We start from the raw sequence: 115,343 nt of genomic DNA, 5'->3' as shown, positions 1-115,343 counted from the left end.
TGGTGAATGATACTAGCAGTCAAATTCTGCAAAGAGTGCGATCGCTGGTTCCCCAAGCCTTTACGACGGTGATTAATGGGCGATCGCTTATCCAAGCTGGAGCCTTCCGCAGCCAACACGAGGCGAATCGGTTATTACAACAATTGCGCCAACGGGGTGTTACTGCGACTATCGAACCGTTTAATTAACACGGATCGCCGGAATTCCCCACCGTCTTTTACTGTGGGGATGGATAGGTGATCACACGGGAGTTTGGTGGATCCGTCTCTTTAGGGTGGAGGTGCGCCCAACTAATTCAATGGTTCCCACCTCAAGAAGTAGGCGGGGGCTATTGAAAATTTCACTTTTCACTGGTGGCAATATTCTTTAACGGCGGAATCAACTGTAGGGATAAACCCTCGCGGGCGATTAAACTATTAGGAAAGGCATCAGCCACGTTTTCACCTATTTGATCCATGAAATCATCGTTGTGTAGTGGGTCATGGTGAAAAATCACCAATTTTTGAACTCCCGCAGCCTGAGCGACCTTCACCGCTTCCTGCCAGGTAGAATGTCCCCAACCTACCTTACTAGACTTAGGCGAGTAATACTCCTCATCGGTATAGGTGGCATCATAAATCAGTACATTAGCATTGCGGGCTAACTTGAGTACATTTTCATCAAGACGATCTGGAAAATGCTCGGTATCGGTGACATAGGCGGTGGTGTAGCCTTTCCAACTGACGCGATATCCCACGGCTTCCCCCGGATGATTGAGTAAAGCCGTTTCAATGACTAGATCATCTTCGAGGTAAATTGACTCGCCTATAGTGAGATCAATAAAGTTAAGTTTAGCTCCCATTACCTGTAAAGGAACTGGGAAGTTAGGGTGAAGCATCTGGTCGTTGAGGCGCTGCTCAATTGTGGAACCATTAGGTGCGATCGCTCCATAAATGTTAAACGTATTGATGGGAACAAAGGCCGGAGCAAAAAAGGGGAAGCCTTGGATATGGTCCCAGTGAGAATGGGTAAAGAACATATGAGCGGTTACTGGCATTTCTGCTAATAATGCTTGTCCCAGGACCCGTAAGCCTGTCCCACCGTCAAAAATCAATCGTTGCGACCCCACCCGCATCTCAACACAGGGGGTGTTCCCACCATATCGAACTGTTGTCGTTCCCGGACAGGAAATACTTCCTCGAACGCCCCAAAAGTGAACCGTAAATTGGTGTTTTGTGCTGGACATGGGTTTTTTTGGAAGATTCAGCTAGGCGGTTTATGGCTTCTTTTGACTCAGCCTTGGTTGTGTAATCCGATTTTTGTGGCTAAGTTATCAAACCAAGCCAAGTACGCCAGGTCAGGAATTGCTAATGGTTTCCCACCCAACTGCCATCATCTTAGCAAAATTTGTAGCACCTTTTGCGATAGTTGCTCAGATTCCCCATAGTGCGATCGCCCCATATACCCAAAACCAGTTAAAATTCAACCTTGAGGTGATCCACAATTAACTGTGCATCAAAAGTGTAGAAGGTAATTTTAGATATATTCTCCGCCGTTACGGTTAATTCGGCGTTCGGTAATACAGACCCAATCGAATCACTAGCTTTATTAACCTTCATCTCATCTGTGGCCAGTAATTGGCCATTTTCATCAAAGGCTGACATCACCGTATGTCGAGAACTTGTCACCCTAGCCCAAACTTGGCGCACCGCGTGGGAAAATGTCACTTCTAGTGCGCCGCCCTTGGGTGCGCCCATGAGAACTGTTACCCCAGGTTCAATGCCAAATCGCGGATTAGAGGGTTGAAGGGCGATCGCATTATGAAATTTAATACCCCAATGCTGGAATTGCTCCTCTACTTTCTCAAATCCCTGTAATTTTTCCAACGCTAACCGAATGCGAGTCGAGGGCGACAACTGTGGCAATTTTTCATAGTCAGCAGACCCGGAAGATTTAGCCCTGTCCCTAGAACCCGGTGAGTCTGTACCCACGGGATGAACTACCAGTTCCGATGTTTTTTCTTTTCGCTTGCTAGAGTCTAATTTTCCGATGTGATTCTGCATTCGAGTCACTTCCTGAACCACCATTGGGCTAAAATCCTCTACCATAGAAATGCTCATAACTAAATTCCTCGACAGCATTGAAATTGAGGGTTTTGTTACTGCTATAGCCGACAACCGGGGACTGTTCTATCTGTCTTGGTTAGATGCTAAATAAATACCCTTAGCCATGGTTTCAGGAACGACAAGCCCCAATCAGGAGATTTTGGAAAAAACATCATGGCACCTGGCCCATTGATCACCCGGTCACTGGACAGTTAAAAACAGTACACTGAGGGCTAATAGCCGTGAGGGGTATTACCCCTCACTGAATTATAGCAGTCAAAAGTCACTCTGGGATGAGGTAAAGTGCCAATTTACCCATTATCGCGATTTAATCCACTGTTATATAACCGCAATTTTCAGCAACCGGAATAGTCAAATCAAGGCAATTTAATTAGCGCTATATATTCGCAAAAAACCACAAGCAAAGGAGTTTTAAAAATGTTTTATCCCATTGGATTTACGCCAGATTCGATAGTTACTTCTCTAGGTAGAATGGTGTATTATACGGCTACCACAAGCCCATGGATAGGCTCGGAAGAAAAGGAATCCGAAAAAAAGCCGTCTTTATTGTTTTTGCATGGTTTTGGGGGCGGTTCTTCTGCTTATGAATGGTCTAAAGTCTATCCAGCCTTTGCAGCCGATTATAAAATTATTGCGCCAGATCTGATAGGTTGGGGACGTTCGGAACACCCGGCGCGTGATTATACCCCAGAGGATTATATAACTACGATCGCCGAATTCATAGAAGCCACCTGCGAGGAACCGATTATGGCGATCGCCTCCTCAGTAACCGCCGCCCTAACCGTGCGAGTAGCGATCGAAAAACCGGAATTATTCAAAGGGCTAATTCTCACAACCCCCTCCGGCTTATCGGACTTTGGGCAAAATTATATTAACAGTTTATTTGCTCAAATTGTCAAAACCCCAATTTTAGACCAAATTCTGTACGCCACCGCCGTAGCCAACCCCATCGGAATTCGCAGTTTTTTAGAGCAGCGTCAATTTGCGCGTCCATCTCGAATTTATAACGAAATCGTCGAAGCCTATCTCGAATCCGCCCTAGAGCCTAACGCAGAATATGCAGCCTTATCATTTGTGCGAGGGGATTTATGCTTTGATTTATCGTTATATATACCCCAATTAACCACTCCCACCGCCATGATTTGGGGTGAAAAAAGCCAATTTACCAGTCCAGAGATGGGAGAAAGATTAGCCAATCTGAATCCCGTGGCCGTGCGAATTTTCCAAAAACTCGAGGACGTAGGACTAACGCCGCAGTTAGAATTACCCGGCGTAACCATTGGCGTAATTAGGAGTTTGCTCAAAGCCCTAGAAGTCGCATAAGCTGAAAAATTAGGTAACAGTTGCCAGAACTTGCTATGTCCAATTCCGACTACATCAACAATTTAAAGTGGCAGCCAGAAGCCACAGCCAAACTCAAGAATATTCCCTACTTCGTCCGAGGTCAAGCCAGACAGAGGATTGAGCAACTAGCCAGGGAAGCCGACCAGGAAGAGGTTACAGTCGAATTGGTAGAACAAGCACGCCTTGAGTTTGGTCAGTAGTAAAACTGCTGGTAGTATTTGCTCAAAATGACCCCTAAGCCTTTAAACTAGGGGTTGGCTTTTGATTGTTTTTTGAGGTTTATTGGTCCAAAAGTGAGAAAAATCATTATTGCCGGAAACTGGAAAATGTATAAAACCCAAGCAGAAGCCCAGGAGTTTCTGAAAGGGTTTGTGATGGAATTGGAGGACACCCCAGAAGATCGGGAAGTGGTTTTGTGTGTCCCCTTCACTGATTTAGGTGTGATGTCCAAAAGTTTGCATGGTTCACGGGTACGCCTAGGGGCGCAAAATGTTCACTGGGAAGATTCCGGGGCTTATACTGGGGAAATCTCACCCCCGATGCTAGTGGAAATTGGTGTGCGGTTTGTGGTCATAGGTCACAGTGAACGTCGCCAATATTTTGGCGAAACCAACGAAACAGTTAACCTGCGCCTGAAAGCGGCTCAAAACCACGGTCTAACTCCGATTTTGTGCGTGGGAGAAACTAAGGAACAGCGGGATGCGGGAGAGACGGAATCTCATATTTTTTCCCAATTAGAACAGGGTCTGGTAGATGTAGATCAGAATAACCTGGTAATCGCATACGAACCGATTTGGGCGATTGGAACCGGGGACACCTGCGAATCTGAGGAGGCTAATCGGGTAATTGGTCTCATCCGTAGCAAATTGAGTAATCCTAACGTGACGATTCAATATGGCGGTTCTGTGAAGCCGGATAATATTGATGAAATTATGGCACAGTCGGAAATTGACGGTGCTTTGGTCGGGGGGGCTAGTTTGCAGCCGGATAGTTTTAGCCGCATTGTCAATTATCGTTGATAGGTTGGCGATGATTAAACCAATCACGATTCGGGGTCATTCCTTTGATTGGGGAAGCCGTACTTATTTGATGGGGATTTTGAATGTAACGCCGGATAGCTTTAGTGATGGCGGGGCGTTCGATTCCCTAGATGCTGCCCTGGTCCGGGCGGGTGATATGGTTCGGGCGGGGGCGGATATTATTGATGTGGGAGGGGTGTCTACCCGTCCTGGGGCTGAGGTGGTGTCTCTGGAAACGGAACTTGAACGGGTGCTTCCAGTGGTGGCGGGTTTGCGACAACTGGGGGATATGGTGATATCTGTGGATACGACCCGGGCGGCGGTTGCTGAGGCAGCAGTGGGCTGTGGGGCAGATATTATTAATGATATCTCTGGGGGGATATATGACCCGGATATGCTATCAGTGGTGGCTGATTTGGGGGTTCCAGTGGTGTTAATGCACCTACGGGGTACTCCCCAAACTATGCAAACTTTGACGGATTATGGGGATTTGATGGGGGAAATTAAAGGGTTTTTGGCGGAACGTCTGGCCGCGGGAATGGCGGCGGGAATTCCAGCAGAGTACATGATTGTTGACCCTGGGATTGGTTTTGCCAAAACATTAGAGCAAAATTTGCAGATTCTGCGAGAATTGCCCCTATTGAAGGATCTCGATTGTCCGCTATTGGTGGGACCCTCCCGTAAGAGTTTTATTGGTAAGATTCTTGACAAGCCTCATCCTCAAGGGCGTGTCTGGGGGACGGCGGCGGCTTGTGTGGCTGCGATCGCTAATTATGCTGATCTTCTCAGAATACATGATGTGCCACAACTGGTAGATGTGGCGCGGGTGGCAGATGCGATTTATCGTCGAGCCTAAAGTGGGAAGGTGCGATCGCGCCATTTGATGGTTTCGGGTTTCCTGGGCGCGCCCCGTACTCGATGACCGAGGCAAACTTATCGAATTTTACGATCATGACCAGTGTGGCATCAATTTGGCAGTCTATTACTTTGCGGAATCTGAGGCTCTACCAGTGGCGGGGAGGAAGTCTACTCTATCGCATTAGTGGGAGTTTGCGATCGTGGCGACAGGGAAGCTGGTTGATGGAATGGGGGGAATTAATTGGAGCCCTGTTGGTGGCTACGGTGTTTGGGTTAGCGCCTTTTGTCAATACGGCTTTGATTGGAGTTTTGCTGATCGCCTGTGGTGGCTTTTGGGTTCTGCTGACCCTTAGTGATGAACCCTCACAAGTGGCATTTACCCCTATTCACCTGTTGGTATTGTTGTATTGGGGAATTGCCACGATCGCTACATCCCTATCTCCCGTCAAACAGGCCGCATTCACTGGTTGGGTGCGCTTGACTCTTTACTTAGTCCTATTTTTCCTGATGGCGCGGGTTTTCCGATCGCCTCGTTTGCGATCGCTTTTTATCGGCTTCTATCTGCATATTACCCTGATTGTCGGGGTTTATGGGATGCGGCAGTGGTTTTTTGGTACTAAGGCTTTAGCTACTTGGGTGGACCCTACATCAGCCCAAGCTAATATCACCAGAATTTACAGTTACTTGGGTAATCCTAATTTACTCGCTGGCTATCTCATCCCAGCCGTGGGATTGAGTCTCGGGGCGATTTTGGTTTGGCGCGGCGTGATGCCGAAATTGTTGGCAATTACTATGGCTGTAGTCAATTCTGTGTGTTTGGTCTTAACCTTTAGCCGTGGGGGATGGCTGGGGTTTGTGGCGTTATTGTTTACTTTTGCCGTTTTGCTGCTGTACTGGATTAGCCAATATTTCCCACCTTTTTGGCAAAAATGGGCTGTTCCTATTGGTGTCGGTGGCTTGGCCGCGTTGCTGGTGTTAACCATAGTCATTGTGCCACCAGTGCGCGATCGCGTCGCCACTATCTTTGCGGGACGTGGTGATAGTAGTAATAATTTCCGCATTAATGTTTGGGCGGCGGTCATAGAGATGATCCGCGATCGCCCTGTATTGGGAATTGGACCTGGTAATAATGCTTTTAATCAGGTTTATCCGTTATATATGCGCCCCCGATACTCCGCTTTGAGTGCCTATTCTGTCATCTTAGAGGTTATCGTAGAAACTGGGTTTGTAGGGTTAACCGCCTTCTTGTGGTTGCTGACGGTGACTTTTAACCAAGGATGGCTACAACTTAAAAGGCTACGAGAGTGGGAAGATCCTAATGGTTTCTGGTTAATAGCTGCGATCGCCACTTTAGCCGGAATGTTAGCCCATGGTCTGTTTGATACAGTGTTGTATCGTCCCCAAGTTAATACTCTCTGGTGGTTAATGGTGGCACTGATTGCTAGTTACTATTTACCTAATAGCCAGGGTATTAATTCAGATAGCAGCAGCAACTGATGATTTAGCCGGCGCTGGTGGGGGTTGACTTATATTCAGCCATTGGCGATAGTTTTGTGAATGGGTAATACCCTGAGACAGGGCTACCCATTCATCTTCTGTCAGTGATGTTTCAAGGCGATCGGTCAATTCCAACCAAGCCCAGAGTACACAGTTATCTAAATCAGAAAACGATTTTTGATGCAGGTAATATCTACCCTGACGGCAAAGTTCAATCCGATATTCCTGAAAAACTCGATAAATTCTCAGTTGGTATTCCCACAAATGGAATGTTTCCATCAGTTCTAACATCGGTTAGTGATCCTGATACATTTACGCGACATTTATCCGGCTATTGCCGGACAATGCGACGATAGCACTATTACCCGTTAAGGTAACAGAGGCGGTATCCCGCAAAGCTTTTAGAAAGATTCCCAAAGCACCGTTCCAGTCCCTGGGTAGAGTGAACCCGCACTCAGGACATCGGAACACTTTTGAGCCACCTAGCTGGGAATGCACATGACCACAGTGAGTACAGGTTTTGCTGGTGTATTCTTCCGTCACATCTACAACTGTGGTTCCAGTTATTTCCCCTTGATGTCTCAGGGTTAGTTTGAATCGATAATGCGCCCATGTCAGCATGGTGCGGGCAGTCTTGGATTTGATTAGACGCTTCACCTTGGCAACCATGTTGGAAGTCTCGAAGGTCGGCAGAAAAATTATACTGTAGTTATGAGTCAAGTAGTGAGCAATTTGTTTGTGGGCTTCATCAACTAGATTGCGGATTTTGGTTCTCATTCGTTGAGCCGCTTGCCTCATCCGTCGCCTTCTTGAACGACAGGGTTCCTTGGCGATTCGGCTCATCAAATCATCCAAATGTTGACATAGCCTAGTAATGCGTCCTATATCCCCGGAGCCAAATTCCAGAAACCGAGAGCCATCAAACCCAGTTATGAAAGTTCGCACACCCGGGTCTAATGCAATCACGCCAGTAGCGTCAGTTGGGGTAACGGCAACTGGTTCAGGGAAAATCGCCAACCATCGACCTTTGGTAAACACCAACTGAGTCCCTTGCCCGCAAGTTTTAGGGATGGGTTCGGAAACCATGAAAGTTAATCCTTTCGTTAGTCTTGGATACCAACTCCCTGAAGAGAAATTAGTATTATTGAACTTAATCCCTTGAGAACTATCCCGACAGCTCCTAAACCTTGCGCCAGGACTGGCGGTCAAAGCCTGATAGGCATCAAAGATGGCATTTTGCCGAATGTGGCAGGGTGTTTCTTTGACCCATTCGGGTAAGTCACTCTGCATCACTTCGTTGCGTAATTTCAGTTTGCTTAGTCGTTTACCACTCCTAGATAATGCAATTGCTTGGTTGTAGCAATACCGACAAGCAGCCAGCCATTTACGCCAGACTTGATTTAGCTCCGGGCTGGGGTAAATCCGGATCTTCTTTGACCTGAGTTTGGTATTTACTCCGTCCGTATAATCGGGAACTGAAGCAGTGGAGGATGGCGAGGATGTCCTCAACCATTTCTGGTTCTGGACTGAGACTTGTCTCGTTGAGAACCATGAGTGAGCACCTGTTTTGCTCACAGAGCCATCGAAACAAGTCAAATCCAAACCTTGCCAGTCGGTCTTTATGGGCAACGACAACCATGCGGACATCTCCTGACAAGACTTGTCCCAGTAAGGCCAGCATTTTCTTTCCCTTTCCCTTGAAGTTGAGCCCGCCTCCGATTTCTGAGACGACTTCTGCTTCGGGGTAGAGGTTGGACAGTGCGGCCACCTGTCGGTTGAGGTCGGACTGCTGGGCGCGGCTACTAACTCTGGCATAGATAACGACTTTGCGTTTGTCACTGCCTGATTTGGCAGTATATCACTTAACGTTGTATCGTCGTTGCCCAGCGGGAGTTCTGATGGTCTCGATTGAGCCATTGTCGTCCCATCTGCGGAGTGTTCTTTCATGGACTCCAAGGATTTTGGCCGCTTCCTTGGGTTTGACATATCTGGCAATAGGTTTATCCTCAACCCTTCTCGCTTATTATACCGTATTGCCCTAAAATATTAACCTAATTTGTGATTAAATCATGCTCTCGACTGCCTCTAGTTATTGTTCCTCACGTAAAACTCCTGGGAGGGTTGGAAGCTCCGTGATTTATCACGGAGAGGAAAACCGACTCAAGTGGCTTTAGCCGCCAGCACCCCCTTGCGGGGTGGAGGGGTATGGTTGCCCCTCCATGGAGCTATGGTTGGCTCCGACTCCCTTGCGGGGTAATGTTTGCGCTTGCGCTAACGCGCACGCTGCGCGAACGCCAATGTTCAGAGTCGGTACTATCCAAATCGCACGTCCTTAACCCCTTAGAGATGTTTAACGATTCGGTTCTAGGGCCTGGAACTAGCACGCATTCCAGGGTAGGAACTTTAACTCTTGCTCTGAACGGAGCCAGTTAAGGCTATAGCTGGTCAGCTACCTGAAAGGGGGGCACGAAGCCCCCGTGCTTCAGCCGGGGGTGCTGACAGTGACACTTCTTTAGCTGGACTCTGATCTAATTCTAGCAATTTATAAAATAATTGTTACGCCTCAACCAGCCTCAATCCGCCTCCAATCAACCAATATAGGAATTTATCAACACCCGAAACCTCAGACAGGAAAACCACTAACACCCCCAGACCAGTCGTGATTACCGAAATTACCCACAATTAAATCGGTTAGCCCGTGAAAGATATAATTAAGCAAAATACAAAACCACTCAATCCCTCTAGGGGAATTGAGATTTAATTGGGATTCTCCAGAACTATGCTAGATGCCACCATTATCATTTTATTTATCATAGCAGGAGCCGGAACCGGCTTTTACGGGATAGAACTGCTTCCCAGCAGTGTCCTAGAACAGGTAACTAATATTGAGGGATTACGGTCTGTCACCGCCGCTTTTACTGGCCTAATTGGTATGGTAATCGGTTTAGTCGTACAAACCACTTATCACCGGGTCGAGGAACAAATCCGCCAAATGCCTCTTGAGGTATTACTCACCCGTTCTATTGGTATGGTAATCGGTTTACTGATTGCTAACCTCATGCTCGCTCCCCTCTTTTTGTTACCCATTCCTAAAGAGGTTGGCTTTATCAAACCCCTGGGGGCTGTGTTATGTAGTGTTCTATTTGGCTACACTGGGGTTAACCTGGCTGATACCCATGGACGGGCTTTTCTACAGCTAATCAACCCCAATAGTTTGGAAACTACACTACTGGCTGAGGGAACTCTCAAATCTGCTCATACCAAAGTTCTCGATACCAGTTGCATCATTGATGGTCGCATTGAACCTCTACTAGAAACTGGATTTCTGGAAGGTAAAATTCTCGTGCCTCAGTTTATTCTGCAAGAGTTGCAATTGGTAGCTGATGCTGCTAATGATCAAAAACGGGCGCGGGGACGACGGGGACTTGATATCCTTAACCGTATCCGGGAAGAATACCCAGAACGAATTCAAATTCACTCGGCGGACTATGAGGATATTGCCACTGTAGACGCGAAATTAGTGCGGTTTGCTCAAGAAATTAATGGGTTTCTGCTGACTAATGATTACAATTTGTCTAAAGTGGCAACCGTCCAACAGGTTCCAGTGCTGAATATTAATGATCTCACCCAGGCGGTGCGTCCGTCCTATTTACCTGGGGATATTCTGGAATTGAAAATCCGCAAGGAGGGTAAAGAACCTTCCCAAGGAATTGGGTATCTTGAGGATGGCACGATGGTTGTGGTAGAATCGGGTAGCGAATACCTCGGCGACCAACTGCGGGTAGTTGTCACCAGTTCTCTGCAAACTTCCGCCGGCCGCATGATTTTCGCCCGTCCAGAACATTCTGTGATGGCTTAGTCTAACAGTAGGGTACTAAGACTTAGTACCCTATCTGTCAAATAACCCGATAATTTTTAAGCTCAGGCACTGGTTTTATAATTAAAGGCATTAGCTCTAATTTGCTCAATACCTGATTCTGTATTCAGACTATCTCCTGAGTTTTGGGAGTTATCTAATTTTAAATCTAATTTTAAAATAGCTTCCCCTAATGCTTTGGCTAATAAAGGGGGAACGGCATTGCCAATTTGTCGCCACTGTTGGGTAACGGTTCCGTAAAAGATGAAATTGGGGGGGAAAGACTGAATGGCTGCGGCTTCCCTGGGGGTCAGATAACGGTTTTCTGTGGGGTGATAGTAAGTGGTGCGACTGGTGTTGATGGTGGGAGAATAACTATCTCGCGCTAGGCGTTTAAGTTTGGTTTCCCTAAATCGGGATTCTCGCAGCTTTTCCCAATCTATATCATACCATAATTCGGGGGGCAAATAAGCCTGTTGGTCTGGTTGATAACGAACGCCTTTACCTTCGGGAATATGCTGGATTCTTTGACGTTCTAAATGATTGGGAATTTGGGCGGTGCTGAGGTCGTGGTTGTAAGTTTTTCCCTGGTATTCTAACCAATTTTCCCAAGCAAATCCTACGGTTTTAGCAGCAGGAAGAAAGTCTAAATCCGGTTCATTATCTTGAAATTGTGGGGATGGATATAAATTGGGTACGCCGAAACGATTACCTAAAAAAATGGTGCGCCTGCGTTTTTCGGGGACTCCGTAATGATGAGCAGATAGGACCCGGACATCAACAGTATATCCGATATTCTGTAGACAAGTTAAAATTGATGTGAGGGTGTTTTCGTTTTTTCGGGATAATAAACCCGTGACGTTTTCAATGATGATATAGTCGGGTTGAAGTTGTTCAACAAACCGTAGAAATTCTAAAAATAAAAAATTGCGTTTATCCAGATTATTGTTAGTCCCAATGGTGGAAAAACCTTGACAGGGGGGACCTCCACAAATTAAGTTAATATGGCGATCGCCAATTAATTCCCTAATTTGCTCGGTAGAAATCTCCCGCAGGTCGCCACAAATTGTTTCCGCTTGAGGGTGATTATGTTGAAAGGTTTGGATCGCAGATTTATCGAAATCGACACCTAACAAACATTCAAAACCTGCCATTTCCAAGCCACAGGACATCCCTCCGGCTCCGGAAAATAGGTCGATAAAGGTTTTAGTGGTTGAGGTGGTCATGGGTCTTAGCGAGGTGTTTGGTCAACATGGGTGTTAGATGATTATACCATCAGTGGGGAGAAATGTTTATAACCAATTACCGACTAAAATATAGGGACTCCAATAAAATGGATGGCGGAAAAAGGAATTATTTAAGAGTTTTAATTGTGCTTCCCTGAGTGCTTCGGACTTGTTTAATTGCTTTTGGTTTAACAATCTGTAGAATTGACTCATTAACTCACTGCTGGCTTGGTCATTCACTGACCAGAGAGTGCCAACTGTACTACGCGCTCCGGCTTTAACTGCCATTCCGGCTAGTCCTAAAGTGGCACGATTATCACCAGAGGCGGTTTGACAGGCGCTGAGAATTAGTAATTCTATGGGAGTACGACCTGTGAGGGTTTTTTCAGTCAATAAACTATCCAATTCCAGGATATTAATACGACTATCCCAAGCCAAAATAAATGTCTCATCTAGCTGAGAACTAAATTGACCGTGGGTAGCAAAGTGAACGATGGGGTAGTTAGTGAATTCTAGTTTTTGGCGGATTAATTGATTGGTGAAATCTTGATTAAGTAGGACTGTGCTGGCTGTTTCTGATTGAATAGTGGCGATTTCTTCAGCTACATAATTCAGGGGACTAAATCCATCTCTTTCTTCGGTTAATCCCCCGGCTAGAACTTTTAAATCTAGCTGTTTGATGGATTTATCGGATAGTAATTTTAATCCGGGAGTAATGGCAATACTATAGGTCTCTATGAGATATTTTTCGCCATCATAAAGGGTCGCCATGGGGATATTACGGAAGGAACCATCAGGGACAAAAACAAGGGTTTTAATTTGTTCGGGATTAATTTGCTCAGTGAGGGGTCTAATTACCCAATTATAGAGTTTTTGTCCTGGTTCATAAAAATCGCGGCGGCTGCGAATAACTAATGCTTTAGAGAGTTGTTTAATGGTGGTTTCTACTTCGGTTTTGCTGACATTAATTTGATGATGAACTAGGGGTTGATTGGGTTTACTGACAATCACATGAAGATTATCTTTTAAGATGATGGGATAGATAACGGCGGCGCTGGGGTCTATTTCATCTATTTTTCTAGTGACAATATCTACACAATCAGCTTGAAAAAAGTTATCTAATTCGGCAACTTTTAAAGACTCGATTACATTAATAGCTTGGGATAAGTTATTCTGACTGATAGAATTACCCGGCGGTGTGGTTTCTAATAGTAAGGATACTAATTCTCGATATACGGGTTCAATACTATTTTGAAAAGAAAACTGAAACTCTCGACCGACGGATGCGATATCTTGACTTAGGGAGCCAATGAGGTTGACGGCTTCCAAGTAGGAATATATGGCTTTTTCTGGTTTTCCTTGTGCCTGTTGAATGCGACCTAATTGCCATAACCATAAGTAGGAAATATCTGGGGCTTTAATTTGTTGACTCAAGATTAAGGCATTTTGGGTGATATTTTGGGCAATTTGCCATTGTTGGGTTTGTTCATAAACACTGGCTATATAACCTAACCCAAAGGCTTGTGCGCGTTGGTCTCCTAGGTCGATCGCCTCTTGAGTGGCTTGGGTATACAGTTCCAGAATATCCTGCCAAGATGATTGGGGATTTTGTGCTTGTTGAAAGGCAGACCAATGCTTTCCTAGGTTCAGACGATAATAGATAGTTGTCTGGTTTGATGGTAACTGATTTAGGTGAGATTTGGTGCTGGGTAATAGTTGACTAAAGGCTTCCCAGTCTTGGATTTCAGCGAATAAACTTAATTGCGCGAGTTCTATGGCTGCTTGTTGTTGAGGAGAAGGATATCTATTTAGGGCTTGTTGATAATAGTCTAAGGCTGTGGTATAATTTTTACGGTTTTTGGCGACATTTCCTAAGCCAGTTAGGGCGGTAATTTGTTCGGATTTTAGGTCTAAGTTGGTGGCTATAGTTAAACCCTCTTGTAGGATGGATTTGGCTTCGTTAAAACGGCTGAGGGTACTAAGTAAATTGCCGAGTCGAATGAGGACGATCGCTTTTTCGGGGGAGGTTTCTTGCTGCTGGAGATTGTTGTTAATATCGGCTAACAGTAAAGAAGCGCGGCGATATAATCCCAGTTTCTGTAGGGCTGTGGCTTGATTAATTCTGGCTTTAAACACTCCCATTTCCTGCCGATCGCGATGATATAACTCTTCGGCGGTTTCCCAAGCACTCAAGGCAGCTTCTGGGTTTCCTGTAGCCAGATATAATTGACCTTGGGTATTCATGGCTTGGGCAAAAACAGATAAGCCAGAGGGTCCAGCATTCTCTAATAACGCGATACTGCGCGCGATCGCTTCGGTGGCTAGTTGCCATTTTCCCAGGTGTTGATAAGCCAGAGATAGGTTACTAAGAACCCGCGCTTGGGCTATGAAATATCCTTCGTTTCCGTAGGTTTGCGCGACGGACTCCCAAATAGCGATCGCCTCCTGAAAATCCCCCTGTCGATAGCGATCGCGTCCCCGTTGTTCCTCCTGTAACCCCTGGGAGGCTTGGCTAATTATGGGAGTCTGTTTAGTGGGTACAATTTCGGTTAAACCCGGTTTCCAGATCGTATCTGCTAACAGCAGGCTAATCAATAAACCCAATAAAATCAGCAGGGTAAAAGTCAAACGCCTAGGATATTTCATAGAATTGGCACAACACAATTAGGGAATTATAGTAGGACGACATTGAGGGTTCAGCCAGGGAATAGAAGGCGAGGAAGAGTGAGGACGACGCGCAATTAAACTAACTCGACCATCAGAATGCACCACTAACCCTTGAGCCTCAACTAAGCTAGAATTGTCTACTGAGGGAAAATCTTGGTAAATTGTAGCACTACTTTGTAGATTTGGTGATTCTAAAGTTATATTACCCAAATCTTCTAGGGGAGTTTCTCCGGTGTGTATGGTGGTGGGGTTGGGTGGTAAACCACCGCGTCCGGTGACAATTAATTGATTATTATCCGACCCCGGTAAACAACTAAGAGTGACTAACCGAGACGCATCAATGGGTCCGGTGGGTAGTTCAAACAGTCCTTGACTGGGGTCAGCGTCGGGATTATTAATTGTCACTACCCCATCAACCCCAAAGGCGGAACTAACGGTAATATCACTCAAGGGAGTTAATTCGGGGCGAAACTCAATGCCAAAAATCCCCCTAGCTGTGATGGTAATATTACCCCCAGTTCCGAAAAAAGCATTGGCGGTTATATCGCTATTTTCCAGGGGGATAGCAAACAGATACTTGGTGATTATATCGATGTTTCCGCCATCACCTTGACCGCTATTTATACCTGCGGTGGCTGATATGCTACTTTGGCGGCGCAGGGTGATGGTATCGGCGATCGCCAAACTGATATTACCCCCATTATTAGATGCGGTTTCCGTGGTAATAGTCGCGCCATTGTCTAGTCGCAAATTCGGCGCGCTGAGGTGAATATTTCCCCCTTCTCCTTCACTGCGACTTTCCGCAAATAAGCCGCTACGGAAAAAGCCATCCGGTGAAGTTCCGGTAAATTCTACCCCTTGGGAAGCGATAATATTCAGGCTTCCTCCTAACCCTTGATTTTGACTAGATGCCGAAATGCGAGCGCCGTCTAAAATTTGTAATTGTCCAGTTCTTACTTGGATATTTCCGGCGGGTGCGCTTCCTTGACCAAACCGGTCTGGGGTTCCCGTAGAAGTAAATAAGCCGCTGGGATTTTCCCTAGTGGGGGAAGTTCCGACTAACTGGATAGACTCAGCCAAAACGTCAATATTTCCGCCTAGTCCGTCACCGAGAGTAGTGGCAACTATTTGAGCGCCATTATTAACTTGTAGTTGTCGGGTTTGAATACCAATATCCCCCGCTTGACCGCTACCTTGTGTAGCACTGAAAATAGTCGCCCCATCACCGGAAATAGTTAATTGATTAGTATTGATAGTGATATCACCAGCTTGACCTGTAGAATCCAGTTCAGAACTACTTAATAAACCTGTACTAATTTGGTCGCGGTTAAACATTCCTTGAATCAGAATGCGATCGCTTGCGTTAATGATAATATCCCCAACATTAGCTAAAGAACCCTGATCTGATGTAGCGATAATAGCAGCACCATCACGAATTTCTAGGGTTTCTGTTTCGATAATTATGCTACCACCTTTCCCCATAGTTTCCGGAGCAACTTGGCTGAGAATGCTACTGCGTGAACCCTGCTCAGAAACTCCCTCTAGGGTGATTTGGTTAGCCCTAATTATGGCATTTCCTAATGGTTGCTGCGGGATAATACTTGAGCTAAAAGTGGAAATTAGCGCCCCATTATTAATAGTTAACTCTCCCGTATTAACTAGGAGATTACCCGCCCGACCGCCGCCACTATTTTCCGTTTGTAAAGCCGTGATATCCCCGGTTAAATGGATGTTTTCAGCCGCGTTAACTGTCAGGTTGCCACTATCTCCCTCTCCCAGACTATTGGTAGCTATAACAGAGTTATTAAGTCTTAACTGTCTGACTTGAACATTAAGAGACCCTCCCTCACTGAAACCCCTAGTTTCAGTCCCCACTAAGGCTAAATTATTCATTTCCAGGGTATCAGCAGCGATCGCCAAATTTCCCCCAGGTCCAAAGCCCTCCGTTTCCGCCGCCACCTGAGTCAAAATCGGCGCAGTATCTGGGGGACTATCTGCCTCTGGGAATAAACCATCACGAATCCTAATATTTTGCCCTTGTAGGCGGATATCCGCGCCACTGACCCGACTTGATGTAATAGTTTGGATTTCCGAACCATTTTCGATAGTTAAAAGTCGCGTCGCGTGAATATTAATTTCCCCTCCCCCTTGGGTAGCATCAGGTCCAGGCGTAATAAATACCCCCGAATTGTCGATCGCTATGTCATTTCCCCGCAGTTGAATACTGCCACCCCCAGAAGGTCCGCTGGCATCAATTATCGACCCTTGAACTTCGATATTACCCAACCTTTGATCTGGTAAATATCGTAACTGAAACCCTCCCCTATCCGGCATTAAACCCACCAGCCCCCCACCAGCAATGCTACCCACTTCTATGCGTCCGTCCGGCGCAACTAAACCCCCCTCCTGTAGGCTAACATTTCCCCCTACTAAAGCGAGGGTATTACCAGGCGGAATTTCTGGCGGCGGACCCGGCAATATAGACCCCATCACCACAATAGAACCTGGATTATTGCCAAACTGAAGTCCGAGGGGAACATTTACTATTAATAATGGAGTTTGGGGACTGCTGGCGCTAAATTCTTCACCCCCTTGGAAAAACAGGCTATCTGCAGTAGTCGCCATAAAAGCGCCGCCAATGTTTAAGCTGGCATTAGGACCAAATACAATGCCATTGGGGTTGAGTATAAATAGGTTAAAATTCGGGGCAATTCCCCCCGCCTCAATTAATCCGTTAATCGCTGATATAGACGAACCTGTTACCCGACCAATCACATTTTGAATAGTGGGGTTATCGTTAAAAAAAATAGCTGCCCCCAGTTCCGGGACCGAAAATTCCCGGAAGCTATGAAACAGATTTTGACCTGATGTAGTTCCCCCGGTAATGCCATATACATCAGGACTGAGGGGAGTAACCACCGTATTATGAGGGGTGAGAGTCCTATCAGGTTGAATCGGCTGACCAGAGACCGGAACAGCAGAGACTAAGGCTATGGAGACTATCCCTAATCCAGTCATGATAGTTGTAGATTTGGGCATTGTATTCGGTTGGGTTGGCATCAGCATCATATAGCAATCATCAAAGTTTTGTAAAGATTGGATAAAGACAGGCACTGATTCTTTAAAAATCTGGTAAATATTTAAAGATTTGACACATTATTAACCCCTAGGTGATTTTTTCCGGTTAATATCAGGTTATAATCAAAAAAACCAGGGTGATAAATGTTAGTTATATGGCAGATCAGGACATTGACAATCACTGATACTGCATCGACAATCAATTTAGTTATACAAGTTAAAACCATGTTCTCCCAACCTGTCACTATGCTTACCAAAAATATACCATTACATATTTTAGGTGCGGCTTCCACCCTGTTGTTGACTGCTCCGGCACAAGCTGCCACCTTTAATTTTTTCCACGACTATGGAACCCCTCAAAAAATTTCCGATGCTTTTGTTAGCGCTGGTAATATCTGGTCATCAATCCTTTTAGATGATGTCGAGATTAATATCTTTGTCAACTATGAGCAATTTCATAGTCATACCCTTTTAGGAGGGGCGCGCCCGGAAATGGTCGAGGTTAGCTATAACCAATATATCCACGGGATGTTTCGGGATATTTCCTCTGTAGATGACTTACAGGCTTTCAAACATTTACAGTTTGACCCTGATGATAGCGGTGTCGCAAATATTATAAATCAATTGGGGTTAGCGAGTCTATCTGAACTTACTCTGGATCAGGTATTGACTATGGATCGGGGGGCGATCGCGTTTAGTACCGAAACTTTCGGGATGTTAAGACCATCGGCTAATGGAAGCGAAACCGTCCTAGATAATAATGGGGACGTTAATAACCGGATTATCTGGTTGACTCGTGCCAATGCTAAGGCCCTAGGACTGATGGCGGGTCACGATGAAGACTTGGCGATCGATGCTGAAATCGGTATTAACAGTAATGCACTCAATAACTCGGCTTTCTGGGATTTTTCACGGGTTTATGACTACAATGCCACCATTAACCCAAACAAAATCGACTTTTTGTCGGTAGCCCTCCATGAAATCGGACATTCCCTCGGCTTTATTAGTGGTATTGATACGGCGGATATCCTCTATATGCAGGCGGAAAACGGTGAGAGAGGCATCATTGCAGAAAATGAACTTACATACGTTAGCCCTATGGATCTATTCCGCAACTCTGAAGCCAGTCGCGATGGGGGAGTGTTTGATTGGACTAGCGGCACAGGTAGATATTTTTCTTTGGATGGAGGAGTTACTAACTTAGCTAATTTTGCGGGTGGTATCACCGCCAATGGAGACGGTTATCAGGCCAGCCACTGGCAAAAACAAGATCAACCCCTAGGCATCATGACCCCCACCCTAGATAAAGGTCAAGCTATTAGTATTACCGCCCTTGATCGCCAATTAATGGATATATTGGGTTGGGATGTGAATATCACTAATTTGGATACCATATTTGGCAATCAAAACCAGACTCAACAAGCTAGAGGGGGTGCAGATGCTTTAATGCGTTTACCTTCTCAGGCCAACCGAAATGCGGCTAATAACCGCTTCCGCTGGTGGATGAATTTCAATGGAGAAGGTGATTTAACTGCCAATAACCATCAGGGGGACCAGGTGAGTGTACCGGAACCTAATAGCGCGATCGGCTTCTTAGTTTTTGGGATCTTGGGTTTTGGTCTTTTCCGCAAGCGTCATTCTTAAATTTTGGTTAAGTTCATGATTTATACAGGGTCCTATTTAACAGGTCTTCCATGGCTGTTACGGGCAAGGGTTTGGAAAACAAATATCCTTGTCCGTATTCGCAATTGAGGTTTTTTAAAGTCTGGACATTACCTTCTGTTTCTATACCTTCCGCGACAATATCCATGTTTAAGTTATGCCCTAACATAATAATAGTTTTGACAATCTCTGTATTTTGCTGGCTGTCATCCATCCGACGCACAAAGGATTGATCAACTTTGAGAGTATCTATGGGAAAGCGATGCAAATAACTTAGGGATGAATAACCTGTGCCGAAATCATCCATACTCAGTTTAATACCTAGGGCTTTTAATCTTTCTAAGAGTGCGATCGCCTCATCGACATCATCCATAATTGCACTCTCGGTAATTTCTAATTTAATACAACTGCGGTCAACCCCAGTCTGAGTCAAAATCTGATCGACACATTCAATTAAGTTAACTTGGGAAAATTGACGGGTTGACAGATTTATGCTTAACATAAAAGGGGGATTTTGGCAATATTTTTGATGCCAGATTGCCAACTGACGACAGCCTTCTAATAAAATCCACTCCCCCAAGGGAATAATTAAACCACTCTCTTCAGAAACTGGGATAAATTCCCCAGGAGACACAAACCCCCGCTGGGGAGATATCCAACGCACTAAGGCTTCAAAACCAGCGATCTGATTAGTTTTTAAATTGATAATCGGCTGATAATACAGTTGAAATTCTTGATTTTTAATGGCTTCTCTCAGGTCGGCTTCTAGTTGCAACTGCTGCAAAGCCTGAGATTTCATGGTGGAGATATACACCTGATAACGACTGTTTCCCAAAGCCTTGGCGCGATACATGGCTGTGTGGGCATCTCTCAATAAATCATGGGCAACTAAATCTTGATTTTGGTTACTATATGCAATGCCAATACTGATGGTGGTATATACCTGTTGACCGTTGAGAGAAAAGGGCGCGGTGAGGGCTTTTTGCAGTTGATTTGCCATGGCGATCGCTTGGTCAATATTCTGGATATTCGGCATCATTACCGCAAATTCATCCCCGCCAACTCGCGCCAAAATCACCTGAGAAGGTAAACACTTTTTGAGGCGTTTAGTAGTAGAAATTAGCAGTTGATCACCGATAGCATGACCAAAACCTTCATTGATGAGACGAAAGCGGTCTAAATCTAAAAACAACAGGGCAATTTGGGTATATTTAGACTGATTACTAAGGCGCTGAATTTTTTGATTAAGTAGGGTGCGAGTTGGTAAATCGGTAAGAATATCATAGGATAACCCATAAAGAACCTGATAAGCTAAGACAATTGCACCAGTAAATAATAAGCCTAAAGCTGGGGGAATTAGGGGAATCCATCCCTTTTCACCAAATACTATAAAACAGATAGTCCAGAGGGCGATCGTGCTGATACTAATTAGTAATCCCAACGATAGGGGGCGATGAAATTTAACTACGAAAATTCCCCCCAAAAATGACCAAAGCCACAACCATAAAACCTCCCCCCACATTGGCCAGAACCAAAATAAAGATTCTCCTTCTAAAATCACTTTAAGAATTTGGCTAATCATGTAACCATGAATCATTACTCCTGGCATTAAATGATTAGTAGTTTTACCCGCACTAAAAGGGGTGGGATGTAGGTCTCTTAAACTGGCGGCTGTTGTCCCCATTAAGACGATTTTATCTCTGACCAAATTCGGATCTATTTGTCCTTCTAGCAGTTCCGTCATCGTGATAGATTTAGCTATTTCTTTGGTGTGATAATCCATCAATATTTGTCTACCACTAACTTCCGATGCAGGTAGTTGATAGCCACCAGAATTAGATCTGATAGCCGGAAAAATAGTTTCGTCTATTTGCAGTAAGCCGGGTTGTGCATCAAGGATAATTGGGCGATTTTTGAGAGATGCTAAGTATTTTTGGCTAACTTTTACGCCAAAAGAATAAAGTTCTTGATCATCATATCGAACATACATTAAGTTACGGCGGATCGTATTATCTAAATCGGTAACTAAATCGTTAAAACCTACTTGATTAATTGATATAGAAGGCGGTGGCTCAACTCTTCCAATTTGTTTAATCGCAATAATATTATCTGCTTGGAATTGTTCAACAATTTGTAAATTTCCAGGGGGTTGCGGAACATCTCTATAAATATCAAAACCAATGACTCTGGGTTGGTATTCTTGGAGTTTGGCTAAGGCTTGGGCTAAAATTTCATCGGAAAACGGCCATTTTTGGTTGGCTTGAATATCTGCTTCTGTAATCTCTATAATTAATAGGCGAGGGTCAGGAATATTATCACTATTTAAGCGCATCATTCTATCAAAGGATTCTAATTCTAGGGGTTGTAAGATTCCCAAAGACCTAATCCCCGATATTAACCCTGTGGTTAATAAACTGGCTAAGAGAATAGTAATTAGCTGTTTTAGTGATGGCAAATGCGCCCTTATTGATTGTCTATAATATTTTATTTTTTTTAATGGGCGACGAATAACCCTATATATTTGATGATTTAAGTGATGAAAATAATTTGAAATCATGATGACAGAATTTTATTTATACTTCAAATAGTTGATAGTCCAGACGCATTAGTTAGAAGATATGTAACTGACCATGGTTGAATATCAGTAATTTGACTGATGGCTGTCTGTTAATGACCTTGCTATAATCATAATGTTAGGAATCAGGGAATAATCGGGATATAACTATGAAACTTAAACTTTTTGCGGGTCCGATAGGGGTTATCCTCGGTACGGTGTCTCTGTTAACAGTTTCTATGACACCACCTTTAATAGAATCTGTGCTAGGTAATGATGATCAGCCCCCAGGTCGCTTGGTGGGAGGAGGGACTAGGAGTAGCAACCCTAATTGTAGATTTGATCGAACTCCCTTGATGGCGATCGCCCCCTCTCGATCGATAGGGTTAACAGCTCAAGCCTCTCCTAGGTTATATTTTTACTTACCTGCTATGGAAACTGTCCAAACGGCAGAGTTTGTGCTGATTGATAACACCAATGACACAGTGATTTATGAAGAGACCCTGAAAATCGGAGGTAAAGCTGGAATTATGGGTGTGACTATACCATCACACAGCACTCAAAACATTAAAACCAACAATAATTACAAGTGGTACTTTTCGATCGTTTGTAATCCTGATGACCGTTCGGAGGATATCATAGTCGAAGGTGGCATCCGGTGGGCAGAAATAGACCCAGCATTGGCTAGTCAAATTAACCAAACCAGTCCACTGGAGAAGGTGGATCTATATTTGAAGGCTGGGCTGTGGTTTGATGCTATGTCAACTTTGGCTGAGTTGCGGTCTCATGGTAATCCTGATCCGGCAGTCTCAGAGGCTTGGAGTAAACTATTGGAATCGGCGGATCTGGGCGTTTTGGTTCAAGAACCTGTCATTACCGAATAATTTACTCCATATTTTCAGCAGCGATCGCTATTGACTCGGACTCTGATTCTGACGCTGGCGGAATATCTCATAAAGTGCCATACCAGTGGCTACTGAGACATTCAGACTAGGGATTGTTCCTTGTAGGGGAATAGAAAGCAGTACATCGCAGTTTTCGGCGATCGCATGACTCAATCCTTCCCCTTCACTACCAACCACCAGAACGATCGCCTCCGGTTAAATTGGCATTATACAGGGGTTGAAATTCCCCGGCTACTGTCCCATAAATCCAAAATCCGGCTGATTTGAGTTCAGTTAGACTACGGTTAAGATTGATCACCCGCGCTACCGGGAAAGTCTCTAAGGCTCCGGCCGCTACTTTCATGACTGTAGCATTAATACCAACAGCCCGCCGCTGGGGTAGAATCAAGCCTTGGGCTCCGATCGCTTCAGCGGTGCGAACGATCGCGCCTAAGTTGTGGGGGTCAGTGATACCATCAACGGCCACTAGGACAGGCTGGCTATTGGCAGATTTAGCCTGGGTGATTAGGGTGGTTAAATCCCAATATTTATACGGTGTAACCTGTGCGACAATTCCCTGATGGTTAGCGCCTCTGGTAATTTGGTCTAGGCGCTGATAGCTGGCTCCGTCTACAATAGCACCTTTGGCTTTCGCCTCTTGTAATAGAGGTTGAAACCGGGTATCCGATCGCAATTGGGAAATTACCCAAACTCGGTTAAGCGATCGGCCGTTTTCTAAGGCTGCTAAGACTGTGTGGCGGCCATAAATTAGATCTTCCTCTGGCGGTTCTGTCTCTGCTGAAGCCACAGGGCGATCGCGACGACGGGGATGGATAGCTGGTTTATCTTCCCGAGGAGAATGCGGTGGCTTAGAAGAAGGCTTAACCTTTCCTCGGTTCGGGCCAGATTTGCGATGGGGAGATGAAGGAGGTCTCATTAAAAAACCCTCGAAGATTAGGCAATTTTTAATCAACAAATAGTAGGACCGACAGAGAAACCCCCTATCGGTCTACTGGAAATAGGCAGACTCCTAGCAGTCACTCAACTTTTTTTGACCGCCGCCACAGCATCCTCAACGGTTTGCTGTAGAGATAGAAACTTTTCTAAACGAACCAGTTTCACGGTTTGGGTGACGCGAGGATTAGAAACAATTTGTAAAGTTCCTCCGTTAGTCTGAGCCTTCTTGACGAGTTGTACCAAAGCGCCCAAACCGGAACTGTCTACGAAGTCTATCTGGGAAAGATCCAACACAATGTGTTTTGGTCCATTATCGATACACTTGGACATAATTTTCCGAAACGTACCTTCTGAGAAGGCATCGAGTAATCCGGTCAGACGAAATATTTGATAGTTATCTTTAACGTCGCGAGTCCCTCTGAGGCTAACGGTCAGGTGTAGTTGCTCAGGAATAGCCCCCTCCTAACTGGATAGCACATATACTGCCTTATTAGTATATTCCATTTTTGCCATAATTGTCTATGGTATCTGATTCGGTTGGATCAAATTTGAGATTAGCAAGAGACAGGGGGACGAGCGATCGGCTTGTCCCCCAATAACCTGGCTAGGTAATTACTTGCCTTTTTCCATTTCCTTAACGAACTGCTCAAACAGATAATCAGCGTCGTGGGGACCGGGACTGGCTTCTGGGTGATACTGCACTGAAAATAGCGGTAGGGTTTTGTGCTTGAGACCAGCAACAGTGCGATCGTTCAGGTTCAGATGGGTTATTTCTACATCCTCCGCTAGGCTATCAGGATCGAGAGCAAAGCCGTGATTTTGGCTGGTAATTTCCACCTGACGCTTTTCTAAACCAGCAGGTTGGTTTAATCCCCGATGTCCGAATTTTAGCTTAAAGGTTTTCGCGCCCAGGGATAAACCGAGGATTTGATGTCCCATACAGATCCCAAATACTGGTTTGTTACTTTTCAGTAACTCCTGGGTTGTGGAAATACCCTCGGAAACGGCGGCGGGGTCTCCTGGACCGTTAGAGAGGAAAATGCCATCGGGATTATATTTGAGGATCTCGGCGGCGGGAGTGCTGGCGGGAACTACGATCACCCGACAACCATAACTGGCTAGGCGACGTAGAATATTACGCTTTACTCCAAAGTCAATGGCAACTACTGTATAACGGGGTGGGGGTGTTGGGCTGTCTTTTGATTCCAAGCTGGGGCTAAATTCCCAAACTGTATCGGTGGACTCAGACCACTCGTAGCTCTCTGGTGTAGTTACTTCTTTAACTAGGTTCAACCCATCCATATTGGGAGCCTGTTGGACTAAGGATAATAATTCTGCGGGGTCGAGAATTTCGGTGGATATGCCACCATTCATGGCCCCGACAGTTCGCAGTTGGCGGGTTAAGGCACGGGTATCTATGCCATAAATGCCGGGAATATTATGTTCTTTGAGATAGTCCGGTAAGGATTGGGTAGAACGCCAGTTACTGGGACGGGTGCAAATATTACGGGCGATCGCGCCTCGGACTTGGGGTCTTTGGGATTCTTCGTCTTCTGGGTTAACTCCTGTGTTCCCTAATTCAGGATAGGTAAAGGTGACAATCTGACCACAATAACTGGGATCAGTCAAAACTTCCTGATAACCTGTCATTCCGGTGTTAAACACCACTTCACCTAAAACTGTACCTGGAGCGCCAAAGGACCAACCTCGATAGCTGGTGCCGTCAATCAGAACCAGTAAAGCTGGTTTAGCAGAGATAAGGGACATAAAAGCCAATTTGCATCTAAACTTAATACCTCCCTATTCTGCCAGATATCTGACAAACCGCTGATCGTTGAGTTTTGATTGCATGACAATTCAGCGGTGGAGGGCTATCAATTAACTGGTTTCCCAAAGATGCGGGTGGCGTTGAGAATGGCTAATAATGCTACTCCTACATCGGCGAATACTGCTGACCAGATGCTGGCTAGTCCGAAAATTCCTAAGATGATAAAAAAGCCTTTAATTCCCATGGCTAAACCGATGTTTTGCCAGACAATGCGGCGGGTTTTTCGTCCGATGGCGATCGCACGACTGACATAAGAGGGAGAATCGGTCATAATTACTACATCGGCAGTTTCAATGGCTGCGTCTGAACCCATACCTCCCATGGCTATACCTACGTCAGCCCTAGCAATGGCTGGCGCATCATTGATTCCATCTCCGACAAAGGCAACTTTACGATGATCTGGACTTAGTAGTTTTTCCAGTTGCTTGACTTTATCTTCGGGCATTAATTCGGCATAATATTCATCAATATTTAAGGTTTTGGCTAGGCGATCGGCTACGGTTTGATTATCTCCGGTTAGCATGACTATTTTCTGCACTCCTTGTTTTTTGAGGGCTTCAATAGCAGCGACAGAATCGGGTCGAACTTTATCGGAAATTAGGATATATCCGGCATAGCGATAGTCTACGGCTAGATGAATTACTGTGCCGCCTACATCACAGAGAGGATGGTCGATTTTTTCTAAGTGTAACAGGCGATCGCCTCCCGCAATTACTGTCCGATTTTGCAGTTTGCCTTTCACTCCACAGCCGGGGATTTCTTGATAATCTTCGATTAAGGTTTCGGTAGGTAAATCTCCATAGTATTCACGAATTGCTTGGGCGAGAGGATGGTTAGATAGGGATTCTATTTTGGCGGCAATCTCGATTAATTCTGCTTCGGTAAAGTGATGATGAGGGACGATTTTTGTCACCTCAAATACGCCAGCGGTCAGGGTTCCTGTTTTGTCAAATATCACGGTTTTAACGGCAGCTAAATCGTCTAAAAATGTCGATCCTTTCACTAAGATTCCCTGCTGGGCTGCTCCTCCGACTCCCCCAAAGTAGCCTAGAGGAATGCTAATTACTAAACCGCAGGGACAGGAAATTACTAAGAGAATTAATGCCCGCGAAAACCATTCTTGAAAACTGCCTAAATTGACGAGGGGAGGAATTAAGGCGATCGCTATGGCTAAACTTACCACAATTGGGGTATAATAACGGGCGAAGGTGGTGATAAATTTTTCGGTTTTGGCTTTCCGACTTTGGGCGCTTTCTACTAATTCTAAAATTTTGCTAATCGAAGATTCGTTAAATGGTTTGGTTACTTTAATGGTTAGTAGTCCGGTTTGATTGATGGTTCCCGCTAGGACTATTTCTCCGGGTTTAACGGCACGAGGTAAGGATTCTCCGGTGAGGGGTGAAGTGTCAATTTGGGAGGTTCCAGATATTATTTCTCCGTCTAAAGGGATTTTTTCTCCGGCTTTGACGACAATACTACTGCCGACATTTACTAACTGCGGAGACATGGTTTTTATTTCGCCATTTATTAGCAGGTTTGCAGTGTCTGGACGTACTGCTAATAATGATTTAATTGAACGCCGAGAACGCTGCACAGAAAACTCTTGGAAACCTTCCCCAATTCGATAAAATAGCATGACAGCCACGGCTTCGGGAACTTCATTAATAGCAATGGCGCACAGGGTGGCTAAACTCATTAAAAAGGTTTCATCAAATATCTGACCTCGCCAGATATTCTTTCCGGCGCTGACTAAGATTTCCCAGCCTGTGAGTAAATATAGAGGAATTAATACTACATATTCCCCCCAACCCCAAACCGCGAGTTTAAGCCAATTGTTGAAGATTAAGGCTAGGATATAAATGGCGGTGATTATTGCCAGGGGTATCACTTCGGAGACCAGATTATCAGAATGGCGATCGTCTCCATTGCATGAACAGCAGGAACTCTGTTGATTATCAGTCATTGTGTTTCAGCTAAATCTTTCCATCATATCATTTTGGCGGCTGATTTTTAAGAGTTCATCTTAAATCATTATTAACATTATACAACCAATCAAACCTGATGCCAAACTATTACTATACATTAAGAAAAATTTAATTTTAGACCAGGCTAATCAAAACAAGGCTAGGATGAAAGTAATTGTAGCATCATGGCCAGCGGGAGTTACTGTCAATGGTTTATTGGTTGATAAAATCTGAGGAAAAAACTTATAGTATTGACCAAATGCAGTCGGATACAACTTGTATTTGGGATGGTGTTCGTAACTACATGGCTAGGAATTTCTTGCGGAAAATGCAAGTTAATGATTTGTGTTTTTTTTATCATTCTAATACCAAAATTCCGGGGATTGTCGGCTTGGTGCGAGTCATTGAATCTGATATAGTTGATCCTACTCAATTTGATGAAAATAGCCCCTATTATGACCCGAAAGCTACGGCTAACCATCCTCGTTGGTATACGGTCAGAGTAGAGTTTATTGAGAAATTTCCCCAGATGATTTCTCTTGGCGACCTCAAACAGCAATTTGATCCTGATGACTTGTTACTGGTGCGGCGGGGTAATCGTTTGTCTGTGATGCCAATTCGAGCGGATATTGGCGATCGCATTCTGCAATGGAAAATTAGCCTATCTGTATCTTAGCTGGGATATAATTAAGTTGTTTATTTTAGGTAGGATTAACCCATGACCGTCAACACACCCCCCTTATGGCTGCAATCAGAAACATCTAATATTGTAGCTGAAATTGCTCTGAGAATTCGTCAGTCACTCCAGCTTGACGAGATTTTAAATACAGCAGTTGAAGAAGTGCGATCGCTGTTAGAAACTGACCGGGTAGTTATTTACAAGTTTTTGCCAGACTGGAGTGGGGAAGTTGTGGTAGAATCTGTGTCGGAGGATTGGCGACCTATTATTCATCAAATTATCCATGATACCTGCTTTAAAAATGGTTGGGATAAACCCTATCGTCAAGGTCATGTGAGTGCCATTGAAGATATCGAAAATTGCACAATTCACCCCTGCTATGTTGAGTTATTGCAAAGTTTACAGGTGCGGGCTAATTTTGTAGTTCCCATTCTCCAAAAACCTAGAATGGTAGGAGAGGATGAGAATTTATGGGGGTTATTAATTGCCCATCATTGTCGCAGTCCGAGAAAGTGGCAGACCACAGAAGTAGATATTCTTACGGAACTTTGTACTCAATTAGCTATTGCTATTAAACAAGCAGAAATGCACCATAAATTACAGGAAGAACTAACTCAACGTCAGCGTACTCAAGCTGAGTTAATTCGCGCCAATGATAAAATTCAGCGTCTTAATCAACGCTTAAAACAAGAAAACTCTCGGTTAAATGCTGAACTAGATATTACTCGCCAACTTCAGGAAATTATCCTACCTACTCCCGCAGAAATTCAGGCGATTACTCAGTTAGATATTGCTACATATATGAAGCCAGCCGCTGAGGTGGGTGGTGATTATTATGATATTCTACAACATCAAGGTAGGGTGAAAATTGGCATCGGAGATGTGACCGGACATGGGTTAGAAAGTGGTATTTTAATGATGATGGTGCAGACGGCTGTTCGGACTCTTTTAAACCATGATGAAACGGATATAGTCAAGTTTTTGAGAACTATAAATAGCACGATTTATGACAATGTGGATCGGATGAATTGTGATAAAAATTTGACTCTCATTCTGTTGGATTATTGTCAGGGATTATTAGAAATTAGTGGCCAGCATGAACAGGTGATTTTACTGCGATCAGGTGATGATCCTCAAGTGGAAGTTATCGATACGATTGATTTAGGATTTCCTGTGGGTTTAGAACCAGATATTAGTCAATTTATCCGTAAAATTACGGTGAAACTAAATCCCCAAGATGTGCTAATATTATTTACAGATGGGATTACTGAGGCGGAAAATAGCTATGGCCAACATTATGGCATTGACCGTTTGTGTGAGGTGGCACTATGTCATCATCAACAGACATCTGAGGAAATAAAAAATGCCATTGTTTCTGATGTTTATGACCATATTGGTCGTCAGCGCATCTTCGATGATATTACCTTGATTATTTTACAGCCAAAATAGTCCCATTAATCATCCCAATATTAACAGGAAACTATGAGTATTTTGGTTTTTGGCAGCATCAATATGGATTTAGTGGTGCAAACTCCTAGACTCCCTCAACCTGGGGAAACTTTAACCGGATATAATTTTTTATCGGTAGCAGGTGGAAAGGGTGCAAATCAAGCGGTAGCAGCATCGCGGTTAGGGGCAAAAACTGAGATAGTAGGAAGGGTTGGCGGGGATGCTTTTGCTAAGGAACTTCTGGAGGGATTAAAAGGTAATCGCGTCGGTTGTGAAGGGGTTTTACGCGATAATACTACCCATTCTGGCTTGGCGACTATTGCAGTAGATAATAACGGCGAAAATCAGATTATTATTATTCCGGGTGCTAATGGTTGTGTGGGTCCTGAAGATGTGCAGAGACTGGAACCTTTATGGGGGGAAGCAACATCTTTATTATTGCAATTAGAAATTCCCCTAAAAGCAGTGGAAGCGGCTATTCATGCTGCTAAAAATGCGGGAGTGAGAGTAATTCTTGATCCCGCGCCTGCCCCTGATGTTTTCCCTCAACAATTATATCCGTTGGTGGATATTATTACCCCTAACGAAACGGAGGCGAGTCAACTGGTGGGCTTTCGGGTCAATAATGTAGAAACTGCCCAAAAAGCTGCGGATACTCTGTTGGATTTTGGGGTAAAAACTGCGGTAATTAAATTGGGATCTAAGGGGGTATTTTGGGCGACTAAATCAGAATCTTTTTGGGTTCCGGCTTTTGCGGTTAATGCGGTGGATACTGTGGCGGCGGGAGATGCTTTTAATGGGGGAATGGCGGCGGCTTTAGACGAAGGGCGATCGCTAAAGGAGGCGATTCTCTGGGGGGCGGCAACGGGGGCTTTATCCACGACTCAGGTAGGGGCGCAGTCTTCTCTACCCGATCGCCAAGCCTTAGATGATGTATTGATGCCGCCTATGTCAACTTTCGCGATTAATTGATTCCAAATTAGAGAGGCGATCGCGAACAATTCCCCGCCATATTTGAATTAAAGGTTCAGCTTCTATGGAGCCTTGATCACGTCTTTCTGGGAAGAGTTGATAGAATTGAGTATCGGCTAAATTAAACAGTTCAGCCGTGCTAAGATTAAGGCGGTTGGCTGTACTAATCCAACTATTTAGATCGGCTTGGGTATAAGTTCCTAAACCTTGTCGAGATTCATAACTGAGGGTTTCTAACTCATTTAAGACTTCATGGGCGATTTGATCCCAACGTTTTCGCCAAACGAAATCAACAGGATCATTAGTTAATAGTCGCCCTTGTTGTTGGGGGTAGCGAAAATAAAACTCTTCATTAACTAAAGTCATAAAAAAGTTATAATTAACACCTAAATTGCGACGGCGATCGCGTAATATTTCTATCCTTTCAAGTTCTGACATTTTACCAAACTCATCCTGGGGTGTTTCGGTAACGAAAAAGCGATCGGCCCAAGAATTACCCACCCACCAGCCAAAACTACCCATTACCACCATTGACAACAGGACTAAACTCGCCATTTTCAACCTAGGAGAAAACTCGAATTTGGTTATTTGTTGAACAGTAGGAGGACTAAAATTAGCTACAGGGGGCTGGTTTTTTGGGGGCGCTAATATGTCAGGGTTGACTGACTCTGGTGGGGGTTGAGTGGGAGTCGGTTGAGGAGATATTGAGATCCGGTTAAGATCCTGTAAAATTTGACGCGCGGAAATATAGCGATCGCTAGGTTGACGTGCTAACATTTTATGAAAAATCCGATATAACTCAGAATTTAAAGTTAGATATGGTTCCCATTTCCAAGTAGAATTATAACTATCAATAAGTTGTTGAGGTTCTTTACCAGTTAGCAACACTAACAAAGTCGCAGCTAAAGCATATAAATCGCTATGGGGATAAACAATACCCATCTGCATTTGTTCATCTGGCGCATAGCCCAACTTTCCTAATCGAGTGGCGGGGCTGGGGTGTAAACTCTGAGAAGACCACTCGGAATTGATGTGCGCTTTAATCAGTTTTACACCTCCAAAATCAATCAAAATTGGCAACCCATCAGAGTCTCTGCAGATGATATTATCGGGGGAAATATCACGGTGAATAACTCCTAATGAGTGGATATAATCCAACACTGGCAGCAATTTTAACAGAATTTCGGTGATTTCAGCTTGGCTAAAAAAATCACCTTTTTGCAGTCGCTGTTTGAGTAATTCTCGGTAAGTGAAACCCTCGACATAATCCTGAACTACAAACATATAAATTTGACCGCCTATTTCTTCCTCAAATATTTCTTGAAATCTGGGAATTTGCGGGTGTTTAAGTTGGTAGAGAGTTTGCGCCTCCCGTTGAAATAACTCTCGGGATTTTTTTAACTCATAATTACCTTTGAGTTGGGGTGCGAATTCTTTTAACACGCACAACTCATCAAAGCGGTGTTGGTCTTTAGCTAAATAGGTGCGTCCAAAGCCACCATGACCTAATTCACGAATGATTAGATAGTGGTGGCGGAGAATTTGACCTGACAGCAGCGCAGTATTAATCATTTTGGGAAGTTCAAGGGATTAACTCAGCATTCAATTTGACGGTCAGCCTTGACTAATGTTACCAGAAAATTGGGAAATGTTAACAATCATCAGCACCTATTTGACCAGAACAGCCACTTATGGGTAAAATTATCATACTGTCAACGAGTGTAATTAATTATGCGATCGCTTATTGTTAATCCCAACAATTTAAACCATCTACCATCACAAATAACTACTATTACCCCAACTCAACCAGTAGCCCGTTGTTTAAAAGTACCTTATAAATCTTTAGACAAGCTGGCTATCAAAACTATAAATAATCATGAAATTACCATAGCGCCAGTGTTAACTATGGATCGAACTTGGCGGCGCATTGTGGCTGAGAATATCAACAGTAATGACCCTGATGGTATCGCGAAAATGTTAATACCCTCCCGCCAAAAACTCTTAAAATCTGGGGGAGACTTAAATTCATTAATTAAGAATCATAATTCTCTGAGAATTAGGAAGTTAGCAGAAGTGACTCATCTCTATCAACAAGAATTACAAAAGCAGGGCTATATTGACCAGGATCAATTATTTTGGGAAGCCATTAATTATCAAACCAAAGCGCCAACCCCAGCACAAACTTTATTAATTTATGGTTATTTTCAACCTCAACTTGATCAGGTAGAATTTATTAACCTAGTAGCAGGGGAAGGTAGCATCTGGGTTTTACCGACAGGATCAGCGGAACTTTTTGGCAAAAATAGAGAGGCGATCGCCTATTTAGAGAGGGAAGGATGGCAGGTAAATTGTCAGGAAAATGATCATAACTTTAGCTTAGGAGAAAAACTGCAAAAATGCTTTTTGGGTAAAGGGGAACTTCCCCATAATGTTCAATGCCATATTTACCCAAATTTAGAGGCAGAAATTAGAGGGGTTCTTTCCCAGGTTAAACAGTTAATAATAAATGGAGTCTCAGCCAGTAAAATTGTCCTAGTAACCCAGGATGAAAAAACCTATGCGCCTTTATTATTAGATATGGCTTGGGAATATCAGTTACCACTGCGATTATTTTATAAAATTCCCTTGCGGAATATTCGCCTGGGGTCTTGGATCGCATTATTGATAGAAGTCATCGAAAATAATTTTCCCTTTGAGTCTACCGCTAAACTTTTGCATCATCCTTTAGCCCGATATTTAACATATCAACAATGGTTAGAAGCGCGACAAAAGCGACCAAATAACCTAGCTGAATGGGAAGAATTAGGGTTAAATTTATCATTATTAAAATTCCCCCAAAGCGATACCCGCCCCAATTTGGTAGACCGGATCAAACAAGTTTTAAAATTCTTTGATATCCGCAAAAATAGCAGCCAATGGTCTCGGGAGATAGTCGCCTTTAATCAACTAGAAACAGCTTGGCTGGAATTATCAAAACTTGATGGCGATCGCCTTAATCGACAAGAGTTTTTTCAAGATATTTTAGAGATAATCACCAAGCTAAAAGTCCCCATGCAACCAGGAAAAGGAGGGATAGAAGTTCACACCCCCTTATCTCTACAGGGTGCGAGTTATCCCCATGTTTTTTTAATCGGTTTTCAGGAAGGTATCCTACCCGCAGCCATTGAAAATGATCCAGTTTTAGACTTTTACGAATCCCGGCGACTATCTCAATTCAACATTACCCTAGAAACGGCTATAGATATCGCCCAACGGAATGAATTATGTTTTTATGAACTATTAAGAATACCCACAAAATCTTTGACTTTTTCTTGTGCCGAACAGCATCACAAAAAACCGCTGTTACCTAGTCCTTATTCTACCCGTTTAGGAATAGAAAAAACTCCCCCACCCCTGTTAAATTTAGCCAGTATTGAGGAAGCTAGACGCTATTATTTACAGCAGCCAGACCAGTTATCTGATGATGTTCTAGTTAATGATATCATCAAAAATTGGCAAGTTGAACAGCGTCGAGAAAGTGGCGAATCTCCTGATGAATATGATGGGGTTATTGGCATAGGAGTTGATTATCAAAATAGGATGTTTAGTGCATCGCAATTAACGGCATTAGGTCAATGTCCGTTTAAGTGGTTTTCCACCTATTTACTATGCTTAAAAGAACCATCGGAAGCGGAATCCGAAATCACTGGCAGTCTCCGAGGTCGGTTATATCATCGCTGCTTAGAAATTTTGTTAGCGGACATCAAAAATCAAACGGATTTAAGGCGGTTAGACAGAAAAGATATTAACCAAGCATTATCTCAAGCAGAAGCGGCGTTAAAAGCTGAAGAAAATGTGGATTTTGACAAGTTTATGGGTTGGGAAGCCCGCCGATTAGAAGGTTTAAATATGTTAGAATTAAATTTACAAGCTGAAGATTTTTTGCAGTCAAATGCCGAAATTATTAGTCGTGAAAATTACTTTGATGCTGAATGGTATGGGTTAAAGGTAATTGCTAGGGTCGATCGCATTGATCGCACCCCCACGGGTCTATTAGTGTTAGACTATAAAACTACCAGTAGCTTACCCTTGGGAATTAAAGATGATTCTGGAAAAGCCAAAATCAATATTCAAATGCCATTATATCAACAGGCGATCGCCCAAAACTTTAACGAAGTCCCAGAGGTAGATGTCAAGTTGTATTCTCTTAACAAACAGCGTTATTTAAAGGCGAAAGTCACCGACTCCGGCATTTTAGAAGCCTTTGCAGAGGAGGTTAAACAACGCCTACAACAGGGTAATTATCCAGTAGCGCCAGACCAGAAACAGCAAGTCTGCCAATATTGTGAATTTGACTCTGTTTGTCGTAAGGGTAACCGTCTAAGTCGCCAAAAATCATCAAAATAATTCCAGATTTTTCGTCAATTTGTAAGGATTAATTAACCATGAGTTTAACCAATGCACAACAAGCCGCTGCTACCAGTCCTCAAAGTATTATCGTCACAGCAGGGGCGGGGACTGGCAAAACTTATATGTTAGTAGAAAGGTATTTATATTATTTAGTAGAAAAGGGACTTTCTCCCTTGGAAATAGTGGCGGTTACATTTACTGAAAAAGCCGCCCAAGAATTGCGATCGCGTATTCGTTCACAGGTAAGGCAACAACTTCCTAACCGTCCCGATATCCTAGCCGAATTAGAAGCCGCCCCCATTAGTACAATTCACGCTTTAGCTAGTCGTATTTGTCGCGAACATCCCCAGGCGGCTAACGTTGCTGCTGACTTCCAAGTTTTAGAAGATTTAGAAGGCAAAATCTGGCTTTATGAAGGGTTAGAAACTGCTTTATCTAAATTGCCTATTCAGGTTTTTGAAACCATACCTTATTCTTTATTATCGCGAATTTTGGCAACCTTATTAGATGACCCCTTGATGGCAGAAAGGTCATTAAATCAACAAATAGACTGGTCAGAGTTAGCCCAAAAATTACGCGATCGCGCCTTAGAAGACCTCGTAAATCATCCCCAATGGCGGGAATTAAAAGACATTTTAACGTCAAATATTGGCAAACCAGAAGACAAACTCGAAGCCATCCGACAAGGGACAGTTAGCGCCATATTATCCCTAGAAAACGGTGATAATATCTCCGAAAATCTGCAAGTTTTATATAAAATAGATATCAGATATGGTAGCAAAAAAAACTGGGGGGAAAATATACAAACTGTTAAGTATGCCTTAAAAGCCTTACGAGAAGAATTAGTTAAACCTTCTCTAAACGAAAATTTAATCAATGCAGAAGTTGGGGAAGCCGACCACAAACTAGCCGAAATGTTAGCCGCCTTAAAAGAAGCCTACCGAGAAGTTCAAGACCATTTACAGAAGTTAAAATGGCAAGGGCGAGTTTTGACATTTGCAGATTTAGAAATTGGCGCATTGACCGCATTACAAAATAATCCCACCATTCAACTCTATTATCAACAACGGTGGCGCTGCTTTTTAGTTGATGAATTTCAAGATACCAACCCTATTCAAGGGGAAATATTAGAACTTTTAACCCAGACAGCAGATTTAACTATAGTGGGGGATAAAAAACAGTCAATTTATGGATTTAGGCGGGCAGATATTGAGGTTTTTAACAAATTTAGAAAACGCATTATTGACAACCAGGGAGATGAGATGATTCTTAATAAAAGTTTCCGGACTCATCAAAAATTAATTAATCAAATTAATCAGGTATTTTCTCCGTTATTAGGAGATTTAAGACAAGACTTGGAAGCTGTCCGCATTGACCCGCCCTCCCCTAGGGAAACATTGCAAGTATTTGTGATACCTAAAACCGCCGAAACTGATATTACTCAAAGACGGATAGCGGAAGGAAACTTGATTGCTAAAACCTTAAAAGAAATGTTAGATAATCAAATCCCAGTATTTGATAAACAAACTCAACAATTAAGACCTATTCAACCAGGCGATATCGCTATTTTAACCCGCACTTGGGAACCCTTAGACAGTTATGGAGAAGCCCTAGCCGCCGCCCAAATACCCTTAGCGCCTTCAGGAGGTGGAAACCTATTAGAAACCCAAGAAGCTAAAGATGCTTGGTCACTGCTAAAATTCTTAGCCGACCCTGGAGATGATATCGCATTAGTAGCCCTGTTAAGAAGTCCCTTTTTTGCCATTAGCGATCGCCTTTTATTCACTATTAGTAGACAATCTCAATTGTCTCACAAATCTACATCAGAAAATATCAGTTGGTGGCAAATTTTAACCAGTGCATCACCCGCAGAATTAAAAAAAGCGATCGATACTTTAAAAACACTGCTCAAACAACGCCAGATTGAGCCACCATCTCGCCTCTTACAAATAGCAGATCAATTAACAGGATATACAGCCATAATTGCCAATTTACCAGCCTCTAATCGTCGCCTAGCCGACTTTAGTGGATTTCGAGAATTAGTGCAAATTTTAGAACAAGGAACCGATGATTTATTCGGAGTAGTTCGCCGTCTCAAGCGCCTAAAAGATAAAGCCGTAACCGTAGAACGTCCCCCCATTAATACCAGTAATGCAGTATCATTAATGACCATTTTTGCCGCCAAAGGATTAGAATGGCCGATGGTAGTTGTAGCCGACCTCAGCCGCCCAAGTCCCAACTCATCAGTACCCGTTTATTTTGACCCAGAATATGGTGTTGCTATCCGCTGTAAAGACGACGACCAAAACATGAAAGATCCAGTTCTTTACAACTGGTTAAAATATCGAAGTCAACAGCGAGAAGAAGCCGAAGCCTTGCGAATACTTTATGTAGCATTAACTCGCAGTCGGGATTATATCTTATTAACCGCCCCCCAGGAAAAAGGTAATTATTTAGATAAATTATACTTAGGGTTACAAGCCGCCAATATTCCCATAACCACCCTAGAAATTAATAGTGATGATATCATCCCGCCAGTCCCCCCAAGTCCCCCACCTCCAGCCATTAACCCTCCCCTACTGACCAACGCGATGACTTCTGGTTTATTTGAACTTCCTGTAACCTCTTTAAGTGAATATAAACGTTGTCCAACCAGGTTTCAATTCATGTATATTCTCGGACATCCAGGCTTATCAGAAGAAGCCAATCAAGGCATGATAATTGGTCAGTTAGTTCACAACGCTTTAGAATATGATATCAGAGACATTGATCAACTCCGCAAATTCGCCAACAATGGCAGTAATGAACAATCACTCAGGGAGGCGATTTACCTCGCCCAAGAGTTTGATAATACTGAAGAATTTAAAAGATTCATAGACCCCAAAAATCAGCGAGAAGTTGAGTTAAAATTAGATATATTAGGGGTTACCTTTAATGGCGTAGCCGATTTAATTGGGGATAATTGGGTGCTAGACTATAAAACCGATAAAGTCATGCGCCCAGAACACCATAATCTACAACTATGGGCTTATGCTAAAGCCTTAAACTGTTCCGAGGCACATATTGCCTATTTACGCCATAAAAAATGCTACTCTTTTTCACCGGAAATATTAGCCAAAACTGCCCACGAGGCAGAAAGCATAGTTCGAGATATAGTAGAGGGATACTATCCCCCCAAACCATCACGAGAAAACTGCCAAACCTGTCGCTATGGTGAAATTTGCGAACATAGGTATGAGTCTATATAAATGATGAGACTAGGTGGCAAGCTGCGGCTAATGTTCAGAATATTTACCCGAAAATCGCGGATTGGGTTGAGTAAATATCGAGAGTATTTGCGGGGATTGAAAAGCTGAAGATGGTAAATCATTTGGGGTTGAGGGGAGAGAGGGGCAAAGTTCTGCCAACTCAACGGTTAGCGATAATTAAGGCGAAAGGGTATAGGGGCGATCGCTTATACTGGATTTGTGCTTACCTTACTCAAGGGTAAGGATCGTTATCATAGTCCTGTTGTCACCATTTATAAACAATAGTCAACCATTGCCCTACCTCAACCTGCACTGATGGAAATTGCCTATTTTGAGGGACGAGATGTGGGGACTCTGACAGTAGTTGAATTGTGGCGATCGCATGGCTCGGCTATCTCGGTCCAGCAAAGCCGATTTCAAGTGATTTCCTTCAGTCTTGCAGATGCTGAACTGGTTGCCCAAATTCTGGCAAACTCTCAAGAGACTCAGACTGATTGTGTTGATGCTTGTGTCATGGTGATATAATCAGGATTATCTCGGATATTAGTATTCGTTTTGACTTGCAGAAGGCACGAGATCAAGTAAACTCTAAACTTAAAACAAAATCCGCTAGTCATGACTACAAAAGTTTCGTCAGAATCTCCTTCCAACTCAGGAGTTCCGACACAAGTTCCTAAGTATTCTAGGGGTTTGATTGCTATCTTTGTGATTTGGACTATCATCCTAACCACCTATACCCTAGTCCAGCAACATGGCTGTAGTGCCATTATCTGGTGGCAACAGGGTGATCAGGTAAGCTGTTGGCAAACCTCAGTCACACCCACATCCTTAGAACTCAGACCGGGGGAAAGTGCCACAGTAAAAGCTAAAGCGACGGGGACAGGCTACTCTAGTCCAGAAATTAACTGGAAATTGAAAAATGAAAAGATCGCCTCTTTAGAGGAAAAAGACGAGGGAAAAGAGGTTTCAGTTACAGCAAAAAGTGCGGGGAAAACAGAAATATCCGCCACAATTGGCTTAGAAAATCAGATGTCTGCCGAGAACTCTGTTCAGTTTCAAGTTCCCATCGAAGTTTTGCCGAGTTTAAGCATTAAACCGCCAGAGTTACGGATTAAAGAAGGTACCGATAAGCAATTTGAGGTTAACTTAATCGGTATTGACAAGCCCAAGAATAAGTCTATTGATTGGCAAGTCGCCAATCCTAACCTGATCCAAGTTGATGGAAACAATCGAGTTAAAGCTCTGAAAACTGGAACCACAACCCTAAAAGCCGTTTGGACACAAGACCCTCGTGTGAGTCAGACCATTCAGGTTTCTGTGCTTGAGAATCCACCTCGAATTACCGGGATAGAATTTCTATCTAACCCCAAATCATTATCACTCTATGTTGGCGAGACGGCTCATCTGGACGCACAAGCAAGTTGTCAGGGAAATTGTACGGTGGCGGATACCCGAGTTTACTGGTCTTCCAATAATCCTGACCTGGCGATGATTTCCTCTGATGGAGATATCAACACCTCAAACGCGGGAGAAGTAACCCTAACCGCGACTTCAATTATCGATAATAGTCAGTCCCGCTCTCTTACCATTAAGGTTGTAGATCCTATCGTCACTAATATTTCCGTTAAACCCTCTTCAGTAAAATTTGGAGTAAATAGCCAGACCAAGGTTCAGGCAATACTTGATGGACGAGGCGATTTCAACAAACTTGTGTCTTGGAGTTCAGAGAATGCCAAAATTGCTCAAGTGGATGCACAGGGAATTTTGACTGGGGTGAAGAAAGGGAAAACTAAGGTTAAGGCTAGTTCAGTCAGTAATTCCAATCAGGTGGCTGTGGTTAAGGTGACTGTCAACTCTGGGGGATGTTCTCCTGGTGCGGCGGCGGCGATTGGGGCGGCGGTTACTGTCGGAAGCGCTGCCTTATTGGTTCCTCCTCCCATAGCGGTGGCGGCGGGAAGTGCGGCTGCTAGTGGAATTTGTTGGGTATATGATCAGGTAAATTAGAAACCTCCCTATAAATTATTGGAGCAGAACTCATGAATGACTCAGATAAAATCTTCGGCATTCCTAAAAGTTTGGCAAAAATTATAGCTGGGTTAGCGGTATTTTTGCTAATCGCTTTTTTTCTCTCTAGCCAAGTTTGTATTTTCTCAACTTGCACAACTACTACTTCTGGAATTGTCACCCCAGAACTGGCGATTGGTGGAGTAGTGGCATTGATTTTAATGAGTATGTTTCCAATTCCCCTACCTCTGGCATTATTGTCTGGTTGTGGGGTGTGGTTTTTGCTTCATAATCTAGGTTGGTTTCAGATGCATTAATCTCATTTATCTCTTTGCTTATTGTAGGATTTATCCCATGGAAACTGCTATCAAGATTCGGAATGTGTCCAAAACTTACGTGATCAACCAACAAAAACAAAAGGTTTTAGATAACGTGAGTCTCGATATTTTGCCCGGCGAGTTTATCTTGCTACGGGGTGATAATGGTTCGGGCAAAACAACGCTCGTCAACCTAATTTGTGGCTTGCAGCCTCCTGATGAGGGGTTGATTGCAATTTTTGGCAAATCTCCCGAAGACCCTCAAGCACATCTTAAACTCGGAACGATGTTGCAACGAGCGAAACCTGTGGAAGGGTTGAAAGTAAAAGAGACTATTCGTCTGTTTCAAAGTTATTATCCTGAGCCATTGGGTTTAGCTGAAACGATAGAGCGATCGCGCCTAACAGGTAAGCAAAATGATTTCGCCACAACTCTGGCGGGAGGTCAAGCTCAATCCCTCTATTTTGCCCTAGCTATTGTGGGAAACCCTGATATTTTGATTCTCGATGAGCCGACTAACAATCTTAGTGTGGAAGCGCGGGCGAATTTCTGGAAACAAGTGCGGGAGTTTGAACAGCAAGGAAAAACGATCTTGGCGATTAGTCACAGTGAACAGGATTGTGACGAAATTGAGGACTTGGTGACGCGGGAATTGCGCTTGAGTAATGAGAATGGAGATGTGGAGATCCGAGAATTTCCACGCTATCAGAAGTTCCTAAACTCTCGCACTGAATTAGAGGATGCAGCCAAACTCCAATCTCAGTCAAGTTCTGAAACAGAAACGTCTTCAAAGTCTAAATCTGCTTCTAACCCTCCAACCTTTAGTTTCAAAGCCTTTTGGGGACAACTCTATGTTGAACTGCTGCAAACCTTTCGTAAAATTGACACCATTGTTATTGCCCTGGGATTGGCAATTATTGCAGGATTCTTCATTGAACAGAAGAACTCAGACCAGTTTCAATCCGTCGTGGCGGTTTCACTCGCGGGGTTGGTGCTTTTTCTCTGTGTGAGTCAGTTTGGGGTTAAGATTGCCTCAGAACGCGATCGCGGCTGGTTGAAGTTACTACGGATCACTCCCCTGTCCTTTACAACCTATGTCGCAGCCAAAGTGGGAAACTTCCTAGTCTTAGCCTCCTTAATGACGGGATTAGCCTTTGTGAGTGGTTGGGTTGGCAGTCACTTCAGCGAAAACAGTTCCTTTGTCTGGGAATGGGAACCTTGGATGTTTTACCTCAGCTTTGTCCTGGTTTTAGGGGTGATTCCCTTCGCGATTTTTAGCTTCAGCCTAGGATACCTCTTCAAAACGGAATCCTTGTCCTGGGCCACTGTAGCCCTCCTGGCTGTGATGTTACTTGGGTCTGGCTTCAATATCTCCCCTTTACTTCCCCGACCTTGGCTTGCAGATTTAATTCTCCTCCTACCCACCTATCACTACGGCCAACTGGTGGCTTGGATGGGAGAGGTGGAACTAGAGGGGATATTCCGTTTTGATGGCTACCAGGTGATTCACATTCTGTGGCTGTTGTGGTGGACAATTGTGGCGGGGATGTTGGCGCGGTGGGCCTATCGTCGCGAAAAACTATCGGGGTAGGGGGTGATTTTTCGGGGCGATCGCTCCAGTTACAACGGTGTCAAAAACCGAGTTTCTTCTGCCGATTGGGGGGAGCAGTTGATGCGAATATTATAGTTCAGCTTTTGGCTCAAGATGATGAAGTCCAGTCTCAAAGCTAGATTTCGGCAAGGATGCTCCAGATTATCCTAGAAACACGGTTTATGAGGGTTTCTCAGATAGTCGGTGGCGCTACCACACTTTGATGATTGGTCTTTATCGATTTTGTGATCGTTGATTTACCCCCCAATCTTCAGCTTCTTGGCTAGATTTTTCAGCTTGAGTTGAACTCGTTTGATTAGTGGTTTTTGGGTATCAATATCATGGCGAATAGCCTGGGGTTTATCCATTAACATACTCGACAATAAACCAAAAGATGAGCGGGATGCAAATAGTAACTCATCACAAGCAGCCAGCAAATCTAAATCTACCAGAGCCTCAATGCCATTTTGAATTAAGTCCTCGCATTCTTCGGGATTTTGATGCAGTCGTTTTCCCGAAGCAGAAAACCACTTATTAGTTGAGATAATAACCGGAAATTTCTGTTTAAATGAAGACAGCACCTCTTGAGAATCGGTGGCTACAAATATCTTATAGTTAGGGTGTTTTGACTTAACCGACCTGATGATTGATGCCAGAGATGATTCTACCTCTGATAAAGGCACTTTCATATCGGAGTAACGAATATGCACCCCAATCATATAATCGGCAAAATATTCTCGTTTAAATTCCTCAACCTGTAACCGAATGTCCTCTTTTAAGCTGAGGTTAGACTGCAAAACCAACTGGAGAATTTCCAGATTATTCATTGAGGCAAAACGACTAGCTGACCCAGTAAATAAAAGGCGCATAAAACCAATTTTATGGGTATAAGCGGACAACACTATAATAGTTTCGGTATAATCCAAACGAGACACATCAAAGGACAAGTCTTTATAGCAACTAAGACCCGACTCATTGATTACAGAACCCAAAGACCGATTAAGTTTATTTTGCCAATGGGTAGGATAAATCGAATCGGTGGCGGGTAACACTTCTACGGACTGTGCTACGGGACAGTCGAAATACCGGAAAAATAAGTTAGTTCCACTATTAGAATAACTCCCATCTCGCCAATCAACTACTAACTGACGACCACTCAACTGAGCATATAAAATCCCGGTAGCTACTGCAAAAACACGATTACCAATGCCTGATGTTCCCTTGACAACAATATAGTTAGTCATAGTTATAATGATTATTGGTAAAGTTATGATGATTAATTTAGCACGATTTTACTATTTTGGGAGTCGATCGCCACTTCTGACAGGGAAGCCTAGCACGGGGATTTATAGTATCTCAGAGTCAATTATGGGGGAGGTTGATGCTCAGACAGAATTGGGTATTGATTAGCCAGTAAAGCCACCTGAGTGCGATCGCGTAAATTCAGACTGCTTAAAATACTAGAAACATGATTTTTCACAGTTCTCTCGCTAATAAATAACTCCTGGGCAATTTCTCGGTTGCTGTAACCCTTACCAATTAACCGCAAAACCTCCAATTCCCTAGGAGTTAAATCTTGTAAATTATCTGGTAAAGGTTCATCCCTAGAAGCCTTAGACCTAGCAGCCATCACCTTCTCAAATAAACCCGGTCCTAACTGTGTATATCCTTTATACACTGCCCGAATAGCTTGCGCTAGTTCATCGGAAGGTGTATCCTTTAATAGGTATCCTTTAGCGCCGGATTCCATAGCTTGGGTGACATATTCATCATCATCAAAAGTCGTTAATACCAAAACCTTAATTTCCGGCTGTTGTTCAGCAAGCGATCGCATCGCCGCCACCCCATCCATAATTGGCATTCGCACATCCATTAACACCACATCCGGCTTTAATTTTAAGGCTAATTCCACCGCCAATTTCCCATTCTCAGCCTCTCCCACTATTTCCAAGTCTGGTTTCGCCTCTAATAAACTCCGTAACCCTTCCCGAATAATCCCCTGATCATCAACCAACAGAACTCGAATCATGATGCTGATTTTTCCAGATTTTTACTTCAATTTTACATCCTTCACCGGGAGAACTGTTTAAGTCGAAATGACCCCCAATAGCCATCACCCTTTCCCCCATACCTTGCAAGCCAAATCCCGTTGTGTTTTGGGCAGGATTAAAACCACAGCCATCATCCTCAATGGTCAATGTAAATTCTCGGCTATTTTCCGATAAAAATAACTCTACTTTTGTGGCTTGGGCGTGCTTAGATATATTGGTAAAAGCCTCCTGAATGACCCTATATAAAACGATAGAAATATCAAGGGGTAATGTATCCGTGATTTGTAAATTAGATGCTACCGGGACTGATGTAGTCGCCTCAAACTCGGAAATTAGCTGTGATAGTGCCTGCAAAAAAGACTGTTTTAGAGGATGCGATCGCCAAGATTTCACCGATGCCCGCACCTCTTTTAAGGCTTCCTTCCCCAACTCCCTAGCCTGTTGAAGATGTCGGGCAGCCCGTTGTTTATCCTCAGCGATAAATAGAGCCGCATTTTCCAATTGAATACTTTGGGCAGTCAAATGATGACCTACAGAATCATGAATTTCTCGGGCGATGCGATTACGTTCTTGGCTAATTGCCCTATCCTCAATCAACATAGCATATTCCCTTAACTGTTGATTCGCTTCCGCCAATTTCTGGCGACTTTCTTGCTCTGATAATAGCGCTCCTACTAACAATAAAACAAACAGTAATACTAACCCAAATAAAACACTAGAATTAAAAGTCAGAGTCAATACTAGCCCCTGAATTGGATCAGCCCAATTACCAGCCAGGGGTCTCAGGCGCAGAAATACCCACAGCAGAAATAAGCCATAGGCAAAAATAGCGACCGCAATGCGATCGCGCCAGGAAAATAACAGACAGGCGCGAATAACCACGACTAGCAACAGGGCGGATAAAAAACTCACCCCCCGCCCCCCAAATACCACCGCCAACCAACTAAACGTAAACCCACAGGCGATATATACCCACCGGATCGCAGGTCTGCGCGATCGCTCAGGTAATCTCAACCCCATGAGACCCAAACTGCCAATACTAACCAAAATCCCCAGGGGAAACCGACGACTGCGGTAGTGTCCCCAATTCCGGTCTCGGGGACGCACGCCATACCCCGATCGCCTCTGTTGATTATCCGTTACAGTTTCTGGTCTGTCTGGTCTGTGGATTTGACGGTGAACCCTGTGTCCCTGTCCCTGTTGTCCGGGACTGTGGATGACAGGGGGGCTAAAGGCGGTTAACAGGGCGATCGCCAACAGCACCCACTCTAAATACAGCAGCAAAGGTACTGGAAAACTCCGACGACCCAAAATATTTTTCACGCGCAGCCAACCCCCCCGGATATCTCTTTTGGTACTTTAGGACTATCAGAAACCGTTACCAAAGACCTATCATAATTGGGTATTCTGATCGAGGCGATCGCAGCTTGTATCTACCTACAATGAGATTAAAGCTCAAACCGAGTCGATAATCTCAAAGATATTCCCGGATTATAGATTATGAATATGCAACGCTTATTTTCTCTAATGGCTGCTACCGCCTTAATTGTCCCCATAACTACCACCGCCGCTTTTGCTGGTCCCCGTAAAGGTGAATGCTTTGATAGTCTGAACCTAACCCCCCAACAACAGGAGATGATGCAAGCAATTCGCGATCGCGCCGCCACTTCCTCAGAGCCTCAACGGCAGGAACTCCAAGCCAGTCGGGAACAAATGCGATCGCTACAACAAAGCAACGCCAGTCCAGAACAATTGCGCCAACAGCGTCAAAGAATCCAAGAGTTGAGTCGCGCCTTGAGTGACCAGCGGTTCGAGACTATGTTAGAAATGCGGGAAGTTCTCACCCCAGAACAGCGATCGCAACTCCAGGAAAGAATGGGGGAACGTCCTGGTTGTGGTGGTGGTCCTGGTGGTGGTCCTGGTCTTGGTGGTGGTCCTGGTCGTGGTCCTGGTCGTGGTCCCGGTGGTGGTCCCGGTAATGGTCGTGGTCCTGGTCGTGTTGTTCCTGGTAGTGTTCGTTAGAATAGCGATCAAGCCAATTAACTAACTTCTCAACAATAGGAACAGGAAACCTGGCGCGTGAAAGCTGTTTCCTGTTCCCTAAATTAACCCAACTCAAAAGTGATAAACCTGACCGTCAATCAACAACCTAGTGATTCCCTTCGCTTGCAAATGGGGGGCTGTTTTTTGTATTAACCTGCCATCAGGAACCTTAAAAACCCGCTGATTGCGTGCCGAAAACCGACTAGCCACCCGATGATTATCAAAAACAGGTAGAGTTTTTTCCTGAATTTCTTCCGACGGGATACGTCCTAACTCCGCAAAAGCCTTCAAAGGCTTAACAATCAGTTCCGAAGCCCGATCAATCACCAAATAGCAAATTTTAGGTAACTCAGCCTCCGTCAGGGGGAGAATTTGAACTAAGCTGTTAGCATCAGGCGTAAGGGGGCGATCGAACAAATCCTGATCATTGTCCCCATAACCCTCATCCTCATCCTCATCCTCATCCTCATCCTCATCCTCATCCTCATCCTCATCATCCTCAAAATCGCTAAATTCTTCCCCAGAAAACAACTCCGGTGTGATCAACTCCTCCATCTCATCATTTGGAGTTTTCAAATTTGGTTGTTCCCGCAACGGCGCACGGGTAGTTTCCCCAGAATTTGAATCTGGCGTGGCTTTTACCGTCTCAGCTTCTAACACAGATGAGCGTTTCCGCAGGCGGACCCCCGTCGTAGCATCAGAATCTAACTTAGAATCCTCAGATTCCAATGCTTGAGACTCCCCATCAGTAAATTCAGATCTGCTATCCTTGAGTTGGGGTTTTTTCTGATTTCGTAACCGTTGCTTCTGATGAGTTAGAACATCATAAACATCCCGTGGGACGGCACTTTGTAGAATACGCCTTACCGTAGAACTACTCACCCCGAACTTTTCCGCTAGGGTGATGGTCGTTTCCTCCGGTACATCTTGATAAAGCCTAACGATTTCCTGTTTTTGGGAGTCAGAAAGTTTTGAGGATGTCATCAGATTTGGTCTAAATTGGACATTGGAGTTAATTTCCACAGGCTTAGAAGGGATCCCCCTAAGTGCGATCGCCTCTTTTGCTAATTTTCTCTACAGATTTTCTTCAACGATTAGGAACATCAAAACTTGAAGTTCTCTGGAAAATCCAGCGACAAAACTAGACACATCAACTTTCATTCTAGCCTCTGCTGGTGCGTCTACCACGTCGGCTTTGGCGAGAACGAGTTGATATGTCATATTCTAGGATGGCACCGATCGCAAACAAAATGCCAGTAAAGACAAAAAACACTTCTAGCAGGTTGCCACTTTCATACTCAATTTCCACCCGAGAATCAGACCATTTAAAGTAAGTATCCGCCACATACAGCGAGAAGATAGCAAAGGCTATCATACGCCAGGACTGAGAAAAGCGCCCTCCCCAAAAAGCCAGAATCAGCGCCGTTGCTAGAATCAGCAACACCACATCACCATAGATGTAAAACAAATTCAGCCAAAATCCCAGAGGTTCAAGTTTAGCATCAGCTGCCAGCACCCAATCTGGGGCCGTACTTTCTTCCTCCTCCTCAGCTATGGCTTCATCAACCATAGCCACTCCATTAGGCGTAGTGACTATCTGTTCCTGACCCGGGGGTTCTTCCGCATTCCCTAACAGCCCAAAAAATGACGGATCAGCTACCCAGGTTGCCAAAGTTATACCAGCGATCGCCACACCAGTCAGAGTTGCCCACTGCCAAACCTCCAGATTTAGGCGTTTAGAAGTCACCGCCGTAACCATTCCCCAGCCAAACAACAAATAGCTGAGGACATAGAACCCATCCCCTAGGGAAACCACCGGGTCAAGGTTCCATACCAGTTCCCATAAACCAAATAGTAAACCTCCCATAAAATAAAACAGTGATCCTAGACCAATTCCCAGCCAGACATTGCGTCCGCTGACCATTTGGGGGCTACGCCAATTTCTATAGCAAACCAGTGCAGCCATCAGAAAAGCACCCAATTCAAAGATATAAGTGCCAATGGAATACCATAAAGGTCGTTCTTCCCCTGGCGCACTTACACTAAACAGCAGGAAGAACAACAGAGCCAGAACCGCCCAGGTGATGCCAAATATCACCAGATTTTGCGGAGATACCAGAGATGATATAACCGATGATTTTTGTGGTGACGTGCTACTCATAGCGATACAATAACAAGAAATCTACAGTTGAAAACCATTACTAAACCAGATGGCAATAGATTTGCCCAAGAATACTCAGTCAAAAACTAATCTCAATTCAAGCCTCCCATATTTAGATACCAAAACTTAAAAATCCTAACATTACTTAACTTATCTCCCAGAGATTTCCCAGAGTAGATTCACCCAGCCAACTGATAAATGCATCCCGGTCTTCTTTGGCCAAGTCCTGTAGAACTTCATCTAAGCCTTCTGCAAAGCTAGTATTTCCGAAGTAGCTCTTACCCAGACGGTAAACTTCTTCTAGCAATGTTTTCAGGTGATTTTCATTCCAGGAAGGAATTTGTAAACTTTCCAGGGGGTCTTTGGTCAAAAGAGTCTTGACCGCCTCTGAGTTATCATGGGCGGGAAATTTCCCTTTTTGAAGAATCTTGAGCAGATCCTTTTCAAAGGCTACAGCTTGTCTTGACCCCAATAAATCCTCAACATCAAAGTAAACTGCTTGTAAGACCAATAGAGAAGCGCGAATGAGACCTGATACCTTAGCATCAGTACCTCCACCCCCCTCACTACCGAGTTGTTCAAGGCGAACTTTACCCCAAACACTATAGCGTTCTGGTTCTTCGAGTAGTACGCAGGCTTTACCCTTGTTATCAGTCAAGTCTCGCCAATAAGCTCTGGCTTCGTTTTCTTGCTGAACAGTAAAAACCTTCATCAGACGGAAGGTCTGCCCTTGATAATAGAGAATGGGAATCTGTTGATCCCGATTGGGGTGTTGGATCGTGGAGATCTCAACATCCTGTCGTTTCAGAATAAACATAACACTATGTACCTACTCTTGGCAGAGTTGCAGGTCGGCTCGTGTTTGTTATTGTAGTGCTTGTTGAACCCATGGCGCTATAATCTCCAATGTGGCAAACTTAATCATCCCAGATAATTTTTGCCAGTCAACTGTCAAGCTCGATCGCTTTTATGTTATCATCTACAGGTGTCCATTCGTGGCCAAGCCTTGGGACTGTTGATACTATAGGTGTCAACTTCAGGTAAAATGCAAGATTTGCCTGGGTGTGTAACTCAGCTGGATAGAGTAGCGGCCTTCTAAGCCGTTTGTCGTAGGTTCGAGTCCTACCACACCCGTTGAAATTTGTCAATAGTTATTGCTGAAAATTTGAGACCAAAGCTATAATAAGCCGGAAGCAATCTTAGGTAAAATTAGGTTGATGAATCGAGCTGTAGGGACGGATGGTAGCGACGGGGTGCTAGATCAGCCATTAGAAGAATCAGCCAGCTTGTCGCCCCAGCCTTGGCACGGCACTGGAAACACCACTAGCCAAAGGCATCCACCCGCCCCGGTGTTTGCCATTCCAGAACCCGGTCAACTGGTTGAGGTGAGGGGTCAACGTTTCGCCGTGACCGAGGTTAAACGGTCTATCTTGCCACCCCATCAGGTAGAGACCAGTGCTATATCAGCCACGGGAAAAACCAGAGACTCGATGAACCTGCCCCCATGCTATCAACCGACACAACATCTGGTGAGTCTGTCTTCAGTAGAAGATGATGCCTTAGGTGAAGAATTGCAGGTGGTCTGGGAACTCGAACCCGGGGCTAAGATATTTGAATCCGCCCAACTGCCCTATCCCGATGGGTTTGACTCGCCCGATCGCCTTGATGCCTTTCTGGATGCCGTCCGTTGGGGGGCTGCTTCCACTGCAGATGTCCGCAATATACAATCTCCCTTCCGCAGTGGCATTGATATCGAAGATTACCAACTCGATCCGGTGGTGCGTGCCATTCAAATGCCCCGGGTGAATTTGTTAATTGCCGATGATGTAGGTTTAGGGAAAACCATCGAAGCGGGTTTAGTCGCCCAAGAATTGCTGATCAGCCGCTGCGCGGGGTCGCGTCAGATTTTGATTGTGTGTCCATCCTCCCTACAAATCCAATGGCGGGACCAAATGCGGGATAAATTTGGCTTAGATTTTCGCATCGTCAACAGTGACTTATTGCGGGAGTTGCGGCGCAGTCGCGGTTTGCACGTCAACCCCTGGACTCACTTTCCCCGCCTAATTACCTCCATTGACTTTCTGAAACGCGATCGCCCTTTGCGTCTGATTCGGGAAGTCCTACCCGCCGAGGGGGAATCCGTCTTTCCCCGTCGTTTTGACCTGCTGATTGTGGATGAAGCCCACAATGTCGCCCCTTCTGGAGGCGGTAAATATGCCGTAGACTCACAGCGGACTGCCACCATTCGGTTGTTAGCCCCCCATTTTGAGCATAAACTTTTTTTAACCGCCACCCCTCACAATGGCTACCCTGAGAGTTTCACCGCCCTGTTAGAATTACTGGACTCCCAAAGATTTGCTCGTGGGGTGAACCCCGATCGCCATCAATTACAAACCGTCATGATTCGCCGCCTCAAGGGCGAATTACCCCCCCGTTGGGATGGCACGCCTCGCTTTCCCGTGCGGCAATTAGAAGCCTTAGAAGTAGACTACACTCCAGAGGAGGAGCAAATCCACGCCGCCCTCAAACGTTATACAGAATTACGTTGTAGTGGTGAGGGAGTCGAACAAGTGGAATTAACCGCCACCGAGTTTGTGCTGAAACTGCTGAAAAAGCGGTTATTTTCTTCCCCCCAGGCTTTTTTGACCACCCTTCAAAAGCACCAGCAGACCATTAAAGCCCAAAAACAAAGACCCAACCGCCGTTTATCTCCCCCCACCGTTGACATTTTACGCCGTCGATTTGAAGCCGTAGCCGAAGACCAAGATGATGATGATCTCCTAGAAGAAACCGTCGAAGATGCCGTCAGTGAAACCTCTGTGCTGTTTCGCCCCCTCACCCCGGAAGAGGAAGCCCTGCTGCAATTCATGACACAATGGGCCGAGGCTGCCTCCCGCCGTCGGGACTCCAAAGCCCAAAAGCTGTTAGATTGGATTAATGCCCACATTCGCCCCCAAGGGAATTGGTCTGAGCAGCGGGTGATCATCTTTACCGAATATCGCACTACCCAAAAATGGTTATATGAGCTGTTGGCGCTTCTTGGATTAGCCCAAGGCGATCGCCTGATGACCCTTTATGGTGGCATGAATTCAAGCGATCGCGAAAAAGTCAAAGCCGCCTTTCAAGCCAGCGCCGCCATGTCGGATGTACGAATTTTGTTAGCCACCGATGCCGCCTCCGAGGGTTTAGACCTGCAAAATCACTGTTCCAACCTAATCCATTATGAAATCCCGTGGAACCCCAACCGTCTCGAGCAGCGTAATGGTCGCATTGACCGCCACGGACAACCAGCCCCCAAAGTCATGATTTATCACTTTGTTGGTCGAGGCTATAGCCAACAGGAAAGCACACTAGGGACTCGTCCGGGCGATTTGGCGGGGGATTTAGAATTTTTGATGCGTGCCGCCCTCAAAGTAAATACCATCCGGGAAGACCTAGGCAAAGTCGGGCCAGTGATTGCCGCCCAAGTTGAGGAAGCCATGTTAGGGAAACGTCGCCACCTCGACACCGCCCAAGCCGAAAGGGAAAGCGAACCCGTGCGTCGCCTGTTGCAATTCGAGCGGAAAGTGCGCGATCGCATTGAGCAACTACAAGCCCAACTCCAAGAAACCCGCACCCAGCTAAGACTGACCCCAGAGCATATACAATCCGTCGTGCGGGTCGGCTTAGAAGTCGCCCAACAACCCCCTTTACAGCCCCTTGAGGGCGAGAAATCCCTCTACCATATCCCCCCCCTAGGGGGCAGTTGGTCAGCTTGTGCAGCAGGCTTAGAACACCCCCACACTGGCGAAATTCGTCCCATCACCTTTGACCCCGATCGCTCGCGGGGACGGGATGATGTAGTGTTAGTGCATTTAAATCATCGCCTAGTCCAGATGTGTCTACGCCTGTTGCGGGCGGAAGTGTGGAATAATGGCTCTAATAAATCCCTCCATCGGGTCACCGCCTATCTGGTCAATAGTTCCCAATTAGATTATCCTGCCGTTATCGCCCATGGTCGTCTAGTCATTTTAGGAGGGGATGCGCGCCGGCTCCATGAGGAAGTCATTACCGCCGGAGGGCGACTGCGAGAAGGTCGTTTTCGGCGTTTTAAAATGTTAGAAATGCAACAGGTTCAGAAAGGGGTGATTGCCGATGAACCCGTCCCGGAAGCCATTAAAGAACGTTTGGTTTCTCTGTGGGAAAGTTATGCTCAACCCCTGATGCAGAGTTTAGAGGTCATAAAAAGCGCTCGGACAGCCTCCTTAGAAAAGGCATTAAAGGAACGCTGCGAGAAAGAAGTTAATGATATTACCACCATTTTGGTAGAGTTAGAAAATAGTATCCGCCAAGAACTCCAAAACCCCCTGCAATTATCCCTATTCAATAATACCGAACGGGAACAATTTGAACGAAATCAGCACAGTTTAGAGCAGCGTCTGAGTCAAATTCCCCAGGAAATTGCACAGGAAACCGATGCCATTCGCCGTCGTTTTGCTGACCCCACACCCCGATTATTTCCCTTGGCGATTACCTTTTTGATTCCCAAAAACTTAACTTAAACGAGCTAATCATATCTGTCCATCTTTGCCGGCACTTCTAACCGACGGCATAATCACTCATTTCTCGCATAAAAGGAGGGTAAAATCCTAGCACAATGTCTTGTTTGGGTACACCAAAATTAACTAAGTCGGCGGCAATATCATGCTCCGTGGAATTATAAAAAATCCAAATTTTTTCATCCCGAATATCTACATGAATTATACAGTCATGCACCCAGCGCTGATGATGCCAACCTAAGTGGACAATTTGATAATGATGTCGCTCTGTATCGAAAATTGTTTCAACTTCAATCTCGCCATAAGCAGGCTTACTTTGGGCATAATCCATCAATAATTGCTGGACAATTTGCTGATAGTTTTTCACCTTATCTATCACTCTTTCCATAGCAAAATTCGCTCCAATTCTATATCATAAACCATGATTTTAACTGAATTTTCTCGCAACATTGACGCAGGAAATTCCAGTTGAAAGAAACTGTTATAAACTAGACTGGGAATAGCCAAATAAAGGGTTCGATGTGGATCTTCACTGCGTAAGGCAGCCCGATAGTTAATAAACTGTCCCAATGCTGTATGAAACTCCGAAATTGCCGATGCACTCGCTAAAAAACTTTTGACCTCCACAGCAATTTTTTGCTCTCCTCGTTCGGCTGCGATCAATCTTTCAGCTCCCAAATCAACTTCCATCTCTACTCCACCAATTTTTATGTGAAATGGATCGTGAGTAACATTCCATCCCTCTGATTCGAGAGCTATCTTAACAAGTTCATGAAAACGATCTTTAGCCATAAATGAAGCAACTACATGATGTTTACGATGAGCCGCCGACTCGAAGTGGGTAGGGTGCGTCAGGGGTAAATCATCGGGTAAATGGGGTTACATCATTTCCGACGCACCAAAGCAGATAATTGGTTAATGGTGTGTCAATATGAAAGATAGTCGTTTCTACCAGAAGTTAGTCTCTGTGACGCACCCTACCAAGCTAGACTACTTGCATCAATGATATCCGATCGCCTACAGTAGTTAGGTAGCTGCCTTTTGCTTGTCTCCAGATTGTACCCATATCCTAACCACAATGTCCATCACCCGTCACCACGCCGAATGGCTTTCCCTCGTGGAAGCATCGGGTCCTTTTCTCAGTTTAAGCGTCTTGTTGGAGGCTTTTCCCCAAGGCTTAGAAGGTCACGACCCCGAACAATTTAAACTGTTGCGTCAAGCCTATCAAGAATGGTTAGAAAGTCGCGCTAACCCCGGTATTCATTACGCTTGGGTTGACTGGGTTTTGGCGGAAGTTTTGGGATTTCCCCCGGAATTGTTGGCTACTCAAGCCGCTATTCCTAACAGTTTGAAAGTCACTATTCCCGAATATCAAATCACCCTGCGACCTGATGCCGTTGTGGTTGACTTGAATACTAAAAAACCTCGCCTTTTGATTCAGAGAGTCTCCCCCGACCAAGGATTAGAAAAAACCTACCAAAACTCTCGCTGGAAAGCCTCCCCCGCTACCGGAATGATGGAACTTCTCCACGCTACAGAGGTGCGCTTAGGCTTGTTGACTAATGGGGAACATTGGATGCTAGTTAATGCTCCGAAAGGGGAGTCAACCGGTTATATTTCCTGGTATAGTAACCTGTGGCTGGAAGAAAAAATCACCCTGCGCGCGTTTCGGAGTTTGTTGGGGGTGCGGCAGTTTTTCGCGGTCAAAGACTCGGAAACCTTAGAGTCTCTTTTAGCCCAGAGTAAGGACGCTCAACAGGAAGTTACCGATCAGTTGGGTTTTCAGGTACGAAAGGCGGTAGAATTGTTAGTGCAGGCAATAGACCGCATTGATCAAGACCGCGATCGCCAACTTTTAGCCGGTATTTCGGAAGCCGTCGTCTATCAAGCTGCCTTAACCGTGATGATGCGGTTGGTGTTCTTGTTTTCGGCGGAGGAACGTCATTTACTGCTATTGGGCGATCGCATTTACGACCAATTTTATGCCGTTTCCACCTTGAGGGGGCAACTCCGGGAACAAGCCGACCAACATGGGGAAGAACTCCTCGAAAGGCGTTATGATGCTTGGTGTCGTCTGTTGGCTACTTTTCGGGCTGTATTTGGTGGCATAAGTCATGACCTGCTGAAATTGCTGCCATTAGCCGGAGAATTGTTCGACCCCGACCGTTTCGAGTTCCTAGAAGGACGTACTCCCCAGACCCATTGGCGAAACACGCCAGCCGAACCTATCCCCATTAATAATCGCACGGTTTTACACCTATTGGAAGCCCTGCAAATTCTCCAGGTGAAAGTACCCGGCGGCGGAGTTGAACCTCGGAAACTCTCCTTTCGCGCCTTAGACATTGAGCAGATAGGTCATGTTTACGAAGGCTTACTAGACCATACCGCCGTCCGCGCCACCGAAACCATTATCGGGTTAGCCGGGACAAAAGACAAGCAACCGGAAATTCCCTTAGCGCAACTGGAAACCCTAGCCGCCGAGGGAGAGGAGGCTCTAGTAAAATTCCTGAAAAAACAGACCGGACGTTCTGCCAGCGCCCTGAGCAAAGCCCTGCCGTCTTCCGAGTCCGCCCAGGAAAGCCTAGACCTCCCTTCCAGTCAAAAAGCCCGCATTGCTTGTAACAATAATAGCGCCTTATTTGAGCGGGTGCAACCTTGGTTAAAATTAATCCGCCCAGACACCTTTGGCTACCCGTTGATTATACCAGAGGGGAGTGTATTTGTCACCCTGGGGACTGACCGACGAGAAACCGGAACCCATTACACCCCTCGCGCCCTCACCGAAGAGATTGTTAAATATACCCTAGAACCCTTAGTCTATGAGGGAGTCACCGAGGGGAAACCTCAACAGCAATGGCGACTGAAAACCCCCACCGAGTTGTTGTCCTTGAAAGTCTGCGATTTGGCTATGGGAAGCGGGGCGTTTTTGGTGCAGGTTTGCCGTTATTTAGGCGATCGCCTCGTGGAAGCCTGGGAAGGTCAAATCACCCCCTCCGAGTCTGGGAAGGGGCAAGAAGGGGCTGCCAGCAGCCGGAAAAAAGAAGTTCGCATCCTCCCTGATGGGTCTTTGTCCGTGGGAGACCTGCGGGAGGCGCTTTTACCCACAGACCCCGATGAACGTTTGGTGGTGGCGCGCCGGTTGGTAGCCGACCGTTGTTTGTATGGGGTGGACAAGAACCCCATGGCGGTGGAAATGGCGAAGTTGTCGTTGTGGTTGACTACCCTGCAAAAAGACCGCCCCTTCACCTTTTTAGACCATGCTTTGCGCTGTGGCGACTCCCTGTTGGGGGTGACCCGTCGCGAACAAATTGACTTTTTGCATTTGAACCCCGACCAAGAGGCGGTACAATTACGCACCGTGTCGGAGATTTGGCGACCCCTGTTAGACGAAGCCATAGCGAAACGGCGGGAATTAGAGGCTTTTACGGTGGGGAATGTGCAGGATTTGCAACAGAAGCAGAGGTTACTCGCCCAGGCGGATGCTTTGACGGAGAGTATCAAAATTGCCGCGGATTATTTGATTGGGGAAGCCTTAGCGGAGGCGGGAAAAACTGGGAATTTGAAGCTGGAAGATTTGGGGGTTTTATCTACTCAGGTGACGGCGGCTTTCCAGGAGGAAGATGAGGCGACCAGGGAACTCAAGTTACGGCAAATTCGCGAGACCGCACAACGAATGTTAAACCTGGGTAAACCAGAAGGTCAACCGCCTCGGCTACCTTTTCATTGGGTTTTGGAGTTTCCAGAGGTGTTTTGGGGGGAAAGGGTTGGCTTTAATGCCATTGTCGGAAATCCTCCCTTTCAGGGGGGATTAAAGATATTTACTGCTTTGGGGGGAAATTATAGAAATTATCTTGTTGAATATTTGGCGAATGGAGTACGAGGAAATAGAGGTACTGCGGATTTATGCGCCTATTTCTTCCTGCAAGCGGCGAGGTTAATTAGACCCCTCGGCAATTGTGGTTTAGTGGCAACTAATACCATTGCACAGGGTGATACCCGTCAAGTGGGTTTAGATCAATTGGTGGCGCAAGGTTATACGATTCCCCGGGCGATACCCAGTCGCCCTTGGCTGGGGACGGCGGCTTTAGAGGTGGCTTATGTATGGTTACACCAGGGGAAATGGCCGCAAGGTTTTGTTTTGAATGACCAACCAGTGGCGGGAATTACGCCGTTTTTAACTGTGCCAGGTCAAGTAGTAGGAAATCCTCATCGGTTAGTTGCCAATAGTGGCAAGTCTTTTCAGGGGTCAATTGTTCTGGGAATGGGGTTTGTTTTGACACCGGAAGAAGCAGAGGCTTTAATTGCCAAAAACCCCCGCAACAAGGATGTGTTATTTCCCTATTTGAATGGTCAAGATTTGAACACGAATCCTGACCAATCTCCTAGTCGTTGGGTGATTAATTTCTTTGATTGGCCGTTAGATGCGGAACATGATGATCCGAAAAAGCCCAAAGGTCCCCCCTACGCGGCAGACTATCCCGATTGTTTGGAGATTCTGGAAAGGTTGGTTAAACCGGAAAGAATTGTGTTGCCACCTATCAATCATTTCAATAAAGGAGTAGCGAAATATTGGTGGCGATATGGTGGTCCGAGAAAAGGACTTTATGAGGCGATTAAGAAATGCGATCGGGTTTTAGTACACCCTTTAACTAGCAAGCATCATAGCTTAGTATTTTGTCCTGTAAATATTGTTTTAAGTCACATGACTGTTGTTTTAAATTTTTCAAATTACTCTGATTATGCAATTTTACAAAGTGAATTCCATTGGAAATGGGTTCTTGAGTATGGCAACAAATTAGAAACACGACCTCAATACACTCCCACAGACTGCTTTGAAACCTTCCCTTTCCCGGAAGAAATAGGGAGGCTAGAAGAGATTGGGGAAGAGTATTATAGTCATCGCCAAAGCATGATGAAAAGCCGTGGGGAGGGTCTAACGAAAACCTATAACCGCTTCCATAACCCCGAAGAAAGCGCCCCAGAAATCGAAAAGTTGCGGCAGCTTCAGATAGAAATGGATAGAGGGGTAGGTGCGGCTTACGGTTGGGAAGATATCGACCTAAAGCACGACTTCCACGAGACGAAACAGGGTTTAAGGTTTACGATTAGTGAAAAGGCGCGTGTGGAAGTGCTAGACCGTCTTCTAAGGCTAAATCATGAACGTTATGCGATGGAAGTCGCCGAAGGTTTGCATAGTCCGAAGAGGGGCAAAAAGCCGGGTAAAAAGACATCAAAAAAAGGTGAATCATCGTCCGCCATTCAAGGTACATTACTTTAATCCCCCAAGTAGGGTGTGTCATTTCCGACGCACCAAAGCAGATAATTGGTTAATGGTGTGTCAACCCAAGTAGGGTGTGTCATTTCCGACGCACCAAAGCAGATAATTGGTTAATGGTGTGTCAACCGAAGTAGGGTGTGTCATTTCCGACGCACCAAAGCAGATAATTGGTTAATGGTGTGTCAACCCAAGTAGGGTGTGTCATTTCCGACGCACCAAAGCAGATAATTGGTTAATGGTGTGTCAACCGAAGTAGGGTGTGTCATTTCCGACGCACCAAAGCAGATAATTGGTTAATGGTGTGTCAACCGAAGTAGGGTGTGTCATTTCCGACGCACCAAAGCAGATAATTGGTTAATGGTGTGTCAACCGAAGTAGGGTGTGTCATTTCCGACGCACCAAAGCAGATAATTGGTTAATGGTGTGTCAACCGAAGTAGGGTGTGTCATTTCCGACGCACCCGACAGAAGACTACAATTTGAGGCAAACCCAGAAATTCATACTTATTTGGAGGACATCGACCATGGCTAAAACCAATGATGCACTAAAGATTCTACAACAGATGACTGTTGATGATTCAGAAATGGAGGAGATGATAAAAGAAGCCTCTTTAAATGCAGAATTAGCGCAGTTGATTTATCAAGCCAGAACCCAAGCAGGTTTAACCCAACAGCAACTGGCTGAACGCATTGGCACTCAACAATCAGTGATTGCGGGTATTGAAGATGCAGACTATGAAGGCAACTCCCTATCAATACTACAACGCATTGCTCAAGCCTTGAATCAACGTTTAGAAGTTCGTTTCATTCCAATTCAACCAGATTTCTCTAATGTAGCCTAATAAACTTGAATTTAGTAGGGTGTGTCATTTCCGACGCACCCGACAGAAGACTACAGAAGGTTACAAAAAACTAGAAACGCGGTTTTTTTGCACAGAAGTCGGATATAATCCAATCAAGGGAGGGGGTGAACTTAACCTTGTCTCTCTGTATCTGTGACGGACTCCATGTTATGAATATCCACCTCCCCCCCATTCTCCCCGGAAATTTGGATCTGGCGGAAATTAACCAACAACTCCGTCAGGATGAAGGAAAATTAGATTGGAGTAGCGTAATTTCCGCGCCGTTACCAAGTCTGCAAATTCTGCTGAAGGATATTCCCCAAAATCATCCGGGTTTGGGACTTGATGAAAACCCCCCAGCTATCCATATTGTTGATCGTGTCCTGGAGTATTACCTACAGGCGACTGACTTACCCTCCCCGGAAACTCCTAAAAGTCAACCTCAGAAAACTCGGACAGGGAAAAAATCCGGCGCAAACAGCCGCCCGCCAGAGGTGAACCCCCCCGCTAAAAGGTTCCTGAATGCCCCCTCAAAGGCTGAAATACGGGCGGAATTAGAAGATTTGGTTTTGAAAGACCTTTTGGGTCCGGCAGGGGGTGAGGAGGAGGAAATTGAGGAAAGCCGGGTAACCGATCGCTACTTGGTGGGAGTCCTCGCGCCACAAAATCGGAACCTTCAGTCGGAAATAGAGCCACAGGACCAAATGGCGATCGCCTCCCAAGACAACCCGGAAGAAGGGAAAACGGAAACCAACCCCCCCATGGCTGATAGTATGTTGCCATCCTCGATTGGTTTAAGTTTCTGTGTGAGTCAACTAGCCGAAGCCTTGGAAATCACGGTGTCTTGGGGTCGCTACGATCGCCAACAGAGTGAAACCCTGCAAACGGAACAGGGGAACCCCAAAAGAGTCTGGAAACGGTATCCGATGAAGGCGACAGTTGTGCAACCCCTGGAACTGGGGGCGATCGCACCTTTTGCCCCCCTCCCCAATGAAGCGCCTTCGGTGCTGCTGCGGGGACATATTCGAGCCTTGAGTGATGGGGATTGGATCGTGACCCTGTTTCTGGTGAACGCTCAACACGAACCCAGTAAAAACAAAGATACTTTTTGGCTGTTTCAACCGGAAATCATGGTGCGATCGCCTGATCAGAACAGATCGGCAATTTTCCTGAAAAAATCCATCTCCCCAAGGGACTCCAACCGATATCAGCTAATTGATCCAGTCATTCAAGCGGAAAATCAGACCATGGCGATGCTCTACCGTCATCAGGTAGAATTTGCGGTAGGTCATGGCATCGGGGTTCATGGAGAAACTGACCCCAACGACTCCAAACGAGCCACCTGTTTAGTCACCCGTGTAGTTCCCACCTACGAAGTCCCCGCCACCCAACCGCCTACGGTCGCAGAAATCCCAGAATTGGCGGGGTTGGTTCTGGATATGAAACAACTCTCGGAAAGCCCAGAAACTGAACTGCGCCGCCTGTTAGAACCCCTCACCACGGCTTATGGGGTTTGGATTGAACAGCAAAGCCAACGCCTGGACAACCCACAAGAAGACCTCGCCGCCTACAGAAAAGTGGCAGAAAACCACCTTAGCCACTGTAGCCACATTCTCGATCGCATAAAAGAAGGTATCAGGACCTTAGAAACCCATCCCCAAGCGGCAGCGGCGTTCCGATTTATGAATGAGGCGATGTATCTCCAGCGTGTTCACACTCTCTGGGCGGAAAGCCAACGACGAGGCGGAAACACCACCCTAGAGGCGATCGACCTTCCCCAAAACCGCAGTTGGTATCCCTTCCAAATGGCGTTTATCCTCCTGAATATCCCCAGCACCACCGACCTACACCACCCGGCGCGGTCTCACCCGACAGACGCGGTGGCTGACCTCCTGTGGTTTCCCACCGGCGGCGGAAAAACGGAGGCTTATCTGGGCTTAACCGCCTTTACCATTGGTCTGCGTCGCCTGCAAGGGACAATAGGCGATCGAGATGGAGAACATGGGGTGGCGGTGTTGATGCGTTATACGCTCCGACTGCTGACTCTCCAGCAATTTCAACGAGCAACCGCCCTCATTTGTGCCTGTGAAGTCATCCGGCGCACAGATGAGGCAAAATGGGGGAAAGAACCTTTCCGCATTGGTCTGTGGGTGGGGATGAAAAACACCCCCAATAAAACGGCGGACAGTGAGGAAGCGGTTAAAAAGCATTTAGAGGGCAACGGACCCCGCAGCAGCAGTTCCCCCCACCAACTGACTAACTGCCCCTGGTGTGGGTCTAAAATTGACCCCAAAAAACGCCATATCTGGGTGGAATCTTTTAAAAAAGGCCGGGGTCGGACGTTTATTATGTGCGGCGATCGCCTGGGTCGCTGTCCATTCAGTCAAGGGGAAGGTTTGCCGGTGCTGGTGGTGGATGAGGAAATCTATCGCCGCCTCCCCACTGTGCTAATTGCCACGGTGGATAAATTTGCCCAAATGCCTTGGAAAGGGGAGGTGCAAATGTTGTTCGGTCAGGTGAGTGGATACTGCGAAAGGCACGGGTTTCGCTCTCCTGACCTGGAAGATAGCGATCGCCACAACAAAACCGGAAAATTACCGGCAGCCAAAACCATTCCCCACCCCCAACTGCGTCCGCCAGATTTAATCATCCAAGACGAGTTACACCTGATTAGCGGCCCCTTGGGAACTCTGGTGGGACTCTATGAAACTGCAGTGGATGAACTCTGTACCTGGGAGGTAAACGGTCAAACCGTCCGCCCTAAAGCGATCGCCTCTACCGCCACTATCCGCCAAGCCGAAACCCAAGTTCGCCATTTGTTTTTGCGAAAACTCAGCGTTTTTCCCCCCCAAGGTTTAGACATTGGGGATAACTTTTTCTCCCGTCAGCGAGACACCGACCCCACATCAAAGGAATATCGCCCCGGTCGTCGCTATATGGGCATCTGTGCGCCCGGTCGCCGTTTAAAAGCCGCTATGATTCGGGTTTACCTTGCCCTATTATCTTCCTCCCAGACCCTCTATGAACGCTATGGTCAGGAAGTAGACCCCTGGATGACCTTAGTTGGCTATTTTAACTCCCTGCGCGAGTTGGGGGGAATGCGAAGGTTGGTCGATGACGACATTCGCACCCGTCTCACCAAAATGAATGAACGGGGTTTAAGCAGGCGTTATATTGGATGGATTGACGAGTTGACCTCCCGCAAAGACTCCACAGAAATTCCGGTGATTCTTGACCACCTAGAAACCCCCTTTGACCCGGCATTGTTGGCGGAAAATTACGCGCGACGCAAAACCCGGCAAAAAGTAGAACGGCGTGACCCCCTAGATGTGATTTTAGCCACCAATATGATTTCTGTGGGGGTTGATGTGCGACGCTTAGGCATGATGGTCGTCTGCGGACAGCCCAAAAATACTGCCGAATATATCCAAGCTACCTCACGGGTGGGGCGTACTTATCCGGGGTTGGTGGTTACGGTCTATAACTGGGCGCGTCCCCGCGATTTATCCCATTATGAACGCTTTGAGCATTACCACGCTACCTTCTATCAGCACGTGGAAGCCCTATCTGTGACTCCCTTCGCTTCCGGCGCACTGCAACGGGGTTTGAGTGGGGTATTAACGGCTTTAATTCGCCTGCGGGGTCCCGAATTCAACGGTAACGACCAGGCGGGAAACCTGCAACGCGATCATCCTTATGTACAGGCGGCGATTAAGGCGATCGCCCAGCGAGCTGAATTAGTCACCAATAACACTAATAACACTAATAACACTAATAACACGAATCACACGAATAACACAGAATTGCGTGAGGATTTAGAAGCTAAACTCGACTTCTGGCTGAGTCAAATTAATAATCTGGTAGGCGGCGCACAACTCAAATACAACCTCACCTCCCGAGACGGCATCTCTCTCCCTTTGCTAACCCAAGCTGGACAGGGCGATTGGCAGGATTTTACTTGTCTCAATTCCCTGCGAAATGTCGAACCCACCATAAATCTCATCTTCACTAACGACCCCCCCGATGATGATTCAAATCGCCCTCCCCAACCTTTTGTGAAAAGGGAATAACCATGAGCAATTCAGACCTATATAAAATAGGCGAACTCCGCCCCAGCCAAATCCTTTTCAGCTTTGGCATTGGTTCCATTGCTGACCTGCCCAACCTCTCCGTTATGGTCATGGGGCTAGATAATTGGCAGATCTGCAACAGCCAGGAATTGAATGAAAACCGACTGCTGGCAGCCGTCCGCGAAGAAATTGGCTCCCAAGTAAAATCACTTCGCACCCCTCCCATTATCACAGATACAAATGATCTATATAATCCCTTTGATGAAGGCGCGAAAATAGGGATTCCTGTCGCCCCCTTCCCCACCTGGATGGTCTGCCCAAAATGCCGACTGTTAGCCCCCCTAAAATCGGGTCTGTTTCAATTAAAAACCAATCCCTACCGCATCAATGAAACCCGCTACGTTCACACCAACTGCCAAACAAGCAGCCAAACAAGCAAAAAAGCACCCACAGTCATTCCCGCCCGTTTTTTAGTCGCCTGTGAACACGGACATCTTGATGATTTCCCTTGGCATTACTTTGTTCATCAAGGGGTGTCCGACTGTAAAAGTGTCCTGCGACTGAAAGAATACGGCGTGACTGGGGCGGTCACAGATATTGTAGTTCAATGTGAAACGTGCGATGCCTCTCGTCGTTTGTCGGATGCCTTTGGTAATGCTGGCAAAGAAAATATGCCCCAATGTCGTGGGCGACATCCCCATCTTCGCAGCTTTGATGACGATTGTAACCAACAAATGCGGGCTTTGTTGTTGGGGGCTTCTAATAGTTGGTTTCCCATTATCCAGTCTGCCCTATCAATTCCAGATCAGTCTAACCCACTCACGCAACTGGTGAAAGATAATTGGAACGTGCTAAAGGGGGTTACCAGTATGGAAGCCTTAGCCTCAGTGCTAAACGCAATGCAGAGTATTGGTAAACTGCAAGCCTTTACTAAATATTCCGAGGCAGAAATCTGGTCCGCCATGGAGGAACAACAGTCCCCAGGCGAAGATGTTGAGGAGCCAAAAGACCTGAAAACCCCGGAATGGAAAGTTTTTTCTCTGTCAGTCCCTACCCCAAAAAGCCCTGAGTTTCAGTTGCGACCCGTCCCCCCCCCGATGGGTTTTGAGGAGTATTTCAGCCAAACGGTATTGGTGGAGAAAATTCGTGAAGTTCGCGCATTGATTGGCTTTACACGGATTCAGTCCCCAGGGGATTTTGATGATGCGGGAGATATCCCCTCCCAATATCGAGTCCCCATTAGTCGCAATGACCCCCTCTGGGTTCCCGCCTCGGAGGTGAAAGGGGAAGGCATTTTCCTACAATTCAACGAGTCTTTACTGGGAGAGTGGGAAAATAAAAAGGCGGTGAGGAAACAAGCAGCCATGGCATTTGAGGCGCAAAAACGTTGGCTGTACAGCCGCAATTTAGACCCGAAAATGGTGCCGCCCCCGACTATGCGCTATATGTTGATTCATTCGTTTTCCCATGCCCTAATGCGTCAACTAGCCCTAGAATGTGGATACAATGCGGCTAGTTTGCGAGAACGGATCTACTCGAAACCGCCAGAGGATGAAAAGGGTCCCCAAGCGGGGGTTTTAATCTATACGGCAGCCCCGGATAGTGAGGGAACTTTGGGGGGATTAGTTAATCTGGGTGAACCGATTACCCTCGGCTATCACATCGCCCAAGCCCTAGAGGCTATGGGTCTGTGCGCTTCTGACCCCCTTTGTGCAGATCACAAACCGGAATCGGGAAGTCCCTCTCTCCACTGGGCAGCCTGTCACGCCTGCCTATTTAGCCCTGAGACTTCTTGTGAAAGGGGTAACAAGTATTTGGATCGATCGCTACTGGTGGAAACGTTTGTCGAGAGGGATCTGCATTTCTTTCACTCCTAGGGGCTGATTTACCTGGACTGGGCTGATTATCGATGCGAGGCTAGTCTGTCCTATTTCCCAGAAACCCAGTTTTGGGGGAGATAATACCTGATCTAGTTGGCAGCGAATATCGTCAATGCCGAATTTTTGGCTGAGGGTAGCCTGAATTTGGGAGAGTAAACGATCGCCTTGTTTTAGGTCTATATCTACTTTGAGGGTGGCTTCCACGGCATAATAACCTGGTGCGATCGCTATAATCAGCAAATCTTCGACGGCTACAATTCCCGGAAAGTTGGCGATCGCCTCTCGGACTAACTCCCGATCTACCCCCACCGGAGATATATTTAACAAAATCGCCAAACTGTGGCGGATCACAGGTAGCGAACCCAAACCCACCAACACCGACACCCCCAAACCGACGGCACCATCAGCCCAAGTACAATCTGTTAACCAAATAGCGATCGCTGCCACAATAGCGCCAACAGAACTGAGGGTATCAGCTAAGATATGAAGCAAAACCCCCCGCATATTCAGGTCCTGTTGACCATCTCGGTGCAACAGCATGATATTACAGCCATTGACCCCCAAACCAATGATCGCAACTACCAACATAGGTAAACTCAAAATGGTTTCCGGGGGATTTTGTAGGTGTCGGATCGCCTCCAGACCAATGGCGATCGCCATTACCAAAAGTCCCACCCCATTCAACAAAGCCGCCCAGACCTCAATTCCCCGATAACGTCGCGCCACAGAAGCCGCTAAAATCGCTAAAGCGATCGCCAACCCATCCGCCGCCATGTGACCAGAGTCAGCCGTCAAAGCCATACTATGACTAACCCATCCCACCGCCGCCTCTACCCCAGCAAAACCCAGGATCGAAATTAAAGCTATCCCCAACAGGCGCAACTTTTGGGGCGACTTCGACAACCTCACCATTTCACAGCAATCACAACTCACCGACTGTATACCCTCCATTTTGACTTTTTTTTAATTAACACCAATCCCATAGTTATTTCAGGTCATTTTCAAGGCTTTCTCATAAATCCGGCGATTAGCTTCTACCGACCTTTGCAGATCCACCATAGGATAGGGATAATCCACCCCCAAACGCATCCCAAACCTGATCTGTTCTTGATTAGATAAACGCCAGGGAGAGTGAACCTTACCATCAGGAATAGACGCTAATTCTGGTAGCCAATGTTTCACATAATCCCCCATCGGGTCATAATCCTGGGACTGTTTAGCTATATTAAAATAGCGAAATCCCCTGCCATCATTACCCACCCCCGCCGTATAATTCCAATTACCCCAATTACTACAGACATCATAATCAATCAGGAGAGACTCAAACCACTCCGCCCCCATTTGCCAATTTATGCCCAAATTCTTAGTTAAAAAACTCGCCACATTTTGCCGTCCTCGATTAGACATAAACCCCGTAGCAGCCAACTCTCGCATATTCGCATCTACCAGGGGAAACCCCGTCAGTCCATCACACCAACTCTGGAACTGTTGCCAATTTTCTCCCCAGGGAATTTTGACACCCTGTAAACCCGATTTATAGAACACCTTACGCCCATGTTTCAGACAAATAAACCGGAAATAATCCCGCCATAATAATTCAAAAACCAGCCAATAAGTGGAATCATTTTTAACTCGTTGTTGTTCATAATCGCACACCTGTTGATAAATCCATCGAGGAGATAGACAACCATTAGCTAACCAGGGAGAAAATTTCGACGAATAATCAGAGCCTAACATCCCATTACGAGTTTGTTTATAGTTTTTGAGACAATCTCGCTGCCAAAAATAATCATTTAATCTGGTTAAACCCGCCGTTTCTCCACCGACAAAATCCAAGACAGCCCGCCCATAAAACGGTAATTTTGTGATGCCAAGTTCCGCCAAAGTCGGGATTTCTCCGGGTTCAATATCTGGGAATGTCGGTAATTGCTTAGGGGGGGTATATGGCGGGTAAATAATTGATTTTTTCTCGACCTGTTTACGGAAGTTGGTAAAAAGTTCCGGTAGTTTTTCAATGGGAAAGGGTAATTCTTTGGGATGATATAATGTGGCTCCCCAGAAAGATTTTACCTCAACTCCCAGGGGGGTTAAGGCTTTCTCTAGGGCGCTTTCTACTGCTAATTCTTCGGTGGTAACTTCTTTATGGTAATAAACCGCATCAATATTTAATTGTTTAACCAGGTCAAATATAACCGTTTCTGGCTCACCTATTCTTACTAATAAGTTACTGCCAATTTTTTGCAAATTATGGCGTAAATCTGCGATACTTTCTAACAGGAATTTACCCCGAAATCCCCCCGTTTTCGGGAAACCAAAGGAAGTTTGGGCAAACTGTCTGGGGTCGAAACAGTAGAGGGGGATAATTTGCGCTTTAGTGGAGGTAGCCAAATCTAGTGGTTCATGGTCATGTAACCGCAGATCATGCCGATACCATAAGATGATTTTTTGAGGATTAGCAGCCATTTAATTGACAGTTAAAACTTGACATTTTTTACCTATTATACATCATCCTCAATCGGTTATATATTTACTTATGGGCGCGGTTTTTTTTGAGGCACTTTTTCAACAGTTCAGGAATTTGAGAGGGACTAGAAGCCACGGGAATTTTAGCTTTAGCAAATACCGAAATTTTACTTTGAGCCGTCCCTGGGTGAAGGTCTTGGGTAAATTTAGAAGTAATAATTGTACTAGCATGACTAATCAACTGAGCTTTAGGAGCATGAATACCTGTAATATAAGCTACCACGGGTTTATCAATAGTTTCCGCAATATAAGAGGCTGCTTCTTCTTCACTAGAACCGCCAATTTCTCCCACTAAAACAATGGCATCTGTATGGTCATCTTCATCCAAAATCTGGAGCCATTGAATAAACGAGGAACCCACAATTAAATCACTACCAATACAGACACTAATAGACTGCCCCAATTTATCATCAGTCAAGGCTTGAGCGACTTCATAAGTGAGGGTACTACTGCGACTAATTAAGCCAATAGAACCGGGGGTATAAAATTGAGGAGGATGAGTTCCCAATAACAGTTTACCGGGGACAATAATACCAGGACAATTAGGACCGACAACTAAAGTTTCGGTAGCTTCTGCTTTTCTGACCAAACGCACCATATCGAGGGGTGGCATTCCTTCAGTAACAATTACAAGCTGTCTAATTCCGGCATCAATAGCCTCTAATGCAGCATCAAGAACGTCATAAGGGTGAACCAAAATGATGCTAGTATCTACAGGTCCAACGGCGGATTGAGCCTGTTCTACTAGGTCAAAAACTGGGATTTCATGGATGATCTCCCCACCTCTTCCGGCGCTGACACAGGCGACGATATTAGTGCTATATGCTTTCATATTGAGGGCTACCTTTAGGGAAGGATCAGAATCCCTCAACCCCTGAATTATTACTTTACTATCTGGAGTTAAATTCATATTTTTTCAAGCTATAATTAATCAGAAACCATGCAGCTATGTCCGGGCGGGTTCAGTAAACAGCCTCTATCTACAGGAGATTATTTATGAACCCTTACCTACCGAGATAAAGCTACGGTTCGTTTAACCGCATCATCGAAATTTGCCACAATTTCCACAGGTAAATCAGCAAATTTAGCTAGGGTACTCTCAAGTTGAGTCACCGTCAAACGGAGGACAAAATGAGGGAGAGTCTCGATATTATTTTGGCGCTGTAAAAAGTTGGCGATCGCCTCAGCCAGTTGATCAGTAGTAGTCTGGTGTCCCAGCCAGTTAATCATCACGACTTTAATGCGATCGGATGCCATGACCAATGTTAGTCCCTCATAGAAATTCTGCAACAGTGTTTCGGTCAGGTCAAAATGATCTTCTCCTCCCAAGTTGAAGAAATTAGCAGGTTTTCCCTTAGTTGCTATAATCTGATCTAGGGTAGTCATAGTTAAAGCCGCCCCATTGCAGATGATACCAATATTGCCATCAAGTTCGACAAAATTGGGTTGATTAGTGGGTAAATCCGTTGGCTCAATTGCGCTAGTATCTGAACATTGTTCATTAACCAACAGAACTAAATCCGGGTGTCTCTCCAAAGCCTGATTATTAGCGACCACCTTCCCATCAAGAGCCATTAACTCGCCCGTGGAACTAATCCCCAGGGGGTTAATTTCCACCAAATCTAAGTCTTTCTCGACAAATAGCCGATACATTTTCTCCAAAATGTTACTGACAGATAGGACATGGTGTTCTTGTAATCCCATTTTCACCGTCAGACGGCGAGCATAAAAAGGGGAAAATTCCTGATCTACGACGACCTTTTGAATATGGAACATGGTAGCCTCAACGTTAACTCCCCCCTGCACAGACCCCAATAATAGGGGGCGGCGAGTCACCGGATCAAGAATCACCGCCAGATATACTTCTTGATCGGCATCATATTTAGCTTCAGCCAGTAGGACTTGGGGATATTCATCTTGAATAGCCAGATTAAAAATACATTGAGCCGCAGCCACTGCATCAATGGTATTTTCCACAAACTTGATACCACCAGCTTTTCCCCGTCCCCCAGCCCGAACTTGGGATTTGAGAACCACAGGATAGGGGATGGTTAATCCTTTGAGGTCATGAGCAAAATCAATTCTCTGGGAAGGCAATACGGGAATTGCCATCTGACGAAATAGGGTTTTAGCTTGGTACTCTAGCAAATCCATGGGTGGTTCCTCATTGATGGTTTAGGGTTCCTTGATGAACCGTCTTCACCCATTTCAGGCGTTTGGGACGCACACTGATCCGGGCCGTGGCACTGGCAACGACAATGAACCAATGAAACATATACACGGTACCACGCAGGGTTTGGAACAATGTCGTCATGTAGGAAAGTGGGGGATAATATTTGCCTAATGACTCGGTAGGCGGTTGGCGATCGCCATCTGTGGTTAAGTTATCAGGTGAATTAGTTTTCTGGGATGGCATATTTCCACGGCTAACAGTACGCCGCAAGCCGATAAACATTCCGATCAGCGACAGACTAACTGCTAATAGAGTCAGGGGGCTGGTAATGGGGGGGCGACGGAGAATCAATGACATGAATAAATCGGGAATGGCAGCCATGGGTAAGATGTACTGGGTAATCAAAAACCCGAATAAATCAAAGGTTTTGCCAACTCCCATACGGTTAGCGATGATGAATTTCCCATAGTCGAGATATCTTTGATATCCTCCCTCAGCCCAACGGTTCCGCTGATGCCAGAGGGCGACCCAATTGGTAACTCCTTCTTCAAAGACGACGGAAGTATCCAGAAATTCGATATCCCAATGGTCTAAGTGCAGACGAATGGTTAAATCCAGATCATCAGTAATGGTTTCTTCACACCATCCGCCACAGCTTTCGAGGGCGGCGCGACGAATAAACTCCCCATTTCCCCGCAGTTCCCCAATACCGCCCACAGCTACTCGCTGTTTCTGGAAAAAGGCATCTAAAGCCATCTCTGAGGCTTGACAACGGGTTAAAAAGTTGAAGTTGCTATTGGCGATCGCCTTTTGCAGTTGAACCGCTCCGACTTGTTCCGCCTGAAATTTGGGAATCACCTGTTGTAGCAGATCTGAATCCACAGTAGCATCGGCATCAAAAACCCCTAGTATTTTACCACGGGTGAGGGGTAGGGCTTGATTGAGTGCGCCCGATTTGCCACCAGTGGCATTTTCGTCTCGGTGCAGAATGTGCAGTTGTTGATACTCTTTGGCTAATTCCTGGAGAACTATGGGAGTGCGATCGCTACTATTATCATCAATCACCCACAGTTCATAGCAATGGCTAGGATAGTTGAGATTGCAGAGATTCTTGACTAAATTGGCAATCACAGCCTCTTCATTTTTAGCAGCCACCAGGAGGGAGACAAAAGGCAATTCTTCTGGCCTATGTTCCGGGTTAATATCTAACCCACGGTGGCCAGCCCACACAATGCGGATAGCTTGAATTACTAATAACCCCGTTAATCCCAGAATTAGCCAATATCCCCAGGAAATCAAGTGCCCGATAATCATCAGACTCCAAATCAGGCTTAGGGCGATCGCTGCTTTGCCTCGCCGATTCTGATAACATTCTGGGGGGATATTAAGTTTATTAGCTTGCTCAGGTTTCTGGGGTTGAGACCCCCCCCATCCCCCCCGACGGGAAAGAAGACGAAAACGCCTAATCCCCGGAGGGAATCTATAATTTTGACTATTGGAGTCTGTAACTCCCGAATCACGATGGTTATGGTGCATATCAAATAACTCCGTTGCACCTCTACTGGTTTGATTTTGACGCTGACGGTTCAGCCAAGATTTCTCTGGCATTGATAAATTTGAGTTCAATTGTTCTCTATCATTGTGCAGTATTTCACCTTTTTGCAGCCATTGATCCAAGAATTTGCTCCCCACGGAATAATTGCCAGACCAGGTGTTTGGCCCGATGGGGGGGACAACGATCATAACCAATTCCCCTTAACCTCTACCCCCTTAACCTCTATACCGAGTTTCCAAGAACCGCTAAGATGGAGGGGTTAACACAATCAGCAGGAATTTAATCATGAGTGATTCGGCTGCTATTCTCAAAGACCTCAAACAGGCTGAAAAACGGGAATTGGTGGTTTATCTACCCTATTATGATGAAAAGAGACGGCGATATTTGCCTTGGTCTATGAGCCTCTACCAACACAAGAGTTTGGAAGGCGCACGCAAAATCGAGGGGGGTGAGGATATTCCTTTTGTGGCCACCTGGAATACTTCTATGCTTCCGGCTGATCTTACTCGATGTCGGGTGATGTTTGAGCATAATGCTGATCTAACTTATGAAGTGATGATGCCCAATTATGAGTTTATGAAGCACTTGATTCAGGTGGTCTACAGTTTCAAGCATCATCATGTGATTGATTTTTCTCAGGAATTTTATAAAAAATTGCTACACATGGAATGAAATAGATAGACTCACGTTGACTGTGCGTTAAGCGTGTCAAAATTAAATCTGATTTCATAAGTTTAGGAGTTACTGGTGTGGCTAAACCCGTTAAGTATCTATTAATTGGATCAATTGAGCCTTCTAGTGGTAAGTCTGCTGTCACCCTCGGTTTAGTGCCTCAGTTGCGGAATCTGGGGTTTGATATTGCTTACGGGAAACCTTTGGGAACTGATTTTGATGATGATTGTGATCATCAAGTTGATGCTGATTGTGAGTTTATTGCTCAGACTTTGGGGCTTTCGGAAGTTTATATGCGATCGCCTATTTTAATGCTTGATCAGGTAACAATTGATCAACATCTATATCATCAAGATCTAAATTATTACCACCAGGCTTTGACTAACTATCTCCAGCAAATTGCTGGGAATTTGGTGTTGCTTGAGGGTCCCGGAACTTTACAGGAGGGGAGTCTTTTTAATTTGTCTGTACCCCGAATGGCTGAGGTTTTCGATACGGCGATTATGTTGGTGGTTCGTTGTCACTCCCATAGTCTCTTGGATGAGGTACTATCGGCGAAAGAACGTTTGGGCGATCGCTTAATCGCAATTGTGATTAATGATGTCACCGACCAACAGGTTGCTAAGGTCGAAACTCAGATTAAGCCTTTTCTCGAAAATGCGGGGATTCCGGTTTTGGGTATCCTTCCTAGAAATGCGCTGCTTCGTAGTGTCACGGTGCGCGAGTTGGTGGCGCAGCTTGAAGCCCAGGTGGTTTGTGGTCAGGAACGTTTAGATTTGATTGTGGAAACTCTTAGTGTGGGGGCGATGAATGTTAGTTCCGCCATGAAGTATTTTAGCCAATCACATAATATGGCGGTGGTGACAGGCGGCGATCGCACTGATATTCAAATGGCCGCTTTGGAACAGTCTACCCATTGCTTGATTCTCACCGGTCAACTTCCCCCAGCTCAAATTGTGATTACCCGCGCTGAAGAGTTGGAGATTCCCATTTTGTGTGTTGACCTCGATACTCTCACCACCGTGGAAAGCATCGATCGCGCTTTTGGTCGCGTCCGTATCCATGATCGGGTTAAGGTTGACTGTATGACCCAAATTATGGCGGAAAAATTCGATACTACCCGATTGCTCCAACTGCTCCAGTAGCACACTATCCGGCGATCGTCCAGCCGCAACCCAGTCCCATCGCCTCTTGCCCGTCACCGATAACCACCCTCATACATTTTGCCAGTTCAAAAACTGTGTCCTAGGTTACGAAACATTAAATTTTTCGGGAGGCGATCGCTGATTCTCCGTTGAATAGAGATATAATAATAGAGGAGGCAGGATTAAACCATAAACTTGACATCAAAACCGCTTATCATGAACAAAGATTTTAGAAAAGAAGTCAACCAGCTATCCCAAACCCATCGCGCTAACATCCAAAAACGTCTGGAATATAGACTTGAGGTAGCTAGAGCCAAGGGAGATGAAAATTTAGTCCGAATGCTTGAAGCTGAAATGCGCCAAATGTAGGAACCTTGAACCCCTTAATGGATCATCAAACTCCCTCTCTGGCCCCCTCTCACTCTGGGAGAGAGCCGGGAGAGGGTTTCCGCTATCTGATCAAAAACTTCCATTAGTTCTGGAAAGTACGATTAGCTGCATCTTTTATAACCTCTTCCATCCAACCATTAATGCTTTTTCCAGCCGAAGCCGCGGCCAGAAAAATTTTTCGGTGTAGATCCGGTGTCGTCCGAAACGGCAATTTTCCAGAGAAAGGCTTATCAGGTTTTTCCCCTAACTCTTCGCAAAACTCCAGATAATCATCAACCGAGTCACGAAAGGCTTGACTCGCTTCCTCAACAGTTTTTCCCTGAAAAGTAATCGTATCCCTAATATCCAAGACGCGACCAAACAGGATGCCGTTTTCTATATCAACTTCAATTTGACCACTGTAACCCTTATATGTCAGCATATTTCCCTCAGTTCTTGACCGTCTAAATGGTAAAATTAAGTTTCTAGGATAATCTGTAGAATTCTGTGGCACGATCCGGCAATGGCTGGACTGGTTAGTAGATTTGGGAGTCACTTTGGGTAGGGGTAACATTGCTCGTTACCCCCTTTCTAATAGATATCTTACTCAGACATGGGGGCAACTCCCGCGTTTTCTAAAAATTCCCGGACGCTTTTAACAGCACCCTTACCCATCTCTTTTTCCGGGTGTGGTTCGTGAAAAACAGCTTTGACACCGTTCAAGGCCACCCGTACCCGAGATCCTCTCCCTTCGCGGGCGATCGCGCCCAGCGCTATAAACAGACTTTCAACATCAGTCCAGACAATATCTGACCGAACCGGGTTTGTGTAAATTGCCTTAAAAGTGCGACGATGTTTCCCATTTAACCCACCTACCACTTGGAGTTCTTGATATTGATTAGTCTTTGGAGGAAGTGTCTGCATTATCACCGATGTTGATAACAGTTCATTGATATCATTAACTGATATCACTTGTCAAGGGGTAGGCTGATCAAACCCTAAAACCCCCATTCCCCATTGACGAAAAAAGCCCGGTACGCAATGGATCGGGCTTTTGTGAATTATTTGGGGCTACCTATTTGGCTACCTATGCAGAATCGGATCAGCCATTCATCATGGTTTTGAGCAGGCTTAAACCCCGTTTAACTCGCCGAGAGACTGTAACCGCACTAATTCCCAATTTTTCCGCTGTTTCTTTTTGGGTGAGGTCATAGAGAAACACAAACTCTAAAACTTTGCGAGTCCCGTCTTCTAAATGTCCCAGTGCTTGCTGGAGACGAATTTGATCTTCTTGGGCTAGTTGGAAACTGCGGTAACGAGTATCTGGAACTAAATCACCAAGGCTGGTTGATCCTTCTTCTTCGTCCTGAATGGGGGCGTCTAAACTCAACAGAGATCTATTTTGGGAAGCAAGTTTAACCTGGTTCCATTCCTCTACAGAAATTTCTAGGGCTGAGGCTATTTCCGCATCGGTGGGCTTGCGTCCCAACTTGACTTGTAAATCTTGAATACATGGGGTGGCTTTACGCAGTAGAGTTAGCCACTGACGGGGAACTCGGACGGAGGGACTCTTATCACGCAAATAGTGTTGAATTTCCCCGCGAATGTAGGGAATAGCAAAGGAGCTAAAGGCATGACCTTTAGACATATCAAACCTTTCTATGGCTCTAATCAAGCCAATACAGCCCACCTGTAACAAATCATCATAGCTTTCCGTACATTGGTTGAGCCAGTGGTGGACTTCTTTACGGACCAATCCAATGTTGATTTGGACAAGTTGATTACGGACACTGTTAGACGGGGAGTGCTGGTACTCGCGCAGCAACTCCAGGCTTTCAGATTTGAGTTGGTTACTAACTGTGGTCTGCATGGCGAGATCCTGAATTAGGTTAAAGCAGGGGTATAGGTTGGGCTGTATTGATTATAACCCAGTTAGAACTAAATGGCAAGCGAAAACTGTTTTCAATGTCGCAGTTTTCAGAGACCAAATCCTAGGGATTGATCTGGCATGACTTACGCAAAGGCGATCGCCATAGCCACAGCATAGACAATGAAAACTCATGCTAATGTTCTATTTGATAGGGCAGTCTAAATCCAAATGGGAAAAATTGCAAGTTCTGCCCCGCAGTCTTAGACTAGGTAGGTAGGTTTTTGGCAGATTCATTCCCCTTCGACTAAGGCCCTATATTCATCAGCAGATAGGGCATCATCAAGGTCTGATTCATCGCCTATGCGGACTTTCAGCAGCCAGCCTTCTCCATAGGGGTCATCGGCTAATTCTTCCGGTGCTTCTACGATCGCATCATTACGTTCCACAACTGTACCACTAACGGGAGCCTTGAGTTCCTCAACGGCTTTGACCGATTCCACATTACCAAAGGTTTCGCCTTTCTCTAAGGCATCATTGACATCGGGCAATTCTAAGAACACAATATCACCTAATTGGTCAACGGCGAAGGCGCTAATACCAATGGTAGCAATTTCGCCATCAAGACGCACATACTCGTGGCTATCTAAATATTTGAGGTCGTCGGGAAATTCCATGGTCATGTTAGGTCCTCATCATCTATGAATAATGCCAAAATCAAAAAATGGGTTATTGGAGACTTTTCTCTGCGCCGGATAGTTACTTCAATCTTGGCGATTTATATAATAGTGGGTGTTTGGGCATATTTTAAAAGCGATCGCCTGATTTTTTTGCCTCGTCCCCCCAGTTATGAGAAAACCGAGGATCTCACTTTCCTGACGACCTCTGACGGAGTGCCCATTGCTGCTTTGTATCTTCCCAATCCCACCGCTCAGTATACCATTCTCTACAGCCACGGTAATGCTGAAGATTTGGGGGATATTCGGTCTCGCCTGAAAAATCTACGGGATATCGGTTTTTCTGTATTCGCCTATGACTATCCCGGTTATGGGCTTAGTGGCGGCACACCCTCGGTGGCGGGCGCTTATCAAGCCATAGAAGCCGCTTATTACCATCTTACCCAAGTTTTACAGGTTCCCCCTGAGCGTATTATTGTCTACGGGCGATCGGTCGGTAGTGGTCCCTCAACCCACCTGGCGGCGCGGGAATTAGTGGGGGGGTTGGTGATTGAAAGTGGTTTTATTAGTACATTCCGGGTGGTAACGCGGATTCCTATTTTTCCTTTTGACCGTTTCCCCAATTTGGCTAATCTTCAAAATGTCGAGGTTCCGGTTTTGATTATACATGGCGATCGCGATCGGGTGATTCCCTTTGACCACGGACAGAGGCTTTATTCTGGTTTTGACGGTCCGAGAATGTCTCTCTGGGTTGAGGGGGCTGGTCATAATGATTTGCTGGAGGTCGCTGGCGATCGCTATGGGTCAACCTTGCTCAAATTTGCCGAAATGTTATCAAAAAAATCAGATAATTAATTTGGGGAGATTTGATTTATAATTCAGATGGTCAGTTTTCAATCCTTTTCCAGGTGCATTTACCGCTTCATTAACCTACAGAAGGAGTGTTGAACCATGAGTAAATGGCGGCGGATTGGAATAGGATTATTATTTTTAGGGGTTGTTTCTCTGCTGACTATTAGCCATAGTGTGGCGGTAGCCAGAGAGTCGATTTGGCAAAGGTATCGGGATGAAAGCAGTAGCCAGACACAAGCAGATCAGAGGTCAATCGCCCGCGTCTGTATTGTCGCTGATCCGACTGATACTCCCCTGAATGTTCGGGCTACCCCTCGTGGTAGAATTATTGGTAGTCTGCCGGATGGTGTTGAGGTGGAAGTGTGGGAACGATCGCCTGATGGTAAGTGGGTTTATATCTATACCCCTGTCATGGAAGGATATGTTTGGGAAAATTACCTAAAATGCTAGTTTCCAGATAATCCCTAACAGGTAAGGGCAACTATTTATGGTTGCCCGCCTGAATAGTTACCTTAATCTATAATTGATCAAAACTTCCCAGGCTGGCTGTGTCTTAATGGCTGTCTGGGTCGGTCTGGCTTTGGAAATAGATCTAAACTATGGAAAATCCCTCATCTCCAATAATCCCACCAGCGTGGATAGCTGGTATCATTTGGATGGTCGCAGGTATGGGTTTATTAGCGATCGGTGCAATTCTATGGTTTCACCTGCCCTATCTGCTATTCTTAGATGAATGGCACGCTTTATGGGCGATGGTTTCCCTGACTATCGGATTATTTACGGGTCAAGTCCTGTTCGATCGCCTAGTTGACTGGATCAGAGAACCTCAAACCGATACGCTCCATCCTATTTTAGCACGATTTGGATGGATTACCTTAGCTATTATGTCCGTGGCGATCGCGATCGGTTTCACCATGAAATTAATAGGGTGGGGAAACGCCATGATTGCTTTGCTTAACCTCAGCTTTGGCATAGCTTTTCTGTGGAGTAGTCGTCAATTTTGGCGATTTGATACCACTAATAATTAATCCTAAAAATCCCGACAAAATTGATAGATAAATTCCACCCTTGCAACTCCATATAAAGTGATGAATCAACCGGAAATTAAACAAATTACCTTACCTCCCCTTAATATCACCATACACGCCGACCAAAAAGTTAGCTTAGAGTGGCTGCATCAACAGCCTCTTCCCGTCAATAATCAACCCCCATTACCCAAATTATCTGACCATTGGCAACAGTGGATAGCCGTCAATAAACTCCTGGAATTTCCCGATCATGTTTTAGTCGAGAAAATGGTAGAAAAGGGCATCGATGTAAAACTAGCTTTAGAGGCAGTTAACCAAGCCAGCAATCACCCATATTTACAAGCAGGAAAGCAGTTTGTCCAACTCTTGCAAAAAGTCGAGTCAATGCTGACCATTCAGAGTCAATTAGCGTCTCTCTCAGAAGCATCTCCAAGCATTGACCGCAAACCCTGGGTATCTCGGTCGGAATTTTTGGAGAGTTACTATTCCCAAAATACCCCCTTAATTTTAACTGATATTCTCACAAACTGGCGCGCATTAGAATTATGGACTCCAGAATATCTTAAACAGAATTATGGACAAGCTATGGTCGAAATTCAAGCAGGAAGAGAAGCCGACCCCGACTATGAAATCAACCTACAGCGCCATCAAAAAACTGTGCGATTTGCTGATTATATTGATTGGGTTGTTTCCGGTAAACAAACCAACGACTATTATATGGTCGCTAATAATAAAAACTTAGACCGTCCTGAATTCAAAGGATTGTTAAATGACCTGGAAATATTCACAGAGTATTTAGACCCGACACAAATATCAGGTTGTATCTTCTTTTGGTATGGACCCGCCGGAACTGTTACCCCCTTGCATCACGACCCAGTTAATTTATTATTAGCCCAAGTTTCTGGTCGTAAATTCATCAGAATGATTCCTCCCTATCAAGTACCTTTTTTGTATAACCATATAGGAGTTTTCAGCGAAGTAGATTTAGAAAATCCTGACTATCAAAAATATCCATTATTTCAAAAGGTGAGACCCATTGAATTCATTTTAGAACCCGGAGAGGTAATTTTTATTCCCGTGGGTTGGTGGCATCATGTTCGGTCTTTAGAACCCAGTATCTCCGTTTCTATGACCAATTTTGTGTTCCCCAATACATACGAATGGAAATATCCACAAGTCAAGCGATAGACAATGACAATTAGTATGGTATACTTGACTGGTGATGTCGAATTATGCTATAATCAAAGGATTGGTTTTTGTCTTGGTATGGGGAAGCATTAATCAGGCTGTTAATCAGTCTAATTAGTGAACAATGAAAGCTGACAGCATCACCTAATCTCTGGTTTGATTTGTACTGGTTATCCTTGAATTATTAACTATGTGTCGTTTACTGGGCTATATCGGATCTCCGATTCAACTTGAACAAATTTTGTGCAAGCCTGAACATTCCTTAATTGTGCAAAGTTACCAACCCAAGGAAATGCGGGAAGCCTTGCTAAATGCCGATGGTTTTGGGATTGGTTGGTATCATCCCACCGCCGACACCGAACCCTATCGCTATCGTAATATTCAGCCAATTTGGAGTGATTTAAACTTAACTCCTCTCAGCCGCTATATTGAGTCAGGGCAAATTTTAGCTTATGTTCGCAGCGCCACTCCTGGTCAAGCCGTCAACTTGAATAACTGTCAACCTTTCCAGTCAGGAAAACTGATGTTTATCCATAATGGTTATATTCAGGATTTCCGAGAAACTCTATATAAACCCATTCGCGATCGCCTCACAGATACAAGCTATCGTTTAATAGAAGGAAACACCGACTCAGAGCATTTATTTGCCATGTTTAAAGATAGCCTACAAAGTCAAGGAATAGCCACCCTAATTTCTGCCTTAGAACAAACATTATATACCATTGACAAAATCGCCCATACAATGCAGGTGCGAGTTCTGGCTAATATGATTATTTGTGATGGAAAGCAAATCGTAGCTTCCCGCTATGCTGTAGGAGGTATTCCTCCCAGTCTTTACTGGTTAAAAAATGATAAAAACTTCCCAGAATCAGTTATCATTGCTTCGGAACCTTTATTTCCAGGAAAGTGGCATCTTTGCCCAGAACAAAGTATAATTAGCGTCGGAGAAGATTGTGATATCCATATCCACCCCCTCACTCAAACAGACCATTTATCACGCCCTGCATGAATGCCGTCTCGGCACCTTAAAACTCATTGAAAGAATTGATCGAGAAACCCTCTGTGCCCAGCCTCACCCAGACTTTAGCCCTGTAGGTTGGCATTTAGGGCATATAGCCTTTACCGAAGCCTATTGGCTATTAGAAGAATGTGCAGGCTATCAACCATTATATCCAGAATATAGGCAACTTTTCACTGCTGATGGTCTCCCCAAAAATCAACGAGTTCAGCTTCCGTCCCTAGAGTTTATTTTAGAGTATTTATCCTTGGTGAGAACCCAAGTTATCAAATACTTAGAAACCGCACCCATAGAAACACAGGAAAGGCTATGGCGGTTTATTGTCCAACATGAATCTCAACACGGAGAAACCATCGCCATAGTCCTACAATTATATAGATTTGAGGTACAAAACAGCAATTTTTCCCTATTTTCTGATGTTCCTATGTTGTCAGTTTCCGAGGTCGAAATACCCGCCGGAGAGTTGACCATGGGAAATCAAGCCATTGACGCAATGGATAATGAACGCCGCCTTCATAGTTGTTATTTAGATCAATATTGGATTGATACTTACCCCGTCACCTGCGGTCAATATCGCCAATTTATCGAGGCGGGAGGCTATCATAAAGCTAAATGGTGGTCTAATGATGGTTGGGAGTGGCTTAAACATAACCATTACCAACAACCTCTTTATTGGACTGATAACCCTAGTTTAGATAATCACCCCGTTTGTGGTGTGAGTTGGTATGAAGCCGAAGCCTATTGTAATTTTGTCGGGAAGAGACTTCCCATAGAAGCCGAATGGGAAAAAGCCGCTAGTTGGGATAGGGAAGCTGGAAAAAAACGCACTTATCCCTGGGGCGAAGAACCCCCTACACCCGAAAATTGTAACTGTAACTCCCTGGGAAAAAATATTACTAATCAACCCCTAACTACCCCCGTGGATAGGTATTCTTCAGGAGTTAGCGCCGCTGGAGTTTATGATTTATTAGGTAATGTGTGGGAGTGGACTAGCAGTAATTTTATGGGTTATGAAGGATTTGAGTTTTATCCCTATCGTGGTTATTCTGAAACTTATTTTGATAACCAACATAAAGTTTTGCGCGGTGGTAGTTGGATAACTCGTCCCTGGGCTATGCGTTGTAGTTTTCGCAATTGGTATTATCCCCATGTCCGCGAAATTTTTGCCGGGTTTCGTTGCGCCAGAAGCAATAATTAATAATTAATAATTAATAATTAATAATTAATAATTGGGTAGGGGCGGGTTCCGCCGTCAATTTGGTATTCAACGACGGTCTAAATAAACCCGCCCCTACCATGTATAATGGCAATGTAGGGGCGGGTTCCGCCGTCAATTTGGTATTCAACGAAGGTCTAAATAAACCCGCCCCCAACCATCGTGAATTGTGGTGATTAATGACGGTCTAAATAAACCCGCCCCCAACCATCGTGAATTGTGGTGATTAATGGCGGTCTAAATAAACCCGCCCCCAACCATGTATAATGGTAATGTAGGGGCGGGTTCCGCCGTCAATTGGGTGATTAATGGCGGTCTAAATAAACCCGCCCCCAACCATCGTGAATTGTGGTGATTAATGGCGGTCTAAATAAACCCGCCCCCAACCATCGTGAATTGTGGTGATTAATGGCGGTCTAAATAAACCCGCCCCCAACCATCGTGAATTGTGGTGATTAATGGCGGTCTAAATAAACCCGCCCCCAACTTATAGGGGTGGATGAATTAATTTATATTATTGACAAAATCATGGGTAACTTTGACAAAACTTTCGGTTTTTTCGTATGGTAAAACATTACGACCCGTAATTACTATAGACTTGGATTTTTTCCATCCTTTTTCGTAGAATTGCCCACGATTATCTACTGTTTCTGACTTCCCACTGCGACTAATACTAGAGGCTTTGTCGCCAAACACCACCAGGGTCGGCTGAGTCAAATTTGCCATGTCTTGGGTATAGTCTTGTCGCCAAAATCCTGCTAAAAATGAAAAGACTGCATAGCGACTTTTGGGGTCTTTTGAACCTATTGCTAACAGGTCTAACCATTCGCGATCAACATCTTTGGCTTCAGCAAATAATTGTTTAATTGAAAAAGACTGTAAAAACTGTTCCCGACAAGCATAATTCCAAAATAGTCGCCCAGCTGGGGTATCAAAAAATAGGTTCCACAATAGACGCTGTTTAGTGGGTGATGAAGCCTCGGTCATGACTCGCCAAGCTGGGGGACCTGATAACACGATTCCCCGCACACTTTCTGGGTATGTTTGACTGAGGGCGATCGCCACTGGTAATAAAGCACCCTGTGCTAGTAAAATCACTGGCTGCTTGATTACTGTTTGAATTAAACACTGTAGTTGTTCCGCCCAGTCTGTGATTTGATAAGCTACTGCTGGTTTATCACTTTCCCCACACCCCAGGAGGTCTGGGCTGTATATGGGGTTATTATATCCCTGCCACTTTTCACAAAATCTATACCAGAAACGCCGAGATAATCCTACTCCAATAGGATGGATTAATAGTAGGGGAATATCTGCGGATTTTTCGGAAGATGAGGGATGAAATTCATAGGCGCATTGATACCCACGCCATTGGTAGTATTCTATGGGTTTTTGAGTCGGTTGGGAATTACTCATAATCATGTTTTGAGTGATGTTTATGGGGGTTTACTTGAGGCGATCGCTTGATTCGCTCTCGGTTACAGGTGCTTCTCTGGCTTCAGTTTCTGGTTGGTCTCGCACAATTTTAGGTAAGGCGGCTGGAGTCCCCGGTTTCGTTTCTATTTTAGTTAATCCCGGAATCTCAAAGCTGCTGAAAAAGTTTTTAATTTTCTCTAAAATTGGCGTTTCCGAGTCGTTATTGGAAGATTTGGGTAGTTCCAAGTTTTGCCCAAGTTTCTGTAATTGGTTTCCGGCTACTGGTTCGGAACTTTCTGATGTGGGATTTTCTGGGGGTAAAGGTTCCCTTGGGGCTACAGGTTCAGGTTCTGAGACTTCCTGTTCCTCAACTACAGGTTCAGGTTCTGAGACTTCCTGTTCCTCAACTATAGGTTCGGGTTCTGAGACTTCCTGTTCCTCAACTATAGGTTCAGGTTCTGATATTTCCTCTTCCTGTTCCTCAACTATAGGTTCGGGTTCTGATATTTCCTCTTCCTGTTCCTCAACTATAGGTTCGGGTTCTGATATTTCCTCTTCCTGTTCCTCAACTATAGGTTCGGGTTCTGAGACTTCCTGTTCCTCAACTATAGGTTCGGGTTCTGATACTTCCTCTTCCTCGACTATAGGTTCAGGTTCTGAGACTTCCTGTTCCTCAACTATAGGTTCAGGTTCTGATATTTCCTCAATTTCAGGAGAGGGGGTTAAAGTTGGACTGGTATAGTTCCCATCAACTAAACTTCTAGCTTGGGATAGGGATAATTGACCGCGAATCAGTTTAGATAGAGTATCTTGGTTTTTGGGGTCGTAGGTGAGAACTCTCGCGGTGTTGTTGTAGACGTTATTAAGGGGTTCTCCGAGTTCGCCTAAAAATTCCAGTTGTACCCAGTTTTTACCGGGTTGGAATCCTTTTAAATATATGGGTTCCCAGCGATCGATAATAAAACTTTCGCCGTTGACGGTGACGCGGATACGCCAATCGATGATTTCATCTTCTGGATCTTCCTGGGCGATTAAATGTAGGGGGGCGTTGTCTAAATAGAAGTCCAGCAAAATGGGTTCAGCACCATAGGTTCCTTGGGGACGGTTATAGGTAAGTAAGGGAAGGTTGGGATCTGGGTTGTTATTGGGGGTTTTGGTGTAAATGTGAAATGTGGCGATCGCACTTGAACCATCATTTTTGAAACTTTCGCCCCAGGGATAGACCGCAAAAACTCGCAGGGTATGGGTTCCTGGTTTGAGGTCTGATAGGATAATCGGTTCCGTGGGATTGTAAATATCGCGATCGCTGTCGTTGTCAATAATTAAATGTAAGTGGGGACCATCACCTAGTTTTTCGTCTCGGAAGGTGGGGAAGTCCAAAACTTGTAGTTGGACTGTGACATTATTATCCTCTAGCAATTGGTCGGGTTGAGGACTAAGAATTTGGACTTGAGGTTGATAGCGATCGAGGGCTGGGTGTAATTTTTGAATGATATCTGGGGGTGATACTTCCGAAATACTCTGCTTAACAGTTTTCGCTGATGATGGAGTCTGGGTAATTGATGGATCGGTGGCTTCAGAGTCACCACACCCAGTCATATGAAACGTGATTACTGCGACGAGTAAAATAGTCAGCAGTTTTTTGATGGGAGTCCACCAGAACTTGTTCACAGACACAATTAAATAAACTCCTAAAACCCAAATCGTGCAAAGAAACCGTATTGTATGCAACTATAGCCCAAAACAGACCCGATCCTTAATATATATGTCAAACACATATTGATAAAATGCTGATTCTCCTTAACATTTTTATCTATGTCCAGGGGCTGCCATGATCCAGCGACTGGTCCCGCTACCAACTGTATATAAAAGTAGTTGATGGCAGCAAATTTTAAGTTTTGTAACGGTTCAATGCAGATCTTTACAGAGTTTTTCGGCTGATATGGGCTAAATCCAAGATTTTATAGGGGTTTTAGGAATTCTTAATTATTGTTACCGACTCCCCCATGTGACTCGGAAAGATGATATACAATTTACAGACAGCAGCAGCTGACGGCAGAATCAAAAACTGTTGTAGACAGCAGCATACAGTTGTCGTTATAATATGCCTTTAAATGCCCAAGGCAAAACTAAGGGTTTGTTGTTGCCCCCAACAAAGGTTAAGAACACTCTAAACTTTTGTGAAGGATGATGAAGGGGCTTAAAAATCCCGTTTCAGAATCTGCAACAATATTTTGTTATTTGTGATACGGAGAGGAGAGTCTAAATGACCATCAGTCCTCCAGAGCGGGAGGTAAAAGCCAAGGTCACGGTAGACAAAGACCCAACTCCTACCTCTTTTGAAAGGTGGGGAAAACCCGGTCATTTTCGCCGCGATCTTGCCAAAGGTCCAAGTACAACAACCTGGATTTGGAACCTGCACGCCGACGCTCACGACTTCGATAGTCATACCAGCGATTTAGAAGATATTTCGCGCAAAATCTTTAGCGCTCACTTCGGCCATCTGGCAGTAATCTTCATTTGGCTGAGTGGTGCATATTTCCACGGCGCGAAGTTTTCCAACTACGAGGCTTGGTTAACAAACCCAACAGGGATTAAACCGAGCGCACAAGTTGTATGGCCCATCTTTGGCCAAGAAATTTTGAATGCCGATGTAGGTGGTGGCTTCCAGGGCATCCAGATCACTTCTGGGTTGTTCCAATTATGGCGAGCTTCCGGTATCACCAACGAGTTCCAACTCTACTGCACAGCGATCGGTGCATTGGTGATGGCGGGTCTAATGCTGTTCGCTGGTTGGTTCCACTACCATAAACGTGCTCCCAAACTGGAATGGTTCCAGAATGTGGAGTCGATGATGAACCATCACCTAGCTGGACTATTGGGCTTAGGCTGCTTGGGTTGGACTGGACACCAAATTCATGTGTCTTTGCCAATTAACAAGCTGCTAGATGCCGGGGTGGCTCCTAAAGACATCCCCTTGCCCCATGAGTTCATTCTGAACTCCAGCTTGATGGCGGAACTGTATCCCAGCTTTAAGCAAGGACTAACCCCATTCTTCACTTTAAATTGGGGAGTTTACGCAGACTTCCTAACCTTTAAGGGTGGTTTAAATCCTCAGACTGGCGGTTTGTGGCTGTCCGATACAGCTCACCACCACCTAGCTCTAGCAGTTCTATTCATCATTGCCGGTCATATGTACCGGACGAACTGGGGTATTGGCCATAGCATGAAGGAATTATTAGAAGCTCACAAAGGCCCCTTCACTGGAGAAGGTCACAAAGGGCTCTATGAAATTCTGACAACTTCTTGGCACGCTCAACTAGCTATTAACTTAGCGATGTTGGGTTCCTTGAGCATCATTGTGGCTCACCACATGTATGCCATGCCTCCCTATCCCTATATCGCAACAGACTACCCCACTCAACTGTCTCTGTTCACTCACCATATGTGGATTGGAGCATTCTGTATTGTGGGTGCTGGTGCTCACGCTGCCATCTTTATGGTGCGGGATTACGATCCGGCTAAGAATGTTAACAACTTGCTAGACCGGGTAATCCGTCATCGGGATGCCATCATCTCTCATCTAAACTGGGTTTGTATCTTCCTGGGCTTCCATAGCTTTGGGCTGTACGTCCATAACGACACCATGCGTGCCTTTGGTCGTCCCCAAGATATGTTCTCTGACACAGGAATTCAACTGCAACCTATCTTTGCTCAGTGGGTGCAAAACCTGCACACGCTAGCACCGGGCAATACAGCCCCCAATGCCCTCGCCAGCGTTAGTCCTGCCTTTGGCGGTGATGTAATTGCTGTGGGTGGCAAGGTCGCAATGATGCCGATCGCATTGGGTACGGCGGACTTCATGGTTCACCACATCCATGCGTTCACCATTCACGTGACCGTTTTAATTCTGCTCAAAGGTGTTCTGTACTCCCGCAGTTCTCGCCTAATTCCCGATAAAAGCGAGTTGGGATTCCGCTTCCCCTGCGACGGCCCTGGTCGTGGCGGCACCTGCCAAGTATCTGGTTGGGACCATGTATTCCTTGGCTTGTTCTGGATGTATAACTCCCTGTCAATTGTGATTTTCCACTTCAGTTGGAAGATGCAGTCTGACGTTTGGGGAACCGTCGCCTCTGACGGCACGATTAGTCACATTACCAATGGCAATTTTGCACAAAGTGCTATTACCATTAATGGATGGTTGCGTGATTTCTTGTGGGCGCAAGCCTCTCAAGTAATCAACTCCTATGGGTCAGCCCTTTCAGCCTACGGCTTGATGTTCTTGGCGGCTCACTTTGTATGGGCGTTCAGCCTGATGTTCCTGTTCAGTGGCCGTGGCTACTGGCAAGAACTAATCGAGTCCATTGTTTGGGCACACAACAAGCTCAAAGTGGCTCCGGCGATCCAACCTCGCGCTCTGAGCATCATTCAGGGTCGTGCGGTGGGAGTAGCTCACTACCTTCTGGGGGGAATTGTCACCACCTGGGCATTCTTCCTCGCCCGCATCATCTCCGTAGGATGAGGGTTCTTCGCTCGGGAATCGGGGTAACTACCTCGATTTCCCAGGGCGGACTTAATGAGAACACCATTTAGTTAGGACTTATGGCAACGAAATTCCCAAAATTTAGCCAGGATTTGGCTCAAGATCCGACCACTCGTCGGATTTGGTACGGGATTGCCACAGCCCATGATTTTGAGACTCATGATGGAATGACCGAGGAGAATCTTTACCAAAAGATTTTTGCCTCTCACTTTGGACACATCGCCATCATTTTTCTCTGGACTTCTGGCAGCCTGTTCCACGTCGCTTGGCAAGGCAATTTTGAACAGTGGATCAAAGATCCCTTAAATGTACGTCCCATCGCTCACGCCATTTGGGACCCCCAATTTGGGCAACCCGCTGTTGACGCATTTACCCAAGCTGGCGCTTCTAACCCGGTTGATATCGCATACTCTGGTGTTTACCACTGGTGGTACACCATCGGGATGCGGACCAATGGAGACCTCTACCAAGGTTCTATCTTCCTGCTTTTACTGGCTGCAGTGTTCCTGTTTGCTGGTTGGTTGCACCTGCAACCCAAGTACCGCCCCAGTCTGTCCTGGTTCAAAAACGCTGAATCTCGTTTGAACCACCACTTGGCAGGTCTGTTCGGTGTTAGTTCCTTGGCTTGGACTGGTCACTTGGTTCACGTCGCTATCCCCGAATCTCGCGGACAGCACGTGGGTTGGGATAACTTCTTGAGCACTCTGCCTCACCCGGCGGGTTTGGCTCCCTTCTTTACTGGTAACTGGGGAGTTTACGCTCAGAATCCTGACACCGTTCGTCATGTGTTCGGTACTTCTGAAGGTGCAGGGACTGCAATTCTGACTTTCTTAGGTGGATTTCATCCCCAAACCGAGTCCCTGTGGCTGACCGATATGGCTCACCACCATCTGGCGATCGCAGTGATTTTCATCATTGCGGGTCATATGTACCGGACTAACTTCGGAATCGGTCACAGCATCAAAGAAATGTGCGATGCCAAAGACTTCTTTGGTCGTCGTCTCGAAGGTCCTTTTAATATGCCTCACCAAGGCATTTATGAGACCTATAACAACTCTCTCCACTTCCAGTTAGGATGGCACTTGGCTTGTCTGGGTGTAATCACCTCCCTGGTTGCCCAGCATATGTACTCCATTCCTCCTTATGCTTTCATTGCTAAGGACTACACCACGATGGCTGCTCTTTACACGCACCATCAGTACATTGCTGGCTTCTTAATGGTCGGTGCTTTTGCTCACGGCGCTATCTTCCTGGTTCGTGACTATGATCCTGAGCAAAACAAAGGTAACGTTTTAGCTCGCGTTTTGGATCACAAAGAGGCAATCATCTCTCACCTGAGCTGGGTGTCTCTGTTCCTCGGATTCCACACCTTAGGCATTTATGTCCATAACGATGTTGTGGTCGCCTTCGGTACTCCTGAAAAGCAAATCCTGATTGAGCCTGTGTTCGCTCAGTTCATTCAGGCTGCTCATGGTAAAGCGGTTTATGCAATGGATGTGCTGCTTTCCAATCCTGAAAGCATTGCCACCACTGCTTGGCCTAACTACGGTAACGTTTGGTTGCCTGGCTGGCTGGATGCCATCAACTCCGGCACTAACTCTCTGTTCCTAACCATCGGCCCTGGCGATTTCTTGGTTCACCATGCGATCGCTCTCGGTCTGCACACCACCACCCTGATTCTGGTCAAAGGTGCGTTGGATGCTCGTGGTTCCAAGCTGATGCCCGACAAAAAAGACTTCGGCTATGCCTTCCCTTGTGATGGCCCCGGCCGTGGCGGTACTTGCGACATCTCCGCTTGGGATTCCTTCTACCTAGCTATGTTCTGGATGCTGAACACCCTGGGCTGGTTAACCTTCTACTGGCACTGGAAGCACCTGGGTATCTGGCAAGGTAACGTTGCTCAGTTCAACGAATCTTCTACCTACTTGATGGGATGGTTCCGCGATTATCTGTGGTTGAACTCTTCCCAGTTAATCAATGGTTACAACCCCTTCGGAACTAACAACCTCTCTGTTTGGGCCTGGATGTTCCTGTTCGGACACTTGGTTTGGGCAACTGGTTTCATGTTCCTGATTTCCTGGCGTGGTTACTGGCAAGAACTCATCGAGACCATTGTTTGGGCTCATGAGCGCACTCCTTTGGCGAACCTGGTTCGCTGGAAAGATAAGCCAGTGGCTCTGTCCATCGTTCAAGCTCGCGTTGTTGGTTTAGCTCACTTCACGGTTGGCTATATCCTCACCTACGCAGCCTTCCTAATTGCCTCAACTGCTGGTAAGTTCGGTTAAACTGAACCCTAATGTTAGGTAATTAGTTGCAAGTCCTCCACCATTGGTGGGGGGCTTTTTTTTGACTAATAATTAATTGATGGACTAATTAAAACCATGTTCGCTGAGAAATTCTGGGGTAATTTCTGGGGTGGCTGTGAGAGATTGCTGATGATAAATATTCAGGGAATCGGTGGAATTTATACTGAGAAATTTGGCGACATATTTACCCAAAATATCGGCTTCCAAGTTGACTAAACTACCAGTTTCCAAGGTGCAAAGATTAGTATTTTGGTAGGTGTGAGGGATAACAGCGACTGCAAACCAACGACTATGACGATCGCATTCGGAAATAGTCAGACTCACCCCATTAACCGCAATACTACCCTTAGCAACCAAATAGGGAGCAATCTGTTGATTCCACAGACCAGCATCACTGGGGGGAACAAAACGCATTTCCCAGGAATTCCCCACAGACACCGCCGCCTCGAGAGTGGCGATCGCATCAACATGACCGGTAACAAAATGTCCTCCCAACTTACTTCCCGCACGCAGGGAAGCCTCCAAATTCACATAACCATTTAAATTACTACCCAAAGTAGTCCGACCCAAAGTTTCCGGGGAAGCCTCCGCCACCAAGCCACGGGGCATAATTTCCACCACTGTTAGACAAACCCCATTAACCGCGACACTATCACCGATCGCCAAATCCCCCAAAATCAGATCAATTGCACCCACCTGACAATCGATCTGAAAACGCGATCGCCCCAAACTCTCAATCGTCCCCAAGGCCTGAATTAATCCGGTAAACATAACTTTTTTCCCGTATCAAGTGAACGTTAAACAAACAAAACCAATCACCGAGGTGGTAATTCCCATGACCACCAAAACCCCTAGCGATTACCTTCCCGGTAAGCTAGAATCCCCATTACACCTAGATTTTTAGGCTAACACCAGTTAATTATGCGGCATTGTTTGACCATATTCACATCCGGGCTGTCCACAATTTCGGAGCAATTGTCGTCAATTCGGGTAAAAATCAAGGCATACTGGAATTGCTGGATTCTTACTTGCGGGTCTAACCACTTGTTGTTTGTCTATCGTATTTTATCGAGGCTGAACCGATGATTGAAATGAAAGTCGCCGGAATTGCACTAGACGCTACCACACGCAGCCCTATTGTTTTACTCAGAGATGCGTCTGAGCGACGAGCCTTACCTATTTTTATCGGTCAGGATCAGGCTAAATCGATAATCGGCGCTTTGGAAAACCATCAACCCCCCCGACCCCTAACCCATGATTTATTTGTCAATCTCATGGAAACCTGGGATATGGTTTTAGAGCGGATTGTGATTCACTCCCTCCAAGACAATACATTTTATGCTGTCTTGATTGTACGTCAAGGGGAGAATCGTAAAGAAATTGATGCGCGTCCTTCTGATGCTATTTCCATTGCACTGCGTACCGATAGCCCCATCTGGGTCATGGAAGAAGTCATCGCTGATGCTTCTATCCCTGTTGATCGTGATGCTGACGAAGCCGAAAGACGCGCCTTTCGCGATTTTGTCGCTAACCTGAGTCCAGAAGAGTTGATTAGACGAGCCGATTTTCGCAAAGACGAAGCTCAATAACTAAAATCATGCGTTATCGACGCTTTGGTAAAACCAATTTACCCCTATCAGTATTTTCCCTGGGGACGATGCGCTATTTAGCATCCCCGGAAAATGCCCACCAAACCATAGAAAGGGCAGTTTCTATGGGAATTAACCATATAGAGACTGCCAAAGGTTATGGCAAAAGTGAGGAGTATCTGGGAGCGAGTTTGCTGGGTGGTCTACCTGTGGAGCGATCGCAGCTTTATATTACTACCAAGATCCCACCCATGTCTGATCCTGATGCTTTAGAAAAGGCGATCGATGATTCCCTAACTAGGCTGAATCTTGACTATCTCGATGGTTTGGCGATTCATGGTATTAATACCCCTGAACATCTCACGGAGGCGATCGCTGGTATTGTGGGTATTGACAGAGCCATTGCAGATGGACGGGTCAGACATCTGGGGTTCTCGACCCATGCTCCGGTTGAGGTGATTCTGGAAGCCATTAATAGCGATCGCTTTGAGTTTGTCAATCTCCATTATTACTATTTTTTCCAGCGCCATGCTCCCGCCATCACCCTAGCATCTCAAAAGGATATGGGGATTTTCATTATTTCCCCAGCCGATAAAGGGGGAAGACTCTACACCCCCCCAGCTAAGTTAACTCAGCTATGCGATCCATTTTCACCCCTGCACTTGAATTATCGATTCCTATTGAGCGATCGCCGCATTACTACCATCAGTTTAGGGGCCGCTAACCCTCAAGAATTGGATTTACCGCTGCAAGTAGCCGATTCTGTAGAATCCCTCACGGAGTCGGAACAAAGCACCTTCATGGCTCTGGAAACCGCCTTAGAGGAAACATTAGCAACCGATACCTGTAAACAGTGTTATCAATGTTTACCATGTCCTGAACTGATTAATATCCCGGAAGTCCTGAGATTGCGAAATTTGGCGATCGCCTACAATATGACGGAATTTGGTAAGTATCGCTATGGTATGTTTGAGAATGCCGGACATTGGTTTCCTGGACGTAGAGGCGATCGATGTACCGACTGCGGCGACTGTTTACCCCGCTGTCCTGAAAATTTAGATATTCCCCGTCTGTTGCGAGACACTCACCAACGACTGGGAGGATCTAAAGGGCGACGTTTGTGGGAATCTTAGGTAATATTGCAAACATCTGATTTTAGTCAAATTCATCTGGGAAGTGTGCGGGTTTTAGCGCCGGAGTGTCGGGGTCCGGTGGTGCGGATTCAACGTTATTGATTTTGGCTTGGTCTAAAAAGTCAATTAAAATATATTCTACTTCTTGGATAGTCTCATTATTTTTGAGTTCGGAACGTAACACATCTAAAAAACGGTTAACTAATCGCTGTTGCAATTCTTGCGCGATGGGATCTGGTTGTTTATTTTGTGAGGCATAATAGGATTTTAGTGGCTGCTGGGAGATAATGGCGGCGATGCGTTTGACCAGATTATCACTCACCTGTTCAGGAAGTTTCCGAATCACCGGAATTTTCTGTAAACGGCGATAAATTCCTGATTGTTTAACAGACTGACTGACCTGATAATGAAGATAGGCTTCTAAGTCCTGTTGAATTTCTGGTAAAACATGACAAGCAGTAACTTTTAATAATTGTTGGCTAATTACTTTGACTTGACTCGGACTCTCTGGCTTGGTGATACTCATCGATTTTTGTTGAGATTTAAAAATCATTTTTCGCAGTTTTCCGCTGCTGACAGTTGCTTTGAGTTGGCTAATGCTTTGGTTAACTACTACCTGGATTAATTCATTCCCAAAACTAGCAATAACTTTGAGTTTAATTTGAGCCCTCAGTGTAGCCATATTAGGTAATTTGGCTCTTTCTAAGTGAATGATAACTGGAATTATCCGAATTAGGCGAATAACCCCAATCAGTAAAAATAGGTCATACCAGATCATCCTAATACATGGCCATAACCCTAGTTGGGGATGGCGACGACGAATAAAGGAGAGTTCCACGAGAAAAATCAGCCAAAAAACGATTACCCAAGGGAAATCAACTAGCCAAAAACGGTCGATAAATTCGCCATTTATTCCCAGGTGGCGGAAATACATCTGACGCATTAAACTAGCTATTTGACTGTCAAAAAAATCTAGTTCTGTTTCCCATCCTTTTTGGCTGAGGTTATCAAGACTCCAGAAGGTTCTCAAGGCTTCTCTTGAGGACTGATCTACCCAAATAACTTCGGGTGCGAGGATACTTAACACCCTCATTGAATACAAAAATTTTAAGGTGGGTGTTAAGTGATTAGTCGTGGATGGATCGCCACTGTGGATATGTTCGACCATCCTATATTTGATATGAGTGATTAACCCTAAAGTGTTGTCAATTTGGGGGATATAACTGCGGTCTATCATCTCAGTGCTGAGTTGCTGAAGCTGCTGTAATAAGGGTTCAACTTGGGGGGATTCTAAACCCTCATATTCTAAGATGGCTTTCAGGTCTGCTACAATCATCAGATAGCTTTGGGAGGGTCGATAGGCTTCGACTCCCTTAATTATATCATAGCTTAATTGGGGTTCATATAGTGTAAATAGATGTCGTAAATTGATATTAAAAAATCTCAGGGAATTTTCCCAACCATTATCAGTGAAATATGCTCGACTCCAAAAGGTATTGATGGCTGTTTCTAGGTCATCGGTGTTGAGATGTTCCCGGAGTCGGTTATTAATAACTGCTAAAGTTCCGTGGGAGTCTTGAACCCGAAATGGTGGTTGTTTTATGAGAATTTCGATGCTAGATTGTCTAATTTCGGATAAGATAGGGTCAACTTGGGGAGAGTTTAAGCCTTCCTGTTCTAGGATGATCTGGAGATTATCTACTAGTTGTAAATATTTCCTTTGGGGAGTGTTAGATATTTGTTGGCGATAATCATCGATGCGTATATATAAATGGCGGTTTTTGAGGTAGATAAAGTCAAAAACTACTAAGCTGAGGTTGGCGAGAATTAAGATAGCGATCGCCCTATCAATGAATAGCCGAAAATGCGATCGCCAAACCTTTCTGTCGAGAGCAGATTTTGGTCGGAACCCAGATAATGATAGAAAAGAAATCAGTTGGCGACCAAACAACCCCCATCTCCTTGTTTGTTATTGATGACTATGCCCAAACTATGCTATCAGTAAATTATAGCGAAAAACGCACGGGGTTAAACCATCAAGGAAGTGGCACAAAATCATAACCCAATCCCGATCGCCTTCCGGGTTCAACCTTAACCAATTCTGCGGCTTGGTTGCGATCGCCAGAAGGTAAAAAACGGATATTTCCGCTACCCCCCTTAGGGGAAAAACCGGGTTCTGATAGTGTCCTTTGGACTCCCTGGCGGCTAGAATCTCCAGAAATACCAGCAATCAAGGCTTTAGTGGCATCATAGGCCATAGTAGTCCGCCAGTTAATATCACCACCCCATAACTGAGTCGCCGCGTCTGGAAACGCGGAATTAGTGTGGCTAAGAATATGCCAGGGAATAGCGACGACCATACCTTCACTATCGCCTCCGACCTGTAAAACTTCAGGTCTGTAGAGACTATCTCCCCCCAACACAGGTAAGTTTCTAGCATTAACACGCACCACCTGTAAAGCCTGACTAACAGTTTCGGTATTAGCCAATAATACGATCGCCTCTGCACCCTGTCGCGTAGCTGATTCTACCGCATCAAAGCTATTAAAATTCCCCTCAGCCAGATTAATCTCTGCGACGACTGCGCCGCCATCTCCATATAAAGCGGTAGTAAACTCATCTTTGAGGGAACGACTATAACTACTATCCTGGTTATAAAAAATAGCCGCCTGGTTCAGATTCAGGGTATCTACCATATATTTAGCCAGGGTATTAGCGGTAAAGCGATCGCTGGGAACAGTCCGAAAAATGAAATCCCCCGCCCTAGATAACTGCATCGAGGTACTGGTGGGAGAAATCGCCACCAATTGACCCCTTTCATAAACGGGGGATGCAGCCAAAGTCACATCACTAGCAAAATGCCCCACGACTCCCAAAACCTGGTCATCAGCGACTAGAGACTGAGCCACTTGTTCAGCGACACTAGGGTTATTAGCATCATCAGCAATCAGCACCCCCAGGGGAACGCCGTTAATACCCCCGGCTTGGTTAACTTCATTTTGAGCCTGGGCTACTCCCCGCAGGATTTCCTGGGCTGCATTTTCTGCGGTAGTGATAGGAACAGAAACGGCTATTGTATGGGACTGTCCAGCACCAATGCGGGCATTATTGAGATAAATTAGGGCTTCTGGATCATTGCGATTTTGCTGTAGGGAGGCTTCCAACTGGGAAACAGCCCTAGAATAATCTCCGGCAGCGATCGCCTCAATTCCCTCTTGTTTAGCGGGGGAAGTTGTGCTGGCAACCAATAACTGTTGCCCACCACTAATCGCCCTAGGTCGGGAGTCATTCCTAGCTGTTGGGGAAGTGGGAGATGTTGTCATACCTGCCTCTGTTTGTGATTGCCACTGGGTAAAGGCAAAATACCCCACGGCTAATAATCCTCCCGTAAGCAGCAAGGCTACAATCAGAATGGCTGTTTCGTTCTTTTGAGACATGATCAAATCTGCTCTATAAAACTTAAACAAAACCGGACATAGCCGGATCTTGATGTTTATTTCTTGCTTCGTCCGGGACTGTCGGCAGCACCCCGTCCACAAGTGTAATCGTCTGAACCAGGCGATTTTTCTAAATTTATACTGGCGTTCAAATCTCTATCAATCTTCAGGCCACAGTTTGGACATTCAAAAGTCCGACGGACTAGGGGCATTTTTTGACGATAACCGCAATTAGAACACAGTTGACTGGATGGATAAAATCTATCGGCAATAATCAACTTTGAACCATAACGTTCTGCCTTGTAACCTAGTTGACGACGGAACTCATAAAATGAAGCATCAGCGATAGAACCCGCCAAACCATGATTTTTCAGCATACCTGACACATTCAAATCTTCAATGACGACTTGGCTGTGGTTCTTAGCCAAGAAAGTAGTTATTTTATGAATGGTGTCCCGCCGAATGTTTGCTACTCTTTGATGTAGCTTTTGAACTTTTAAGAGACATTTGGCCCAATTTTTCGAGCCTTTGACTTTGCGACTTAAATGACGTTGTAATTGAGCTAGTTTTTTGGTCGTTGCTTTATAAGCCTTGGGATTAGAGAATTGGGTCCCATCGGAGCAAGTCGCCAAATTGTTAATTCCTAGGTCTACCCCGATTCTCTCTCGGAATTTCGGTGTGATTTCTGGTGTGATTTCTACGAAAAAGCTCATATACCAGTCACCTGCTTGGCGCGTTATAGTGACTTTCTTAACCCAACTTTCGGGTAGAGCCTCAAATGTAGAAACCCAGCCCACAAAAGGCAGCTTATGGCGAGTTCCTGACAACTTGAATGGCTTTCCGGAATTGTCAAGGGTAAAGCTATCATGGTGGCCTTTCTTCTTAAATTTAGGATAACTGCTTATTCCCTTGAAGAAGCGCTTAAAGGCATCCCCTAGATTAATGAAGGCATATTGATAAACTTTAGAAGACAATTCGGACATCCAAGGATATTGAGGTTTCACATAATGAGTAAAAACCTTTTTAATGGAGTTGATATTAGGCTTGAGTCCCTCTTCATAAGCTGACCTCCATAAGTGTAATCCCCAATTAAACACGAACCGAGCATAACCCGCGTGTTTGGCCATCAAGGTGGCTTGACGGTCATTGAGTTTTAGTTTTGTCCGGAAAGCTTTGTAAGGTTATGGTCGAAAGGGAAGTCACCTTCCCCAACTCCACTTCAAAACCGTACTTGAGACTTTCACCTCATACGGCTCCTAATGTAGATACCCTTTTTGTCACTAGGAACAGGGTTACGAACCCCCGCTTTATGATTCCAACTTTGGGAGCTTGGCATACAACTCGTAGTCTTTAAACTCGCTCTCGTCATATTACTCCTACTTGTCGCAGTCTCCATATCTACACCGTGACTAGTGGGCATATCCTAATCATTACAATTAGGCATTGGCTTTCAGTCACATCCTTTCCCCTCAATGGTATACGCTTACACTTTTCACTACTCCTTGTGAGTAATATTGCTCACTTTTTTGATAAGGAGAACCAATGAGGAGTTTAAACGTTCCGTTTATATGGGCATTCCATCTTTAGACTTGTCCTCTCCACCGGGGTACTTAAAAAGGTCTGTGTAGGTGTTTTATGCAAAACCCTACTTTTCCCCTTGCTCTTTTGAGCGCAGCGTGGCAACCTATTACGCTGCTAAATCATTACGATGGTTCAAGCCGGACATTCGGTTTCCCTAATCATGGATGGTTGGCAGTGGTCGCATTTGGTAGTAGGTTCTACTTCACGCCTTCCGTTCCCCGCTTCAATCCCAGAATCGTGTATCCTGAAATTGGGGGTGGCTATCGCCTTTACTCTCTACTCCCTGATTTCTCAGTTTGTTTATGACCTTGAGTCCCCTGCCTTGCTCAGATTTCTCCAAGCGTCGGGACATATAAACAGTTATGGGATGGTCAGGATACGAGTCCCTTATATTCCACCAAGGGGTGGAAGTCCCACTAGGAGGCTATTTCGGGCATTGCATCCCTATTTCACTCCTAAACGTCTCGCACGCATGATTGGATTTTACCATGAAGAATCCGACTTGATGAGTATGTCGTCAGGGAAATTTGGCATGGTCTGGGGTTTGACCGTATACTCATTATTGAGTTGCGAATCTTTGGGGGTATTGTACCTTATTGTCATAAGATGTCAAGCAAATCTTGGATTAAATTCTGGCTCCAATCCCGTTTTTGTTGTAGTTCAACTCAAGAAATGAGCCGTTTGAGAATCCCGTAAATTAGACGAAATAGGGCAGTTACGGCGACGGCTGATAGTGCTGTCAATATTGGTAAAATGATGACCTGGGTAACTTCAAGATTACCGGGTCCAGTGCCAACCCAAAAAATGATCGCAAAAGATATCCCAGCAATAATCAGCAGATCCCATTTTTCTACCCAACGGCGCACTTGAGCTAATAGTAACCCCGCTAACAGGAAGCCAGCAATCCCCAAAATCAAAGGTATTGTATCTAACAACGACCACAACACCATCACCAGTAATCCCCCCTCAAAGCCGGTAAATGCTGCTGAGGCTAGAATTTCCAGGATGGAAAAAGGCCGCCTGACGGTGGGGGTTGGCGGTTGAATTTGAGTAGCTACTGGTGCGGACACTGGGGCGCTTTGAGGAGTTACAGAAGGCGCAGGAACTACGGGAGGAGGTGGCGGTGGCGGTGGCGGCGATATCATGGCATTGAGGGCTGTTAATACCTCGGTAGCGGCTCCAAAGCGATCGCTAGGGGTAGGTTGTAACATCCGGTCAAGAATCTTAGCCAGGGAATCAGAAATTGTCACCTGATCTTTCCAAATCCAAGCATTGCTGTAGCTATCAAACAAATCTTCAGGGTCTTTGGCTGTTAATAACATAATTGCTGTGACCGCCAAAGCATATAAATCGGTAGATGGATAGACACTGCGACCTCGCATTTGTTCTGGGGGAGCAAATCCGGCAGAATAGATTCCGGTGGATTTATTTCCTGGTGCTTGGGTGACTTCCTTAACCGCGCCAAAATCGAGCAAATGGAGAGTGCCAGAGCGATCGCGCATAATATTAGAGGGCTTAATATCGCGGTGGATGACATCTTCCCCGTGGACAAATTCCAGGATATTCAGAATTTCCCGCATTACTTCCAGCACTTCCGTTTCCGAAAACGGACCCCGGCTTGATAGTTCCTGTTCCAGGTTCTGACCGTCGATATATTCTTGAACTAGATAGAAAAATTGCTGAGGGGTGCGAGTTTGCCAACCTGTTGCTTCCAGGGGAAAATAGGCTAACAAATTGGGGATTTGAGGATGTTGGTGTCCGAGGCGATCGAGAACCTGGGCTTCCCGTTCAAATAATCCTTGGGCGATCGCTAATTGTTGGGGGTCCAAGTCTCCGGCGGGGAGAAACTGCTTAACAACACAGGTGCGTAAACTTGGCGATCGGCGATCGCGCGCCAAAAACGCCGCCCCAAACCCCCCCTGACCCAATAGACGTTCCGTGAGGTAGCGCCCATCTAAAATCAGGGGCATACCGCAGGTAGTACAATACTTCTGTTGTACCGTTTTGAGGTTGGCATGATCATCAAGGTCAGGATATAAGTTGTCTGGCCTGGGACAACCGGGGCGAGTACAGTAGATTTTCATCAGAAGTTAGGTTGGGCTTATCGCCTGAATTGATTTTCACTGAAAAAGTGCGGCTACCCTAGGATTTTGGCAAAAATCCACCGTGGGGTCAATTCATCTGCTGCTCAGAATTACAAAAAAGGGGTAAAATCTCACGACTGAAGGCTTCGGCAGCTTTGGATTGATAGCGATTAGGATTAACAATTACTGATAACATCCGTTTAACCGTTACTGAATCAATGGTAGCCCGATGCAGCATCCCCATTTGGATCTCTTTTTCAATAGCCGAGGTAGAAACAAAAGCGGCTCCCAGTCCGGCTTGTACAGTATTTTTAATAGCCTCAATGGAGTTAAGTTCCATTTCTATCCGTAAGCGACGTGGATCAATATCATAGCGACTGAGGACTTGATCAATCACCTTGCGAATAGTCGATTGAGCATCTAGGGCGATAAACTTTAGGTTATACAGGTCTTCCTTTTGAATAAAGTCTTTTTCAGCCAAGGGGTGAAATACAGGTAAAACCAGGGCTAGTTCATCCTCAATATAAGGCTGAACCTTGAGACAGTCCTGCAATTCCGGCGGGATCTCCCCCCCAATGATGGCTAAGTCAATTTGTCCGTTAGCAACACTCCAAGCGGTGCGACGGGTAGAGTGGACATGAAGTTGCACGGCCACATCTGGGTATTTTTGCCGAAACATCCCAATCATCCCCGGTAGGAGATAGGTTCCGGTAGTCTGGGAAGCACCGACAATTAGGGTTCCCCCTTGTAGGTTTTGTAAGTCTTCGATCGCACGACAGGTTTCTTGACATAGGGAAAGTATCTTTTCCCCATAACTAATCAGTAAATGTCCCGCTTCGGTAAGTTTAGCCCGGCGACCAGCGCGATCGAACAGGGGAACATTTAATTGTCGCTCTAAATTCTGTACTTGTAGGCTGATCGCAGGTTGGGAGACATAGAGACTATCGGCGGCTCTTTTAAAACTCCCTTCAGAGGCGATCGCCTTGAGAATTCGTAATTGATCCAGGGTAAACGGAACGTCTGACATCAGTAAATAAAAGTGCTATTCGATGTGCTAGTGTGTTGGAAGTCGAACCCCCACTACAGACTACAAGGGCATCTGTTCTGAGGTCGCTTCGTTAACCTCCACAACAGAAATCTCTAAGTTTTCCGGTGGGAGTTGTGTACTAGAGAAATTGGGTAAAATCTCCTGCATGAATGCAGATGCTGCTTTTGATCTATAGCGATTAGGGTTATAAATCACTGATAACATCCGTTTGATAGTGACTCGATCAATTTTAGGAATTTGCAATACTTCCATTTGTAACTCTTTCTCAATGGCTGATGTGGAAACAAAGGCCACCCCCAAACCCGACTGCACCGCATTTTTGATCGCTTCAATAGAACTTAGTTCCATTTCGATTTTGAGGCGACTGGTATCAATCCCAGACCGACTCAATACCTGGTCAATCACTTTGCGGATAGTCGATTGAGCATCAAGGCTGATAAACTTCAACTCGTATAAATCATCATGTTCGATAATCTCCTGTGTGGCGAGGGGATGGGAAACCGACATAATTAGAGCTAGTTCATCTTCTGCGAAAGGAATTACCTCTAATGACTGCGCCAATTCCGGGGAGATCTCCCCCCCGACGATCGCCAAATCAATTTGTCCATTAACCACACTCCAAGCCGTGCGACGGGTAGAGTGAACATGAAGTTGTACCGCTACTTCGGGATATTTGGAGCGAAACATCCCAATCATCCGAGGTAGCAAATAGGTTCCCGTAGTTTGGGAAGCACCGACAATTAGGGTTCCTCCTTGCAGGTTTTGTAAGTCTTCTAGCGCACGACAGGTTTCCTGACACAGGGAAAGCACTTTTTCCCCATAACTCAATAATAGATGACCCGCTTCTGTCAGTTGGGCGCGACGACCTCCCCGATCAAATAAGGGTACATTTAATTGGCGTTCCAGGTTCTGCACTTGCAAGCTGACCGCAGGTTGGGATACATATAGGCGATCGGCGGCTCGCTTGAAACTTCCCTCGGAAGCGATCGCTTGCAAAATGCGTAACTGATCTAAAGTGAATGGAAGATCGGACATGGTGTTAACCTCATCGGCAGACAAAAGATCCGAGAATAGGTAGCTGAGGATCGTCTTCTTTGAGCATACTGCGAGATGATCTGTATTGGAGTTAACTTTATTATCTGTTGAAGAGGTCAAAATGTCTGATCAATGGCTCAGTCTTAGCCATTTTGTTATGGTGGGGCTACTTCTATGCTTTGCGATCGCCCATAGTGGTCTAGCCGCCCTCCGCCCTGTTGTCGAACAGGTCATCGGTCCCCGGTTGTATCGCATTTTTTTCGCCCTGGTCAGTTTATCCCTGGCTGTGGTCTTGATTATCTATTTCTTTAATCACCGCTATGATGGCCTACAACTCTGGCAAGTTCAGGGTGTACCCGCCGTTAAACCTATCGTTTGGGTCCTCTCGGCTATCTCCTTTCTGTTTTTATACCCCTCTACTTTCAATCTACTGGAAATTGCTGCGATCGCTAAACCAGAAGTCCATCTTCATCAAACTGGCATTATCCGTATTACCCGACATCCCCAAATGGTCGGACAAGTTATCTGGTGTATTGCCCATACTCTCTGGATTGGTACCACCTTTACCCTCCTCACCTCCATTGGTTTGGTTTTGCATCACCTTTTTGGAGTCTGGCACGGCGATCGGCGTTTACAAGCCCGTTTTGGCGAATCCTTTGAAACCCTCAAATCCCAAACCTCCGTCATTCCCTTTTTGGCAATTATCCAGGGACGGCAAACCCTCCTTATACAGGAATTTCTCCGCCCCGCTTATCTGGGGGTTGGGGTTTTCATTATCCTACTTTGGAAAGCTCATCCGCTATTAATTCGTGTCACAGGTAACGTAGGCTGGTAGCATGATCCCAGAGATATAAAATGTTCGTTAATAAAATTTAGAGGCATCATGCTTTTATCGGTCAGTGAGCAGCAATTTTCTAAAGAGGTCTTGAGTGCTTCTACACCTATTCTCGTTCACTTCTGGGCTCCCTGGTGCGGCCTGTGTAAACTTATTGTCCCACAATTGGAACAGTTCCAGACCCAGTGGACAGGTCAGGTTCAGGTATTTGGTATTAATGCTGACCAGAATTTAAAGCTGGCCAGTACCTATCGACTTCAGAATCTACCTACCCTAATTCTCTTTCATCAAGGAGAACCACTCTACCGCATTGAACACTTACTCAGACGCGAAGACCTACTCAAGACCCTTAATGGTTTCATGCTTAACTATCAACATGACTGCTACACCCGTCCTTTGAAAACTCCTGAATATCTCCAGTTGGAAGCCTAATGGGGTTGTCAAAATCTACAATTTGTTGAAACAAATTTAACCGGGTTTCTTATACATGGCTATCGGAAATCCGGTTTTTTTCTTGAAGGTGAGATTCAATTGCGTTATGTTTACCCCTCTGTTCCCCAAAACTTTATCCGGTTTTAGCCTCTTATTTGTCCTGACTGCCTGCCACAATGTCAATAATTTATCATCTGATTTATCCCCTATATCCCCATCAATTGCACCCCACAACAACCCAGAAACCCCAGTTAAATGGGAACTAAAAACCGTTAATCAGCACGGCGGCTTTTTCTGCTCTAATGGTGAGATAGCTGCCGGACCTATCACCCAAAACATGATTAATAAATGTCTCCAATGGGGCGGCGGTTCCGCCTGTTTTAATAACAAATGGTCAGAAACATTATTTCGCCAAGCATACGGCAATAATATCTGTCCCGATGGTTCTCATCTTAACGCCATTACTGGTTATTGTATGGAAGCCAATGACTCATTGGGGCCGTTTCCTCAAGATTTAATTACTGCTTGTCAACAAGAAGGGGGCGGTAATTCCTGCTTATCTAATCGTTGGGATTCACATTTTTTATTAAGTTTAATTCGTCAAGCAGGCTTGATTAATCTCCCTAGTCGCCCTCCTCAATTTGTCTTGCTGGCTTTTGACGGTTCCCGTTCCCTGGAAGCATGGAAAAAATCTCGCCACTTTGCTAAAGATAAGGCTGCTCAAAATATCCCCCTCCGCTTTACTTATTTTATCAGTGCTGTCTATTTTGTCAATACTGGCGATCGCCAACTTTATCAACCACCTGGCGGTCACCGGGTCGGTCATTCGGCGATCGGTTGGGGAGGAACCCCACCAGACGTTAAACAACGCCTAGAACAGCTAAATTTAGCCTATCAAGAAGGTCATGAAATTGCCTCCCATGCAGTAGGTCATTTTAATGGTAGTCGCTGGACTGAGGCGGACTGGACGCGAGAATTTAACTATTTTGATAAGTTTATTTTTCAATCCCACCAAATTAATAACCTAGAAGGTAGTCTCGCCTTTGACAAAACCGCCATTCAAGGATTTCGCGCCCCCGAATTGGGTCAGGGTCCTGGTTTATATCAAACCCTACAAAAAAAAGGTTTTCGTTATGATACCAGTAAAGTCGCTCAATCTAACTACTGGCCACAAAAACAAAACGGCATCTGGAATTTCCCCCTCGCTAGTTTAACTACCGCTAAAACCCGTAAAAATGTCTTGTCAATGGACTATAATTTTTATTATGCTCATTCTCAAGCCAAGCCTAACCCTGCTAATGCTCAATTCTACGAAGAAGATACTTTCCAAACCTATCTAAACTATTTTCAAGCTAACTATACAGGAAATCGCGCCCCTATTCACATCGGTCATCATTTTTCCGCCTGGAATAATGGCGCTTATTGGAATGCTATGTTTCGCTTTGCTGAAGCAGTTTGTGGTCAGCCAGAAGTTAAATGTATCACCTATCGAGAATTGGCGGATTTTATGGATTTACTCACCCCAGAACAAATTGCTACCTATCAAAAAGGTGACTTTCCCAAATGGTCGGCTAAGGAGTCAGTTGACACGGCTTTAATAGCTAATGATTTATCGGGTTTGGGGGTTAATAATCCTCAATTTTCTGCGGATGATTTTTGCGGCACAGTAGCAGTATCTGACGCTAACCGAAGATAATGTAACGCCCTCTGGGGTGAGGGCTGTACCCTAGCCGATTAACTGAGTAAACCACGACCATTTTGGTGAAATTCTTGTACAGTTTGATTGGAGAGTTCATGGGTGGTTAAAGATTGCAGAATATTCAAGGGTAGGGTGAGGTGATAAGCACCAGCTTTGAGAGTGGCGACGGCTTCCTCTGGGGACTTGATGCTGGCGGCGAGAATTTTGGTTTCACTTCCGGCGAGAATTTCAGCCATATCTTTAACTAGGGTGATTCCATCTCCTAAAAATCTGGTGGCGCGGTTGACATAAGCGATCGCATATTTTGCCCCCGCTTCTTGGGCGACAGCCGCTTGAGATGCACTATAAATCCCCGTCACAGAACAGGCAATTTTAGGGGATATATGAGCCACTAATTGAAAGCCTAAGCTAGTGGCTGGAACTTTTAAAACTGTTTGTTCTCCCAAAATATTATAAGCTGCCCAAGCCTCCCCCAGCATACTATCAAAATCTAAGGCAGTTAACTGATAGTAAATCTCCCCCCGGAACAGTTGTTTAAGTCCTTTTAAAGTTGCCTCTGGGGATAGGTCACTTTTAGCCAGTAAAGTGGGATTAGTGGTGACTCCTTTCACCCACCCCCATTGACTAGCTGCTTCAGCTTCCGACAGAATAGCAGAATCCAGATATAAAGCCATGATTTCTGTTTAATAATTTAACCGATTACCAGTTTTGACCGAGACTCTCCGACAATATCTATGGAAATTACCACAATGGCAAGTGGCGATCGCTCCGGGATGTGTCCAGGGTAGACTGGTAGGGTCCGCTGGCCGTTTGGCTGAGTAAATACCACCCCCCCCCGACAAGCCGCGCCGCCACGCCGATAGGGTCAGCTACGATGTCCCCAAAATTGATAGATACATCGTTGATGGTATGAGATACATCCTTGATGGTATGATAGATGCACCCGACATGGCAGTAAATAGCGACAACCAAGCTAAACACAAAACCAGCATTTGTACTTCCATGTTGATGACCTGTGGGACGCGGGGGAAAGCCGATCGCCAAACCGTAAGACCCAATAGTAGAGGGCAAACTGCTATCTCCTGGTTTGGTGGGTAGGAAGCCCGGGCTGTAATCTTCGATTCAGCGTCGGGTAATTCACTAGAAAGTCCCTTGCCTGATAGTCCCTCAAAATGAGATGATCTCAGATGCAGTCTGAGGGCGATTCCAGAGCAATTCTGAAAATAGAACCATTATCATCTGGTTTCTCTACTCCGGCACTCACACTTTAGAGCGATTATATAGAAAAATACAACTATGGCTGTTGCAACTCAATCACTTGAACAACTCTGCATTAACTCAATTCGTTTTTTAGCTATTGACGCAGTAGAGAAAGCGAACTCAGGCCACCCCGGACTTCCTATGGGTGCGGCCCCGATGGCTTTTGTACTCTGGGATCGCTTTATGCGTTATAACCCCAAAAACCCTAAATGGTTCAACCGCGATCGCTTTGTGCTATCCGCCGGTCATGGCTGTATGCTACATTATGCCCTTCTGCATCTGACGGGCTATGATAGCGTCGGCATCGATGATATTAAACAATTTCGTCAGTGGGGGTCGAAAACTCCAGGACACCCAGAAAACCACGTCACCGAAGGGGTGGAAGTAACTACCGGACCCCTAGGACAAGGTATTGCTAACGCTGTGGGTCTGGCTTTGGCTGAGGCTCATCTAGCCGCGCGTTTTAACAAGCCTGATTGTACTGTGGTAGACCACTATACCTATGTCATCCTAGGCGATGGCTGCAACATGGAGGGTATTTCTGGAGAGGCTTGTTCTTTGGCGGGACACTGGGGCCTCGGTAAGCTGATCGCCTTCTATGATGATAACCATATTTCCATTGATGGCTCTACGGATATATCTTTCACAGAAGATGTAGCCAAGCGCTTTGAAGCCTATGGCTGGCACGTTCAGCACGTTGCTGATGGTAATACAGATTTGGAGGCGATCGCCACTGCCATTGAAAAAGCTAAGGCCGTCACTGATAAGCCTTCCTTGATTAAAGTTACCACCACCATCGGTTTTGGTTCTCCCAACAAAGCTAACAGCCATGACGTTCATGGTGCCGCTTTGGGTAAAGCAGAAGTACAGGCTACCCGCGATCATCTGGGTTGGAGTTATCCTGAATTTGTGATTCCTGATGATGCAATTAAGCATTTCCGCAAAGCAGTCGAGCGGGGTGCGAATTATGAGGATGAGTGGAAAGCCGCTTTGGAAACCTACAAATCTAAGTATCCTGAAGAGGCGGCGACTCTCGAACGCTTGCTGAGTGGGAAACTTCCCGAAGGATGGGAAAAATCTCTGCCTACCTATACCCCGGAAACTAAGGCTGATGCAACCCGTAACCAGTCCGGTGTGACTCTAAATGCGATCGCTGGAGTCCTTCCTGAATTGGTTGGCGGTTCTGCTGATTTGGCTCCCTCTAATAAGACTTTACTCAAAGGTTTGGGAGATTTCCAAAAGGGTCAATACCAAAATCGTAACCTCCGCTTTGGGGTGCGTGAACACGCTATGGGAGCCATTTGTAATGGTATCGCTCTGCACCGTTCGGGTCTGATTCCCTATGGCGCGACCTTCCTGGTGTTTACCGATTATATGCGTAATTCTATCCGTTTGTCGGCTCTGTCGGAAGCTCCGGTGCTGTGGGTGATGACTCATGATTCTATTGCTTTGGGTGAAGATGGTCCGACTCACCAACCCGTTGAACATATCGCTTCTCTGCGGTTGATTCCTGATTTGACTGTCATTCGTCCCGCTGATGGTAATGAGACTTCTGGAGCCTATAAGGTGGCGATCGAAAACCGTCACTATCCCACTTTGATGGCATTCTCTCGCCAAAATCTGCCTAACCTGGAAGGTAGTTCCATCGACAATGTGGCTAAGGGTGCTTATGTCCTTAGTGATAACAGTGATGGTACCCCTGATATTATTCTGATTGGTACTGGTGGAGAAACTTACCTCTGTGTTGATGCGGCGGTTAAACTCCGGGAAGAGGGTAAAAAAGTCCGCGTGGTTTCTATGCCTAGTTGGGAACTGTTTGAGAAGCAGGATGCTGCTTACAAGGAGTCGGTTTTCCCTGCCTCTGTTAAGAAGCGTTTGGCGGTGGAAGCCGGTGTTAGCTTTGGCTGGTGCCGCTATGTGACTGATGAAGGTGCTACTATCAGTATTGACACCTTCGGCGCGTCTGCTCCTGGCGGTGTGGTATTGGAGAAATTTGGCTTCACCGTTGATAATGTGGTGGCGAAAGCTAAGGAACTTCTTGGTTAATTAATTACCTAGGTGCGTCAGTCAGAAGAGTTTGTCAGCATTTCATCATCAACATTCTCGCGGTCTGACGCACCCTACCGTCTTAATCGGCAAGGGTGCAACATTGTTTGTACCCTTTTTTTATTTCTACCCGTGAGTATTGATTGATTAACACTGATAAAATATGGAATAGGGCAGGGAAGATTATACAGAGCGATCGGCCTAATCGCAGGATATTTGTCTCATATAATCTATGATCATGGTCACAGACGATCGCAGTAGTAACTAATATTTTAGATATCAATTACAGTTTAATCATACATATTTTAGATATGGTTTAGATAAATTGTGAACTGACAAAACCGACAATGATATGATTTCTCGTGGAATAAATTATATAATCAATTATTATGAATATGGGCCTAAGTAAGGTGACAATTTATACGGACGGAGCCTGTAGCGGGAACCCTGGGAAGGGAGGATATGGGGCTGTGTTGATGTGTGGTAGTCACCGGAAGGAAATATCGGGAGGCTTCCGACTAACTACTAATAACCGCATGGAAATGATGGCAGCGATCGCCGCATTACAAGCCCTCAAATTTCCCTGTTGTGTGACCCTCTATAGTGATTCTAAATATCTCGTAGATGCTATGACCCTGGGATGGGCTAAACGTTGGCAAAAGAATGGATGGCGACGTAATCAGAAGGAATGGGCGAAAAATCCAGATTTGTGGGCGCAATTATTAGGTTTGTGCGAGGAACATCAAGTCCGGTTTGTCTGGGTTAAGGGTCATGCAGGCGATCGCGAAAATGAAATTTGCGATCGTCTTGCTGTAGAAGCTACTCATAGAGATAGTTTACCGCCAGATGCAGGATATGAAAACCCACCCCAACCTCAAGACATCGATTCTATGAGTTAATGTGATCTTAGTGTAATCTTAATTTAATCTTGTGGTTACTCTGTAGAAATTGCCGATAATTGGCTAATCAATTGGCTATAGTTTCTTGAACTGGAATGGTCTGTTGACTTTAAGATAGGGAAGTTGCTTTGTAAATCTTGGAAAAATGGCCCGTTTAGCCCTATTAAGTGTATCTGACAAAACTGGACTGATTGACTTAGCCCGATCGCTTGTGGAAGAATTTGGCTTTGACCTGATTAGTAGTGGGGGAACTGCTAAAGCTATCCAAGAGGCGGGACTACCTGTGACTAAGGTTTCTGACTATACAGGATTTCCTGAAATTCTGGGGGGACGAGTCAAAACCCTGCATCCTCGCATTCATGGCGGTATCCTCGCGCGTCGGGATATTCCCCAGGACGTGGAACAATTACAACAGCATGAGATCCGCCCTATTGACCTGGTAGTGGTTAATCTGTACCCGTTTGAACAAACTATTGCATCCGAAAACGTTACCCTACCAGAGGCGATCGAACAAATTGATATCGGTGGGCCTACCTTACTGCGGGCTTCTGCTAAAAATTTCGCCCATTTGACCGTCCTTTGTCACCCTAACCAATATGGGGACTATCTCCAAGCAATGCGAAACAGCAGCGGCGAACCGAGTTTAGAATTTCGTCAAGGCTGCGCTTTACAAGCCTTCCGTCATACTGGGGCTTATGATCGGGCGATCGCTAATTATTTAGAACATCAAAACACCACCGAAACTAATCCCCTCCCCACCACCTACACTGTGGCCGGAAACCAAATACAAGCCCTCCGCTACGGGGAGAACCCCCACCAACCCGCCGCCTGGTATCAAACGGGAACTGTCCCTAATGGCTGGTCGGCGGGTAAAATTTTGCAGGGAAAACCCCTCAGTTACAATAACTTGGTGGACCTGGAAGCCGCTAGACGGATTATTTGCGAGTTTACTGATGAACCGGCGGCGGCTGTTCTGAAACATACTAACCCCTGTGGGGCGGCGATCGCTAATAGTTTATCGGAGGCTTATCAACGGGCTTTTGCTGCCGACTCCGTTTCTGCTTTTGGGGGTATTGTTGCGCTCAACCGTCCCATTGATGCGGCGACGGCTACAGCCATGACCAAAACTTTTTTAGAGTGTATTGTCGCCCCCGGTTGTGAACCAGAAGCCGAGGCTATTCTCAGGAAAAAGGCTAATTTGCGGGTGTTGATTTTGCCCGATTTAGTTTCTGGTCCCAAGGAAACTATTAAGCTAATTGCTGGGGGTTTTTTGGTGCAGACCTGTGATGATGAAATCGATATCCCTGACCATTGGCAATTAGTCACCGAAAAGAAACCTACCTCCGCACAATTGGCTGAGTTATTGTTTGCTTGGAAAATTGCCAAGCACGTTAAATCTAATGCGATCGTTGTCACCAAAAACCGCACAACTCTAGGGGTGGGAGCCGGACAAATGAATCGCGTAGGAGCCGCTAAAATTGCCCTAGAACTAGCCGGAGAAGATGCTAAGGGCGGATTCCTTGCTAGTGATGGTTTCTTCCCCTTTGATGACTCAGTAAGGACCGCTGCTGCTGCTGGTATTGAGGCTATTGTTCAACCCGGCGGCAGTATGCGAGATCAAGATTCCATTAATGCCGCTAATGAATTAGGTCTGGTCATGGTAATCACCGGAATGCGTCATTTTCTCCATTAAAATAGCCATTCCCCATTGATGTACATCTAAACTCCCCTCTCCCACCAATGGGGAGGGGTTAGGCGTGAGGGAATTTACTGGCTAGGGGAACTGACAAAGTTAGACAAAAGTTTGATATAGCCACTTTGATAATAAATAGCAGGTTCCGTAATTTCCCAGGCTTTTTGGCGGGGGTCATTTTCATCAAAATATGCCTTCATGGGAGGCTCACCAACAGGGGGTTTAGATGAACCAGTATAATATTGATTGGGTCCCCCTACTAAATAGCCAGGAGCTGGACCGCTGGGAGAGTTTAAAGCATGATCATAAATGCCGCCGCCGAACCACTGATGATACATTTTGTTAGCGGATTTTTCCGCTCCGTATTCATACATATTGCTTAAATAAACCATGCTTAATGGGTTGACACCGTGGAGATAATGGAGATGGTCTAAGGCTCGGATTTTATAGCTGTCCGCGTGGTCTGGGTCTACCTCATACAACAAGACATCGTAGTTGGTATTACCATAGTTGGATTCCACTAGGTTACTACCCCAATGATATTGAGGGTCGCTCATATAAGCACGGTAGGGGTCGAGGTCAGAATTACCGTAGGAGGCTTTATTACTTAGCACCATTTCCCGAAAGCGATCGCTTATTTGTTGTTGGATATTTTTATCGCCATTGGCTAGTTTAGTGTATAATAATAGGGCATCCCCTTCATAGGAGCTATACCTCGACCAAGTATCATCTTTAAAGGGTTGAGTTTCCGTTAAATTGGCACTTATATATTGATTATATTTGGTGTCTCCGGTCAGTTGTAATAAATAAACCGCCGCCGTTACAGTTGTCCCTTTTTGTTCCCGTTCGGTTCTATCTGCATCCCCAGATTTAATCGTCTGGGAATCACAATCAGTCCGTTTTGGGTTAGATTGAAACCAGTCCCAAGCAGCGATCGCTCTATTTTGCAGGTCTTCTGCATAGTCCTTAAGAGGCGGAAATTCCCGAAAAACTAACGCCGTATGGGCGAACATTCCCGCCGTCGATATACTAGCAGAAGAACATTTAGGAGCATAATAACGGGGACGTTTATCAAGACTAGGACGCTCTGGATAATTATGATCAATCGTACCCAGTTTAATAAACACTCCCCCATCATCATCCTGCATCCGTTTTAACCAATCAATTTCATACTTAATTTCATCTATAATATCTGGGAGATTATTCCCCGATTCGGGAATGTTAAAATCATCAGTCCAAATCTCCCGATTGTGGGAGTAAGCATCCAAAAGTTGATGAATTACCGGAGTCGCAAAAGTTACATATTTATTAGTATCTCCCGCATCAAACCAACCGCCACGCATATCGCGAGCTAAAGCCGGATTATCTGGGTCATAAATATAGCGAGCTTCTGTATCCTGTCCGGGTCCTAAAAAAGCAGCACCATCAGTCCATCTAGGGTCAGCATAAGGGGGTTGTTTAGGAAAGCCACTACGCTGATAAAAAAAGGTACGCATAGCAGTTATCAGAACCTGTTTATAGACATCATCCCTAATCTCAAATTCAAAAGAACGTTGTTGATTTTCGGAATCTATGATATAATAGGAGCCAGGTTTATTGACCGGGGAAAAGTCAAACCACCAAGCGCGATCGCCTGATTGATAATGAATGTTACCATCCAACCAAGGCTGAATTTGACCCCCATAAACTTGTTGATGAGAATTAGCATCCCAAACTTCGTAGGTAGTTCCTGGTGAGAACGATTCCTGGGCATTAAAACCCACTTCGGGAGTAGTAATTACAGCGACTTTATGATCCTGGGGACGATAGCCAAACTGATCAACTTTGATATATTGTCCGGGTTTTATATCAGCTCTGATATTGGGCTGACTCGAAAGGTCAGCATCGCTGATGACTACTATCAAAGCAATAGTTAGCAGGAAACAGACAAACCACCTTAGCATTTAGCTCACCAATTCACCCTAATTCGATCTTATCACTTCTCGAAATTAAAGCCCACCCTGGTTATGATATAGCCAGAATGGGTTATTGTTAAGTTTGATTCAAATTGATTTTCTTTTCGGGGATTGATATTAATTATGCGCCAATTGCTTCTTCCACTGCTGCGAGTCGCTGGGAAGAGTAGCCAATACCGCGAACCGTGAGAATATACTCCGGGTTACGCTGATCAGTCTCAATTTTAGCTCGTAGGCGAGCCACATGAACATCAACAACCCGCATATCAGCAATGCGGCGGGGGGTGTAACCCCACAATTGTTGCAGAATTTCCGAACGAGAAACCGCCTCACCCGATCGCTTAAACAACAGTTCGAGCAAGTTAAACTCGATATATGTTAGGGGCAACAATTTATCGCCTTTGTAAACCCGTCGTTTAATCGTGTCAATGCGGAGGGTGTCAACTTGGATAACTTCAGGACTTAGATCATGGGAAGATGCGTTATCTTTGAACCGACGCAGGATAGCATGAATGCGGGCTTCCAATTCTTTGGGAGAAAAGGGTTTAGTTAAGTAATCATCAGCCCCCAATTCTAAACCAGTGATGCGATCGGCGACATCTCCCAAGGCGGTTAACATAATGATGGGGATATCAGAAATCGCTCGAATTTTTTGACAAACCCCATAACCGTTAAGCCTTGGCATCATCACATCCAAAACTACCAGGTCTGGACTTTCGCGATCGAACATTTCAATAGCTTGTAAACCATCTGCTGCTGCGACAACACTGTAACCGACCATTGACAGACGGGTTGTCAAAATACGTCGAATTGCAGATTCATCATCGGCAATGAGGATTTTTTCAGGATTGCGCCGTTCGTCAACTCGTGCTTTTATGGTCATGTTTGCTCCCAGTAATTTTTATGGATCGGCTTTTGAGCAAAACCGGCTAGGGCTCTTAGTCCCCGGACTCAGTTGGACAGGAAATATGTTTGTTGACACTGATACATTTACGCGACATTTTTCCGGTTGTTCCCGGACAATGCGACGATAGCACTATTACCCGTTAAGGTAACAGAGGCGGTATCCCGCAAAGCTTTTAGAAAGATTCCAAAAGCACCGTTCCAGTCCCTGGGTAGAGTGAACCCACACTCAGGACATCGGAACACTTTTGAGCCACCTAGCTGGGAATGCACATGACCACAGTGAGTACAGGTTTTGCTGGTGTATTCTTCCGTCACATCTACAACTGTGGTTCCAGTTATTTCCCCTTGATGTCTCAGGGTTAGTTTGAATCGATAATGCGCCCATGTCAGCATGGCGCGGGCAGTCTTAGACCTGATTAGACGCTTCACCTTGGCAACCATATTGGAAGTCTCGAAGGTGGGCCAAAAAATCAGGCTGTGTTATGGGATGGTTAGGGATGCGACCCAATCAACCAAGGGGTTGAAGTCCTCACCGGGTAGTTATTTCGCCCATTTCAGCTCTATTTCATACCCGAAGGTCTCGCACCATACTTGGTATTGTACCGTATTGCCGTAAAATGTTAACCTAATTTGAGATTAAATCATGCTCTCGCACAAGGCTTTCAGTTTAGCTCTCAAGCTGGCGTGCGGAATTTGAAGGAAGTTCTGATTATTGGGGCTGGCGATATTAATCTCCGGCTTGATGCCGACGTTGAAACCGACCACAATTTTCGCGATTCGGTTCTCGATACAGTGATTAACAATGTAACGGGCGGCTTTGTTGAGATAATCCCTAACCTTGTTATGGCGATTCCGCGTTACCCTAGTCTGGCGCTCCTTTATTCCCTGGACTTTCTGCAAATCTTTAATCGATTGCAGTCGGGCGTTCTCTTTGTTGTACCAACGGTTAAGGGATTTCAGTTTTTTGCCATCCACGATAAAGGATGCCCCGTTGGTATCGACGCAAGTAGCCAGATTGTCCAGTCCCATATCGATCGCTAGAGCCGTATCGGGTTCCGTAAGAACGGGAGTTTCTTCCACCTCGTAAATAAACTCGACTTCAAAAAAACGGGCGTTATATCGAGGGTGAATCCGAACTTCCTGGAGAGTATCGGGAGCGATTCTTTCCGGGAAAGGAATCCAAATTTCGCCCCGCAAGTTGCCCAAGTCGCGAGACACGGGAACTCTAAATTTTCCGTCCTTGATTTGAACCCTCGGCATAATCAGGACAAAATAACCGTCTTTGGGCAGATAGTCAGGGAGTCTAACTTTCTGTGGAAAGGTCTCCTCTTTGATGGCCTGGCTCAAACGGTAGAAGCTCCGAAAAGTGCGATCGACTACTTTAAGAGTTTGTTGGGCTATATCGGTATTCAAGCGTTTATAGTTCTCGTTTCCCTTACAGTAGTGATAGTTGGACTCGTAGGGAAGGTGTTTCCGAGCCTGGAAGTAATACTGCCATTGAGTGTCAAGTCCTACATTGTAGAGATTTTTACTCAGTCGGCAGAGTTCCCGCAAGGCCTTAAACTCTTGCACTTGAAGTCCTCGTATCTGGTTCTTTTGAGTCAGGTACATAGCTTCTCACGTAAAACTCCTGGGAGGGTTGGAAGCTCCGTGATTTATCGCGGAGAGGAAAACCGACTCAAGCGGCTTTAGCCGCCAGCACCCCCTTGCGGGGTGGAGGGGTATGGTTGCCCCTCCATGGAGCTATGGTTGGCTCCGACTCCCTTGCGGGGTAATGTTTGCTTCGCCAATGTTCAGAGTCGGTACTATCCAAATCGCACGTCCTTAACCCCTTAGAGATGTTTAACGATTCGGTTCATGAGCCTGGAACTAGCACGCATTCCAGGGTAGGAACTTTAACTCTTGCTCTGAACGGAGCCAGTTAAGGCTTAAGCTGGTCAGCTACCTGAAAGGGGGGCACGAAGCCCCCGTGCTTCAGCCGGGGGTGCTGACTAGAACTACCTCTATTTCTGTCTCAAAGGTACAGCCGTGCTGGAAGCACGGGGTTGGAAACCGATGATTTCCGATGATAACATAGATTTTCGTAATGTTATCAATTTATCTTTAAGGTTCTTTACAGAACTTTGGGTTACGCAAAAAAACTTTACAAAAAACCA

The 115,343-nt window shown here is 45.4% G+C and carries 87 protein-coding genes, 1 tRNA gene and 5 pseudogenes (1 of these 93 running past the window's edge); 47 read left to right on the top strand and 46 right to left on the bottom strand.

The features are described 5' to 3' along the window. Positions 1–188, top strand: the 3' portion of a protein-coding gene (locus NLZ44_RS11135) for an SPOR domain-containing protein (protein WP_493752794.1). The gene continues 577 nt to the left of window position 1, outside the view; 188 of the gene's 765 nt are visible here — the last part of the coding sequence; its start codon lies beyond the left edge, outside the window; its stop codon occupies positions 186–188. A 152-nt stretch (positions 189–340) separates the two neighbouring features. Here the strand turns inward: NLZ44_RS11135 and NLZ44_RS11130 are convergent, their stop codons facing one another. After that, a complete protein-coding gene (locus tag NLZ44_RS11130; protein WP_493752793.1) occupies positions 341–1,225 on the bottom strand; it encodes an MBL fold metallo-hydrolase in 885 nt (294 codons plus the stop codon). A 229-nt stretch (positions 1,226–1,454) separates the two neighbouring features. Further along, positions 1,455–2,099 carry a hypothetical protein gene (locus NLZ44_RS11125; protein ID WP_493752792.1) on the bottom strand — a complete coding sequence of 215 codons (645 nt, stop codon included), beginning with the start codon at positions 2,097–2,099 and terminating at the stop codon, positions 1,455–1,457. A gap of 423 nt (positions 2,100–2,522) precedes the next feature. Between NLZ44_RS11125 and NLZ44_RS11120 the strand changes: the two genes are divergently transcribed. The 5 genes from NLZ44_RS11120 to NLZ44_RS11100 all read left to right on the top strand — a co-directional run bounded on the left by NLZ44_RS11120 (position 2,523) and on the right by NLZ44_RS11100 (position 6,823). Beyond that, positions 2,523–3,428, top strand: coding sequence for an alpha/beta fold hydrolase (locus NLZ44_RS11120; protein WP_493752791.1), 906 nt, complete (start codon positions 2,523–2,525; stop codon positions 3,426–3,428). A gap of 35 nt (positions 3,429–3,463) precedes the next feature. Then, a complete protein-coding gene (locus NLZ44_RS11115) occupies positions 3,464–3,649 on the top strand; it encodes a PCP reductase family protein (RefSeq protein ID WP_006668263.1) in 186 nt (61 codons plus the stop codon). Between the two features lie 93 nt (positions 3,650–3,742). Further along, on the top strand, positions 3,743–4,468 hold the full coding sequence (gene tpiA / locus NLZ44_RS11110) for a triose-phosphate isomerase (protein WP_008048775.1): 726 nt from the start codon (positions 3,743–3,745) through the stop codon (positions 4,466–4,468). Positions 4,469–4,478: 10 nt separating this feature from the next. After that, a complete protein-coding gene (gene folP, locus NLZ44_RS11105; RefSeq protein ID WP_493752790.1) occupies positions 4,479–5,324 on the top strand; it encodes a dihydropteroate synthase in 846 nt (281 codons plus the stop codon). A 95-nt stretch (positions 5,325–5,419) separates the two neighbouring features. Next, the gene (locus tag NLZ44_RS11100) at positions 5,420–6,823 is read left to right on the top strand and encodes an IctB family putative bicarbonate transporter (RefSeq protein WP_493752789.1); all 1,404 of its coding nucleotides are present in this window, start codon (positions 5,420–5,422) and stop codon (positions 6,821–6,823) included. On the opposite strand, the gene NLZ44_RS11095 is transcribed toward NLZ44_RS11100, so the two are convergent. The 3 genes and pseudogenes from NLZ44_RS11095 to NLZ44_RS11085 form a co-directional block, all read right to left on the bottom strand. Then, positions 6,803–7,114, bottom strand: a complete 312-nt coding sequence (locus NLZ44_RS11095) for a hypothetical protein (protein ID WP_008048778.1) — start codon at positions 7,112–7,114, stop codon at positions 6,803–6,805. The two genes, NLZ44_RS11100 and NLZ44_RS11095, sit on opposite strands and share 21 nt — an antisense overlap. A gap of 21 nt (positions 7,115–7,135) precedes the next feature. After that, positions 7,136–8,245 (bottom strand): RNA-guided endonuclease InsQ/TnpB family protein, encoded by a 1,110-nt coding sequence (locus NLZ44_RS11090; protein ID WP_493752985.1) that lies wholly within the window; start codon positions 8,243–8,245, stop codon positions 7,136–7,138. After that, positions 8,208–8,819 (bottom strand): annotated as a pseudogene (locus NLZ44_RS11085) (IS607 family transposase). Before NLZ44_RS11085 ends, NLZ44_RS11090 begins: the two are co-directional and overlap by 38 nt. Before the next feature lie 73 nt (positions 8,820–8,892). Here NLZ44_RS11085 and NLZ44_RS11080 point away from each other — a divergent pair. Both NLZ44_RS11080 and NLZ44_RS11075 read left to right on the top strand, forming a co-directional pair. Continuing rightward, positions 8,893–9,080, top strand: a pseudogene (locus NLZ44_RS11080) (hypothetical protein). A 522-nt stretch (positions 9,081–9,602) separates the two neighbouring features. Further along, positions 9,603–10,682 (top strand): PIN/TRAM domain-containing protein, encoded by a 1,080-nt coding sequence (locus NLZ44_RS11075; protein WP_006624941.1) that lies wholly within the window; start codon positions 9,603–9,605, stop codon positions 10,680–10,682. A 62-nt stretch (positions 10,683–10,744) separates the two neighbouring features. On the opposite strand, the gene NLZ44_RS11070 is transcribed toward NLZ44_RS11075, so the two are convergent. The 3 genes from NLZ44_RS11070 to NLZ44_RS11060 form a co-directional block, all read right to left on the bottom strand. Further along, positions 10,745–11,905: a DNA cytosine methyltransferase gene (locus NLZ44_RS11070; RefSeq protein WP_493752788.1), complete on the bottom strand. Its 1,161-nt coding sequence runs from the start codon at positions 11,903–11,905 to the stop codon at positions 10,745–10,747. 66 nt (positions 11,906–11,971) lie between these two features. Further along, entirely contained in the window at positions 11,972–14,551 is a 2,580-nt protein-coding gene (locus tag NLZ44_RS11065) for a CHAT domain-containing protein (protein WP_493752787.1), read from the bottom strand. Between the two features lie 18 nt (positions 14,552–14,569). Continuing rightward, entirely contained in the window at positions 14,570–17,611 is a 3,042-nt protein-coding gene (locus NLZ44_RS11060) for a filamentous hemagglutinin N-terminal domain-containing protein (protein WP_493752786.1), read from the bottom strand. A 264-nt stretch (positions 17,612–17,875) separates the two neighbouring features. Here NLZ44_RS11060 and NLZ44_RS11055 point away from each other — a divergent pair, with 264 nt between their 5' ends. Then, entirely contained in the window at positions 17,876–19,294 is a 1,419-nt protein-coding gene (locus NLZ44_RS11055) for an NF038122 family metalloprotease (protein ID WP_493752785.1), read from the top strand. A gap of 13 nt (positions 19,295–19,307) precedes the next feature. Here NLZ44_RS11055 and NLZ44_RS11050 read toward each other — a convergent pair whose 3' ends face one another. Then, complete coding sequence (locus tag NLZ44_RS11050; RefSeq protein WP_493752784.1) at positions 19,308–21,767, bottom strand: EAL domain-containing protein; 2,460 nt, start codon at positions 21,765–21,767, stop codon at positions 19,308–19,310. A 269-nt stretch (positions 21,768–22,036) separates the two neighbouring features. Here NLZ44_RS11050 and NLZ44_RS11045 point away from each other — a divergent pair, with 269 nt between their 5' ends. Next, the gene (locus tag NLZ44_RS11045; RefSeq protein WP_315669553.1) at positions 22,037–22,750 is read left to right on the top strand and encodes a DUF928 domain-containing protein; all 714 of its coding nucleotides are present in this window, start codon (positions 22,037–22,039) and stop codon (positions 22,748–22,750) included. Between the two features lie 27 nt (positions 22,751–22,777). Here NLZ44_RS11045 and rlmB read toward each other — a convergent pair. The 4 genes and pseudogenes from rlmB to NLZ44_RS11025 all read right to left on the bottom strand — a co-directional run bounded on the left by rlmB (position 22,778) and on the right by NLZ44_RS11025 (position 27,498). Further along, positions 22,778–23,687: pseudogene (gene rlmB / locus NLZ44_RS11040) on the bottom strand (23S rRNA (guanosine(2251)-2'-O)-methyltransferase RlmB). Between the two features lie 104 nt (positions 23,688–23,791). Then, positions 23,792–24,142 carry an STAS domain-containing protein gene (locus NLZ44_RS11035; protein WP_174447161.1) on the bottom strand — a complete coding sequence of 117 codons (351 nt, stop codon included), beginning with the start codon at positions 24,140–24,142 and terminating at the stop codon, positions 23,792–23,794. A 177-nt stretch (positions 24,143–24,319) separates the two neighbouring features. Further along, positions 24,320–25,474 (bottom strand): glutamine-hydrolyzing carbamoyl-phosphate synthase small subunit, encoded by a 1,155-nt coding sequence (gene carA / locus NLZ44_RS11030; RefSeq protein ID WP_008048822.1) that lies wholly within the window; start codon positions 25,472–25,474, stop codon positions 24,320–24,322. A gap of 107 nt (positions 25,475–25,581) precedes the next feature. Next, a complete protein-coding gene (locus NLZ44_RS11025; protein ID WP_493752783.1) occupies positions 25,582–27,498 on the bottom strand; it encodes a heavy metal translocating P-type ATPase in 1,917 nt (638 codons plus the stop codon). Positions 27,499–27,707: 209 nt separating this feature from the next. On the opposite strand from NLZ44_RS11025, the gene NLZ44_RS11020 reads away from it, so the two are divergent. Genes NLZ44_RS11020 through rbsK form a run of 3 tightly spaced genes read left to right on the top strand, consistent with a single transcriptional unit; the run spans position 27,708 to position 30,599 of the window. Beyond that, the gene (locus tag NLZ44_RS11020) at positions 27,708–28,175 is read left to right on the top strand and encodes an EVE domain-containing protein (RefSeq protein ID WP_315639299.1); all 468 of its coding nucleotides are present in this window, start codon (positions 27,708–27,710) and stop codon (positions 28,173–28,175) included. Between the two features lie 42 nt (positions 28,176–28,217). Next, positions 28,218–29,627: a PP2C family protein-serine/threonine phosphatase gene (locus NLZ44_RS11015; protein ID WP_315639298.1), complete on the top strand. Its 1,410-nt coding sequence runs from the start codon at positions 28,218–28,220 to the stop codon at positions 29,625–29,627. Between the two features lie 33 nt (positions 29,628–29,660). Then, positions 29,661–30,599, top strand: a complete 939-nt coding sequence (gene rbsK, locus NLZ44_RS11010) for a ribokinase (protein ID WP_493752782.1) — start codon at positions 29,661–29,663, stop codon at positions 30,597–30,599. Here rbsK and NLZ44_RS11005 read toward each other — a convergent pair. Then, positions 30,579–32,171: a protein kinase domain-containing protein gene (locus tag NLZ44_RS11005; protein ID WP_493752781.1), complete on the bottom strand. Its 1,593-nt coding sequence runs from the start codon at positions 32,169–32,171 to the stop codon at positions 30,579–30,581. The two genes, rbsK and NLZ44_RS11005, sit on opposite strands and share 21 nt — an antisense overlap. A gap of 159 nt (positions 32,172–32,330) precedes the next feature. Between NLZ44_RS11005 and NLZ44_RS11000 the strand changes: the two genes are divergently transcribed. The 7 genes from NLZ44_RS11000 to NLZ44_RS10970 all read left to right on the top strand — a co-directional run bounded on the left by NLZ44_RS11000 (position 32,331) and on the right by NLZ44_RS10970 (position 42,288). Next, positions 32,331–34,985 (top strand): PD-(D/E)XK nuclease family protein, encoded by a 2,655-nt coding sequence (locus tag NLZ44_RS11000; protein ID WP_493752780.1) that lies wholly within the window; start codon positions 32,331–32,333, stop codon positions 34,983–34,985. 38 nt (positions 34,986–35,023) lie between these two features. Continuing rightward, complete coding sequence (locus NLZ44_RS10995; protein ID WP_493752779.1) at positions 35,024–38,236, top strand: UvrD-helicase domain-containing protein; 3,213 nt, start codon at positions 35,024–35,026, stop codon at positions 38,234–38,236. Between the two features lie 315 nt (positions 38,237–38,551). Then, positions 38,552–38,761 carry a hypothetical protein gene (locus tag NLZ44_RS10990; RefSeq protein WP_046319237.1) on the top strand — a complete coding sequence of 70 codons (210 nt, stop codon included), beginning with the start codon at positions 38,552–38,554 and terminating at the stop codon, positions 38,759–38,761. 90 nt (positions 38,762–38,851) lie between these two features. Beyond that, on the top strand, positions 38,852–40,240 hold the full coding sequence (locus NLZ44_RS10985; RefSeq protein ID WP_493752778.1) for an Ig-like domain-containing protein: 1,389 nt from the start codon (positions 38,852–38,854) through the stop codon (positions 40,238–40,240). Positions 40,241–40,272: 32 nt separating this feature from the next. Next, the gene (locus NLZ44_RS10980; protein WP_493752777.1) at positions 40,273–40,557 is read left to right on the top strand and encodes a hypothetical protein; all 285 of its coding nucleotides are present in this window, start codon (positions 40,273–40,275) and stop codon (positions 40,555–40,557) included. A 37-nt stretch (positions 40,558–40,594) separates the two neighbouring features. Beyond that, positions 40,595–42,148: an ATP-binding cassette domain-containing protein gene (locus NLZ44_RS10975; RefSeq protein ID WP_493752776.1), complete on the top strand. Its 1,554-nt coding sequence runs from the start codon at positions 40,595–40,597 to the stop codon at positions 42,146–42,148. After that, on the top strand, positions 42,115–42,288 hold the full coding sequence (locus tag NLZ44_RS10970; RefSeq protein ID WP_193521043.1) for a hypothetical protein: 174 nt from the start codon (positions 42,115–42,117) through the stop codon (positions 42,286–42,288). The genes NLZ44_RS10975 and NLZ44_RS10970 overlap by 34 nt, the downstream gene beginning before the upstream one ends. 117 nt (positions 42,289–42,405) lie before the next feature. Here NLZ44_RS10970 and NLZ44_RS10965 read toward each other — a convergent pair whose 3' ends face one another. The 3 genes from NLZ44_RS10965 to NLZ44_RS10955 form a co-directional block, all read right to left on the bottom strand. Next, complete coding sequence (locus NLZ44_RS10965) at positions 42,406–43,392, bottom strand: nodulation protein NodZ (protein WP_008048851.1); 987 nt, start codon at positions 43,390–43,392, stop codon at positions 42,406–42,408. A gap of 122 nt (positions 43,393–43,514) precedes the next feature. Continuing rightward, positions 43,515–44,177, bottom strand: a complete 663-nt coding sequence (locus NLZ44_RS10960) for a response regulator (protein ID WP_111891938.1) — start codon at positions 44,175–44,177, stop codon at positions 43,515–43,517. Then, complete coding sequence (locus NLZ44_RS10955; RefSeq protein WP_493752775.1) at positions 44,155–45,522, bottom strand: sensor histidine kinase; 1,368 nt, start codon at positions 45,520–45,522, stop codon at positions 44,155–44,157. Before NLZ44_RS10955 ends, NLZ44_RS10960 begins: the two co-directional genes overlap by 23 nt. A 177-nt stretch (positions 45,523–45,699) precedes the next feature. On the opposite strand from NLZ44_RS10955, the gene NLZ44_RS10950 reads away from it, so the two are divergent. Further along, positions 45,700–46,221, top strand: coding sequence for a Spy/CpxP family protein refolding chaperone (locus tag NLZ44_RS10950; protein WP_493752774.1), 522 nt, complete (start codon positions 45,700–45,702; stop codon positions 46,219–46,221). A gap of 93 nt (positions 46,222–46,314) precedes the next feature. Here NLZ44_RS10950 and NLZ44_RS10945 read toward each other — a convergent pair whose 3' ends face one another. The 3 genes from NLZ44_RS10945 to NLZ44_RS10935 all read right to left on the bottom strand — a co-directional run bounded on the left by NLZ44_RS10945 (position 46,315) and on the right by NLZ44_RS10935 (position 49,220). After that, positions 46,315–47,226 (bottom strand): transcriptional regulator, encoded by a 912-nt coding sequence (locus NLZ44_RS10945; protein ID WP_493752773.1) that lies wholly within the window; start codon positions 47,224–47,226, stop codon positions 46,315–46,317. Positions 47,227–47,404: 178 nt separating this feature from the next. Next, positions 47,405–48,403, bottom strand: a complete 999-nt coding sequence (locus tag NLZ44_RS10940; protein ID WP_493752772.1) for a hypothetical protein — start codon at positions 48,401–48,403, stop codon at positions 47,405–47,407. Positions 48,404–48,548: 145 nt separating this feature from the next. Next, positions 48,549–49,220: an Npun_F0813 family protein gene (locus NLZ44_RS10935; RefSeq protein ID WP_493752771.1), complete on the bottom strand. Its 672-nt coding sequence runs from the start codon at positions 49,218–49,220 to the stop codon at positions 48,549–48,551. A 243-nt stretch (positions 49,221–49,463) separates the two neighbouring features. On the opposite strand from NLZ44_RS10935, the gene NLZ44_RS10930 reads away from it, so the two are divergent. Both NLZ44_RS10930 and drmD read left to right on the top strand, forming a co-directional pair. Then, positions 49,464–49,537 (top strand) — tRNA-Arg (locus tag NLZ44_RS10930). Positions 49,538–49,620: 83 nt separating this feature from the next. Continuing rightward, the gene (gene drmD, locus NLZ44_RS10925) at positions 49,621–52,944 is read left to right on the top strand and encodes a DISARM system SNF2-like helicase DrmD (protein WP_493752770.1); all 3,324 of its coding nucleotides are present in this window, start codon (positions 49,621–49,623) and stop codon (positions 52,942–52,944) included. Between the two features lie 37 nt (positions 52,945–52,981). Here drmD and NLZ44_RS10920 read toward each other — a convergent pair whose 3' ends face one another. Next, a complete protein-coding gene (locus NLZ44_RS10920) occupies positions 52,982–53,329 on the bottom strand; it encodes a XisI protein (RefSeq protein WP_493752769.1) in 348 nt (115 codons plus the stop codon). Then, the gene (locus NLZ44_RS10915) at positions 53,317–53,733 is read right to left on the bottom strand and encodes an element excision factor XisH family protein (RefSeq protein WP_493752768.1); all 417 of its coding nucleotides are present in this window, start codon (positions 53,731–53,733) and stop codon (positions 53,317–53,319) included. The genes NLZ44_RS10920 and NLZ44_RS10915 overlap by 13 nt, the downstream gene beginning before the upstream one ends. 286 nt (positions 53,734–54,019) lie before the next feature. Between NLZ44_RS10915 and NLZ44_RS10910 the strand changes: the two genes are divergently transcribed. The 4 genes from NLZ44_RS10910 (at position 54,020) to drmB (ending at position 65,007) form a co-directional block, all read left to right on the top strand. After that, a complete protein-coding gene (locus tag NLZ44_RS10910) occupies positions 54,020–58,219 on the top strand; it encodes an Eco57I restriction-modification methylase domain-containing protein (RefSeq protein ID WP_493752767.1) in 4,200 nt (1,399 codons plus the stop codon). Positions 58,220–58,742: 523 nt separating this feature from the next. After that, entirely contained in the window at positions 58,743–59,060 is a 318-nt protein-coding gene (locus tag NLZ44_RS10905; protein ID WP_493752766.1) for a helix-turn-helix domain-containing protein, read from the top strand. Positions 59,061–59,230: 170 nt separating this feature from the next. After that, a complete protein-coding gene (gene drmA, locus NLZ44_RS10900; protein WP_493752765.1) occupies positions 59,231–63,130 on the top strand; it encodes a DISARM system helicase DrmA in 3,900 nt (1,299 codons plus the stop codon). A 2-nt stretch (positions 63,131–63,132) separates the two neighbouring features. Next, complete coding sequence (gene drmB / locus NLZ44_RS10895) at positions 63,133–65,007, top strand: DrmB family protein (protein WP_493752764.1); 1,875 nt, start codon at positions 63,133–63,135, stop codon at positions 65,005–65,007. Here the strand turns inward: drmB and NLZ44_RS10890 are convergent. The 5 genes from NLZ44_RS10890 to NLZ44_RS10870 form a co-directional block, all read right to left on the bottom strand. Further along, on the bottom strand, positions 64,957–65,961 hold the full coding sequence (locus tag NLZ44_RS10890; RefSeq protein WP_493752763.1) for a cation diffusion facilitator family transporter: 1,005 nt from the start codon (positions 65,959–65,961) through the stop codon (positions 64,957–64,959). The genes drmB and NLZ44_RS10890 overlap by 51 nt on opposite strands. Positions 65,962–66,000: 39 nt before the next feature. After that, complete coding sequence (locus NLZ44_RS10885; protein WP_493752762.1) at positions 66,001–67,473, bottom strand: DASH family cryptochrome; 1,473 nt, start codon at positions 67,471–67,473, stop codon at positions 66,001–66,003. A gap of 64 nt (positions 67,474–67,537) precedes the next feature. After that, on the bottom strand, positions 67,538–68,443 hold the full coding sequence (locus NLZ44_RS10880; protein ID WP_493752761.1) for a succinate--CoA ligase subunit alpha: 906 nt from the start codon (positions 68,441–68,443) through the stop codon (positions 67,538–67,540). A 98-nt stretch (positions 68,444–68,541) separates the two neighbouring features. Continuing rightward, positions 68,542–69,687 carry an ATP-grasp domain-containing protein gene (locus NLZ44_RS10875; protein WP_493752760.1) on the bottom strand — a complete coding sequence of 382 codons (1,146 nt, stop codon included), beginning with the start codon at positions 69,685–69,687 and terminating at the stop codon, positions 68,542–68,544. Between the two features lie 10 nt (positions 69,688–69,697). Next, positions 69,698–71,314, bottom strand: a complete 1,617-nt coding sequence (locus NLZ44_RS10870) for a glycosyltransferase family 2 protein (RefSeq protein WP_493752759.1) — start codon at positions 71,312–71,314, stop codon at positions 69,698–69,700. A gap of 232 nt (positions 71,315–71,546) precedes the next feature. Here NLZ44_RS10870 and ebsA point away from each other — a divergent pair, with 232 nt between their 5' ends. The 3 genes from ebsA to pirA all read left to right on the top strand — a co-directional run bounded on the left by ebsA (position 71,547) and on the right by pirA (position 73,447). Continuing rightward, on the top strand, positions 71,547–71,933 hold the full coding sequence (gene ebsA, locus NLZ44_RS10865; protein ID WP_493752758.1) for a type IV pilus biogenesis protein EbsA: 387 nt from the start codon (positions 71,547–71,549) through the stop codon (positions 71,931–71,933). A 77-nt stretch (positions 71,934–72,010) separates the two neighbouring features. Continuing rightward, positions 72,011–73,078 carry a phosphotransacetylase family protein gene (locus tag NLZ44_RS10860; protein WP_493752757.1) on the top strand — a complete coding sequence of 356 codons (1,068 nt, stop codon included), beginning with the start codon at positions 72,011–72,013 and terminating at the stop codon, positions 73,076–73,078. A 216-nt stretch (positions 73,079–73,294) separates the two neighbouring features. Further along, positions 73,295–73,447 (top strand): arginine synthesis PII-interacting regulator PirA, encoded by a 153-nt coding sequence (gene pirA, locus NLZ44_RS10855; RefSeq protein WP_006669082.1) that lies wholly within the window; start codon positions 73,295–73,297, stop codon positions 73,445–73,447. A gap of 103 nt (positions 73,448–73,550) precedes the next feature. On the opposite strand, the gene NLZ44_RS10850 is transcribed toward pirA, so the two are convergent. The 4 genes from NLZ44_RS10850 to gcvH form a co-directional block, all read right to left on the bottom strand. Further along, a complete protein-coding gene (locus NLZ44_RS10850; protein WP_493752756.1) occupies positions 73,551–73,889 on the bottom strand; it encodes a type II toxin-antitoxin system HicB family antitoxin in 339 nt (112 codons plus the stop codon). Between the two features lie 161 nt (positions 73,890–74,050). Continuing rightward, on the bottom strand, positions 74,051–74,371 hold the full coding sequence (locus NLZ44_RS10845) for a type II toxin-antitoxin system HicA family toxin (RefSeq protein ID WP_493752755.1): 321 nt from the start codon (positions 74,369–74,371) through the stop codon (positions 74,051–74,053). Positions 74,372–74,549: 178 nt separating this feature from the next. Further along, entirely contained in the window at positions 74,550–75,317 is a 768-nt protein-coding gene (locus NLZ44_RS10840; protein ID WP_006621399.1) for an RNA polymerase sigma factor SigF, read from the bottom strand. Positions 75,318–75,607: 290 nt separating this feature from the next. Then, a complete protein-coding gene (gcvH, locus tag NLZ44_RS10835) occupies positions 75,608–75,997 on the bottom strand; it encodes a glycine cleavage system protein GcvH (RefSeq protein ID WP_006621397.1) in 390 nt (129 codons plus the stop codon). Between the two features lie 18 nt (positions 75,998–76,015). Between gcvH and NLZ44_RS10830 the strand changes: the two genes are divergently transcribed. The 6 genes from NLZ44_RS10830 (at position 76,016) to egtB (ending at position 81,275) form a co-directional block, all read left to right on the top strand. Beyond that, complete coding sequence (locus NLZ44_RS10830; protein WP_493752754.1) at positions 76,016–76,846, top strand: alpha/beta hydrolase; 831 nt, start codon at positions 76,016–76,018, stop codon at positions 76,844–76,846. Between the two features lie 96 nt (positions 76,847–76,942). After that, complete coding sequence (locus tag NLZ44_RS10825) at positions 76,943–77,293, top strand: SH3 domain-containing protein (protein ID WP_006621395.1); 351 nt, start codon at positions 76,943–76,945, stop codon at positions 77,291–77,293. Between the two features lie 149 nt (positions 77,294–77,442). Next, entirely contained in the window at positions 77,443–77,871 is a 429-nt protein-coding gene (locus NLZ44_RS10820; protein ID WP_493752753.1) for a hypothetical protein, read from the top strand. 60 nt (positions 77,872–77,931) lie between these two features. Continuing rightward, the gene (locus NLZ44_RS10815; protein ID WP_493752752.1) at positions 77,932–79,059 is read left to right on the top strand and encodes a cupin-like domain-containing protein; all 1,128 of its coding nucleotides are present in this window, start codon (positions 77,932–77,934) and stop codon (positions 79,057–79,059) included. 190 nt (positions 79,060–79,249) lie between these two features. Further along, positions 79,250–80,068 (top strand): ergothioneine biosynthesis protein EgtC, encoded by an 819-nt coding sequence (gene egtC, locus NLZ44_RS10810; RefSeq protein WP_493752751.1) that lies wholly within the window; start codon positions 79,250–79,252, stop codon positions 80,066–80,068. After that, positions 80,013–81,275 (top strand): ergothioneine biosynthesis protein EgtB, encoded by a 1,263-nt coding sequence (gene egtB / locus NLZ44_RS10805; RefSeq protein ID WP_493752750.1) that lies wholly within the window; start codon positions 80,013–80,015, stop codon positions 81,273–81,275. Before egtC ends, egtB begins: the two co-directional genes overlap by 56 nt. 522 nt (positions 81,276–81,797) lie before the next feature. Here egtB and NLZ44_RS10800 read toward each other — a convergent pair. Together NLZ44_RS10800 and NLZ44_RS10795 are read right to left on the bottom strand one after the other, a co-directional pair. Next, positions 81,798–82,712 carry an alpha/beta fold hydrolase gene (locus NLZ44_RS10800; protein ID WP_493752749.1) on the bottom strand — a complete coding sequence of 305 codons (915 nt, stop codon included), beginning with the start codon at positions 82,710–82,712 and terminating at the stop codon, positions 81,798–81,800. A gap of 24 nt (positions 82,713–82,736) precedes the next feature. Continuing rightward, positions 82,737–84,383, bottom strand: coding sequence for a hypothetical protein (locus NLZ44_RS10795; RefSeq protein WP_493752748.1), 1,647 nt, complete (start codon positions 84,381–84,383; stop codon positions 82,737–82,739). Positions 84,384–84,972: 589 nt separating this feature from the next. Between NLZ44_RS10795 and psaA the strand changes: the two genes are divergently transcribed. Further along, positions 84,973–87,228, top strand: a complete 2,256-nt coding sequence (gene psaA, locus NLZ44_RS10790; protein WP_006670108.1) for a photosystem I core protein PsaA — start codon at positions 84,973–84,975, stop codon at positions 87,226–87,228. Between the two features lie 80 nt (positions 87,229–87,308). Continuing rightward, positions 87,309–89,534 (top strand): photosystem I core protein PsaB, encoded by a 2,226-nt coding sequence (psaB, locus tag NLZ44_RS10785; protein ID WP_006670107.1) that lies wholly within the window; start codon positions 87,309–87,311, stop codon positions 89,532–89,534. Positions 89,535–89,618: 84 nt separating this feature from the next. Here psaB and ribE read toward each other — a convergent pair whose 3' ends face one another. After that, the gene (gene ribE / locus NLZ44_RS10780; protein WP_111891066.1) at positions 89,619–90,326 is read right to left on the bottom strand and encodes a riboflavin synthase; all 708 of its coding nucleotides are present in this window, start codon (positions 90,324–90,326) and stop codon (positions 89,619–89,621) included. Positions 90,327–90,637: 311 nt separating this feature from the next. Between ribE and NLZ44_RS10775 the strand changes: the two genes are divergently transcribed. Continuing rightward, complete coding sequence (locus NLZ44_RS10775; protein ID WP_006619830.1) at positions 90,638–91,144, top strand: bifunctional nuclease family protein; 507 nt, start codon at positions 90,638–90,640, stop codon at positions 91,142–91,144. Between the two features lie 8 nt (positions 91,145–91,152). Continuing rightward, positions 91,153–92,277, top strand: coding sequence for an aldo/keto reductase (locus NLZ44_RS10770; protein ID WP_493752747.1), 1,125 nt, complete (start codon positions 91,153–91,155; stop codon positions 92,275–92,277). Positions 92,278–92,299: 22 nt separating this feature from the next. On the opposite strand, the gene NLZ44_RS10765 is transcribed toward NLZ44_RS10770, so the two are convergent. The 6 genes from NLZ44_RS10765 to NLZ44_RS10740 form a co-directional block, all read right to left on the bottom strand. Beyond that, positions 92,300–94,228 carry a hypothetical protein gene (locus tag NLZ44_RS10765; protein WP_493752746.1) on the bottom strand — a complete coding sequence of 643 codons (1,929 nt, stop codon included), beginning with the start codon at positions 94,226–94,228 and terminating at the stop codon, positions 92,300–92,302. An 85-nt stretch (positions 94,229–94,313) separates the two neighbouring features. Beyond that, the gene (locus tag NLZ44_RS10760) at positions 94,314–95,714 is read right to left on the bottom strand and encodes an ABC transporter substrate-binding protein (protein WP_493752745.1); all 1,401 of its coding nucleotides are present in this window, start codon (positions 95,712–95,714) and stop codon (positions 94,314–94,316) included. A 56-nt stretch (positions 95,715–95,770) separates the two neighbouring features. Beyond that, positions 95,771–96,841, bottom strand: coding sequence for an RNA-guided endonuclease InsQ/TnpB family protein (locus tag NLZ44_RS10755; protein ID WP_493752744.1), 1,071 nt, complete (start codon positions 96,839–96,841; stop codon positions 95,771–95,773). A gap of 1,119 nt (positions 96,842–97,960) precedes the next feature. Further along, entirely contained in the window at positions 97,961–99,379 is a 1,419-nt protein-coding gene (locus NLZ44_RS10750; RefSeq protein WP_493752743.1) for a protein kinase domain-containing protein, read from the bottom strand. A gap of 88 nt (positions 99,380–99,467) precedes the next feature. Further along, complete coding sequence (locus NLZ44_RS10745; RefSeq protein ID WP_493752742.1) at positions 99,468–100,406, bottom strand: LysR family transcriptional regulator; 939 nt, start codon at positions 100,404–100,406, stop codon at positions 99,468–99,470. A 60-nt stretch (positions 100,407–100,466) separates the two neighbouring features. Beyond that, entirely contained in the window at positions 100,467–101,462 is a 996-nt protein-coding gene (locus tag NLZ44_RS10740) for a LysR family transcriptional regulator (RefSeq protein ID WP_008057411.1), read from the bottom strand. A 121-nt stretch (positions 101,463–101,583) separates the two neighbouring features. Here NLZ44_RS10740 and NLZ44_RS10735 point away from each other — a divergent pair, with 121 nt between their 5' ends. From NLZ44_RS10735 to NLZ44_RS10725, 3 genes are all read left to right on the top strand, one after another. After that, the gene (locus tag NLZ44_RS10735; protein WP_048895370.1) at positions 101,584–102,297 is read left to right on the top strand and encodes an NnrU family protein; all 714 of its coding nucleotides are present in this window, start codon (positions 101,584–101,586) and stop codon (positions 102,295–102,297) included. A 48-nt stretch (positions 102,298–102,345) separates the two neighbouring features. Continuing rightward, entirely contained in the window at positions 102,346–102,729 is a 384-nt protein-coding gene (locus NLZ44_RS10730) for a thioredoxin family protein (RefSeq protein WP_008057407.1), read from the top strand. A gap of 106 nt (positions 102,730–102,835) precedes the next feature. Further along, positions 102,836–104,425 carry a polysaccharide deacetylase family protein gene (locus tag NLZ44_RS10725; RefSeq protein ID WP_493752741.1) on the top strand — a complete coding sequence of 530 codons (1,590 nt, stop codon included), beginning with the start codon at positions 102,836–102,838 and terminating at the stop codon, positions 104,423–104,425. Positions 104,426–104,463: 38 nt separating this feature from the next. Here NLZ44_RS10725 and NLZ44_RS10720 read toward each other — a convergent pair whose 3' ends face one another. Both NLZ44_RS10720 and NLZ44_RS10715 read right to left on the bottom strand, forming a co-directional pair. Beyond that, entirely contained in the window at positions 104,464–105,102 is a 639-nt protein-coding gene (locus tag NLZ44_RS10720; protein ID WP_493752740.1) for a transaldolase family protein, read from the bottom strand. A gap of 67 nt (positions 105,103–105,169) precedes the next feature. Beyond that, positions 105,170–105,499 carry a hypothetical protein gene (locus tag NLZ44_RS10715; protein WP_493752739.1) on the bottom strand — a complete coding sequence of 110 codons (330 nt, stop codon included), beginning with the start codon at positions 105,497–105,499 and terminating at the stop codon, positions 105,170–105,172. A gap of 225 nt (positions 105,500–105,724) precedes the next feature. On the opposite strand from NLZ44_RS10715, the gene tkt reads away from it, so the two are divergent. The 3 genes from tkt (at position 105,725) to purH (ending at position 110,326) form a co-directional block, all read left to right on the top strand. Further along, positions 105,725–107,734, top strand: coding sequence for a transketolase (gene tkt, locus NLZ44_RS10710; protein WP_008057402.1), 2,010 nt, complete (start codon positions 105,725–105,727; stop codon positions 107,732–107,734). 389 nt (positions 107,735–108,123) lie between these two features. After that, a complete protein-coding gene (gene rnhA / locus NLZ44_RS10705; protein ID WP_493752738.1) occupies positions 108,124–108,633 on the top strand; it encodes a ribonuclease HI in 510 nt (169 codons plus the stop codon). Positions 108,634–108,778: 145 nt separating this feature from the next. Further along, a complete protein-coding gene (purH, locus tag NLZ44_RS10700) occupies positions 108,779–110,326 on the top strand; it encodes a bifunctional phosphoribosylaminoimidazolecarboxamide formyltransferase/IMP cyclohydrolase (RefSeq protein ID WP_493752737.1) in 1,548 nt (515 codons plus the stop codon). A 74-nt stretch (positions 110,327–110,400) separates the two neighbouring features. Here purH and NLZ44_RS10695 read toward each other — a convergent pair whose 3' ends face one another. From NLZ44_RS10695 to NLZ44_RS10680, 4 genes and pseudogenes are all read right to left on the bottom strand, one after another. Next, the gene (locus NLZ44_RS10695) at positions 110,401–112,269 is read right to left on the bottom strand and encodes a glycoside hydrolase family 9 protein (protein WP_493752736.1); all 1,869 of its coding nucleotides are present in this window, start codon (positions 112,267–112,269) and stop codon (positions 110,401–110,403) included. A 133-nt stretch (positions 112,270–112,402) separates the two neighbouring features. Beyond that, positions 112,403–113,164, bottom strand: a complete 762-nt coding sequence (gene rpaB / locus NLZ44_RS10690; protein WP_006621368.1) for a response regulator transcription factor RpaB — start codon at positions 113,162–113,164, stop codon at positions 112,403–112,405. Between the two features lie 107 nt (positions 113,165–113,271). Then, positions 113,272–113,667: pseudogene (locus tag NLZ44_RS10685) on the bottom strand (zinc ribbon domain-containing protein); the annotation flags it as partial. Positions 113,668–113,823: 156 nt separating this feature from the next. After that, on the bottom strand, positions 113,824–114,759 hold the full coding sequence (locus tag NLZ44_RS10680) for an RNA-guided endonuclease InsQ/TnpB family protein (protein WP_493752735.1): 936 nt from the start codon (positions 114,757–114,759) through the stop codon (positions 113,824–113,826). Between NLZ44_RS10680 and NLZ44_RS10675 the strand changes: the two are divergent. Next, a pseudogene (locus NLZ44_RS10675) lies at positions 114,754–114,962 on the top strand (hypothetical protein). The gene NLZ44_RS10680 and the pseudogene NLZ44_RS10675 sit on opposite strands and share 6 nt — an antisense overlap. The last annotated feature ends 381 nt before the right edge of the window (positions 114,963–115,343 follow it).

Source organism: Arthrospira sp. PCC 9901 (assembly GCF_059013425.1).
This window is presented reverse-complemented; position numbering and strand designations above follow the sequence as displayed.

Coding starts and splice junctions, on each gene's coding strand:
- NLZ44_RS11130 (WP_493752793.1), bottom strand. CDS start 1,225: ATGTCCAGCACAAAACACCAATTTACGGTTCACTTTTGGGGCGTTCGA.
- NLZ44_RS11125 (WP_493752792.1), bottom strand. CDS start 2,099: ATGAGCATTTCTATGGTAGAGGATTTTAGCCCAATGGTGGTTCAGGAA.
- NLZ44_RS11120 (WP_493752791.1), top strand. CDS start 2,523: ATGTTTTATCCCATTGGATTTACGCCAGATTCGATAGTTACTTCTCTA.
- NLZ44_RS11115 (WP_006668263.1), top strand. CDS start 3,464: ATGTCCAATTCCGACTACATCAACAATTTAAAGTGGCAGCCAGAAGCC.
- folP (WP_493752790.1), top strand. CDS start 4,479: ATGATTAAACCAATCACGATTCGGGGTCATTCCTTTGATTGGGGAAGC.
- NLZ44_RS11100 (WP_493752789.1), top strand. CDS start 5,420: ATGACCAGTGTGGCATCAATTTGGCAGTCTATTACTTTGCGGAATCTG.
- NLZ44_RS11095 (WP_008048778.1), bottom strand. CDS start 7,114: ATGTTAGAACTGATGGAAACATTCCATTTGTGGGAATACCAACTGAGA.
- NLZ44_RS11075 (WP_006624941.1), top strand. CDS start 9,603: ATGCTAGATGCCACCATTATCATTTTATTTATCATAGCAGGAGCCGGA.
- NLZ44_RS11070 (WP_493752788.1), bottom strand. CDS start 11,905: ATGACCACCTCAACCACTAAAACCTTTATCGACCTATTTTCCGGAGCC.
- NLZ44_RS11065 (WP_493752787.1), bottom strand. CDS start 14,551: ATGAAATATCCTAGGCGTTTGACTTTTACCCTGCTGATTTTATTGGGT.
- NLZ44_RS11060 (WP_493752786.1), bottom strand. CDS start 17,611: ATGCCCAAATCTACAACTATCATGACTGGATTAGGGATAGTCTCCATA.
- NLZ44_RS11055 (WP_493752785.1), top strand. CDS start 17,876: ATGTTCTCCCAACCTGTCACTATGCTTACCAAAAATATACCATTACAT.
- NLZ44_RS11045 (WP_315669553.1), top strand. CDS start 22,037: ATGAAACTTAAACTTTTTGCGGGTCCGATAGGGGTTATCCTCGGTACG.
- carA (WP_008048822.1), bottom strand. CDS start 25,474: ATGTCCCTTATCTCTGCTAAACCAGCTTTACTGGTTCTGATTGACGGC.
- NLZ44_RS11025 (WP_493752783.1), bottom strand. CDS start 27,498: ATGACTGATAATCAACAGAGTTCCTGCTGTTCATGCAATGGAGACGAT.
- NLZ44_RS11020 (WP_315639299.1), top strand. CDS start 27,708: ATGGTTTATTGGTTGATAAAATCTGAGGAAAAAACTTATAGTATTGAC.
- NLZ44_RS11015 (WP_315639298.1), top strand. CDS start 28,218: ATGACCGTCAACACACCCCCCTTATGGCTGCAATCAGAAACATCTAAT.
- rbsK (WP_493752782.1), top strand. CDS start 29,661: ATGAGTATTTTGGTTTTTGGCAGCATCAATATGGATTTAGTGGTGCAA.
- NLZ44_RS11005 (WP_493752781.1), bottom strand. CDS start 32,171: ATGATTAATACTGCGCTGCTGTCAGGTCAAATTCTCCGCCACCACTAT.
- NLZ44_RS11000 (WP_493752780.1), top strand. CDS start 32,331: ATGCGATCGCTTATTGTTAATCCCAACAATTTAAACCATCTACCATCA.
- NLZ44_RS10995 (WP_493752779.1), top strand. CDS start 35,024: ATGAGTTTAACCAATGCACAACAAGCCGCTGCTACCAGTCCTCAAAGT.
- NLZ44_RS10990 (WP_046319237.1), top strand. CDS start 38,552: ATGGAAATTGCCTATTTTGAGGGACGAGATGTGGGGACTCTGACAGTA.
- NLZ44_RS10985 (WP_493752778.1), top strand. CDS start 38,852: ATGACTACAAAAGTTTCGTCAGAATCTCCTTCCAACTCAGGAGTTCCG.
- NLZ44_RS10980 (WP_493752777.1), top strand. CDS start 40,273: ATGAATGACTCAGATAAAATCTTCGGCATTCCTAAAAGTTTGGCAAAA.
- NLZ44_RS10975 (WP_493752776.1), top strand. CDS start 40,595: ATGGAAACTGCTATCAAGATTCGGAATGTGTCCAAAACTTACGTGATC.
- NLZ44_RS10965 (WP_008048851.1), bottom strand. CDS start 43,392: ATGACTAACTATATTGTTGTCAAGGGAACATCAGGCATTGGTAATCGT.
- NLZ44_RS10960 (WP_111891938.1), bottom strand. CDS start 44,177: ATGATTCGAGTTCTGTTGGTTGATGATCAGGGGATTATTCGGGAAGGG.
- NLZ44_RS10950 (WP_493752774.1), top strand. CDS start 45,700: ATGAATATGCAACGCTTATTTTCTCTAATGGCTGCTACCGCCTTAATT.
- NLZ44_RS10945 (WP_493752773.1), bottom strand. CDS start 47,226: ATGACATCCTCAAAACTTTCTGACTCCCAAAAACAGGAAATCGTTAGG.
- NLZ44_RS10940 (WP_493752772.1), bottom strand. CDS start 48,403: ATGAGTAGCACGTCACCACAAAAATCATCGGTTATATCATCTCTGGTA.
- NLZ44_RS10935 (WP_493752771.1), bottom strand. CDS start 49,220: ATGTTTATTCTGAAACGACAGGATGTTGAGATCTCCACGATCCAACAC.
- drmD (WP_493752770.1), top strand. CDS start 49,621: ATGAATCGAGCTGTAGGGACGGATGGTAGCGACGGGGTGCTAGATCAG.
- NLZ44_RS10920 (WP_493752769.1), bottom strand. CDS start 53,329: ATGGAAAGAGTGATAGATAAGGTGAAAAACTATCAGCAAATTGTCCAG.
- NLZ44_RS10915 (WP_493752768.1), bottom strand. CDS start 53,733: ATGGCTAAAGATCGTTTTCATGAACTTGTTAAGATAGCTCTCGAATCA.
- NLZ44_RS10910 (WP_493752767.1), top strand. CDS start 54,020: ATGTCCATCACCCGTCACCACGCCGAATGGCTTTCCCTCGTGGAAGCA.
- NLZ44_RS10905 (WP_493752766.1), top strand. CDS start 58,743: ATGGCTAAAACCAATGATGCACTAAAGATTCTACAACAGATGACTGTT.
- drmA (WP_493752765.1), top strand. CDS start 59,231: ATGAATATCCACCTCCCCCCCATTCTCCCCGGAAATTTGGATCTGGCG.
- drmB (WP_493752764.1), top strand. CDS start 63,133: ATGAGCAATTCAGACCTATATAAAATAGGCGAACTCCGCCCCAGCCAA.
- NLZ44_RS10890 (WP_493752763.1), bottom strand. CDS start 65,961: ATGGAGGGTATACAGTCGGTGAGTTGTGATTGCTGTGAAATGGTGAGG.
- NLZ44_RS10885 (WP_493752762.1), bottom strand. CDS start 67,473: ATGGCTGCTAATCCTCAAAAAATCATCTTATGGTATCGGCATGATCTG.
- NLZ44_RS10880 (WP_493752761.1), bottom strand. CDS start 68,443: ATGAATTTAACTCCAGATAGTAAAGTAATAATTCAGGGGTTGAGGGAT.
- NLZ44_RS10875 (WP_493752760.1), bottom strand. CDS start 69,687: ATGGATTTGCTAGAGTACCAAGCTAAAACCCTATTTCGTCAGATGGCA.
- NLZ44_RS10870 (WP_493752759.1), bottom strand. CDS start 71,314: ATGCCAGAGAAATCTTGGCTGAACCGTCAGCGTCAAAATCAAACCAGT.
- ebsA (WP_493752758.1), top strand. CDS start 71,547: ATGAGTGATTCGGCTGCTATTCTCAAAGACCTCAAACAGGCTGAAAAA.
- pirA (WP_006669082.1), top strand. CDS start 73,295: ATGAACAAAGATTTTAGAAAAGAAGTCAACCAGCTATCCCAAACCCAT.
- NLZ44_RS10850 (WP_493752756.1), bottom strand. CDS start 73,889: ATGCTGACATATAAGGGTTACAGTGGTCAAATTGAAGTTGATATAGAA.
- NLZ44_RS10845 (WP_493752755.1), bottom strand. CDS start 74,371: ATGCAGACACTTCCTCCAAAGACTAATCAATATCAAGAACTCCAAGTG.
- NLZ44_RS10840 (WP_006621399.1), bottom strand. CDS start 75,317: ATGCAGACCACAGTTAGTAACCAACTCAAATCTGAAAGCCTGGAGTTG.
- gcvH (WP_006621397.1), bottom strand. CDS start 75,997: ATGACCATGGAATTTCCCGACGACCTCAAATATTTAGATAGCCACGAG.
- NLZ44_RS10830 (WP_493752754.1), top strand. CDS start 76,016: ATGAATAATGCCAAAATCAAAAAATGGGTTATTGGAGACTTTTCTCTG.
- NLZ44_RS10825 (WP_006621395.1), top strand. CDS start 76,943: ATGAGTAAATGGCGGCGGATTGGAATAGGATTATTATTTTTAGGGGTT.
- NLZ44_RS10820 (WP_493752753.1), top strand. CDS start 77,443: ATGGAAAATCCCTCATCTCCAATAATCCCACCAGCGTGGATAGCTGGT.
- NLZ44_RS10815 (WP_493752752.1), top strand. CDS start 77,932: ATGAATCAACCGGAAATTAAACAAATTACCTTACCTCCCCTTAATATC.
- egtC (WP_493752751.1), top strand. CDS start 79,250: ATGTGTCGTTTACTGGGCTATATCGGATCTCCGATTCAACTTGAACAA.
- NLZ44_RS10800 (WP_493752749.1), bottom strand. CDS start 82,712: ATGATTATGAGTAATTCCCAACCGACTCAAAAACCCATAGAATACTAC.
- psaA (WP_006670108.1), top strand. CDS start 84,973: ATGACCATCAGTCCTCCAGAGCGGGAGGTAAAAGCCAAGGTCACGGTA.
- psaB (WP_006670107.1), top strand. CDS start 87,309: ATGGCAACGAAATTCCCAAAATTTAGCCAGGATTTGGCTCAAGATCCG.
- ribE (WP_111891066.1), bottom strand. CDS start 90,326: ATGTTTACCGGATTAATTCAGGCCTTGGGGACGATTGAGAGTTTGGGG.
- NLZ44_RS10775 (WP_006619830.1), top strand. CDS start 90,638: ATGATTGAAATGAAAGTCGCCGGAATTGCACTAGACGCTACCACACGC.
- NLZ44_RS10770 (WP_493752747.1), top strand. CDS start 91,153: ATGCGTTATCGACGCTTTGGTAAAACCAATTTACCCCTATCAGTATTT.
- NLZ44_RS10760 (WP_493752745.1), bottom strand. CDS start 95,714: ATGTCTCAAAAGAACGAAACAGCCATTCTGATTGTAGCCTTGCTGCTT.
- NLZ44_RS10755 (WP_493752744.1), bottom strand. CDS start 96,841: ATGGCCAAACACGCGGGTTATGCTCGGTTCGTGTTTAATTGGGGATTA.
- NLZ44_RS10750 (WP_493752743.1), bottom strand. CDS start 99,379: ATGAAAATCTACTGTACTCGCCCCGGTTGTCCCAGGCCAGACAACTTA.
- NLZ44_RS10745 (WP_493752742.1), bottom strand. CDS start 100,406: ATGTCAGACGTTCCGTTTACCCTGGATCAATTACGAATTCTCAAGGCG.
- NLZ44_RS10740 (WP_008057411.1), bottom strand. CDS start 101,462: ATGTCCGATCTTCCATTCACTTTAGATCAGTTACGCATTTTGCAAGCG.
- NLZ44_RS10735 (WP_048895370.1), top strand. CDS start 101,584: ATGTCTGATCAATGGCTCAGTCTTAGCCATTTTGTTATGGTGGGGCTA.
- NLZ44_RS10730 (WP_008057407.1), top strand. CDS start 102,346: ATGCTTTTATCGGTCAGTGAGCAGCAATTTTCTAAAGAGGTCTTGAGT.
- NLZ44_RS10725 (WP_493752741.1), top strand. CDS start 102,836: ATGTTTACCCCTCTGTTCCCCAAAACTTTATCCGGTTTTAGCCTCTTA.
- NLZ44_RS10720 (WP_493752740.1), bottom strand. CDS start 105,102: ATGGCTTTATATCTGGATTCTGCTATTCTGTCGGAAGCTGAAGCAGCT.
- tkt (WP_008057402.1), top strand. CDS start 105,725: ATGGCTGTTGCAACTCAATCACTTGAACAACTCTGCATTAACTCAATT.
- rnhA (WP_493752738.1), top strand. CDS start 108,124: ATGAATATGGGCCTAAGTAAGGTGACAATTTATACGGACGGAGCCTGT.
- purH (WP_493752737.1), top strand. CDS start 108,779: ATGGCCCGTTTAGCCCTATTAAGTGTATCTGACAAAACTGGACTGATT.
- NLZ44_RS10695 (WP_493752736.1), bottom strand. CDS start 112,269: ATGCTAAGGTGGTTTGTCTGTTTCCTGCTAACTATTGCTTTGATAGTA.
- rpaB (WP_006621368.1), bottom strand. CDS start 113,164: ATGACCATAAAAGCACGAGTTGACGAACGGCGCAATCCTGAAAAAATC.